Source organism: Frankia sp. BMG5.23, from assembly GCF_000685765.2.
Taxonomy (GTDB): Bacteria; Actinomycetota; Actinomycetes; order Frankiales; family Frankiaceae; genus Frankia; species Frankia casuarinae.
The window spans coordinates 1-105,334 of sequence record NZ_JDWE01000011.1 but is presented as its reverse complement, the minus strand read 5'-3'; the positions used below and the strand labels follow the sequence as shown (position 1 = coordinate 105,334).

General features: G+C 70.5%; 86 protein-coding genes, 1 tRNA gene and 1 pseudogene. 26 read left to right on the top strand and 62 right to left on the bottom strand.

Features of this window, described 5'->3' with window-relative positions; genetic code table 11:
- The first annotated feature begins 114 nt into the window (after positions 1 to 114).
- Genes BMG523DRAFT_RS07845 through BMG523DRAFT_RS07835 form a run of 3 tightly spaced genes read left to right on the top strand, consistent with a single transcriptional unit; the run spans position 115 to position 3,446 of the window.
- Positions 115 to 990 (top strand): TylF/MycF family methyltransferase, encoded by an 876-nt coding sequence (locus BMG523DRAFT_RS07845; RefSeq protein WP_011435734.1) that lies wholly within the window; start codon positions 115 to 117, stop codon positions 988 to 990.
- Positions 991 to 1,035: 45 nt separating this feature from the next.
- Positions 1,036 to 1,827, top strand: a complete 792-nt coding sequence (locus BMG523DRAFT_RS07840; RefSeq protein WP_011435733.1) for a protein-tyrosine-phosphatase — start codon at positions 1,036 to 1,038, stop codon at positions 1,825 to 1,827.
- Entirely contained in the window at positions 1,824 to 3,446 is a 1,623-nt protein-coding gene (locus tag BMG523DRAFT_RS07835) for a Gfo/Idh/MocA family oxidoreductase (RefSeq protein WP_011435732.1), read from the top strand. The genes BMG523DRAFT_RS07840 and BMG523DRAFT_RS07835 overlap by 4 nt, the downstream gene beginning before the upstream one ends.
- A gap of 113 nt (positions 3,447 to 3,559) precedes the next feature.
- On the opposite strand, the gene BMG523DRAFT_RS07830 is transcribed toward BMG523DRAFT_RS07835, so the two are convergent.
- Entirely contained in the window at positions 3,560 to 5,374 is a 1,815-nt protein-coding gene (locus tag BMG523DRAFT_RS07830; protein ID WP_011435731.1) for a bifunctional diguanylate cyclase/phosphodiesterase, read from the bottom strand.
- A gap of 433 nt (positions 5,375 to 5,807) precedes the next feature.
- Positions 5,808 to 6,197, bottom strand: coding sequence for a class E sortase (locus BMG523DRAFT_RS22815; protein ID WP_255353860.1), 390 nt, complete (start codon positions 6,195 to 6,197; stop codon positions 5,808 to 5,810).
- A 292-nt stretch (positions 6,198 to 6,489) separates the two neighbouring features.
- Here BMG523DRAFT_RS22815 and BMG523DRAFT_RS07825 point away from each other — a divergent pair, with 292 nt between their 5' ends.
- On the top strand, positions 6,490 to 7,368 hold the full coding sequence (locus BMG523DRAFT_RS07825; RefSeq protein ID WP_011435730.1) for a glycosyltransferase family 2 protein: 879 nt from the start codon (positions 6,490 to 6,492) through the stop codon (positions 7,366 to 7,368).
- On the opposite strand, the gene BMG523DRAFT_RS07820 is transcribed toward BMG523DRAFT_RS07825, so the two are convergent.
- Positions 7,347 to 8,096: a bifunctional 2-polyprenyl-6-hydroxyphenol methylase/3-demethylubiquinol 3-O-methyltransferase UbiG gene (locus BMG523DRAFT_RS07820; RefSeq protein WP_011435729.1), complete on the bottom strand. Its 750-nt coding sequence runs from the start codon at positions 8,094 to 8,096 to the stop codon at positions 7,347 to 7,349. The genes BMG523DRAFT_RS07825 and BMG523DRAFT_RS07820 overlap by 22 nt on opposite strands.
- Positions 8,097 to 8,216: 120 nt before the next feature.
- On the opposite strand from BMG523DRAFT_RS07820, the gene BMG523DRAFT_RS07815 reads away from it, so the two are divergent.
- Positions 8,217 to 9,425, top strand: a complete 1,209-nt coding sequence (locus BMG523DRAFT_RS07815) for a glycosyltransferase family 4 protein (RefSeq protein ID WP_011435728.1) — start codon at positions 8,217 to 8,219, stop codon at positions 9,423 to 9,425.
- Between the two features lie 92 nt (positions 9,426 to 9,517).
- On the opposite strand, the gene BMG523DRAFT_RS07810 is transcribed toward BMG523DRAFT_RS07815, so the two are convergent.
- The 3 genes from BMG523DRAFT_RS07810 to BMG523DRAFT_RS07800 form a co-directional block, all read right to left on the bottom strand.
- The gene (locus BMG523DRAFT_RS07810) at positions 9,518 to 10,696 is read right to left on the bottom strand and encodes an RNA polymerase sigma factor (protein ID WP_035730083.1); all 1,179 of its coding nucleotides are present in this window, start codon (positions 10,694 to 10,696) and stop codon (positions 9,518 to 9,520) included.
- Positions 10,697 to 10,736: 40 nt separating this feature from the next.
- Positions 10,737 to 12,626 (bottom strand): DNA primase, encoded by a 1,890-nt coding sequence (gene dnaG / locus BMG523DRAFT_RS07805; RefSeq protein ID WP_011435726.1) that lies wholly within the window; start codon positions 12,624 to 12,626, stop codon positions 10,737 to 10,739.
- Between the two features lie 496 nt (positions 12,627 to 13,122).
- Positions 13,123 to 14,385 (bottom strand): deoxyguanosinetriphosphate triphosphohydrolase, encoded by a 1,263-nt coding sequence (locus BMG523DRAFT_RS07800; RefSeq protein ID WP_011435725.1) that lies wholly within the window; start codon positions 14,383 to 14,385, stop codon positions 13,123 to 13,125.
- Between the two features lie 95 nt (positions 14,386 to 14,480).
- Here BMG523DRAFT_RS07800 and BMG523DRAFT_RS25655 point away from each other — a divergent pair, with 95 nt between their 5' ends.
- Together BMG523DRAFT_RS25655 and BMG523DRAFT_RS07795 are read left to right on the top strand one after the other, a co-directional pair.
- Positions 14,481 to 14,636 carry a hypothetical protein gene (locus BMG523DRAFT_RS25655; protein ID WP_011435724.1) on the top strand — a complete coding sequence of 52 codons (156 nt, stop codon included), beginning with the start codon at positions 14,481 to 14,483 and terminating at the stop codon, positions 14,634 to 14,636.
- Positions 14,637 to 14,676: 40 nt separating this feature from the next.
- Positions 14,677 to 15,216 carry a PH domain-containing protein gene (locus BMG523DRAFT_RS07795; protein ID WP_011435723.1) on the top strand — a complete coding sequence of 180 codons (540 nt, stop codon included), beginning with the start codon at positions 14,677 to 14,679 and terminating at the stop codon, positions 15,214 to 15,216.
- Between the two features lie 95 nt (positions 15,217 to 15,311).
- On the opposite strand, the gene BMG523DRAFT_RS07790 is transcribed toward BMG523DRAFT_RS07795, so the two are convergent.
- The 16 genes from BMG523DRAFT_RS07790 to hemW form a co-directional block, all read right to left on the bottom strand.
- Complete coding sequence (locus BMG523DRAFT_RS07790; RefSeq protein ID WP_043590759.1) at positions 15,312 to 17,186, bottom strand: transketolase; 1,875 nt, start codon at positions 17,184 to 17,186, stop codon at positions 15,312 to 15,314.
- Positions 17,187 to 17,423: 237 nt separating this feature from the next.
- The gene (locus tag BMG523DRAFT_RS07785) at positions 17,424 to 18,110 is read right to left on the bottom strand and encodes a YdcF family protein (protein ID WP_035730080.1); all 687 of its coding nucleotides are present in this window, start codon (positions 18,108 to 18,110) and stop codon (positions 17,424 to 17,426) included.
- Positions 18,111 to 18,234: 124 nt separating this feature from the next.
- On the bottom strand, positions 18,235 to 20,928 hold the full coding sequence (gene ppdK, locus BMG523DRAFT_RS07780) for a pyruvate, phosphate dikinase (protein WP_011435720.1): 2,694 nt from the start codon (positions 20,926 to 20,928) through the stop codon (positions 18,235 to 18,237).
- A gap of 76 nt (positions 20,929 to 21,004) precedes the next feature.
- Positions 21,005 to 24,058: a glycine--tRNA ligase gene (locus BMG523DRAFT_RS07775; protein ID WP_011435719.1), complete on the bottom strand. Its 3,054-nt coding sequence runs from the start codon at positions 24,056 to 24,058 to the stop codon at positions 21,005 to 21,007.
- 273 nt (positions 24,059 to 24,331) lie between these two features.
- Positions 24,332 to 24,916 (bottom strand): antibiotic biosynthesis monooxygenase, encoded by a 585-nt coding sequence (locus BMG523DRAFT_RS07770; protein WP_235462941.1) that lies wholly within the window; start codon positions 24,914 to 24,916, stop codon positions 24,332 to 24,334.
- 23 nt (positions 24,917 to 24,939) lie between these two features.
- Positions 24,940 to 25,737 carry an isoprenyl transferase gene (locus BMG523DRAFT_RS07765; RefSeq protein ID WP_043590755.1) on the bottom strand — a complete coding sequence of 266 codons (798 nt, stop codon included), beginning with the start codon at positions 25,735 to 25,737 and terminating at the stop codon, positions 24,940 to 24,942.
- Positions 25,738 to 26,025: 288 nt separating this feature from the next.
- A complete protein-coding gene (recO, locus tag BMG523DRAFT_RS07760) occupies positions 26,026 to 26,757 on the bottom strand; it encodes a DNA repair protein RecO (protein ID WP_200923097.1) in 732 nt (243 codons plus the stop codon).
- A gap of 203 nt (positions 26,758 to 26,960) precedes the next feature.
- Entirely contained in the window at positions 26,961 to 27,884 is a 924-nt protein-coding gene (gene era / locus BMG523DRAFT_RS07755) for a GTPase Era (protein ID WP_011435715.1), read from the bottom strand.
- 1 nt (position 27,885) lies between these two features.
- Entirely contained in the window at positions 27,886 to 28,281 is a 396-nt protein-coding gene (locus BMG523DRAFT_RS07750; RefSeq protein ID WP_049761055.1) for a hypothetical protein, read from the bottom strand.
- A 26-nt stretch (positions 28,282 to 28,307) separates the two neighbouring features.
- The gene (locus BMG523DRAFT_RS07745) at positions 28,308 to 29,672 is read right to left on the bottom strand and encodes a hemolysin family protein (protein WP_011435713.1); all 1,365 of its coding nucleotides are present in this window, start codon (positions 29,670 to 29,672) and stop codon (positions 28,308 to 28,310) included.
- A gap of 20 nt (positions 29,673 to 29,692) precedes the next feature.
- Positions 29,693 to 30,289: an rRNA maturation RNase YbeY gene (ybeY, locus tag BMG523DRAFT_RS07740; protein WP_043590770.1), complete on the bottom strand. Its 597-nt coding sequence runs from the start codon at positions 30,287 to 30,289 to the stop codon at positions 29,693 to 29,695.
- A 28-nt stretch (positions 30,290 to 30,317) separates the two neighbouring features.
- Positions 30,318 to 31,355: a PhoH family protein gene (locus BMG523DRAFT_RS07735; RefSeq protein WP_011435711.1), complete on the bottom strand. Its 1,038-nt coding sequence runs from the start codon at positions 31,353 to 31,355 to the stop codon at positions 30,318 to 30,320.
- A 150-nt stretch (positions 31,356 to 31,505) separates the two neighbouring features.
- Complete coding sequence (locus BMG523DRAFT_RS07730) at positions 31,506 to 32,198, bottom strand: 16S rRNA (uracil(1498)-N(3))-methyltransferase (RefSeq protein WP_011435710.1); 693 nt, start codon at positions 32,196 to 32,198, stop codon at positions 31,506 to 31,508.
- A gap of 123 nt (positions 32,199 to 32,321) precedes the next feature.
- Entirely contained in the window at positions 32,322 to 33,461 is a 1,140-nt protein-coding gene (gene dnaJ, locus BMG523DRAFT_RS07725; RefSeq protein ID WP_043590753.1) for a molecular chaperone DnaJ, read from the bottom strand.
- Positions 33,461 to 34,480, bottom strand: a complete 1,020-nt coding sequence (hrcA, locus tag BMG523DRAFT_RS07720) for a heat-inducible transcriptional repressor HrcA (RefSeq protein WP_011435708.1) — start codon at positions 34,478 to 34,480, stop codon at positions 33,461 to 33,463. The genes dnaJ and hrcA overlap by 1 nt, the downstream gene beginning before the upstream one ends.
- Before the next feature lie 254 nt (positions 34,481 to 34,734).
- Positions 34,735 to 35,970, bottom strand: a complete 1,236-nt coding sequence (hemW, locus tag BMG523DRAFT_RS07715; protein ID WP_011435707.1) for a radical SAM family heme chaperone HemW — start codon at positions 35,968 to 35,970, stop codon at positions 34,735 to 34,737.
- A gap of 225 nt (positions 35,971 to 36,195) precedes the next feature.
- Between hemW and BMG523DRAFT_RS07710 the strand changes: the two genes are divergently transcribed.
- Positions 36,196 to 36,360 (top strand): hypothetical protein, encoded by a 165-nt coding sequence (locus tag BMG523DRAFT_RS07710; protein WP_232234895.1) that lies wholly within the window; start codon positions 36,196 to 36,198, stop codon positions 36,358 to 36,360.
- A gap of 60 nt (positions 36,361 to 36,420) precedes the next feature.
- On the opposite strand, the gene lepA is transcribed toward BMG523DRAFT_RS07710, so the two are convergent.
- Positions 36,421 to 38,223, bottom strand: coding sequence for a translation elongation factor 4 (lepA, locus tag BMG523DRAFT_RS07705; RefSeq protein ID WP_116289846.1), 1,803 nt, complete (start codon positions 38,221 to 38,223; stop codon positions 36,421 to 36,423).
- A 414-nt stretch (positions 38,224 to 38,637) separates the two neighbouring features.
- Here lepA and rpsT point away from each other — a divergent pair, with 414 nt between their 5' ends.
- Positions 38,638 to 38,907 carry a 30S ribosomal protein S20 gene (gene rpsT / locus BMG523DRAFT_RS07700; RefSeq protein WP_011435705.1) on the top strand — a complete coding sequence of 90 codons (270 nt, stop codon included), beginning with the start codon at positions 38,638 to 38,640 and terminating at the stop codon, positions 38,905 to 38,907.
- Positions 38,908 to 38,986: 79 nt separating this feature from the next.
- On the opposite strand, the gene BMG523DRAFT_RS07695 is transcribed toward rpsT, so the two are convergent.
- The 4 genes from BMG523DRAFT_RS07695 to BMG523DRAFT_RS07680 are packed head-to-tail and all read right to left on the bottom strand — an operon-like array spanning position 38,987 to position 43,724.
- Positions 38,987 to 39,358, bottom strand: coding sequence for a hypothetical protein (locus tag BMG523DRAFT_RS07695; RefSeq protein WP_043590749.1), 372 nt, complete (start codon positions 39,356 to 39,358; stop codon positions 38,987 to 38,989).
- A complete protein-coding gene (holA, locus tag BMG523DRAFT_RS07690; protein ID WP_011435703.1) occupies positions 39,355 to 40,359 on the bottom strand; it encodes a DNA polymerase III subunit delta in 1,005 nt (334 codons plus the stop codon). Before holA ends, BMG523DRAFT_RS07695 begins: the two co-directional genes overlap by 4 nt.
- Position 40,360: 1 nt before the next feature.
- Positions 40,361 to 43,006 carry a ComEC/Rec2 family competence protein gene (locus BMG523DRAFT_RS07685; protein WP_235462940.1) on the bottom strand — a complete coding sequence of 882 codons (2,646 nt, stop codon included), beginning with the start codon at positions 43,004 to 43,006 and terminating at the stop codon, positions 40,361 to 40,363.
- Between the two features lie 7 nt (positions 43,007 to 43,013).
- On the bottom strand, positions 43,014 to 43,724 hold the full coding sequence (locus BMG523DRAFT_RS07680) for a ComEA family DNA-binding protein (protein WP_051569444.1): 711 nt from the start codon (positions 43,722 to 43,724) through the stop codon (positions 43,014 to 43,016).
- A 6-nt stretch (positions 43,725 to 43,730) separates the two neighbouring features.
- Here BMG523DRAFT_RS07680 and BMG523DRAFT_RS26335 point away from each other — a divergent pair, with 6 nt between their 5' ends.
- The 3 genes from BMG523DRAFT_RS26335 (at position 43,731) to BMG523DRAFT_RS07665 (ending at position 45,348) form a co-directional block, all read left to right on the top strand.
- Positions 43,731 to 44,108, top strand: a complete 378-nt coding sequence (locus tag BMG523DRAFT_RS26335) for a hypothetical protein (protein ID WP_035730063.1) — start codon at positions 43,731 to 43,733, stop codon at positions 44,106 to 44,108.
- A 356-nt stretch (positions 44,109 to 44,464) separates the two neighbouring features.
- Positions 44,465 to 44,659 (top strand): ferredoxin, encoded by a 195-nt coding sequence (locus BMG523DRAFT_RS07670; RefSeq protein WP_011435700.1) that lies wholly within the window; start codon positions 44,465 to 44,467, stop codon positions 44,657 to 44,659.
- Positions 44,660 to 44,784: 125 nt separating this feature from the next.
- Positions 44,785 to 45,348: an HdeD family acid-resistance protein gene (locus BMG523DRAFT_RS07665; RefSeq protein ID WP_011435699.1), complete on the top strand. Its 564-nt coding sequence runs from the start codon at positions 44,785 to 44,787 to the stop codon at positions 45,346 to 45,348.
- Between the two features lie 69 nt (positions 45,349 to 45,417).
- On the opposite strand, the gene BMG523DRAFT_RS07660 is transcribed toward BMG523DRAFT_RS07665, so the two are convergent.
- Both BMG523DRAFT_RS07660 and BMG523DRAFT_RS07655 read right to left on the bottom strand, forming a co-directional pair.
- Positions 45,418 to 46,434 carry an SOS response-associated peptidase gene (locus BMG523DRAFT_RS07660; RefSeq protein WP_011435698.1) on the bottom strand — a complete coding sequence of 339 codons (1,017 nt, stop codon included), beginning with the start codon at positions 46,432 to 46,434 and terminating at the stop codon, positions 45,418 to 45,420.
- Between the two features lie 66 nt (positions 46,435 to 46,500).
- Positions 46,501 to 47,193 carry a M50 family metallopeptidase gene (locus tag BMG523DRAFT_RS07655; RefSeq protein WP_011435697.1) on the bottom strand — a complete coding sequence of 231 codons (693 nt, stop codon included), beginning with the start codon at positions 47,191 to 47,193 and terminating at the stop codon, positions 46,501 to 46,503.
- Between the two features lie 225 nt (positions 47,194 to 47,418).
- Between BMG523DRAFT_RS07655 and BMG523DRAFT_RS07650 the strand changes: the two genes are divergently transcribed.
- Positions 47,419 to 48,177 (top strand): 1-acyl-sn-glycerol-3-phosphate acyltransferase, encoded by a 759-nt coding sequence (locus tag BMG523DRAFT_RS07650; RefSeq protein ID WP_023840554.1) that lies wholly within the window; start codon positions 47,419 to 47,421, stop codon positions 48,175 to 48,177.
- Positions 48,178 to 48,261: 84 nt separating this feature from the next.
- Here BMG523DRAFT_RS07650 and BMG523DRAFT_RS07645 read toward each other — a convergent pair whose 3' ends face one another.
- Positions 48,262 to 49,491, bottom strand: a complete 1,230-nt coding sequence (locus tag BMG523DRAFT_RS07645; RefSeq protein WP_011435695.1) for an alkane 1-monooxygenase — start codon at positions 49,489 to 49,491, stop codon at positions 48,262 to 48,264.
- A 204-nt stretch (positions 49,492 to 49,695) separates the two neighbouring features.
- Between BMG523DRAFT_RS07645 and BMG523DRAFT_RS07640 the strand changes: the two genes are divergently transcribed.
- Both BMG523DRAFT_RS07640 and BMG523DRAFT_RS07635 read left to right on the top strand, forming a co-directional pair.
- Complete coding sequence (locus tag BMG523DRAFT_RS07640; RefSeq protein WP_049760855.1) at positions 49,696 to 49,908, top strand: hypothetical protein; 213 nt, start codon at positions 49,696 to 49,698, stop codon at positions 49,906 to 49,908.
- A gap of 102 nt (positions 49,909 to 50,010) precedes the next feature.
- Complete coding sequence (locus tag BMG523DRAFT_RS07635) at positions 50,011 to 50,913, top strand: AEC family transporter (protein ID WP_011435693.1); 903 nt, start codon at positions 50,011 to 50,013, stop codon at positions 50,911 to 50,913.
- 71 nt (positions 50,914 to 50,984) lie between these two features.
- On the opposite strand, the gene BMG523DRAFT_RS07630 is transcribed toward BMG523DRAFT_RS07635, so the two are convergent.
- Positions 50,985 to 51,809, bottom strand: coding sequence for a hypothetical protein (locus tag BMG523DRAFT_RS07630; RefSeq protein WP_011435692.1), 825 nt, complete (start codon positions 51,807 to 51,809; stop codon positions 50,985 to 50,987).
- Positions 51,810 to 52,167: 358 nt separating this feature from the next.
- On the opposite strand from BMG523DRAFT_RS07630, the gene BMG523DRAFT_RS07625 reads away from it, so the two are divergent.
- Entirely contained in the window at positions 52,168 to 53,106 is a 939-nt protein-coding gene (locus BMG523DRAFT_RS07625) for a proteasome assembly chaperone family protein (RefSeq protein WP_011435691.1), read from the top strand.
- 405 nt (positions 53,107 to 53,511) lie between these two features.
- On the top strand, positions 53,512 to 54,402 hold the full coding sequence (locus BMG523DRAFT_RS07620; RefSeq protein ID WP_023840553.1) for a hypothetical protein: 891 nt from the start codon (positions 53,512 to 53,514) through the stop codon (positions 54,400 to 54,402).
- Here BMG523DRAFT_RS07620 and BMG523DRAFT_RS07615 read toward each other — a convergent pair.
- A complete protein-coding gene (locus BMG523DRAFT_RS07615) occupies positions 54,313 to 55,992 on the bottom strand; it encodes a DHA2 family efflux MFS transporter permease subunit (protein WP_011435688.1) in 1,680 nt (559 codons plus the stop codon). The genes BMG523DRAFT_RS07620 and BMG523DRAFT_RS07615 overlap by 90 nt on opposite strands.
- A 497-nt stretch (positions 55,993 to 56,489) precedes the next feature.
- Between BMG523DRAFT_RS07615 and BMG523DRAFT_RS07610 the strand changes: the two genes are divergently transcribed.
- Complete coding sequence (locus tag BMG523DRAFT_RS07610; protein ID WP_011435687.1) at positions 56,490 to 57,179, top strand: TetR/AcrR family transcriptional regulator; 690 nt, start codon at positions 56,490 to 56,492, stop codon at positions 57,177 to 57,179.
- Between the two features lie 3 nt (positions 57,180 to 57,182).
- Here BMG523DRAFT_RS07610 and BMG523DRAFT_RS27280 read toward each other — a convergent pair whose 3' ends face one another.
- The 4 genes from BMG523DRAFT_RS27280 to BMG523DRAFT_RS07590 all read right to left on the bottom strand — a co-directional run bounded on the left by BMG523DRAFT_RS27280 (position 57,183) and on the right by BMG523DRAFT_RS07590 (position 61,247).
- Positions 57,183 to 58,397 carry a nitrilase-related carbon-nitrogen hydrolase gene (locus BMG523DRAFT_RS27280; RefSeq protein WP_011435686.1) on the bottom strand — a complete coding sequence of 405 codons (1,215 nt, stop codon included), beginning with the start codon at positions 58,395 to 58,397 and terminating at the stop codon, positions 57,183 to 57,185.
- 80 nt (positions 58,398 to 58,477) lie between these two features.
- A complete protein-coding gene (locus BMG523DRAFT_RS07600; RefSeq protein WP_011435685.1) occupies positions 58,478 to 59,191 on the bottom strand; it encodes an MBL fold metallo-hydrolase in 714 nt (237 codons plus the stop codon).
- On the bottom strand, positions 59,188 to 60,252 hold the full coding sequence (locus BMG523DRAFT_RS07595; protein ID WP_023840551.1) for a PHB depolymerase family esterase: 1,065 nt from the start codon (positions 60,250 to 60,252) through the stop codon (positions 59,188 to 59,190). The genes BMG523DRAFT_RS07600 and BMG523DRAFT_RS07595 overlap by 4 nt, the downstream gene beginning before the upstream one ends.
- 215 nt (positions 60,253 to 60,467) lie before the next feature.
- Positions 60,468 to 61,247 (bottom strand): SDR family oxidoreductase, encoded by a 780-nt coding sequence (locus tag BMG523DRAFT_RS07590; protein WP_011435683.1) that lies wholly within the window; start codon positions 61,245 to 61,247, stop codon positions 60,468 to 60,470.
- Positions 61,248 to 61,481: 234 nt separating this feature from the next.
- Between BMG523DRAFT_RS07590 and BMG523DRAFT_RS26330 the strand changes: the two genes are divergently transcribed.
- Positions 61,482 to 61,742: a hypothetical protein gene (locus tag BMG523DRAFT_RS26330; protein WP_023840550.1), complete on the top strand. Its 261-nt coding sequence runs from the start codon at positions 61,482 to 61,484 to the stop codon at positions 61,740 to 61,742.
- Between the two features lie 546 nt (positions 61,743 to 62,288).
- Here BMG523DRAFT_RS26330 and BMG523DRAFT_RS07585 read toward each other — a convergent pair.
- A pseudogene (locus BMG523DRAFT_RS07585) lies at positions 62,289 to 63,033 on the bottom strand (helix-turn-helix domain-containing protein); the annotation flags it as partial.
- Positions 63,034 to 63,439: 406 nt separating this feature from the next.
- Here BMG523DRAFT_RS07585 and BMG523DRAFT_RS07580 point away from each other — a divergent pair.
- Together BMG523DRAFT_RS07580 and BMG523DRAFT_RS26325 are read left to right on the top strand one after the other, a co-directional pair.
- A complete protein-coding gene (locus BMG523DRAFT_RS07580; RefSeq protein ID WP_011435680.1) occupies positions 63,440 to 64,111 on the top strand; it encodes a GPR1/FUN34/YaaH family transporter in 672 nt (223 codons plus the stop codon).
- Between the two features lie 730 nt (positions 64,112 to 64,841).
- Positions 64,842 to 66,086: a transposase family protein gene (locus BMG523DRAFT_RS26325; RefSeq protein ID WP_160323710.1), complete on the top strand. Its 1,245-nt coding sequence runs from the start codon at positions 64,842 to 64,844 to the stop codon at positions 66,084 to 66,086.
- Here BMG523DRAFT_RS26325 and BMG523DRAFT_RS07570 read toward each other — a convergent pair.
- The 4 genes from BMG523DRAFT_RS07570 to nadD all read right to left on the bottom strand — a co-directional run bounded on the left by BMG523DRAFT_RS07570 (position 66,078) and on the right by nadD (position 68,148).
- Positions 66,078 to 66,151 (bottom strand) — tRNA-Ala (locus BMG523DRAFT_RS07570). The genes BMG523DRAFT_RS26325 and BMG523DRAFT_RS07570 overlap by 9 nt on opposite strands.
- Before the next feature lie 78 nt (positions 66,152 to 66,229).
- A complete protein-coding gene (locus tag BMG523DRAFT_RS07565) occupies positions 66,230 to 66,928 on the bottom strand; it encodes a histidine phosphatase family protein (RefSeq protein ID WP_011435678.1) in 699 nt (232 codons plus the stop codon).
- Positions 66,925 to 67,386, bottom strand: a complete 462-nt coding sequence (gene rsfS / locus BMG523DRAFT_RS07560; protein WP_035730177.1) for a ribosome silencing factor — start codon at positions 67,384 to 67,386, stop codon at positions 66,925 to 66,927. Before rsfS ends, BMG523DRAFT_RS07565 begins: the two co-directional genes overlap by 4 nt.
- Positions 67,387 to 67,575: 189 nt before the next feature.
- On the bottom strand, positions 67,576 to 68,148 hold the full coding sequence (nadD, locus tag BMG523DRAFT_RS07555) for a nicotinate-nucleotide adenylyltransferase (RefSeq protein WP_023840546.1): 573 nt from the start codon (positions 68,146 to 68,148) through the stop codon (positions 67,576 to 67,578).
- A 299-nt stretch (positions 68,149 to 68,447) separates the two neighbouring features.
- Between nadD and pgm the strand changes: the two genes are divergently transcribed.
- Positions 68,448 to 70,148 (top strand): phosphoglucomutase (alpha-D-glucose-1,6-bisphosphate-dependent), encoded by a 1,701-nt coding sequence (gene pgm, locus BMG523DRAFT_RS07550; RefSeq protein ID WP_011435675.1) that lies wholly within the window; start codon positions 68,448 to 68,450, stop codon positions 70,146 to 70,148.
- 14 nt (positions 70,149 to 70,162) lie between these two features.
- Here pgm and BMG523DRAFT_RS07545 read toward each other — a convergent pair whose 3' ends face one another.
- From BMG523DRAFT_RS07545 to BMG523DRAFT_RS07530, 4 genes are all read right to left on the bottom strand, one after another.
- Positions 70,163 to 71,602, bottom strand: a complete 1,440-nt coding sequence (locus tag BMG523DRAFT_RS07545) for a VWA domain-containing protein (protein WP_043590747.1) — start codon at positions 71,600 to 71,602, stop codon at positions 70,163 to 70,165.
- 98 nt (positions 71,603 to 71,700) lie between these two features.
- Positions 71,701 to 72,588: a MoxR family ATPase gene (locus tag BMG523DRAFT_RS07540; protein ID WP_023840545.1), complete on the bottom strand. Its 888-nt coding sequence runs from the start codon at positions 72,586 to 72,588 to the stop codon at positions 71,701 to 71,703.
- A gap of 188 nt (positions 72,589 to 72,776) precedes the next feature.
- A complete protein-coding gene (aceB, locus tag BMG523DRAFT_RS07535; protein ID WP_043590745.1) occupies positions 72,777 to 74,417 on the bottom strand; it encodes a malate synthase A in 1,641 nt (546 codons plus the stop codon).
- Between the two features lie 83 nt (positions 74,418 to 74,500).
- Positions 74,501 to 75,760, bottom strand: a complete 1,260-nt coding sequence (locus BMG523DRAFT_RS07530) for a glutamate-5-semialdehyde dehydrogenase (RefSeq protein WP_011435671.1) — start codon at positions 75,758 to 75,760, stop codon at positions 74,501 to 74,503.
- A gap of 298 nt (positions 75,761 to 76,058) precedes the next feature.
- On the opposite strand from BMG523DRAFT_RS07530, the gene BMG523DRAFT_RS07525 reads away from it, so the two are divergent.
- Together BMG523DRAFT_RS07525 and BMG523DRAFT_RS07520 are read left to right on the top strand one after the other, a co-directional pair.
- Positions 76,059 to 77,234, top strand: a complete 1,176-nt coding sequence (locus BMG523DRAFT_RS07525; RefSeq protein ID WP_035941345.1) for an exonuclease SbcCD subunit D — start codon at positions 76,059 to 76,061, stop codon at positions 77,232 to 77,234.
- A complete protein-coding gene (locus BMG523DRAFT_RS07520; RefSeq protein ID WP_043590744.1) occupies positions 77,234 to 80,392 on the top strand; it encodes an AAA family ATPase in 3,159 nt (1,052 codons plus the stop codon). The genes BMG523DRAFT_RS07525 and BMG523DRAFT_RS07520 overlap by 1 nt, the downstream gene beginning before the upstream one ends.
- Positions 80,393 to 80,573: 181 nt before the next feature.
- Here the strand turns inward: BMG523DRAFT_RS07520 and BMG523DRAFT_RS07515 are convergent, their stop codons facing one another.
- From BMG523DRAFT_RS07515 to rplU, 5 genes are all read right to left on the bottom strand, one after another.
- A complete protein-coding gene (locus BMG523DRAFT_RS07515; RefSeq protein ID WP_011435668.1) occupies positions 80,574 to 80,936 on the bottom strand; it encodes a hypothetical protein in 363 nt (120 codons plus the stop codon).
- Between the two features lie 350 nt (positions 80,937 to 81,286).
- Positions 81,287 to 82,402 (bottom strand): glutamate 5-kinase, encoded by a 1,116-nt coding sequence (proB, locus tag BMG523DRAFT_RS07510; protein ID WP_011435667.1) that lies wholly within the window; start codon positions 82,400 to 82,402, stop codon positions 81,287 to 81,289.
- 4 nt (positions 82,403 to 82,406) lie between these two features.
- Positions 82,407 to 83,996 carry a GTPase ObgE gene (obgE, locus tag BMG523DRAFT_RS07505; protein ID WP_011435666.1) on the bottom strand — a complete coding sequence of 530 codons (1,590 nt, stop codon included), beginning with the start codon at positions 83,994 to 83,996 and terminating at the stop codon, positions 82,407 to 82,409.
- Positions 83,997 to 84,169: 173 nt separating this feature from the next.
- Positions 84,170 to 84,436, bottom strand: coding sequence for a 50S ribosomal protein L27 (gene rpmA, locus BMG523DRAFT_RS07500; RefSeq protein ID WP_011435665.1), 267 nt, complete (start codon positions 84,434 to 84,436; stop codon positions 84,170 to 84,172).
- A 5-nt stretch (positions 84,437 to 84,441) separates the two neighbouring features.
- Positions 84,442 to 84,759: a 50S ribosomal protein L21 gene (gene rplU, locus BMG523DRAFT_RS07495; protein ID WP_011435664.1), complete on the bottom strand. Its 318-nt coding sequence runs from the start codon at positions 84,757 to 84,759 to the stop codon at positions 84,442 to 84,444.
- 466 nt (positions 84,760 to 85,225) lie between these two features.
- Between rplU and BMG523DRAFT_RS07490 the strand changes: the two genes are divergently transcribed.
- Positions 85,226 to 85,855, top strand: a complete 630-nt coding sequence (locus BMG523DRAFT_RS07490; RefSeq protein WP_043590743.1) for a hypothetical protein — start codon at positions 85,226 to 85,228, stop codon at positions 85,853 to 85,855.
- Between the two features lie 133 nt (positions 85,856 to 85,988).
- On the opposite strand, the gene BMG523DRAFT_RS07485 is transcribed toward BMG523DRAFT_RS07490, so the two are convergent.
- From BMG523DRAFT_RS07485 to BMG523DRAFT_RS07440, 10 genes are all read right to left on the bottom strand, one after another.
- Entirely contained in the window at positions 85,989 to 89,555 is a 3,567-nt protein-coding gene (locus BMG523DRAFT_RS07485; protein WP_083494766.1) for an Rne/Rng family ribonuclease, read from the bottom strand.
- A 441-nt stretch (positions 89,556 to 89,996) separates the two neighbouring features.
- Complete coding sequence (locus BMG523DRAFT_RS07480; protein WP_011435661.1) at positions 89,997 to 90,746, bottom strand: TIGR03936 family radical SAM-associated protein; 750 nt, start codon at positions 90,744 to 90,746, stop codon at positions 89,997 to 89,999.
- The gene (locus BMG523DRAFT_RS07475) at positions 90,730 to 92,769 is read right to left on the bottom strand and encodes a TIGR03960 family B12-binding radical SAM protein (RefSeq protein WP_011435660.1); all 2,040 of its coding nucleotides are present in this window, start codon (positions 92,767 to 92,769) and stop codon (positions 90,730 to 90,732) included. Before BMG523DRAFT_RS07475 ends, BMG523DRAFT_RS07480 begins: the two co-directional genes overlap by 17 nt.
- A 90-nt stretch (positions 92,770 to 92,859) precedes the next feature.
- Positions 92,860 to 94,095 (bottom strand): rod shape-determining protein RodA, encoded by a 1,236-nt coding sequence (rodA, locus tag BMG523DRAFT_RS07470; RefSeq protein WP_011435659.1) that lies wholly within the window; start codon positions 94,093 to 94,095, stop codon positions 92,860 to 92,862.
- Between the two features lie 116 nt (positions 94,096 to 94,211).
- Positions 94,212 to 96,401, bottom strand: coding sequence for a penicillin-binding protein 2 (gene mrdA, locus BMG523DRAFT_RS07465; RefSeq protein WP_011435658.1), 2,190 nt, complete (start codon positions 96,399 to 96,401; stop codon positions 94,212 to 94,214).
- Positions 96,398 to 96,940, bottom strand: coding sequence for a rod shape-determining protein MreD (gene mreD / locus BMG523DRAFT_RS07460; RefSeq protein WP_011435657.1), 543 nt, complete (start codon positions 96,938 to 96,940; stop codon positions 96,398 to 96,400). Before mreD ends, mrdA begins: the two co-directional genes overlap by 4 nt.
- Before the next feature lie 5 nt (positions 96,941 to 96,945).
- Positions 96,946 to 97,947, bottom strand: coding sequence for a rod shape-determining protein MreC (gene mreC, locus BMG523DRAFT_RS07455; protein WP_043590741.1), 1,002 nt, complete (start codon positions 97,945 to 97,947; stop codon positions 96,946 to 96,948).
- 138 nt (positions 97,948 to 98,085) lie between these two features.
- Positions 98,086 to 99,117: a rod shape-determining protein gene (locus tag BMG523DRAFT_RS07450; RefSeq protein WP_011435655.1), complete on the bottom strand. Its 1,032-nt coding sequence runs from the start codon at positions 99,115 to 99,117 to the stop codon at positions 98,086 to 98,088.
- A 431-nt stretch (positions 99,118 to 99,548) separates the two neighbouring features.
- Positions 99,549 to 99,962, bottom strand: a complete 414-nt coding sequence (gene ndk / locus BMG523DRAFT_RS07445) for a nucleoside-diphosphate kinase (protein WP_011435654.1) — start codon at positions 99,960 to 99,962, stop codon at positions 99,549 to 99,551.
- Between the two features lie 171 nt (positions 99,963 to 100,133).
- The gene (locus BMG523DRAFT_RS07440; protein WP_011435653.1) at positions 100,134 to 101,564 is read right to left on the bottom strand and encodes a dihydrofolate synthase; all 1,431 of its coding nucleotides are present in this window, start codon (positions 101,562 to 101,564) and stop codon (positions 100,134 to 100,136) included.
- Positions 101,565 to 101,741: 177 nt separating this feature from the next.
- On the opposite strand from BMG523DRAFT_RS07440, the gene BMG523DRAFT_RS07435 reads away from it, so the two are divergent.
- Positions 101,742 to 103,061, top strand: a complete 1,320-nt coding sequence (locus BMG523DRAFT_RS07435) for a folylpolyglutamate synthase/dihydrofolate synthase family protein (RefSeq protein ID WP_023840540.1) — start codon at positions 101,742 to 101,744, stop codon at positions 103,059 to 103,061.
- Positions 103,062 to 103,127: 66 nt separating this feature from the next.
- On the opposite strand, the gene clpX is transcribed toward BMG523DRAFT_RS07435, so the two are convergent.
- Positions 103,128 to 104,414 (bottom strand): ATP-dependent Clp protease ATP-binding subunit ClpX, encoded by a 1,287-nt coding sequence (gene clpX, locus BMG523DRAFT_RS07430; protein WP_011435651.1) that lies wholly within the window; start codon positions 104,412 to 104,414, stop codon positions 103,128 to 103,130.
- A 362-nt stretch (positions 104,415 to 104,776) separates the two neighbouring features.
- On the bottom strand, positions 104,777 to 105,334 hold a 558-nt coding region (locus tag BMG523DRAFT_RS07425; protein ID WP_035958189.1), incomplete at its 5' end, for an ATP-dependent Clp protease proteolytic subunit.

Sequence of the window (105,334 nt, the reverse complement as noted above, 5' to 3'; positions counted from 1 at the left end):
GGCGCCTCACCCGACAGCGTCCCCCTGGACGGCGCCTCACCCGACAGCGAACGGAGCCTGACGGCCCACGGTCCCATCCCCTTTCCGCGCTCACCCCTCTCATCAGGAGCCACGATGACCACGACGCCGACCGTCGCCCCGCACGACCCGACCGTCGCCCGTCACGATCTTTCCGATACCTCGGTGCGGTACCTCGATCTGCTTCGCGCGACGCTGACCTGCTCTCTCTGGGATGGTCGGGACGGCGGTGCGTGGGAGCCGCGCACCGGCGCGAAGAGGATGCTGGTACGAGCCTTCCGCAGCCAGGGAATGGAAATCGTCAAGAGGAGCGCACCGGGCGCCCGGACCGACGGCCGGGACTGGCCACGGCTGGCGCTCACGATGACCGGCGACCGCCGGATGCGCAACCTCCAGGAGTGCGCCGAACGAGTCATCGTCGACGGCGTCCCAGGCGACTTCATCGAGACCGGGGTATGGCGGGGCGGCGCGTGCATCCTCATGCGCGGGGTGCTCGCCGCCTACGGCGTCCCCGACCGCACGGTCTGGGTCGCCGACTCGTTCGCCGGCCTGCCCGCGCCCAATCCGGGGCGCTACGCCGCCGACACCGGCGACCGCCACCACGAGTACGCGGAGCTGTCGGTGTCCCTCGAGCAGGTGCGGGACAACTTCCGCCGCTACGGCCTGCTCGACGATCAGGTCCGTTTCCTGCGCGGCTGGTTCCGGGACACCCTGCCCACCGCGCCCATCGAGCGCCTCGCGGTCCTGCGCCTCGACGGCGACATGTACGAGAGCACCACCGACGCGCTGACGGCGCTCTACCCGAAGCTCTCCGACGGCGGCTTCTGCATCGTTGACGACTATGGAGCCGTTCCTGGCTGCCGGGCGGCAGTCGAGGACTACCGGGCCGCCCACGGGGTGACCGAGCCGATCATCGAAGTCGACTGGACCTGCGTCTACTGGCGCCGGAGCGAGCCCTCGCGGTCGCGCTGAGCTGGTCCGCGCCCCGCCGACCCCGGCGGAGAGAGGAGGAAAGGGATGACGGAGGAAGGGGTGGCAGTGCGGCAACGACCGTGGGCAGTACTGATGGTGTGTACCGGAAACGTCTGCCGCTCGCCCCTGGCCGAGCATCTCGCCGCCGCCCGGTTCAGCGCCGCGCTGGACCAGATCAGCCTCGGCGCGGCCGGCGCGCAGGCATCCGGTGGGACCGGGGGTAACGAGTCCTCATCCGAGGGATGGCATCCACCCAGCCCCGCCGGGGACCTTCTGGTGAGCAGCGCGGGAGTATGCGCCCGGGCAGGTGAGGCGATGTACCCCCAGGCCGCGGCGATCCTGACATCGCGGGGGCTCGACCCGTCCGGCTTCCGGGCAAGGTTGCTGACACCGGATCTGGTCCAGGCCAGCGATCTGGTGCTGTGCGCGACCCGCGCACACCGCTCGACGGTGGTGGGCCTTGTGCCACGGGCCATGCGCCGTACCTTCACCCTGCGCGAGTTCGGACGGGTGACCTCCGGAGTCCGCCCCGCCGACATCCCCCCGGGCGGGACACGGGCGGCCGGGGAGTATCTCGCCGCCACGGCCCGGCGGATCCGGGCCGCCGGCCACGCGCTACCGGCTGCCCTCGACGACCTGGCCGACCCCCTCGACGGCGGTCGGGATGCGTTCGAGAACTGCGCGCGAATGATCGAAGAGACGCTGTCACGGCCGATGGCCCTGCTGGCGGAGGCGTGTCACGAACGACTGGCGGTCACGCCTACGGACCCCGCAGACCCGGCAGGCCCGGCAGGCCTCGCGGATGTCCCGGTCGACCGGACCCCGGCACCGGGATGAACATCCTGATCGGGAACCGGTGGCTGGCCGGCTTCCTCGACGAGACCCCCCTGCCCGGCCACTGCCGGATCCGCCCGGACATCTGGGTGACGCTGTTCCCCGTGGACGGTCAGTTCTTCGTCAGGGCGGGCAGCAGCCGGGCCCTCGCCGCCTACACCCGCGAGTTCGGCATCCGCGCGGTCGCCCGCAAAACGGCCAGCCGGCTGCGGGAACGCGACCGCAACCAGCGTTACTTCGGCATGGGCCTGGGCACCCTGATCGAGGCGGTCCCACCCGTCAGCGGGGCGGCTTCGCCGACGGGAACGACCGTCGCTTTCGTCGCCCCCTGCCACCCGGCGTGCATGGAACGCGTCGTCCTGCATCAGGACCTCGTCCGCCCGGTGGGGCCGGGCGGCCCCACCGGCGCTCCCGCCGACCCACTCGGCTTCGTCAGCCCCGATCCGCCGCCACCGCGATCCGCGGTCGTCTACCGGGCCCGGCCGGCGACCGCGTTCCCGGCCGTGGACGACACGCTCATCGGCTGGTCCCCGATGTCGGGAGCACCGGTGGACCCCGGCGCCGTCGACCGTCTCGTCGCCTGGCTTGCAACCGAGTGGACCGGGGCCCGCCCCGGGGATCGTCCACTCGCCGGGGTCAGTCCGATCACGGAGAGCACCCGGCGCTATGGCCCGCCATCCGCGTCCGGACGACCCACCGCTGTCCTGTTCGGGTTGGGACACTATGCCAAGACGCAGATCGTCCCGCACGTCCGTGATCACCTCGACCTCGTCGGTGTGCATGAGATCGACCCCGTCCAGCTGGGCACCCGGCGACCGGACCGATGTTCCTGGGACACCGCGGCGCTGCTCCGGGACGGGGAGCGGGCCGACGTCGTCCTCATCGCGGGCTACCACCACACGCACGCGCCGCTGGCCCGGGATGCGCTGCGGCTCGGCTCGGTGGCCGTCGTCGAGAAGCCCGTTGTCACCACAGAGGAGGATCTCGGCCGGCTGGTGAAACTCCTTCACGCCGGCGGGCGCCTGTTCGCCTGCTTCCAGCGACGCCACAGCCCGATGAACGCCTGGCTGCGCTCCGACCTGCGCCTGGCCGACGGCAACGAGCCGCTGATCTACAGTGCCGTGGTGTACGAGGAACCGCTTCCCCGCCGGCACTGGTACCGCTGGCCGTCCTCACGCACCCGGCTGGTCAGTAACGGCTGCCACTGGATCGACCACTTCCTCTGGCTCAACGACTTCGCGCCGGTCCGCCGGAGCACGGTGGCCCGCTCCCGCACGGACACCTTCACGGTGTACGTCGAGCTGGAGAACGACGCGGTCCTCTCGCTCGTGCTGACCAGTGCCGGGGGCAGCCGGCACGGTCTGCGGGAACAGTCCCAGCTGCGCGCGAACGGCGTGACGGCCACCATCGTCGACGGTTCGCAGTACACCGCGGAGGCCGGGTCCCACATCCTGCGGCGGCGGCGAGTCAACCGGCTCGACAGCTACCCGGCCATGTACCGCGACATCTGCGCGGGCATCGTGGCCGGCGCCCCGGGCGAGGACGCACGGCAGATCGCCGCCGTCGCCGCGCTCACGCTACGGCTGGACGCCGCAGCCGGCCGGGATGGGCCCGAACCCTGATCACCGGAATCACGGACATCGGGGACATCGGGGTCCTGGTGCCGACGGCGCCCGGACCCCCGAATCGGACCGCCCTCACGGGCCCGGTGCGACCGCCACGCCATCGCCCGCCATCAGGACGCCGCAAGGTCGGCCGGCACCCGGCGCCCGACCGCCCGCCGGGTTGCCGGTCCCGCCGCTGACGGCCGCGTGGGCGCGACGGCCTCGACCGCCGGTGCCACGATTGGGGAGATCGGGGACTGTGCCGCGCAGGTGTCGACCGGTCCCGCCACGGCGCGCGGCGCGGTCCCGGGATGGACGGCAAGCCTGCTGCCCCATTCCCGCAACCAGCCGACGACTCGTTCCCCCGCCATCGGACGTGACACAAAGTACCCCTGGACCTCGTCACACTGCCAGGCGGCGAGAGAGGTCCAGGAACGCTGCGTTTCGACCCCCTCGGCGACAATCCGTAACCGCAGCGCATGTGCCAGGGAGACCGTGGACCGCACGATCTCGGCCGCGGCCGGATCGCGGTCGAGGTCACGCAGGAAGGTCCGGTCCAGCTTCACCTCGTCGGCCGGCAGTTCGCGCAGGTACGACAGCGAACAGAAGCCGGTGCCGTAGTCGTCCAGGCTGACCCGCACACCGAACCGGCGCAGCCCCGCCAGGGTTCCCTGCGCCAGCTCCCGCGCCACGATGAGGGAGTCCTCGGTGACCTCGATGACAAGCGCCGAGGGCGGGAGCCGGTGCCGGGCGAGCGCGGCCCGCACCACGCCGACGAAGGCGCGGTCGACGATGACCGACGCGGGGACGTTCACCGACACCGCGAGCGGGGCACCCCGGCCGTGCCAGCGCGCGCAGTCGGCCAAGGCCTGGTCGAGGACCTGCACGGTGAGCTTCGGCATCAACCCGGCACGTTCGATCTCCGCCAGGAAGGCGTCGGGCTGCCGCACGCCGTCGACCGGATGGCGCCAGCGGACGAGGGCCTCCACACCGCTGATCCGACCGCTGCGCAGATCCGCCTTGGGCTGGTAACTCAGTTCGATCTGGCCGGAGTCCAGCGCATGGCGCACCTCGGCCCGCAGCAGCAGGCGGGCACGGTTGATCGGTGGATGGTCGCGGGCGTAGACGGTCTGCCCGTGACGGCCCCCCTTCGCCAGGTACATCGCCTCCTCCGCGTGACGAAAGAGCTCCAGCGCGCCACGGCCGTGCTCGGGGGCATGGGCGATCCCCACGCTCGCCTCGGGCCGCACCGGAGTTCCCGCGAGTGGAACGGGCAGTTCCAGCACCTCCCGCAACCGCCGAGCGACCTGTTCGGCCCGGGCCACATCGGCGCCGCGCAACAGCACGGCGAACGCGTTGCCGTCCACCCGGGCGAGCAGATCCGATCCGGGCAGCGCTCCGCGTAGCCGGCAACCCACCGTGGCAAGCAGGCGGTCCCCATGCTCATGCCCGAGCGCCCCGTTGACATCACGCATCCGATCGAGATCGATGAGCAGCACCGACACGGACGTCGCGCCACGCGCCCGGTGCTCACCACCCGTGAGACAACGGCTGGCGACGTCGAGGAAGTACCGTCGGCCCGGCAGCCCGGTCAGCTCATCCACCACGCCGCGCCGCGGCCACGCACGGCCCACGCCTCCCCGGGGATCCCACGGCTGGATGTCCGGTCCGGCCGAACCGGCCAGACCGTTCGCGTCGGCCGGACCGTTCGGACCCGGCCAGACCGCCGCGGCGAGGATCGCCACCGCGATCGACAACGCCGCGGCCGCGAGCACCACGCACGACAACGCGACCGGCGACGGCGCGGGCCCGCCCCATCCGCCGATGAGACAGAGCAGTCCCAGAAGCAGACCCAGCGCACCCCCCATCAGGGCGGCGACCCCCGAGACCGGCCGGACCAGCATCGACCGGGGCAACACCGACCGGAACAAAACTGACTGGACCATCGTCGCTCCGCCCGCAGCGCATCCATGACCTGGACGAGCACGCGGACCGACATCGCCGATCCGCGTGCTCCCGGGGACAGCCATCCCCGCCTCGACCTCGTGGCGCAACCATCGGCGGCTACCCGACGGGCGGCCCGCACCGCCGTGCCGGATCGTCGAGCCACGCCGTATCCGATCCCGCCCATTCATCGAATTCCCCCGAAGCCGATCCCGCAATGTCCTTGAGTGAGCTGCGTCCTTGGGTGAGCCGCCGCAGCCGGTCGAGGATGGCCGCCCACGACGTCACCGCCGCCGGCATCACGCGCCTGGTTTATCCCCGCGCTATCCGAGCGTAACGTTCGCCAGTTCGCAGGGTATCCGATGCCCGACTTTCCACCGGCATCGGCTCGGTCCGTGGCCGCCGACACCGTCGTTGGCCAACCGCCGGGTAACACTAATCACCGTGAAGGGCACCGGCGAAATCCAAACCGTTGCCGCCCGGGACCACACCGTGTCCGTTCCGGGAAATCCCCGCCAGGGGCGGAGATCTTACAGTAATCAGCTCCTTGCCCGGCACCTCAGCGGGTTCTCCGGGCATCGGACAGGTGGCGTCGAACCGAGTCGGCGCTACCACCTCAGATTCGGTGACGCGATACGCGTGGTAACGGTCTCGCACCTCGACGGGGAAGGGATCCCCAACCTTCAGCTCATCGAGACGACTAAACGGTTTTCTATATGCGGTCCGATGTCCGGAAACCACGACATTCCCCAGCTCATCGGGCATGGCGGTCCCCGGCATATGTCCGGGACCCCGGCGCAGGACGGTGGCGGGGACACCTTTCACAATGGCCGGCGAATGGTTTGGACCGAATCGTGGAGCACACCGAATCGTGGAGCACACCGAATCATGGAGCACTCAGTATCGCCGGCCCCTCGCCGGCGCGTGCCGCCGGGAGTCCACCGGACCGGCAGGCCGGATGGGCGCGGGGACCACGCCGGCGGGTCACACCAGCACCCCGAACCTCACTCACCGTTACATGCAGAGGCACTTCTGTTACCCTCGATACTCATTCCGAGCCGTGGAGGCTCGTCGCCCGCCGGACCGGATGCTCTACCCGAGCGACGCAGGGGGTCCGATGAAGACCGTGGCGGTGATTGTCCACTGGGGTCCGCACCGGCCGACCGTGGAGCTTGCGAGATGGCTCGACGGCAGCCCCGTCATCGCCCAGGTGGCGGTGGTCGCGAACGACCGGTCGGACCGACCCGACCACCTGCCGGCCTCGGTCGCCTGGATCCTGCCGCCCCGCGACCTCGGTCTCGGCGGAGGCTTCCGGCTCGCCAGCCACGGCTACCCCGCCGCGCAGGCCTATCTCCTGATAGGCAACCACGTCAGGATCCCGGACCTGGCGCTGCGCGCCTGCCTGGATCTGCTGGCCGGGACGAACATCGGCGTGGTCGCGCCCACACTGGTCGACAACGACGGTCGGCGCTCGGGCCCGGCGCGGCTAAGCCCGGTCCTGGCTGCGCCGAAGGCCCGGCGTCCCCCCGGCGACCGCCCCCTGGAGGCCGACTGGGTCGCAGGCACGATCATGTTCGTCAAGGCGGACTGCCTGCGGCGGATCCCCCTGGACGGCCGTTACTACCTCGGGTTCGAGGATGTCGACTTCTGTTACCGCGTCCGGGACGCCGGATGGAGCGTCGTGGTCAGTCCGCACCGTGCACAGCGCATCGGGAGCACGACCGTCCCCCGGCATGGCGACGCCTACTACGGGGTGCGCAACCGGCTCTGGTTCGCCCGGGTCCGCGGATGGCGAGCCCGGGCCGCCTTGATCGCTCTGGCGACGGCGGTCGTCGTGCTACCCCGCGCCGTCGCGCTGGACATGCTCCTCGGGCACGGCACCCGGACCTCGGCCCTCGTCCTCCACGGCCTGCTGGACGGTCTCTCGATGCTTCCCCCGCCGGGAGAGGCACGTGACGACGAGCCGCGCGCCGCTCACTGGACAAGCTGGCCGTAGTCGGGCTGGTCACCAGACGGCGCGGACCGTTGCCGCACCACGGCAACGCCGGATGCGCCGGTCCGGCGCGTCACCTGTGGCGCCGCGAGGAACAGCGCCTGCCAGCCGAACATGTTCGGCCACCGGTCCAGAACGCGACGATCCCACCGCCGCACCAGCTCCCCGGGGAGCAGCTCACGGGTGCGCCACCACGGCAGACCACCGGTGGTGGCGGTGGCGACGATGCGCAGTCCGTTGTCCTCCAACAGCCGCCGGGCCGAGTTGACAGTGTAGAACCGCAGGTGGGTAGCGTCCATGAGACCGGTCTCGGTGTACTCAAACCGACCCCGCAGGAACAGTGCGCGCTGCCGGTAGTGCAGCACGTTCGGCAGCGCCACCAGGACCCGGCCGCCGGGTGCCAGCGCCCGCCGGGCCTCTACGAGCAACGGCACCGGATCCGCCAGGTGCTCGAGGATGTGGGAAAGCAGCACGAGCTGGTGACTTCCGTCGGGGACGAAGGGCAGCCCGGCGTTCAGATCAGCGAGTTCGACGTGGTCGCACTCGGCCGTGGCGGCGGCCCGCTCGGACGGATCAATCGTCACCCCCGTCACCCGCCAGCCCCGGGCCCGCAGCAGCCGCGCGTTGTCCCCGGCTCCGCACCCACAATCCAGCGCCTTACCCGCCGGTATGTCGATCAGATCGAGGAGAGGCGGGTTACCACCGTTGCGGTACCGCAGATCGGCTTCCATACACGACCCCTTGTCGCCATCATCGGAGAAGCTACAGGCAGTCAAGAGAACTCGAAACGTTACTATGACACGCTCCGCAGCACAGGACTAGCACCTGGAGAGACATTAAAATCACTCTCCGTGCAGATCTCGCGTCGATCCACCGCCCCGACCGCCTCCCTCACCGATCGACCCGCCCGGGTTCTACTGCTGAGCAGTTCCCGCGGCCTCGGTGGCGGGATCGAGCGTTATCTCTCGACGATCGAGGAGACACTGCGGGCCGGTGGGGCCGATCTCCTGCGGGTCGACATGCTGGAGCCAGGCGTCGAGCTGACCCCGGCGATCAGGGCGCGCTTCACATCGCGCGCGCTCGCCGCGGCGCGCCGCTTCGGCCAGGCCGACAGCGTGGTCGCCGGGCACGCCAACCTCATCCCTGTCGCGGCGGCGGCCCTCCGACTGTCCCGGGCCCGTCTCGGCCCGGTGCTGCTCTACGGCACCGACATCTGGGGCATGCGCCGCACCGACCGCGCGATCCTGCGCGCCGACCCGCTCCTGCGCCCGGTCACGATCAGTTCCTACAGCGCCGGCGCGCTGTCGACGCTGGGTCTGGCCCCCATCCTCCGGCCGGGCATCTCACCGACGTGGCGGGCGACCCTGCTGGCCGAGGCGAACCGCCGCCGGCCGTTGTCCCCCGTACCGACCATGCTGAGCGTGTTCCGGCTCAGTGACTGGGTGGGCAAGGGTGCGGGGGTCCTGCTGGAGGCCGTGGAGTCCGTCCGGGCCACCCTCGGCCCGGTCCGGCTGGTGTTCGCCGGGCAGGGCCCGGCACCCGGGGCCCTGCATGAGCTGGTGTCCGCGCACCCCGACACCGAGCTGCACGAGTCCCCGACCGACGACGCGTTGGCACGCCTCTACGCCACCGCCGACCTGTTCGCGCTGTGCACCCGCACCCGCTCGCGCGGGCCACGGATCAGCGGTGAGGGCTACGGCATCGTGCTGCTCGAGGCGCAGCTCGCCGGGTGCGCGGTGGTCGGACCCGCCTCAGGCGGTAGCCACGACGCCTACCAGGACGGCGTGACCGGGCAGACGCCGATGGACGAGTCGGCGCAGGCGCTGGCGGACGTCCTGCACGGCATGCTCGCCGACCGAGCGCGACTGGCCCGCGTCGGCCGGCGCGCCGCGGAGTGGGCCGAGGCCGCCACTCGGCCCGACGACTACCTCCGCACGGTTTTCACCGCCCTGACCGGACGGCTACCGACCAGCGAGGGCCGGGACATCCCGGTCCAGCCCACGGGCACCGGAACCCGGCGGGGGGCGCCACGGGCCGATGCTCCCACCGGATCGGCGTGACTCCCGGATCCGGATTACGAATATCAAATATCGACCAGAGGTAACCATAACGCTATCGGCGGCCAACAGCCGGAAATGGTTGCCGGTCGCTCCTACTCCAGGTAGTCGCGCAGCTTCTGCGACCGGGAGGGATGCCGAAGCTTGGACAGCGTCTTCGACTCGATCTGGCGGATGCGCTCCCGGGTGACCCCGAACTCGCGCCCGACCTCCTCCAACGTACGCGGGTGCCCGTCAGTGAGCCCGAAGCGCAGCTGGATGACCTTCTTCTCCCGGTCGGACAGGGTGTGCAGGACCGAGTCGAGCTGCTCCTGAAGCAGGATGAAGCTGGCCGCGTCGACCGGGACGACGGCGTCGCAGTCCTCGATGAAGTCGCCAAGGTGGGAGTCCTCCTCCTCACCGATGGGGGTCTCCAGCGACACCGGCTCCTGTGAGACCTTGAGGATCTCACGCACCTTGTCCGGGGTGAGATCCATCTCCTTGGCGATCTCCTCCGGACTCGGCTCCCGGCCGAGGTCCTGCAGGAGCTGCCGCTGGATGCGGATCAGCTTGTTGATGGTCTCGACCATGTGCACCGGGATGCGGATGGTGCGTGCCTGGTCGGCGATGGCCCGCGTGATCGCCTGCCGGATCCACCAGGTGGCGTAGGTCGAGAACTTGTAGCCCTTGGTGTAGTCGAACTTCTCGACCGCCCGGATCAGGCCGAGGTTGCCCTCCTGGATGAGGTCCAGGAACAGCATGCCGCGCCCGACGTACCGCTTGGCGATCGAGACGACGAGACGCAGGTTCGCCTCGACCAGCTTGCGCTTGGCGATCTGCCCGTCGCGTTCGATGGCCTCGAGGTCCCGCCGCATCTGCGGGGAAGTTTTCTTGGTGGCCACCGCCAGCTTCTCGGAGGCGAACAGCCCCGCCTCGATCCGCTTGGCAAGATCAACCTCCTCCTCGGCGGTGAGCAGGGGGACCTTGCCGATCTCCTTGAGGTACATGCGCACCGGGTCGGAGGTCGGCGCCTTGAGGGCGAGCTCCTCCTCCTCGCGGCGACGGCGGGCCAGCAGATCCGCCTCGTCGGGGCTCTCACCTCCCGCCTCGAGTACCTCGATGCCCTCGTCGTTCAGCACCTGCAGCACCGTCTCGGCCTGCTCCGGGGGCAGCTCCGCGGCCTGGATGGCGACCGTGACATCCTCGGTGGTGAGGAACCCGATCTCCTTGCCCCGGGTGATGAGGTCCTTGACCTCGTCCACCTGGGCTTCGCGGGGTAGGACGGTAGGACTCATGGGCGGAATCTCGTCACTTCCTTCTCGGGATCGACCCAGGTTACGCGGCACCTACGCCCCGCTCCCGGAGTTGATGCTTGTGCTGCTCCAAAGCGATCAGCTCGCCGAACGCACGGCGAAGGGCCTCGGCGTCGGTCACCCCGTTGAGCCGCTGCACACGCGACTTCAGGTCCGTGATCCGACGGGTCACATGCAACTCCTGTACCCGCGACATCTGTTCGTCGACATAACGATCATCCACATCGTGGTCGCACAGCACCCTCTCCACTGCAAGGGCAGTGACGAAGCGTCGCAGCTCCTCCTCCGAAGCCGCCGCGGCCAGCTCGGTCACCCAGGTGGTGACCTCACCGGACCTCGCCAGCCCCGCGCACACCCCACCGGCCTCGGCGATGAGGTCACGGACGGCACGGTGCGCGGGAACAGTGAACATCTCCGGACCCAGCGTGTCGAACATCGGGCCCGCCAGCCCGGGATACTGAACGGCCAGCTTGAGCGCCTCACGCTCCACGATGACCGCCGCGTCATCGGCCCCCGCCCCGCGCCGGCGCATCGGCGCGGAACGGGCACCAGCCCGCTCGCCCCCCTGCCTCGACCGGTGCTCGGCCACCCGGCCCACCACGAACCGCTCGTCGAGGAAACCCAGCCAGCGGTCCAGGTTCACCGCGTACCGGTGCCGCAACGCGGCGTCCTTGAGCCGGTTGACCAGCGGCGCGGCGGCGTCCAAGGCTGCGAGCCGGCCCTCGGTGGTGTTGAGGTCGTAGCGGTCGAGCACCCCGCGGATCGCGAACTCGACCAGCGGCACCCGGCTGGCCACCAGATCCCGCACGGCGCCGTCGCCACCGCTCATCCACAGCTCGCAGGGGTCGCGGCCGGAGGGCTCCACCGCCACGAAGGTCTGGGTGGCGAAGCGCTCCTCGTGCTCGAAGGCGCGTAGCGCCGCCTTCTGCCCGGCCGCGTCGCCGTCGAACGTGAAAATCACTTCACCGCGACGCTCGTCGGAGTCCATGAGCAGCCGGCGGACCACCGCGACGTGCTCGGAGCCGAAGGCGGTGCCACAGGTCGCCACGGCCGTGGTGACCCCGGCGAGATGGCAGGCCATGACGTCGGTATAGCCTTCGACCACCACGACCTGGTAGCGGCGGGCGATGTCACGGCGGGCGAGATCGGCGCCGTAGAGCAGGTTCGCCTTCTTGAACAACGGCGTGTCCGGCGTGTTGAGGTACTTCGGCCCGGCGTTCGGGGCGTCGTCCTCGGCGAGGCGCCTCCCACCGAAGCCGACCACCTCACCGGCGAGATCCCTGATCGGCCACATCAGCCGATGATGGAAACGGTCGATCAGACCCCCGCGGGCGCCCTGTTTGGCCAGCCCCCCGAGCACCAGCTCCTCGCCGGTGAAGCGCCGGGCGAGCAGATGCCGAGTGAGGGTGTCCCAGCCGGTCGGGGCGTAGCCGACCTCGAAGCGCGCCGCCGTGGTGAGATCGAATCCCCGCGCAGCGAGGAAGTCCCAGCCGGCGCGCGCGGAGGCCTGCGACTCTAGCTGCTCGGCGTAGAATTCGGCGGCCGCCCGGTGCGTCTCCAGCAGCCGCTGCCGCTGGCTGGACACCGTACGGTCGGTGGTCCCACCGCCCTCGTAGGTCAGCGCCACCCCGGCCCGGCGCGCCAGGCGCTCCGCCGCCTCCCGGAAGGTCAGCCCGTCGATCTCCCGCACGAAGGAGTAGACGTCACCACCCTGCTGGCATCCGAAACAGTGGAACAGGCCGGTTGCCGCATTGACGTAGAAGGAGGGTGACTTCTCGTCATGGAACGGGCACAGCCCGACGAGCTCGTTACGCCCCGCCGGACGCAGTTGTACGTGCTCGGCCACGACGTCCGCAATCGGCGAGCGCTCCCGGACCAGGGCGACGTCGGCGTCACGGATTCGTCCCCCCACCCGCCCCTCCCAAGTCCGCGTCGAGACTCTGCGGGTACCCGAACGAGAGGTAGCTCGCCCGGGGCAGAGTGCCCGTCAATATGTTTGCCACGTCCATTCCCGCCGGATCGATGCTAGGACCACCACCCGCCGGCCTGCCCGGCCTGTCGACGAGTGACGCGGCGCCCCTCACATCGGTCCTACCGCTGCGATGGTACGTGTCGTAAGCACGACAGTACCGATCATGCCACGTGAATGTTGGGGACAGGGGCCGTGACGTGCATGCCGAGCTGCGATGTCGGGCCGCGGACCGCGCGCCGGCTCGCTCCCCCAGCCGAGGGAGCGGGTGTCCCCCCGAACGGGGGAACACCCGAAACACCGTCGGGCCATCGGGCCAGCAGAGGACACCCACCGAACCCACCACGCACGGATCCGGCGGACACGGACCCACCACGTACGGATCCGGCACGCACCGAACCCCTCTCGCACCGGGTCCCCCGCACACCGGACTCGTGGCTCACAGGACCCGCGGCGCCGGTCGTCCACACAGCAACGCATACCGCCGCTCGGCGCTGGCGTCGGTCAGACGCGCCACCTGGTCGATGACGACCCGTAGCCGTGCCGCATCGTCAGCGGCCATGCGGTAGGCCGCGCGCAACGACGGCTCGAGCACGTCCGGCGCGCCCCGGGAGAGCATCGCCACGAGCTCCGCGACCACCTCCCGCTGCCGGGACTGCCGGGCGCGGGCACCCGGCCGCTCCATCACATACCAGGCGGTGACCCCCTTGAGCGCCGCGCACTCGGCCACGGTGTCCGGATCCACCACCAGATCCGCGCCATAGCGCCACAGCGGACCGTCGGGATGGCACGCCCGGGTGGCACGGACCGCGCTGTGCGCGAACCGGGCGATGAGCTCGCTGGTCATCGCCCGCAGAGCGGCCTGGCCCCGGGCCGAGGTGATCTCGGAGCGGACCCACCAGGGCTGGGACCGCAGGGTGCCCAGGGCGGCCGCCACCGCCTCGGCGGACGGCCCCGGGTAGCGGACGGCGGTCGCGGCGGCGAGCTCCGCCCGGCGGCCGGAATCGTCGAGGGCGGCCAGATCGATGTGTCCGGCAACGACCCCGTCCTCGAGGTCGTGCACCGAATAGGCCACGTCGTCCGCCCAGTCCATGATCTGCGTCTCGATACAGCGCCGGGCGGCCGGTGCGCCCTCCCGGACCCAGCGGAGCACGGACAGGTCGTCGGCGTAGGCGCCGAACTTCGTGCTGTCCGCCCGGGGCCCAGGGCGGCGCGGCCACGGGTACTTCGTCGCCGCGTCCAGGGTCGCCCGGGTAAGGTTCAGGCCCGCGCTGCGACCGTCACAGTCGACGATCTTGACTTCGAGCCTGGTCAGCTCGCGCAGACTCTGGGCGTTGCCCTCGAAGCCACCGCAGGCGGCTGCGGCCTCGTCAAGCGCCAGCTCGCCGTTATGCCCGAAAGGGGGATGACCCAGATCATGCGCGAGGCACGCCGCCTCGACCAGGTCGGGGTCCGCTCCCAGTTCCTCGGCGAGCTCCCGGCCCACCTGGGCGGTCTCCAGGGAGTGGGTCAGCCGGGTACGCGGGAAGTCGTCGTCGAGCGGGCCCACGACCTGGGTTTTTCCCGCCAGCCTGCGCAGCGCGCTGGAGTGCAGCACCCGGGCTCGGTCCCGGGCGAAGGGACGACGCTGAGCCGGTGTGGCCTTCGGGCGTTCCACGATCCGACGGGCCGTGTCCGAGGTGTCATACCACTCACTGACCACGAGTTTGAGAGTATCGGCGCGATTCCGCGACCTCCATCGAGCTCAGCGGCGATACTTTGTGCGCACCCTTCCCCGAATCGGCCCGGAGGCCTGCCGTGGACAAGATCATTAGGTATGGGGCGATCGCGTTCCTCATCTTCTTCGTGGTGACCGCGCCCAACAGCGCGGCCAGTATCGTCGGCCGCGCCTTCGACTGGCTGCAGTCCGTCGGTAACGGGGTGTCCCAGTTCGTAACCGATACCGCTCTGTAATGGCTACCCGGCCACTCTTGATGTCTGGGACACTGCCGGCGTGGTGAGACTCCAGCTTCCGGACCTGGCTCAGCGCGACACCAAGTACCTCGCATCCCAGGAACGCCTGGTGATGATGGTGCGGTTGCACTGGGCGGTCCTGCTGCCCATCTTCCTGCAGACCGTCGGGGCCGTACTGCTCGCGCTCGTGGCGAACATCCTGTTCGCCTCGCAGGACGTCGACGCCGGCATCATCACCACGCTGCTGTGGTACTTCGCCCTCTTCATGATCTTGAGGATGCTGTGGAGGGTCGCCGACTGGCAGTTCGAGCACCTTATGATCACCGACAAACGGCTCCTGAAGGTGTCCGGGATCTTTTTCCGCAAGGTCCAGACGATGCCACTTTCCAAGATCACGGATCTCACGTACAACCGGGATCCGCTTGGCCGGTTGCTCGGGTACGGCGAGTTCGTCGTGGAGTCCGCCGGCCAGGACCAGGCGCTTTCCAAGATCCAGTTCCTGCCGCGTCCAGACCGGCTCTACCTCACCCTGGTCGACATGACCTTCGGTGGAGCACCCGCCCCAGCCGGAGACGACTGAGGGACGGCCTGGTGGGACCGGGGGGATCTCCCCCGGTCCCACCGGATGTCCCAGCCTCGTGCCTTCTCGACCGCCGGCCGCCGGCCCTGGACGGGTCAGCGCAGCAGGTCGCGGGCGGCCTCGACGATGTGCCTCGCGGAGATGCCGGCCGCGTCCAGGAGCTCCTGAGACGTCCCGGAACCCGGCAGCGACCGCACCGCGAGATGACGGACCGACAGCGGCACGCCGCCGTCGCTGAGCGCTTCCAGCACCGCGCTGGCCAGTCCACCCTCCGGGTAGTGATCCTCGGTGACGACGATGCGCCCGCCGGTGGCCTGGGCGGCGTCGGCGAGCGTCGCCGCGTCGACCGGCTTCACGGAATACAGGTCGATCACGCGGGCCGCGATCCCCTCGGCCACGAGGGTGTCCGCCGCGGCCAGCGACTCGTGCAGGGTGACACCGGCACCGATGAGCGTGACGGTGTCGGCATTCGATCGGCGGAGCACCTTGGAACCACCGGGGGCAAACGGCTCGTCCGGGCCATAGAGCACGGGGTAGGCTCCACGGGTGGTGCGCAGGTAGCTGACCCCGGGCAGATCCGCCATCGCCTCGACGAGCTTCGCGGCGGACGTCGCATCGCTCGGGTAGAGCACCGTCGAGCCGCCGACCGCCCGCATCATGGCGATGTCCTCGAGCGCCATCTGCGACGGCCCGTCGGCGCCGATCTCGACTCCCGCGTGGCTGCCGGACATCCGGATGTCGGCCTGGGAGATCGCCGCCATCCGGATGAAGTCGTAGGCCCGGGAGAAGAACGCCGCGAACGTGGAGGCGAAGGGCACGTAGCCACGCACCGACAGCCCGACCGCCGCCGCGACGAGCTGCTGCTCGGCGATGAAGATCTCGAAGAAGCGGTCCGGGTAGATCTTGGCGAAGTCCTCGGAGTAGGTCGAGTTGCTGACCTCCGCGTCGAGCGCCACCACGTCGGTGCGGGCTCCGAGCGCGGCGAGCGCCTGGCCGTAGGCGCGCCGAGTCGCCACCTTGGCGCCGAGATCGTAGGTGGGCAGTGTGATGACGGGCCGCTCGACCGGCGCCGGTCGGGGGAGGTCCGCGGGCGGCACCGGACCGCGAACCCGCAGGTCGCGCAGGCCGCCGAGCTCGGCGATGGCGCGGTCGGCCATGTCGGCGGGGAACGGCTTGCCGTGCCAGCCCTCGACGTCCGCGGTCTCGGAGAAGCCCTCGCCCTTGCGGGTGCGGGCGAGGATGACGGTCGGCCGGGTGACGTCCTCGGCGTCGGCGAGCACCGCGTCGATCGCGGCGATGTCGTGGCCGTCAACGACGACCGCGCGGGCGCCGAAGGACTCCACCCGCCTGGCGTAGGTGTCGAGGTCCCAGCCGAGCTCGGTCGGGCCGCGCTGGCCGAGCCGGTTGACGTCGACGATCGCGATGAGGTTGGAGAGGTTGTAGTAGGAGGCCTTGTCCAGTGCCTCCCAGACCGAGCCCTCCGCCATCTCGCTGTCACCGCAGATCACCCAGACCCGGTAGGGCACCTTGTCCAGGTACTTACCGGCGAGCGCGACGCCCACGCCGTCGGGCAGGCCCTGCCCGAGCGACCCGGTCGCGACGTCGACCCACGGCAGGACAGGCGTCGGGTGGCCCTGAAGCCGCTCACCGAAACGGCGGTAACCATTGATCAACTCGTCGTCACCGACGACCCCGACCGCCTTGAAGATGGAGTAGATCAGCGGGGATGCGTGCCCCTTCGAAAAGATCAGATGATCGTTCGCCGGGTCCGCCGGGTTGTCCCAGTCGTACCGAAGGTGGCGCGCGACGAGAACCGCCAGCACGTCCGCGGCCGACATCGACGAGGTGGGATGCCCGGAACCCGCCGAGGTGCTGCTGCGCACCGAGTCGACCCGCAGTTGCTGCGCGAGTTCCCGAACCGTCTCCAGGTCGGCCGTCCCGACCGTGCTCTCGGATACGGGAGTTGCCACACCAGTCTCCTTACAGTGTCGTTCCACACCCGGAAGGTAATCTCCGGAGGGTTCTCTCGCGCCGCGGGCAGCCGACTCCGCCGCTTTGCCTCACTACCACGTGTCGCACTACCCCCTCACCCGGCGATCCGAACCGTATCAGCGGCGGCCGACGGCAAAGAGGGCCGAAGCGGGCCTTGATATGTCAGAGGCGTCACGGGTTCGTATCCGCTGCTGCCGACGAACGTCGACCCGGTGTCAGACGGCCCGGGTGGTCGCCGAAGGTGGTGATGCCTGGCGGAAGAGCTGGTACCACCGGTAACCGATCCCCTCGCGGATGATGTACCGGACCTGCGTGCCGAAGCCGTGGACGGCCGGCCCCCGGTCGGCCGGGGAGGTGACGGCGTCAACACCGAGGTCACGGGCCATCGTCCGAGAACGCAGGCTGTGCCAGGGATCGGTGACCAGCACGGCGGTGTGCCAGTGCCGCGAGTTCATCAACCCGGCTACGGCGGTCAGCGACCCGAGCGTGTTCGAACCCTCGGGTAGGACGAGCACCCGATCCGGGGGGATACCCCGCTGCCGCAGATAGGTCGCACTGGCCTCGCCCTCGGTGTAACGGTCGCCCGGCTGCTTCCCACCGACTGTGATCACCTGAGGGGCGATTCCCTCCCGGTAGAGCTCCAGCACGTGGTCGAGACGGGCGGCGAGGACCGCCGAGGGACGCCCGTCGTACTGCGAAGCACCGAGCACCACGAGGACGTCGGACCGGGGCCGGTGATCCTCCCTGCCCACCCACCAGACCTGCAGAAACGTCACCACGGCGAGAACCATGATGCCGAGGAGGACAGCCGCCACCGCCCGCATCATCCAACGCCACCATGGCACGCGGTACCAGGTCACGCGAAACGGGTTGACGATGAGACGAGGACGGGACAGGCCCACACGAACGAACAGTAGCGTCCCTATGGGCACACGACCGACATCACAGGGCAACTGCCCCCTTCATCCGCCCAGCCCCGATCGGGATCCCGGCCCGGAAAGGGCAGGAAACGGGCCAGGCGGAAACTCACCCGACCGTCGACCGGCCGAGAACCGCGGCACGCCCGGCCTCCAGCCGGGCCACCGGCACCCGGAACGGCGAACAGGAGACGTAGTCGAGCCCGAGTTCGGCGAAGAAGTGCACGGAATCGGGATCGCCGCCGTGCTCGCCACAGACGCCGAGGCCGAGATCGGGCCGAGCGCCCCGCCCAGCCCGGACCGCCGTCCTCATCAGGGCGCCCACCCCGTCGCGGTCCACCGACGCGAACGGCGACCCGGCGAGGATGCCGAGGTCGAGGTAGCGCGGCAGCAACGATGCCTCGACGTCATCCCGGGAGAAACCCCAGAGCAGCTGGGTGAGGTCGTTGGTGCCGAACGAGAAGAACTCGGCGCGGCGGGCGATCTGGTCCGCGGTGAGCGCCGCCCGCGGAACCTCGATCATCGTGCCGATCGGCAGGTCGATCTCCAGGCCGCTCTCGGTGCCGACCTCGGCCAGCACCCCGCGCACCCGGTCCCGGATGGCATCCAGCTCCGTCGCGGTGGAGATGAACGGAACCATGATCTCGGGACGGGGATCACCGCCTACGCGGCGGCAGCGCACCAGCGCCTCGGCGATCGCCCGCGCCTGCAGTTCCACCAGCCCCGGGACGGTGAGAGCGAGTCGGACGCCGCGGCGACCCAGCATCGGGTTGGTCTCGTGCATGCTGCGCAGGACCGCCAGCCTCTCCCGGTCGGCGTCGTCGACCGGCCTTCCGGCGGCGTCCGCGGCGGCGATCGACACGGACAGCTCGGTGAGGTCCGGGAGGAACTCGTGCAACGGCGGATCGAGCAGCCGGACCGTGACGGGCAGACCGTCCATCGCGGTGAAGATCTCGACGAAATCCTCCCGTTGCGGGGGAAGCAGCCGGCTGAGCGCCTCGGTCCGCTCAGCCGGCGTTCCCGCGAGGATCATCTGCTCGACCAGGGTACGACGATCCCCGAGGAACATGTGCTCGGTGCGGCACAGCCCGATGCCCGCGGCGCCGAACCGGCGGGCCCGCGCGGCGTCCGGCCCGGTGTCGGCATTCGCGCGGACCCGCAGCCGGCGGGACCGGTCGGCGTGCCGCATCAGCCGATCCACGGCGGCGACCAGGTCCCCGCCCGGCCGGGGATGGTCGGGACGGCCGGCCTCGAAGTACTCGACGACTGGTGACGGGACGAGTGGTACGGAACCGGGGTATACCGCGCCGATGGTCCCGTCGATGGAGAGGATGTCCCCCTCCCGCACGACCACGCCCCGCCCGGTGGTGAGGCGGCGACCGGCGGGATCGACCTCGATCTCCTCGGCCCCGCACACGCAGGTCCGGCCCAATCCTCTGGCGACGACGGCGGCATGCGACGTCCGGCCGCCTCGGGAGGTCAGGATTCCGCGCGCCGCGAGCATGCCCGCGAGGTCATCGGGATTCGTCTCGCGGCGGACGAGGATGACCGGTCGGCCCTCGGCCGCCACCCGCACCGCCTCGGCGGCGTCGAAGACGGCCTCCCCCACCGCCGCCCCGGGCGCGGCGTTCACTCCCGTCGCGATCGGGGCGGGCCGGGCCGTGTCGTCGAAGCGCGGGAACATCAGGGTGGCGAGCTGGTCGCCGCTCACCCGGCACAGCGCCTCGTCGTCGTCGATGACACCGCCTTCGGCGAGCATGGCGGCGATCCGGAAAGCCGCCGCGGCAGTGCGTTTGCCGACGCGGGTCTGCAGGATCCACAACCTGCCATGTTCGATCGTGAACTCGATGTCGCACAGGTCCCGGTAGTGCTTCTCCAGGCGCGTCATGATCTCGCGCAGTTCGGTGAAGGATGCCGGGTCGATCCGCTCCAGCTCGGCGAGGGGAACCGGGTTACGGATCCCGGCCACCACATCCTCGCCCTGGGCATTGGGCAAATAGTCTCCGTACACGCCGGGTTCGCCGCTGCCCGGATCCCGGGTGAAGGCCACCCCGGTGCCCGAATCCGTTCCAAGGTTGCCGAACACCATCGCGACGACGCTCACTGCCGTCCCGAGATCGTCCGGAATGCGCTCGGTACGGCGGTACAGCCGGGCCCGCGGCCCGTTCCAGGAGTCGAACACCGCTCGGATCGCGAGATCCAGCTGCTCGCGGGGATCCTGGGGGAAGGGGCGGCCGGTGCGCTCGAGCACGATCCGCTGGTAGGTCGCGACGAGCGCCCGCAGGTCGTTCTCGTCGAGGTCGAGGTCGCTACTGGTGCCCTTGGCCCGCTTCGCCGCCTCGAGGGCCGCGTCGAACGACGGCTCGCCGACGCCGAGGACGGTCCGGCCGAACATGGCCAGCAGCCGGCGGTAGGAGTCCCAGGCGAACCGCGGCGAACCTGACTGCTCGGCCAGGCCCAAGACGGCCTGATCGGTCAGGCCGATGTTCAGAATGGTGTCCATCATCCCGGGCATGGAGAACTTCGCGCCGGAACGCACCGACACCAGCAGCGGATCGTCGGCCTGGCCGAGCCGCCGTCCCCGGGCGGTCTCCAGGGTGGCAAGATGATGATCGATCTCCGCCCGTAGCCCGACCGGTTCGCCGCCGGCAAGGTACTCCCGGCATGCCTGGGTGCTGATAGTGAACCCGGGCGGGACAGGCAGGCCGAGATTCGTCATCTCGGCGAGGTTCGCACCCTTACCACCGAGAAGATCCTTCATGTCCTTGTTGCCCTGGTGGAAGCCATACACGTAGCGCGCCATGGTCGTCCCTTCCGCCCCGGAGTGATACCCAGACGCTAACCCGCGGTAACGGTATGCGCAGCCAGAATGCCCATGATCAGCGACCGGAGGCGGACAGCGAGCCGAGAGCCTCCCAGTCGAGAGCTCCGGTCGTCAGGTCCCGGATCCAGGCCAGCAGACCGAGCCGCGCCGCCCGCACCGCCGGGTCGTCGGCCATCACCATCACCGCGTCGAAGAACGCGTCGACGGCGGCCGGCAGGTCTCCGGCTGCGACGACCAGCTCATCAAGGGAGATCGCTCCGGCCGCCGTCTCCGCGGTGACAGCCGAATCGGCGCCGGAGGACGCGAGCCGCCGGACGAGCGCCGTCACGACCTCCAGCAGGTCGATCTCGGCGGGTTCGGTGAGGCGCTGCGCGTCGAGCACCGCCGGGGTCCCGGCCGGCACGATCCGGCGGACCCGCTGCAACGCGGCGGCCAGGGCGGCGAAGCCGGCGGCGGGTGCGGACTCCCCCTGGACGAGCTGCCGCAGTGTCACCAAGGTGGCGGCCGCGCGGGCCGGCGTGCCGGTGAGCGGCCCGACCGCGCCGACCAGGCGGTGGTCCACTCCGGTATCGAGTAGTTGCTGGACGTAGCGGCCACGGACAAACGTCTCGGCGGCCTCGAGCGCCTCGGCGGACACCGGCACCGGGGTGAGCCGGGCGGCGCGGGCCAGCGCGCCGGTGACGGTGAGGCCGGCGAGCTCAGGCCGGCTGCCCAGGATCGCGGCGACCCCGAGCGCGGCCCGGCGCAACCCGAACGGATCCGAACTCCCCGTGGGGGCCGCGTCGAGCGCGAACAGCCCGACAAGCAGATCGAGCCGGTCGGCGAGGGCCAGCAGGCCACCGGGGGCGGTATCGGGCAGCTGGTCACCGGCCCGGCGGGGCAGCTCCATCTCAAAGAGGGCGACGGCGACCGCCTCGGGCTCACCGGCCCGGCGGGCATACTCCCGCGCCATCGTGCCGGCGAGGCTCGACAGCTCGATGACCATCTGGGTGGCCAGATCGAACTTGGCGAGCGCGGCCGCCCGGTCCAGGGTGGCCCGGTCGTCCTCACCGAGGTCGATCTCCTCGGCGAGGTCACGCGCCAGCGCCGCGATGCGGTCGGCCCGGTCCGCGACGGAGCCGAGCCGCTGCTCGAACGTCAGCTTCGCGAGCTCCGCCCGGAACGTCTCGAGCGGCACCGTGATGTCGGCGTCGTAGAAGAACGCGGCGTCGGTGAACCGGGCCCGGATGACGTCCTCGTTGCCGGCGCGGACCAGCGCTTGGTCGACCTTACCATCGGCGACGGCTACGAACGACGGCAGCAGCCGCCCGGCGGCGTCACGCACCGGCAGGTAGCGCTGGTGCTTGCGCATGACGGTGGTGAGGATCTCCGCCGGCAGGTCCAGAAAGCGTTCCTCGAAGGACCCGAGGATCGGGCACGGGAACTCGACGAGGTTCGCCACCTCGGTGAGCACGTCCGCCTCGGCGACGAGGTCGATGTGACCGCCGGAGTCCGCGGTGAGCTTGGCCGCCTCCTCGACGACGAGCTCGCGGCGAACCACCGGGTCGAGCAGGATCGACCGGGCAGCGAGCAGTTCTGGGTAGCCGGACGCGCTCGGCACGTCCAGCGGCGGGGAGCCGGCCCGCCGGTGGCCGCGGGTGGTCCGACCGGCCGCGAGCGTCGACACCGTCACCGGCACCACGGTCTCGCCGAGCAGGGCGAGCAGCCAGCGCACCGGCCGGCTGAACGACAAGGTCGGATCGTTCCAGCGCATGTTGCGCTCCGCGCGCAGCCCCACCACCAGCTCACCGAGCACCCCGGCCAGCACCCGGGCGGCGTCCCGGCCGGCCTCGGTGCGCACGAGCGCGACATGCTCGACACCGCGGTGGGTGACGACCTGGAGGCCGGCGGGATCCGCACCCTGACCACGCGCGAACCCGACGGCGGCCTTCGTCGGCGCGCCGGCGGCGTCGTAGGCGGCCGAGACGCGCGGGCCGCGGACGACCCGCTCGACGTCCGGCTCCCGGGGCGCCACCTCGTCAACGATCGCCACGATGCGCCGGGGAGTGCCCAGCACCCGGACCGCACCGTGCGTGAGGCGGGTGGCCGCCAGCCGCTCAACGAGGCCGGCGCGCACCGCCTCGACGGTCCGGGTCACCTCGGCCGCCGGGAGCTCCTCCGTCCCGATCTCGAACAGCAGGGTGGCCGGCTCCTCGGCCCGGGTGGTCACCGCGGCGGGCACCGCGGCCGGTGGCGGGGAAGCCGCCCCGAGGGGATGGCCGAGCTCCTCGCGACGGTCCCGCCACAGCGTCGCGACCTCCCGCGACAGTCCACGCATCTGCGCGAAGGAGGTGGCCCGCTCGGTGGTAGAGACCGCGCCCCGGGAGTCGAGGATGTTGAAGGCGTGCGAGCACTTCAGCACGTAGGAGTGCGCGGGGACGGGCAGCCGGGCGTCGATGAGCCGGCGGGCCTCGGCGGCGTAGTCGGCGTAGAGCCGGCGCACGGTGTCGATGTCGGCGTCGTCGAGGTAGTACCGGGACATCTCGTACTCGGCCTGGCCGAACACCTCGCCGTAGGAGATGCCGGGGGCGTAAGCGATCTCGCTGAAGTGGCGGACGCCCTGCAGGGCCATGAGGATGCGTTCCACACCATAGGTGATCTCGACGCTGACGGTGTCGAGCGTCTGGCCACCGGCCTGCTGGAAGTAGGTGAACTGGGTGATCTCCAGGCCGTCGAGCCAGACCTCCCAGCCCAGCCCCCAGGCACCGAACGCGGGCGAGGCCCAGTTGTCCTCGACGAACCGGACATCGTGGGCGGCGGTGTCGATGCCGAGCGCCGCGAGACTACCCAGGTAGAGCTCCTGGGGGTTACCCGGATCCGGTTTGAGGATGACCTGGAACTGGGTGTGGGTCTGCAGCCGGTTCGGGTTGTGGCCGTAGCGGGAGTCGTCGGGACGGACCGAAGGTTCGACGTACGCGACCCGCCACGGCTCCGGTCCGAGCACCCGCAGCACCGTGGCTGGGTTGAGCGTACCGGCGCCGACCTCGGTGTTGAACGGCTGTACGATCATGCAGCCGCGGTCGGTCCAGTAACGGGTCAGCGCCAGCAGCGCGTCCTGCATGGTCAACATCGAGCGAGCCTCGGCATTTCGCTGTCGCGGTCACGAGTGGTGCGGGACACCCCGGCTCCGGGGACCGGACACCGGTCCGCCGGCGACCGGTGTCCGAAGAGAGCGGTCAGGCGATCAGGGAGGGGACTGTCCACGGGACATCGACACTCCGAATCCATGATCCATAGATTCATGATCAATAGATCTGCAAATCATAGATCCACAATCCATAGATCGTAGATTCCATGATGCTGAGTCGAGGCTACCGGTACCCACCGACAATCCCGCGGTTGGTCACGGCCGGCCGGCGCCCGGCGCACCGACGGAGCGCGGCGGCTCGCCGGGGGCCGCGGTGTCGGCGTCCGGCGTACGGTCGGACCGATGGGTCCGCGCCGAGCCGCCCGGCCCGTCCACCGACACCAGCACCTCGAAGGTGCCAGGCCCGTCAACCGCGAAGACGAGCAGCGGCGTCAGCGCGTATCGCACCTCGAAGGCGGACAACGCGCGACGCCACGCGCCCGGCCCGTCCCACTCGGTGGTCATCAGCCACGAGCCGGGTTCGTCGAGCGCCTGGGCGATCCGCCCACCACGAAATCCCGGGGCCCGGGCGAGCGCGTCAAGCGCCGGACGTGCCGCCGCGGCGAACCCCGCCCCGCCCGGCACGGCGTCCCCCGGTACGGCGTCCCCGGGCACGGCGAAGGCGATCTGGGCGACGACCGGAGCACCGGCCGTCGGCGCCGCCCAGTCGGGCACGGTGGAAGCGTCGGGTCCGGTCGGAACGTCGGGTCCGGTCGGAACGTCGGGCACGGTCGGAACGTCGGGTCCGGTCGGAACGTCGGGCACGGTCGGAACGTCGGGTCCGGTCGGAACGTCGGGCACGGTCGGAACGTCGGGCACGGGCATCAGACGTGATGGGCGACGGTTCCGCCGTAGCGCCGGTCCCGTCGGGCGAAGTCCTCACAGGCGGACCACAGATCGCGCCGGTCGAAGTCCGGCCAGAGCGTCTCGACGAACGAGAACTCGGCATAGGCGGCCTGCCAGAGCAGGAAGTTGCTGAGCCTCTGCTCCCCGGAAGTCCGAATGACGAGGTCCAGATCGGGCATGTCGGGCTCGTCCAGGTAACGGCCGATGGTCGCCTCATCGATCCGATCGACGCGCAGCCGGCCCTCCCGCACGTCCCGGGCGATCGCCGCCGCGGCATCGGCGATCTCGGCCCGGCCGCCGTAGTTCACGCACATCACCAAGGTGAGCCGGTCGTTGTCACGGGTACGTTCCTCGGACGACTCCAGCCGCCTGATCACGTTCCCCCACAGCCGGGGACGACGACCCGCCCAGCGAACCCGCACACCGAGCGCGTGCATGTCCTCGATGCGCCGGCCGAACACCCCGTCGGTGAAGCGCATCAGGAACGCCACCTCGTCCGGTGACCGTTTCCAGTTCTCCGTGGAGAAAGCGAACACCGACAACCATCGGACCCCGAGCTCGATCGCGCCCTCGACGCAGTCGAACAGGGCGTCCTCGCCGGCCTCGTGTCCTTTTGTTCGCGCCAGCCCGCGCATCTTCGCCCACCGTCCGTTGCCGTCCATGACGATGCCCACATGCCGCGGGACGAGACGCGACGGCAGGACCGGAGGTCGCGCGCCGGAGGGATGGGGATGCGGATCGCGAAACCGCGTCTTCACATCATTACGCAGCGCCACCGCCTACCTCCCCGCACCCGTCCGGGGCGGCTTCACGCCGCAATCCGTCCTGCCGGTCCCAGCCATCACCACATCGTCCCCCCGTCGGCGCCGGGTCGCGCCGGACGCACCCACCGCCGCTTTCCGCCTCACCATGTCCGTCCTCGTCCTTCCGCCACGGCCCGTCCCACCGCCGTCCCGCTCTCATGGTCCCGTTCCCCGGCGGTCGCACCCAGGCCGCCCGGCCCGCCTCGCCGGGATGACCGTCCCGGCCCACACGCAAGACCTCCACCACGGCGCCCGGCCGCGTCACGCCCTCTCCAGATAAGGCAGTGCGCGAAGCCCGCGTTCGAGATGCCACTGGAGATAGGCGGCGGCGATGCCACCGGCCTCCCGCCGGGCGCGGGCGTCACTGACCAGTGCACCGTCCCAGTCACCGCGCAACAGATCCGCGAGCAGCCGCACCGCACCCGCGGACACCGACGCCGCACCGTGCGGGCGACATTGCGGGCACACTACGCCGCCGCCCGGCACGGACAACGACAGGTGCAGCCCGGGCCCACCGCAACGCGCGCAGTGGTCCAGGGCCATCCCATACCCGGACACCGCGAGCGCCCGCAACAGGAACGCGTCGAGGACGAGCGCGGGTGGGCGCTCGCCGCCGGCGAGCGTACGCAGACCACCCACGAGCAGGAGGAACAGCCGCAGGGCGGGCTGGCGTTCCTCGCTGGTCAACCGCTCGGCGGTCTCGAGCATCACCGCGGCCGCAGTGTACCTCGGGTAGTCAACGGCGATCGTGGCGCCGTAGGGAGAGATGATGTCCGCCTGGGTGACCGTGTCCAGCGCCCGGCCGGAATGCAGCAGCAGATCGACGTACGTGCCCGGCTCCAGCCGCGACCCGAACCGCGAGGACGTCTTGCGGACACCCTTGGCGACGGCCCGCACCCGACCGGTCCGACGGGTGAGCACGGTGATGATGCGGTCGGCCTCGGCGAGGGGGGCCGTGCGTAGGACGACACCTTCGTCGCGATACACCGGCACCCGCCCATGGTTGCACGGTCCCGAGTTCATGCGGTGAAGCGAGGTCGCCCGGCAGATGGCCGGTACCGGCCGGATGTTCTCCTGAGGAACCCGCAGGACATCCCGGTCCATAGCCGGGGGGTAGGTATGGCAGTACATTGCGGCATGGATGCGGCATGGATGCGGTGCTGACGGCGCCTCGGTGGGGCCGGCGGCGAGCCGGCTCAGAACCCCAGGCGACGCAGCTGGCGCGGATCGCGCTGCCAGTCCTTGGCGACCTTGACATGTAGATCGAGGAAGACCGGGGTACCGAGCAGCGCCTCGATCTGCGTGCGGGCGCGGGAACCGACCTCCTTGAGGCGGGATCCGCCGGTCCCGATGACGATCGCCTTCTGGCTGGGCCGCTCGACGAAGACGTTCACCCGGACGTCGAGGAGAGGACGCTGCGCCGGCCTGCCCTCCCGGGAGACCATCTCCTCCACCACGACGGCGAGCGAGTGCGGCAACTCGTCGCGGACCCCCTCCAACGCGGCCTCACGGACGAGTTCGGCGACCATCACCTGTTCCGGTTCGTCGGTCAGCTCCCCACCGGGGTACAGCGCGGGCCCGGCGGGCAGCCGGGCGACAAGCACGTCGGCAAGCACGGCGACCTGGTAGGAGCGCACCGCGCTGACTGGAACGATGTCACTGAACTCGCCGAGCCCGGCGATCTCGAGCAGGCGGGCGCCGATCCGATCGGGATCGGCGACCCGGTCTGTCTTGGTGAGGATGGCGACCACCGGGGTGCGCTTGGGCAGCCGGGACAGCTCCTCGGCGATGAAGCGGTCCCCCCGGCCGACCGGCTCGTCCGCGGGCATGCAGAAACCGACGACGTCGACCTCGGACAGCGTGGCCCGCACCACGTCATTGAGCCGCTGCCCGAGCAGCGTGCGCGGCCGGTGCAACCCCGGGGTGTCGACCAGGACGAGCTGGGCGTCGTCGCGGTGGACGATGCCGCGGATGGCGTGCCGAGTGGTCTGTGGTCGCCCGCTGGTGATGGCGACCTTCGTCCCTACCAGCGCGTTCGTCAGCGTCGACTTGCCGGCGTTGGGTCGTCCGACGAGGCAGGCGAAGCCGGCCCGGAACGGCACCGAGGTCGTTGTCGACACGCTAGGTGGTCACCCTGGTCCGGGCGACGCCGTCCGAGCCGGCGAGGAACACCGGGATCCCGGCGCCGAACTCGGCCAACGTCGCCAGGTCGGCGCGGTCGAGCTCGTCCTTCTGCGTGACCACCGCGGCGGCTTCGAACCGGCGGGCGCCGCTGGAGACCGCGGCGGCCACCGCCGCGCGCAGCGCCGAGATCGCTAGCTCGGCCCGGCCCAGGCCGAGAGTCGCCGCCGCGTAGGTGCGACCGTCGGTGTCGCGCAGCGCCGCACCCTCCGCAGGGTCGCCCGAGGGGGCGTAGGCACGCAGCCGCGCCGCCCTGGCCAGCACCACGAGCTTCGCGTCCTCTGCGGCGAGGTCGAGAGCCGGGGCGCCGTCGGCCGAGTTGCCATCGGCAGGCACGGTTCCCGACCGGGTCGCGTCGGCGGTCACGAATTCACCTTTCTGTCCGACGACGAGCTGCGCACGGGTTCGCCGCCGTCGTCGGATCGGGGAGGCGGCGAGCCGTCGTCGCCGTTCGACGGATGCGGCAACCGCTGGACGACCACGGTGCCAATCTGGTTACGCCGGCCGGCGGCCCGTTCCGCCGACAGCCGCAACCCACCGACCGTGACCGTCGCACCCGGGATGGGCACCCGTCCCAGGGCCGTGGCCAGCAGGCCACCGACGGTGAGGCTGTCATCCGCACCGGGCAGGTCGTCCACGTCGAAGTCAAACAGCTTCGCCAGATCGTCGACGTCGAGCCGGGCGGTCACCCGCGCGGTGTTGGCGTCGATCCACTCCACCGGCGGAACCTCGTTGTCGTACTCGTCGGTGATCTCACCGACGATCTCCTCAAGGATGTCCTCGATGGTGACGAGTCCGGCGGTTCCACCGTACTCGTCGATGACGATCGCCATGTGGGTACGCGACGCCTGCATCTCACGGAGCAGGTCGTCCGCGGGCTTGCTCTCGGGCACGAGTGCGGGTGAACGCATGATCTCGGCGATCGCACCATCCTCGCCCCCCTCCCGTTCCCGGCGGACCATGTCCTTGAGGAAGGCGATCCCCACCACGTCGTCGACGCTCTCCCCGATGACGGGGATCCGCGAGAAGCCGCTGCGCAGGGCCAGCGCGAGAGCCTGCCGGACGGTCTTCGTCGACTCGATGAAGACCATGTCCGGACGCGGCACCATCACCTCGCGCACCAGGGTGTCCCCGAGCTCGAACACCGACGCGATCATGTCGCGTTCCTCACGCTCGATGACCTCGTTCTCCTCGGCGAGGTCGACGAGATCGCGCAGCTCGGCCTCGGATGCGAAGGGACCATCCCGGAAACCAGGACCGGGGGTGACCGCGTTGCCGAACGCGATCAGCAGCCGGGGCAACGGCCCGAAGATCCGCGCCAGCCGGACCGTGAGACCGGCGCTGGCCAACGCCACCGCAGGGGCGTGCTGGCGGCCCAGGGTGCGGAACATCACCCCGACGAGGATGTACGCGACCAGGGTCGAGGCCAGCGTCCCGAGGCCGATCGCGGCGAACCCGGCCCCGTAGGCGTGCACGAACAGCACCGTGATACAGGCCGCGGCGAGCATCTCCGCGACGATGCGCAGGAGCAGCAGCAGCGCGAGGTAGCGGCCCGGATCGGCCACGACGGTCGCCAGGTTCCGGGCGCCGGCCCGGCCCTGGCGGGAGAAACCCTCGACCGTCACCCGGGAGACCCGGGTCAGGGCCGCGTCGATGCCGCCGAGACCCGCCGCGGCAAGCGAGCCCATCACGGCGATGAAGACGAGAAAAAGATCACCGGAACTCATGCGGACCCCCTTGTGCCGGGTCAGCGTGCGGGCGCGGCAGGGGGCTCTCCGGCGCCACCGCCACGGCCCTGGTCACCACGGCGGCCCTGGTCACCACGGCGGCCCTCGCCGCCGTCCGCGGCACCGTCCGCGGCACCGCGGGCGCCGTCCGCGCCGTCCGCGCCGTCCCACGACGCGAGCAGCTGGCTCTGTACCTTCCACATCTCGCGTTCCTCGTCCGGCTCGGCGTGGTCGTAGCCGAGCAGGTGCAGGATGCCGTGGGTGCACAGCAGGGACAGCTCGCGATCGAAGGAGTGACCGGCCTGCTCCGCCTGCCGCCGCGCGACGTCCGGGCACAGCACGACGTCGCCGAGCAGGGTAGTCGGATCGTCGTCGACCGACTCCGACCACGAGGCGTCAAAGGCATCGTCCTGCGGGAAGGACAGGACGTCGGTCGGACCCTCCTCGCCCATGTACCGGACGTGCAGATCGGTCATCGCCTTCGGCTCTACCAGCATCACCGAGAGCTCGGCGAGCGGGTTCACCTTCATGGCGTCGAGCACGAACCGGGCGAGCGCGGCCAGCCTCACCTCGTCGACGTCACTCGCGCCCGACTCGTTGGCAACGAATACGGCCATCAGCGGTCCTCTCCGACCGCGGCAACGGTCACCGTCGGTCCCGACGAGCAGACCGGGCCGGAGCGGGTGGCGGCGCACTGGCCGCGTCCCAGCGGGCGTAGGCGTCGACGATCTCGCTCACGAGCCGGTGCCGAACCACATCGGAGCTGGTCAGGGATGCAAAATGGACGTCGCCGAGGCCGTCGAGGATCTCCCGGACCACCCGCAGCCCGCTGCGGGTGCCGCTGGGGAGGTCGACCTGGGTCACGTCCCCGGTAACGACGATCTTCGCGCCGAAGCCGAGCCGGGTAAGGAACATCTTCATCTGTTCCGGCGAGGTGTTCTGGGCCTCGTCGAGGATGATGAAGGCGTCGTTCAGCGTCCGGCCGCGCATGTAGGCCAGTGGGGCCACCTCGATCGTGCCGCTCTGCATCAGCCGCGGGATCGAGTCCGGATCGATCATGTCATGCAGCGCGTCGTAGAGCGGCCGCAGGTAGGGATCGATCTTCTCGTACAGGGTCCCCGGCAGGAACCCGAGGCGTTCCCCCGCCTCGACCGCGGGGCGGGTCAGAATGATCCGGTTCACCTTCTTGGCCTGCAACGCCTGAACGGCCTTCGCCATGGCGAGGTAGGTCTTGCCGGTGCCGGCCGGCCCGATCCCGAAAACGATGGTGTGCTGGTCGATCGCGTCGACGTACCGCTTCTGGTTCAGCGTCTTCGGCCGTATCGTCCGGCCCCGGCTGGAGAGGATGTTGAGGGTGAGAACCTCGGCCGGCCGCTCCTCGGCGCCGCTGCGCAGCATCGCCAGCGAATGGTCGACATGCTGCGGGCTGAGCTCCGTCCCGGCGTCGAGCAGCGCGATGAGCTCAGCGAACAACCTGGCGGCGAGCTCGTTCTCAGCCGGAGCGCCGGTAATGGTGATCTCGTTGCCACGCACGTGGATATCCGAGGAGAAAGCCTTCTCGATGGTACGGAGCAGCTGATCCTGGTGACCGAGCAGACTCACCATGCTGTGCGGACCGGGTACGACAATGCGCGTCTGGACCCTGGTGTCGGGCGCGACGGGTGGCGTAACGGATTCGGGCATAAAGAGCGGCCAGCGAGGCCGGGGCACCTCTCAGGATTGATGATCGCGGTGGGTGGCGCGGCGCGGACGGCCGACACCGGACAGAACCCCTCCAGCCGGAGGGACCGCCCAGCGAGGCGGACCACGGACGCTACCTGACCAGTCTATCCATCATCGCGCCGGGCCGTCCCAACGACCGAGGTCCGCGAACACGACCGCCGCGGCCACGACGCCGGCGGTGGATGTGCGCAGCACCGTCGAACCGAGCCGCGACACGATCGCTCCGGCCTCGCCCAGCGTGGCCAGTTCCAACTCGGACACCCCTCCCTCGGGGCCCACGACGAGCACCAGCTCCGCCGCCGAGGCGGCCGGAGCCACTCGCTCCGACACCTCAACCGAGCGGGCCAGGCCAACCAACGGGATGGTCGCCTCCTCGTGCAGGAGGACGGCAAGCGCCGCCGCCCGCACCCGCTCGACAACCTCCTTCAGGCCGGCCAACTCGCCCACCACCGGCCAGTGCAGTCGGTGGGACTGCTTCGACGCCTCCTCCGCGGCTCTGACCCAGCGTTCCCGGGCCCGCACGCCACGGACACCCTCCCAGCGGGCCACGGACCGGGCCGCCGACCACGGGACGATCTCGTCGACACCGACCTCGGTCAGCATCTCCACCGCCCGCTCGCCCCGATCCCCCTTGGCAAGGGCCTGCACGACAACCAGTCGGGGGCTCGGGGCCGCGGCGGCGACCCGGCGCCGGACCGCGCAGTCGATCTCATCCCGCCGGGCGGCAACGACCTCGCACTCCACCGCACGGCCGAGACCGTCGGTCACGTCGACCGGCTCCCCCGGCCGCAGCCGGCGCACCATGGCCGCATGGCGACCCTCCGGACCGGCGAGGGTGAACGAGTCCGCGATCGGCAGCGGCGACAGCCGGAACAGGGCGCTGGTCAGGATGCATCCTCTCCGCAGCGGTCACGGCCGATGACCGGGCTAACGGCCGCGGCGCGTGCCCCGCCGCCGGAATAGCCCCGCCGCGCCGCCGGCGGATCCGCCCACGACGGCCGGTGCCTCCTCGTCGCGCAGCTTCGCCAGCTCTCGTAGCAGCCGCTCCTGCTCGCCGTCCAGCTTCGTCGGAGTCTCGACGTTGATGTGGATGTGCAGATGACCGCGCCCGGCGGCCCGCAGATGCGGAACCCCGCGGCCGGCGAGCTTGATGACCTCACCGGGCTGGGTGCCGGGCTTCACGGCGATGGTCTCGGTGCCGTCGAGGGTCTCCAGCGTGGCGGAGGTGCCGAGCGCCGCCGAGGTCATCGGCAGCGGCAGCTCACAGTGCAGATCGTCGCCCTCCCGGGTGAAAACCGGGTGCTGCTTCTCGGAGACCTCGACGTAAAGGTCACCGGGCGGCCCACCGCCGGGCCCGACCTCGCCCTCGCCCGACAGCCGGATGCGCATGCCGTCCTCGACCCCGGAGGGGATCTTCACAGTGAGCGTCCGGCGCTTGCGCACCCTGCCGTCGCCGCCGCAGTCCCGGCAGGGATGCTCGATCACGGTGCCGGTACCCGAACACCGCGGACAGGGCCGGGAGGTCACCATCTGGCCGAGGAAGGAACGGGTGACCTGCTGGACCTCGCCCCGCCCGCCGCAGGTGCCGCAGGTCGACGGGTGCGTGCCGGGAGCCGCACCGACACCGGTACACGTCGAGCACACCGCCGCCGTGTCCACGGTGATCTCGCGCGTGGCGCCGAACGCGGTCTCGGACAGGTCGAGCTCGATGCGCAGCAGCGCGTCGTTGCCGCGCCGGACCCGGGACCGGGGCCCACGGCTCGACCCGCCGCCGAAGAAGGCGTCCATGATGTCACCGAGGCCGCCGAAACCGGCGCCGAACGGCGAACCGCCACCGCCGCTGCCACCGGGCGCGAGCGGATCGCCGCCCAGGTCGACGATCTGGCGCTTCTCCGGGTCGGAGAGCACCTCGTACGCGGCCGTGACGCCCCGGAAGCGCTGCTGTGCATCCGGATCTGGATTGACATCCGGATGCAGCTCACGGGCCAGTTTGCGGTAGGCCCGCTTGATCTCGTCGTTCGACGCTTCCCGGCGTACGCCCAGAACGGCGTAATAATCCACTGCCATCAGTCGGCACCCAAGAGTTCACCCACGTATTTGGCGACGGCCCGGACGGCCGCCATCGTCCCCGGATAGTCCATGCGCATCGGGCCGAGCACCCCCATCCCACCCAGCGCGAAGGGACCACGACCGTATCCCGTGGCCACCACCGCGGTGGACCGGAGGGCGTCCACATCCGTTTCGCGACCGATCCGTACCGTTACAGTACCGGTCTCCCGCGCCGAGCCGATGAGTTTCATCAGCACGACCTGTTCTTCTAACGCCTCAAGTATCGACCGCAACGAGTCGGCGAAGTCGACCGGGGACCGCGTGAGATTCGCCGTCCCAGCCATCGCGATGCGCTCCTCCTGCCGCTCGACCAGCGACTCCAGCACGGCACCGGCCACCGTGGTCAGGTAGGGGCGCAGCTCGGAGCGGGTGCTGTCGGGCAGGGCCGCGACGATGTCGGGGGCGTCGACCAAGCGCCGGCCGGCCAGCGCGCAGTTGAGCACGGAACGCAGCTCGCCGGCGACCTCGTCGTCAACGGGTACGAGGCTGTCGACGATACGCTGCTCGACCCGGCCGGTGTCGGTGATGAGGACCATCAGCAGGCGGTACGGGCCGAGCGTGACAACCTCGATGTGCCGGATGCTGCTGCTCGACAAGGAGGGGTACTGCACGACGGCCACCTGCCGGGTGAGCTGGGCGAGTAGCCGCACGGAGCGGCGCACCACGTCGTCCAGGTCGACGGCGCCCTCCAGGAAGCTCTGGATCGCCCGACGTTCGGCCCGGGACAGCGGCTTCACCCCCGACAACCGGTCCACGAACAACCGGTAGCCCTTGTCCGTCGGTATCCGTCCTGCGCTGGTATGAGGCTGTGTGATATACCCCTCTTCCTCCAGGGCGGACATGTCATTACGGACAGTAGCTGGCGATACACCGAGATTATGCCGCTCCGCCAGCGCCTTGGAACCCACCGGCTCGTTGCTCAGCACAAAGTCCTCAACAATCGCCCGAAGGACTTCGAGCCGCCGATCCTCCAGCACGCGGTCGCACCCCCTTCACCAGGCGGGACGTGGCCGGGCCACGGTGTGTGCAGCGGCGGACACCCAGCTTGGCACTCGGCCGCAGTGAGTGCCAAGTGTAGCCGCCTGCTCAGGTCGAAGCACAGAACATGAGCCACCCCGCGAATGACCGGTAAGGGCCCGGCGACGTCCTCGTAACGAAACGAGCATGCCGGTACCCAGGTTCCGGTCCCGCCCGATCGGGCCACCGGACGGCCGCCGGTCGGGCAGCGGCGTCAGTCGGGCAGCAGGGCTCGCACGACCGTGTCGGTGAGCAGACGACCGCGACGAGTGAGACGCACCCGGCCGAACTCCAGGGCACCGGGTTCCACCAGGCCGGACTTCGCGAGCCCGGCGGTGGCCTCCCGGCCGGGCCCGTCCAGCTCACCGACGGCCAGTCCCTCGGCCAACCGGACGCCCAGCATGACCCGCTCGACCCGGCGGGCCTGCGCGTCGAGCTCCTCCCGGGCGGCCGCGGGACTGCGCCCGGCCCCCAGCCGGGCCGCGTACTCCGCCGGATGACGCACGTTCCACCATCGCACCCCGCCGACGTGGCTGTGCGCGCCCGGACCGATCCCCCACCAGTGATCTCCACGCCAGTACCCCAGATTGTGCCGACACCGGGTATCGGTCCCCCGCGACCAGTTGCTGACCTCGTAGCTGGTCAGGCCGGCCGCGCACAGAGCGTCATCGGCCTGCAGGTAGCGGTCGGCAAGCAGGTCGTCGTCGGGTTCGAGCAGCTCGCCCCGGCGGACCCGGCGGGACAGTTTCGTGCCCTCCTCAACCGTCAGCGCGTAGGCACTGACGTGGTCCGGGCCGAGCTGGATCGCCGCGTCCAGGCTCGCCGCCCAGTCCGCCTCCGACTCGCCCGGAGCCCCGTAGATGAGGTCCAGGCTGACCTGGTCAAAGCCCGCCTTGCGGGCCCAGCGCATCACCTCGGGCACGCGGCCAGGGGTGTGCCGCCGGTCCAGGGCGGCGAGGACGTGCGGACGGCTACTCTGCATCCCGAAGGAGATCCGGGTGTAACCGGCGGCGCGCAGCTGCTCCAGTTGCGCCGGATCCACCGACTCCGGATTCGCCTCGGTGGTGATCTCCGCGTCGGACGCCAGCCCGAACCCGTCGTCCAGGATCCGCAACAGCCGCCCGAGATCGTCCGCGGTCAACAGGGTCGGCGTGCCGCCACCGACGAAGACCGTGGAGACCACCAGCTCCTGCTCACCAAGCACGGTACGCGCGAGCCGGACCTCGCCGGTCGCGATGTCGACGAACGTCGTGAGGCCCACCGACGACACCAGGGCGCCGCCTAGGTCGGCCGCCGTGTAGGTGTTGAAGTCGCAGTAGCCGCAGCGCGCCGCGCAATAGGGCACATGCACGTAGACCCCGAACGGCCGCCGGGTCACCTCGGCCAGCGCGGCCGCCGGGAGGGCACCGTCGTCCGGCGGAAGCGAGCCGTCGGGAGGCTTTTGTGGCATGCCCCCAGTGTGCCCCCAACGTGTGCTCTCGCGGCAACGCTACGTTTGCCAACCACGCGGGCGGGCCAGGGGTGGCCACACGAGGACCACCTAGGGATAAGGCCGGAATACCCACTTCGGCGATGTTGGCCGGGTGTAATGACATTTTGTCATCGTTGGGCACAGAAGGGAAAATATGGGTGGTTCACCATGGACCGATCGACGTCGGTGCGAAAAGATCCGGTCATGGACGACGACGCCAGGGCCGTTCTCGACGAGATCTTCGAACTGCTCCCGCCCCGAACCACCGTGTACCGTTCCAGCGCCGCCGCCCCTGTCGCGGACCTGTCGTTCCCCGAACCGGCCACCGAACCGATCCGCCTCCCGGCCAGCCCCCTGCCGACCCGCTGAACGGCCGACTCACTGAACAGGCGGATGGCACCACGGTCCCGCGTCGGCCCCGCACCGGACTCACTTCACCGCCGGTTTGCCGGTGTCCGTGGACAGCGCCGCGATGAAGGCCTCCTGCGGCACCTCGACCCGACCGATCGTCTTCATCCGCTTCTTGCCCTCCTTCTGCTTCTCGAGCAGCTTGCGCTTGCGGGTGATGTCGCCGCCGTAGCACTTGGCGAGCACGTCCTTGCGGATGGCGCGGATGTTCTCCCGCGCGATGATCCGGCTGCCGATCGCAGCCTGGATCGGCACCTCGAACTGCTGGCGCGGAATCAGCTCGCGCAGCTTGGTCGTCATGGACACGCCGTAGGCGTAGGCCTTCTCACGGTGCACGATCGCCGAGAAGGCATCGACAGTCTCCCCCTGCAACAGGATGTCGACCTTCACCAGATCGGCCAACTGCTCCCCGGCCGGCTCGTAGTCGAGGCTGGCATAGCCCCGGGTCCTGGACTTCAGGGCGTCGAAGAAGTCGAAGATGATCTCACCGAGAGGCAGCGTGTACTTGAGTTCCACCCGGTCGGTCGACAGATAGTCCATCCCCTTCAGGACACCGCGCCGGCCCTGGGACAGTTCCATCACCGCCCCGACGAAGTCGGTCGGCAGCAGCAGCATCGCCTCGACGACGGGCTCGTACACCTCGGCGATCTTCCCGCCCGGCCAGTCACTGGGGTTGGTCACTATGATCTCGGAATGGTCCTCCATGACCACCCGGTAGACGACGTTCGGGGCCGTGGAGATGAGAGTGAGGTTGAACTCGCGCTCCAGCCGCTCCCGGACGATCTCCAGATGCAGCAGGCCCAGGAAGCCGCACCGGAATCCGAACCCCAATGCCGCGGAGGTTTCCGGTTCGTAGGTCAGGGCGGCGTCGTTGAGCTGAAGCTTGTCGAGAGCCTCGCGCAACGCTGGATACTCGCTGCCGTCGATCGGGTACAACCCGGAGTACACCATCGGCAACGGATCCCGATAGCCACCGAGCATCTCCGTCGCCGGCCGCCGGGTAGTGGTGATGGTGTCGCCGACCCGGGCCTGCCGGACGTCCTTGACCCCGGGGATGACGTAGCCGACCTCGCCGACCGACAGCGACCCGGTCGGATGGGGGTCCGGCGAGATGACACCTACCTCGAGGGTCTCGTGGCTCGCGCTGGTCGACATCATCAGACACCGGTCGCGGGTGGTCAGCGTGCCATCGACCACCCGCACATAGGTGATGACGCCGCGGTAGATGTCGTAGACGCTGTCGAAGATCATCGCACGAGCCGGACCGTCCGGATCGCCGACCGGGGCGGGCACCCGGCGCACGATCTCGTTGAGCAGCTCCGGCACTCCCTGGCCGGTCTTGCCGGACACGCGGAGCACCTCGCCCGGCTCGCAGCCGATGATCGCCGCGATCTCCTCGGCGTACTTCTCCGGCTGGGCCGCCGGAAGATCGATCTTGTTGAGTACGGGAACGATGGTCAGGTCGTTCTCGATCGCCAGGTACAGGTTCGCCAGGGTCTGCGCTTCGATGCCCTGGGCCGCGTCGACCAGCAGCACCGCGCCCTCGCAGGCCGCGAGCGAACGGCTCACCTCGTAACTGAAGTCGACGTGGCCCGGTGTGTCGATGAGATGCAGGATGTAGTCCCGACCATCGTCGGCCCGCCACGGCAGGCGCACGTTCTGGGCCTTGATGGTGATCCCGCGCTCGCGCTCGATGTCCATGCGGTCGAGGTACTGCGCGCGCATGTTGCGCGCCTCCACGACACCGGTCACACCAAGCATCCGATCGGCAAGAGTCGACTTGCCATGGTCGATGTGGGCGATGATGCAGAAGTTGCGGATCATCGTCGGGTCGGCGCCGGGCGCCAGGTGCGGGGCTGTGGACACGCGGAGAGTTCTCGTTTCGCTCGCGGTGATCACGGTGGAGCCGCCCGTGCCGATATCTGGGTCGACCACCTTCATCGTGCCAGGAGCCGCGCGCAACGTTGCGCCGGTGCGCCGCCGCGCGGGGGTTTGATAATCTGAGTGCCACCGTGACGGGCCGCGTCGTCGTCCGGTCATGATCTGGTCGATCATGACCTGTCCGGTCATGATCTGGTCGCCATTCCGTGCGGCGCCGGTCGCCGGAGGCAGCCGGTTCTCCGCGGTACCTGCTGCTCCCAGGAGCCAGCGAGATATGCCGGATCACCGGGCACGGCCGGTACCCGTACTATGACGTGTCCGCACCACCCCGACTCGACAAATCAGAGGTTCTCCCGCGTGGCCAACATCAAGTCGCAGATCAAGCGCAACCTCACCAACGAGAAGCGGCGGCTGCGCAACAAGGCTGTGAAGTCGGAACTCAAGACGCACGTGCGTCGCTTCCGCGACGCCGTGGATGCCGGTGACGTCGAGCGCGCCGGCGAGACGCTGCGGATCGCGTCCCGCAAGCTGGACAAGGCCGTCAGCAAGGGTGTCATTCACGCCAACCAGGCCGCCAATAAGAAGTCGGCACTGGCTCGCACGCACGCCAACCTGGCCGCCAGCTGAGTCGTCTTCCTCCAGCCGGGGCGCCGCAGGCGTCCCGGCTTTTCCGCGTGCCCACCCGTCGGTCGGGCCTCTCGCCCGGTCAGAGCCCGCCGCACGGCGTGGAACGGGCTCCGGGCTGCTGTGGAGCCGGTTCCGCCGAGACCTCGTCCGGCTGGATCAGCCGCTCAAGCACTTCGTGATAGGCAACCATCGCGCCGACGGTCAGCGGGAGGACACCGACCACCCAGGCGCTCGCGAGATCACCGAGTGCGATCACCACCGTGACCAGCCCAGTCACGATCATGAGCAGCCCCCGCATCCAGCCCGCCGGTAGCACCCGCAGGCCGAACCAGCCGCCCGGCGGCGGGGCCTCGGGGTCGGCTGCCGGCTGAGGAGCCACGACGATGCCGGCACCGGCTCCCGGACCGTCAGCCGTCCCCGGACCGTCAGCCGTCCCCGGACCGTCGGTCATCCACGGCTCCCGGCCGCCCGGGCCCGCCCGACCAACCTGGCCACGGCGACCTCGCGCAACAGTTTCTCCAAGGCGTAACCGGCGTCAACCGCAGCGCCCTTGACGCCGGCGTCGGCCTCGGCGGCCGCCCGCAGGGCCTGGCCGAGACCCCGGTCCGACCATGCTCGGGCGGAGCGCTGCGCCTTCTCGACCTTCCAGTCCGGCATACCCAGGGCTCGGGCGAGATCCCACTTCGAGCCGGGACCCGCGGACGCCACCCGGGCGAGGTCACGCAGACCACCGGCAACGGCGCTGGAGACCAGTACGGCCGCGGTACCCCCCTCCAGGGACTGACGCAGCAGCGTCAACGCCTGCGGCAGGTCGCCGCCGATGATCGCGTCCGCGACGGCGAACCCGCTGGCCTCGGCCCGGCCCCGGTGGAAACGGGCCACCGCGGCCTCGTCGATCAGCCCGTCGGTGTCGGCCACGAGTTGATCGCAAACGGCGGCGAGCTCACGCAGATCACCACCGACCGCGTCGAGCAGGGCGCGCACCGCGCCGTCGCTGACCCGGCCGCCGAGATGCCGCACCTCGGCGACGACGAAATCGTGACGCTCCCGCGGCTTGGTGATCTTCGCTGCCGGCACGACCCGCGCGCCCGCGGTCTTCAGCACGTCCGCGAGTTTGCGGTTCTTCACCACGCCGCTGTGGACGACGACGAGCACGACGTCGTCGAGCGGACGAGCGATGTACTCCAACAACGCGTCACGCAGATCCTCGGCGAGGTCCTGCGCGCCGCGGACGACCATCACCCGGCCACCTCCGAACATCGAGGTGGCGCCGAGGTCGATCAGATCGGCCTCGCTGAGCTCACCGGCCGGCCGGTCGACGATCTCGACATCGGGATCACGGGCCCGAGCCGCGTCGAGAACCCCGCGCACCGCTCGACCGACGAGTAGATCCTCGTCGCCGGTGACGAGCACGAGCGGCGGCAGTGCGGAGGAGGACACGCAGGTGAGCATGTCACGATCCGCCCCCGGGCCGGCGGAGCACCACCGAGACGCGGACTCCCGCCCCCGACCCGGAGGCGGCTCCCGCCAGCGACCCGGACTCGGCGGACCCGGCGGGTGCCGCCGTGGCGACCACCGCCACCGCGCCGTCGCGGTCGGTCCGGGCGACGGCCATGCCGGACCGGCGCAGCGTCCGCAAGGTGGACGGCGCGGGATGACCATAGCTGTTCCCGGTGCCGACGCTGATCAGGGCGAATCGGGCCCCGGTCGCCGCGAGGAAGGTGGCGTCCTGATCAGCGGCGCCGTGATGGGGCACCTTGAGCACGTCGGCTCGTAGCGCCGTCCGATCCTCCGGGCTGCCGGTCAACACCCGCTGGGCCGGCGGCTCCACATCCCCGGTGAGCAGGATGGTCACCTCCCCCACCCGTGCGGAGAGCACCAGGCTCGCGTTGTTGGGATCGCTCTCGGTGCCGTGCAACACGGTGCGCGGAGCCAGGACCGTCCAAGAGACCGCCCCCACCTGTGCCCGGGAGCCGATGACGGCCGTCCGCAGCGGCACACCGGCCCGCCGGGTCCACTGTTGGACCCGGTGCCACTGGAGAACGGGTTCCCCCAGCGGACTGCCGAGTACCTCCCCCACCGGAAGCCGGCCGAGCACGGCCGGCAGCCCCTCGACGTGATCGGCGTGGAAGTGGCTGAGAATGACCACCGGTATCCGTCGCACGCCGAGGTCGGAGAGGCAGCGGGTCAGCAGGGCCGGATCGGGGCCGGCGTCGACCAGCACCGCGGTGCCCGGTCCCGCCGACAGCACGAGGGCGTCGCCCTGACCGACGTCGCAGGCGACCAGGCGCCAGCCGGGCGGCGGCCACGGCGCCAGCCGCCCGGCGACGGCGCATCGCGCCAGGAGCAGGCCGACCAGGGCCGCAGCGACCAGTCGCCGCGGCACCCGCCGCCGCAGCGTCGCCACCACGAGCCAGGCGACACCGGCGGCCACGCCCGCTCCCATCACCCCCGTGGGCCACGGCAGCGTCGCGGCAGGAAGATCGGCGCACCGGCCGGCGACCGTCACCAGCCACCAGCACGGCAGATCGGCGAGGTGCGCGAGCAGCCCGGCTGCTGACGGCGACACCGCCGCCACGACCAGCGTCAGTACTCCCAGCACGGTCGCCGGTGCGACGGCGGGCACGGCCAGGACGTTCGCGGGCACCGCCACGAGGCTCAGCCCCCCGCCGGTCCAGGCCAACACCGGGGTGCACGCCAGCTGGGCGGCGGCCGCGACGGAGAGCACCTCGGCGATTCGCGCCGGCAGCCGGCGAGCGAGCGCGTCCCGCCAGCCCGGCGCGAGAACGATCATTCCGGCCGTGGCGAGGACGGACAGCGCGAAGCCGACCGAGAGGGCGAGCGCGGGATCCGCCAGGATCAGGATGATCACGCTCGCCGCCAGGGAGGGCAGCACCGCCCTGGGACGGCCAACGGCGAGCCCGAGCAGGCCGACCAGACCCATCGCCCCGGCACGCAGCACGCTGGCCGAGGGCCGGGCGAGCACGACGAACCCGACGAGAGCGAGGGCTCCCACCGCGGCGCGCGACCGTGACCCACGCCCGGTCCATCCCATGAGGTAGAGCGCCGAGGCCGTCACGATGGCGACGTTGCTACCGGACACGGCCGTTAGATGGGACATTCCGGCGGCGCGGAAGTCCGCGCGCACCGCATCGTCGAGCCCGGAGACGTCGCCGACCACGAGGCCGGGCAGCAGCCCGCGACGCGGTTCAGGCAGTCCCCCAGCGGCTCGACGCAGCCCGGCCCGCAGCCCCCCGGCGATTCGTTGGATCATTGCGGGTCCGCCGCGGGTCCGCGGTGGGCCGTCGGCGAACAGGACGGCGGCCACGGTGTCACCGACCCGGGGTTCGGCGAGCCTGCCGGAGACGACCAGGTGCTGGCTGGGCAGCAGAGCACCCCAGCCGCCACCCCGCGCGAGCAGGACCATCGGGGCCCGGACCCGCAGATCCGCCGGTGACGCGGTAAGGCGTTCCGCCCGGACGGAGATCACGAAGGTCACGCGATCGGCGCCGCCGCCCTCTCCTCTTCCCTCTCCGGCTCCGGGCCCGGTTCCCGTCCGGACCGCGGTGGACGAGGAGGTGGCGCGGGGATCGTCGGTGACGACGACCTCGGCGGTGACCGGACGGCCATGCCGGACCAGATCGGCGAGCGGGCCGCTGTCACGCGGACGAGCCGCCAGTCCACCCGCGAGAAACCCGGCGGCCAGGAAGACGAGGGCCGTGAGCACGACGACAGTGCCGCCGGAGCACCGCCCAACGCCCCGGGTGAGCGGCGCGCTGCGCGGCTGCGGCTGCGGCTGCGGCTGCGGCTGCGACGGACGAGACGCGCCCGTAGCCGCCTCGGCCCGAGCGCCGCCCGGTCCCGGGCAAGTCGGCCGACCACCCCGCGGACGGACCTGGAGCAGCAGGAACATCGGAGCCGCGACGAGCACCGCACCGGCGGCGCCCAGCAACGGAACGGACGGCGGCCAGGTGCCGGCACCCACCGCGCCAGCCCAGGCCATGACCGCCGGGCCCACCAGCCGGGCGTCCATGGGACGGGAAGCCCCGGACGGCCGTTCCGGCAGCGCGAGTCCGGTCTCCATCCCGACGTCGACCACTGGAACGTCAAACCTTCAGCAATGGCAGCAGATCGGCCAGCCGCTTGTCGCCGACTCCGGTCACCTCCGCCAGCTGCTCGGGCGACCGGAAGGGCCCGTGCGCCGTGCGCCACTCGACGATGCGGCGAGCCAGCACAGGCCCCACCCCGGGCAGACCGTCAAGCTCCTCGGCGGTCGCGGCATTCAGGTCGATCGGACCGGTCGCCGCGGTGGAACCGGCGGACCCGAGGCCAGTACCCGCAGGTTGCCCGGCCGCCGTTCCGGGCCGCGCCGGGCCGGGCTTGCCGTCGACGAGGACCTGTTCTCCGTCGACCAGCAACCGGGCCAGGGCGAGGCCGGTCGTGTCGGTGCCCGGGAGCACTCCCCCGGCGCGTTCGATCGCATCCACCACGCGCGCGCCCGCCGGGAGCCGGACGACCCCCGGCCGGGCCACCCGGCCGGCGACGTCGACCACCACCTCGCCGCTCGCCCCGGTGCGGGCGGCCCTGGCCGTCGGTGCCGAAGTCACGCTCGTATCCGTGGCGGAGGTGGCCCCGTGGTCCGAGTGGTCCGACCGGGCGTTGCCAGCCGCCGCCGACTCCCCCGTCCGGGGGGTATCGACCTCGGAGGAGGCGAGCGGCACCGGGCGGTGCTGCCAGGAGAACCAGGCGGTCATGAGCGCGGCAGCGAGGGCGACCAACGCGAGAACGAGGGCGGCCCGGGCGGCCGGCGCCACCACGATGCCATGCAGCGTAGCCGGAAGCCGCCTGCGGATGACGCCGACCAGATCGCCCCGTGGAACTCCCGGCGCCGGCCGGCCGGCCGATGGCCCGCGATCAGGTCCCCGGCCGCCCTCGTCCTCGCCATCGTCCATCTCGCGCCCCGCACGGGGGTGGACCAGACGGGAGTGGACCGGACGGCGCCGATCCGTTCGGCCGGCGACCAGCCGGCCAAGATCGGCCCCTTCCGCCGCGAGCTCGTCCGCGACCCATCCGCCGGCGGCCCGGTCCTCATCAAGGAACACGCCCTCGCGAATCCCGAACAGGTCGGACTCGTCGCCACCGATCTCCTGCTCGTCCTCGGTGAACGTGGCGTCACGAACGCGGCGGGATCCACCAGCTGAGCCGTCCGCTGGGGGGTCCGGCGGACGCAGCGGCACGGTGGCGTCGTCCGACGGCAGCAGGTCCAGCGATGGCCATCGCGACGAAACGGACGTTTCAGGCGGAAATGCGTGGACGGGGAAACGCGGCGACGGGGCCGACAGCGGGTACCCGGGACCAGGGGTGGATTCGACCATGGCTGGACCGTAGATCGATCACGGCGGCTCCCGCTCCGCTCGCCGCCGTCCTGTGGACAGCCGCCCGTCGTCCACAGCCCCCGCCCAGTGGCCTGCCGGGGTCCCGGTTCTGTCGCAGCCACGGGCTCGGCGGTAAGGTCCGCTCGACACTGATTGTGGGAGCACCACTGGGAGGTGCGCCGATGCGCGTGACTGTCGACTACGACCGCTGCGCGAGCAGCGGAACCTGTGTCCGTCTCGTCCCGAACGTGTTCGAGATCCGCGACGACGGCTTCCTCTACCTCCTCGACGAGGAACCCGACGACGCCAGGTGGGACGACATCCAAGAGGCTGTTGACTCCTGCCCGACCGAGGCGATCAGCATCTCCGACAGCTGATCACGACGTGGCGGTCGGCCGGGAGAGTGAGTCGCGGTAGCGACTCGCCGGAACCGGGTAGAGACCTTCTGGCGAGAGCGGCCCGCGCGTATCCGGGCGGAGCCCCGACCCGGGGAGGTGCCTCGATGGCCACGATCTACCGGCAGCACCGACGTCAGCAAGCCCCCAGCGCGCTGTGGCCGGCGTTGCTCCTGCTCGGTGCGGCGGTCACCGTGCTGGGACTTCTGCTGATCACGAACCCCTTCGCGACAGCCCGCACGCTGGCGGTCCTCGCCGGGGTGGCACTCGTGCTCTCCGGTATCAGCGAGACGATCGCCGCGGTCCGGTCGGAGAACACTGCGGGGACCGCCCTGTTCGGGATCATGCTTGCGCTCGGCGGCGTCATCGTGCTGCTGTGGCCGGGAGTCACCCTCCGAGTCGTCGCACTGCTCGTCGGCGCGATACTGATCATCACCGGGGTCGTCCGGGCCCTGGTGACCTGGGCGAGCAGATCCTCGCGTGGGACCGGCCGCGGCATCGCCGGTCCGCTCGCCTTGGCCGCGCTCAGTGTCGTCCTCGGCGTGCTGGCGCTGACCTGGCCGGGAACGACGATCATGGTACTAGCGGTGATCTTCGGAATCCAACTGATCGTCACCGGTGTCACCGAGATCGCGCTCGGGCTCGCGCTTCGCCCGCACGGTCACTCCTGACCTCCGGCGACCATCCGTTCTCCGGATTTCCGGCGGATCAACCCGCGATTGCCGAGCGCGCCCGCCGAGTCACCCGCCTCCCGGCCCCGCGGCGGTGCCTTTGCCCGGGGCATTGACGGGGGTATCGACCGGGTCATGGACGGGGTCATGGACCGGGTCGATGCCGAACGACGACAGATCGACGGTGCCGCCCGCCCGCGTGGACGGACCGGTACCACCGCCGACGGAACCACCGGACCGCTCCGGGTCCACCGCGAGAGCCGTCCGCCCGCCCGCCTGCGCGACGGCCGCGGCGACCACCGGATCGATCTCGACGGGATCGATGAGATGACGACCCTTGTTCCGGACACTGCCCACCTCGGCCGCGACCGGATGCGCCGCGACCACCCCGGCCGGAGCCGGCCGCAGCAGCGAGGCGAACGCGGCGGGATCGCGGACCGAGGGATCCATCCAGCGATCCCAGGCGGCCTCGGGCAGGATCACCGGCGAGCGGTCGTGCAGGAACTCCAGCCCCGCGGCGGCCCCGGTCGTGAGGATCGTGAAGGTCACCAGCGGGGCCTCACCCCGGCGCCAGACCTCGTAGAGACCCGCGAACGCGAAGATCCCGCCGGTCGCGGGATGGCCCGCGGGACGGATGTAGAAGGGTTGCCCCCGCCGCGAGCCACCACCCGGATGAAACCACTCGTAGAAACCGGTCGCCGGGACGAGGCAGCGCCGTGCGGCGAAGGCCGATCGGAACGCCGGCTTGGTCGCCGCCGTCTCCGACCGCGCATTGATCATCTTTGCCCCGATCGTCCGCTCCTTGGCCCAGGACGGCACCAACCCCCAGGTCGCGAGGCGAAGGACCCGCTCGGTCCGGGCGGCAGCCGGCGGCTTCCCGGCCGGGTGCCGGCCGGCCGGAGGGAGGTGCGCCTCACCCCGAAGAGCGCCGTCCGGGAGCTCACGCGGCTCGGCGATGACGATCGGCATCGCCGAGGTGGGCGCCACGTTGTAGTTCTCCGCCACCCCGCCGGCAGTCTCGTCGCGAGCGGACATCGCCGCGGCGAGGTCGTCGGTCTTCAGCTTCTGGGTGTACCGACCGCACATGGCGCCAGTGTGGCACCCGGGTCCGACAGTTCCAGGTTCCGCGCGGAGGTCACCCGAACGCGAAGGTCACCCGAACAGCGTGGCGAGGCCACCGGCCAATGCACCGAGGTTGACCAGGCCGAAGAACCCGACCCAGAGCGTCGGGGGCAGTCCGGTCAACCGCGCGAGCTGATCCGGGTCGGAATCCCCGGCCCGGCGCCGACGGCGCCCCCGCTGCACCTCGATCACCGGGCGGATCGCGCCCAGCAGCAGGAAGCACGCGATGTACGCGGCGAATCCGGCGCGCACGGTCTGCGGCGCGAACCAGGAGACCGCCAGGATTCCCGCGGTACTCCCCAGCACGGACAGGGCCCCGAAACCGTTGCGGATCACGACCAGCATCGCCAGCAGCAGCGCCACGCACAGCTGCAGCAGCAGACTCGTCCGGCCGGTGGCCAGCAGGCCCGCGGCTCCGAGACCGAGCAGAGACGGTGTCGTGTAGCCGGCGGCGACGGTCACGACGACACCCGCACCGGTCGGCCGTCCGGAGGACACGGTTACTCCGGAGGTGTCCGAATGCAGCCGAACGCCGGCCAGGCGGCGCCCCGTCGCGACCGCGGCCAGGGCATGGCCGCCTTCGTGTGCAATTGTTATCACATGTCTGGATATCGGCCATAGGCGGTCGCTGAGTACCGTCAGGGCCGCCAGAATCGCGGCAACGACGAGCACCCACTGCGGCGCCGCCGGCTGCGCCGCAATGCTCCGGCGCAGAATCTCCATTTCCGTCGTCTCTCCCTCATCCGCGCGGTTGGTCCCGCTCCTCCACAGACGCCTGATACGAACATCATCGATCCTGCCCTCACCCCACGCGACGTTGCCTTCCGGTGAAACCGGACCGCGGTATCGCCGGACATCCACGACGACCGGTGTCAGGGGGTGGGGGTAAGGTCGTGTCGCATTCGGCACACCGGGGAGACCGCGAGGAACATCGAGGAGTGGCCCGTCGTGGCGGAGTACGTCTACCGGCCGGTGGTCAGCATGGTGCGGGGACTTTTCGGCGCACTGCGCCTGCGTCTCGACATCCAGGGCACGGAGAACATCCCGGCATCGGGTGGCGGCATCGTCCTGATCAATCACGTCTCGTACCTGGACTTCGCGCTCGCGGGTCTGCCGTTCTGGATCGCGGAGCGTCGGCTGGTCCGGTTCATGGCCAAGAAGGCCGTCTTCGACCACCGGATCAGCGGGCCGCTCATGCGCGGCATGCACCACATCCCGGTCGACCGGGAGGCCGGCGCAGCGTCTCTGCGCCACGCCCTCGACGCACTGCGCGCCGGGGAACTCGTGGGCGTCTTCCCCGAGGCGACAATCAGTCCGAGTTACTGTCTGGCGACATTCAAGACCGGGGCGGCCCGGATGGCCGCTCACACGAAGGTGCCGGTGATCCCGGTGATCCTCTGGGGCAGCCAGCGCATTTTCACCAAGGGGCGGCCCTTCAGACTGCGGGACGCGATCGGTGTCCGCGTCTCGATCACGGTGGGCAGGCCCGTCCAGCCCACGGAACTGGGTAAGGGCCGCGACGGCACGGCGCTGCTGGAGAAGGTGATGAACGAGCTGCTCGACGACGCGCAGCGCCGCTACCCGCGACCCGCGCCGGGCGAGCCGGACTGGTGGCTGCCCGCGCATCTCGGTGGCTCGGCTCCTGATCGGCCGGCCGATCAGGACGCCGCCGAGCAGAGCACCTCCGAGGAATCCGGCCAGAGCTGACAGATCATCCCCGCCGGAATCCTTGCCGACCGACGATCTCGCGGACGGCTCTGCGCTGTTACCGTGCGTTATTCAAGGAAGTGCTCACCCACGAACACCGCCCCGGGACGGAGACCCGTCGACCTCGGTACCGGACGGCGGCGGCCCGGACGGCGACCGGTACCGGGTCAGCAAAGCGGCCCGGCGCGCGGGGTGCAGGTTCGCCCGGCTGACGTCCCCGCCGTAATGCTCGACGACGCGGTCGTCCATCACCCGAAACCACACCGGCGGGAGATACGCCGCGAGCAGGAGCGTGGCGTACCCCGCCGGTAGCTGGGGAGAGGCCTCGAAGGACCGCAGTGCCTGGTAGCGCCGGGTCGGGTTGGCGTGGTGGTCGCTGTGTCGCTGCAACTGGTAAAGCGCCAGATTGCTGATCACGGCGTCGCTGTTCCAGCTGTGCCGGGGGTCGACCTTCTCATAACGCCCGCTCGGAGTCAGCTCCCGGGCCAGGCCGTAGTGCTCGATGTAGTTGACCCCCTCCAACAAGGTGAACCCGAAGGCCGCCTGGGCGACGAGGAAGACGAGTACAGCCGGCCCGAACTCGACGGCCAGCGCCAGGAACAACACCGCGGTGAGCAACCAGCCAAGCACGACCTCGTTGCGCACCGACCAGACCCGTCGGCCGCGCAACCGTAGCCGGGCGGCCTCCAGCGACCAGGCGGAACGCAGGCTGCCGACGACGGTCCGCGGCCAGAACCGCCAGAAGCTCTCCCCCAACCGGGCGCTCGCCGGGTCCGCCGCCGTCGCTACCCGCACGTGATGGCCCCGGTTGTGCTCTACGGAGAAGTGACCGTACGCGGCCGGCGCCAGCATCAACCTCGCCAACCAGCGCTCGAAAATCCCCCGCTTGTGGCCGAGCTCGTGCGCGGTGGTGATGCCCACCCCGGTCACGGTGCCGACCGACACCACCACGCCGATCCGGGCGGACCACGACAGGTCGCCGTTCGTCCAGGCCGAGGCGCCCAGCAGCAGGCCGACGCCCGCCAGCGGCGGGTAGAGATACGTGCACCGGCGGTAGTAACGGTCGGCCTCCAGCGCGGCCCGGATCTCCTCCGGTGGATTGACCGGATCCGGCGGTGTGGTCATGTCGAGCAGCGGAACCAGGACGAAGACGAAGAGCGGGGTGATCCACCAGTGCAGCTCGACACCCGTCCGATGCCACAGGCCGTATCCCACGATGGCCAGCAACGGAACGATGATCGCGGTGAGCCACATGTACCGCTTGCCGTCCCGCCAGGCGAGGCCGCCGGGCGCGGTGAGGACAGGTGCCGCCATCGGTACCTCCGATTTGCCGGCCGGACCGCCGACCGGCGCCGACCGCCACCGCGGGGCGAAAACCCCTGACGGCGCACGATAACTGGACAGTGAGCCTGCCACGTGTCATATACGGTGACAACAGAACGCCGGTCACATCGAGGAGCAGGACCCGTGCAAACAGGTGGCGTGACGCCGTCGCCCGCGGGCCGGCGGTCCCGTTCGATGACCGACTCGCCCCCCTGGATCGGCGGGGTGATGGTCGGCACTCTGTTGCTGTCCACCGTTGTTCTGATCACGTATACGCTGCTTCCCCTGCCCGGCCAGGAACGTCTGGGTGCGGGCAACTACGTCCTCGCCGCCGTGCTGTTCGCCGCCAACATCCTGCTGCCCCGGCTCCTGCGATGGCACCGGCGCCGCCGGAACCACCGGCCATGATCCATCCGCGCGCCGGTCCCCGCCCCAGGCCGGCCACGTGGCCTGTCCCACGCCCGGCGCATCCCGGCGCCTTCCGGGAACTCCGGCTGCCACGATGGCCGAATGTCCGCACTGATCGTGCTCTTGGTCGGCCTGGTGGCGGGCATCGGGGTCCGGCACCGCGGACGACTGCCTGCGGACACCGCCCACGTGATCAACCTCTGGCTGCTGGACGTGGCTCTGCCCGCTCTGACGCTGCGCGCCATGCACGGCATCGTCTTCCCGCCGAACCTCGCGCTCGTCATCGCCGCGCCCTACCTGCTCTTCGTCCTGACGACGGCCGGCTACGTGCTGGCCGGACGAGCGTTGCGGATGCCGCGGGAGGTCGTCGTCGCCCTGATCGCCACGACCGCGGTGGCGAACACGAGCTTCGTCGGCATCCCGATGGTGACCGCCTTCTTCGGCGCGTCGTCGGTCCCGGTTGCCGTGCTCGTGGATCAGCTCGGTTCCTTCCTACTGCTAAACACGGTGGTCCTCGGGACGGTCACGATCAGTGCCGGCGCATCGCTTTCCCGCGCCGAGCTCGCCCGTCGAGTCCTCACCGCTCCGGCGCTGATCGCCTTGGTGGCCGCGCTCGTCCTGCGGCCGGTGACCTTCCCGGGCTGGCTGAACGCCGCGCTGGGGTCGCTCGGTGGCACCCTCACCCCGCTCGCCCTGTTCTCCATCGGTCTGCAACTCCAGGTGCGTGCGGTCCGGGTGTGGTGGCGGGAGCTGGCCCTCGGCCTCGGCGTCAAGCTGGTCGCCGCGCCCGCGCTCGTGGTGGGGATCTACGCGCTGACGGGGAGCGTCGGAGATCACGACGTGCGGGTGGCCCTCTTCGAGGTGGCGATGCCCCCGATGGTCGCCGGCGCACTCATCGCCGCCCGTCACGAACTCGCGACACCGTTGCCGAGCCTGCTGGTGGGAGTCGGGGTTCCGCTGTCGTTCGTGAGCCTGGTGGTCTGGGCGCTGCTCCTCGGGGCCTGAGGAGGTGGGGGGCCTGAGTCGTGCTCGTCCTCCAGTGGGGTCACCGCTGTAGCGGGCGCCCGGCGTGCTGATCACACCCCACGTGGGCGGGTTGACCATGCGTGCGGCGCACCGGGCGGCACCTCCCACGAGCGCGCGCCGTCGGCGCACGGGGCGAGATGTGTGTCCGCGATGGCGGAGAAATCGCCGAAGAACTTGATTTCCAGCCGCTCGCGACAGACACCTCCCTTGCCGTCCGGCGCGAGACGCAGAAAGTACAGCACGCTCGTACCTCCGGCAGCCGGCCGGTCATGCGGGTTGTAGCCGCCACCGTCCCAGTGGAACTCGGCCCGGGTCCGCAACACCCAGCGCAGTCCCTCGATGATGATCGGATTTGGGTCCGGCAACCGCATCGCGAAGTGCCGCTCGAGCTCGAACACGCGTTCCTGCTCGATGAGCCCGGCCGGTAGTCCAGGTGTCCGCCGGAGCATGAAGATCTCCAACGTGCGGTCCGCGCCCGCATCGGACCGCAGCGCGGCGTGGGTGAGACGCACGTCGAGCAGCTCCGCGCGCACCGCGTAGCGCTCGGCCAGCCGGGCCTTCACGATGACGCTGGGCACCAGCGCGCTCGGCCGCACGCCGAGAGCGGGCAACGCCGCGAGCGCGGCCTCGAAGTCGTCCACGGCGATCAGCAGCGCCGCGTGGTCCAAGACGCAGTACCGTGCCACCAGATCGACGAGGGCCGCCGCCTCGTCAAGGCCGTCGAACAGGCCGGCGAGGAGACCCTCGGTGCGCAACGCGCGCAGCGGCGCGCACACGGCCTCAATCCGGCGCACGTCGACGACGTCCAGACCGCTACCAGGCCGTCCGAGGTCGGGATGCCCCGGTGAGGCCGTGAATCCCTGCGCTTCGATCATCCCGTGCCACCTTCCGCCGCGCGGATGTGCATGACGACCGGACACACCACGCCGATTCGTCCAGTCGGGTTCCTGCTCAGTCGGGTCAGGCCACCTTAGGCCGCTGGGCCTGGCCACCACGGCAGATCCGGCCCTGGAGCGTTCCTGGCAGCCTAGCGGGGTTGAGATAACAGCCCGTCACCACCCACCGGCGAATCGCTCCTTACCGGTAAAATTGTCGCATCACCTGTGTGACGAGGCTCGCTGGCATCCCCGGGCCGCGACAGGCCCGTGGAATAAGCCGGTGGAATGAGGAGGCGCGCGCCACGCTTCTTCCTGACGACGGACGCGACCCGTGGCGTAAGGAGGACCTCAACCCGTGCTTGATCCCGATGCACTTTACGATCTTGCCGAGGACCTGGCCGGCGGTTCGATCGATCTCGGCCGTCCCGTCATGCTGGAGGCGATGACCGGGGTGGTTGACGCTGGCAGCGCGGTCAGCCTGGCCGGCGAGCACCTGATGACCGCGCTCGACCACCGGCTACTCGCCACCTTCGACATCGACCAGTTGCTCGACTACCGGTCCCGCCGGCCGACCATGGTCTTCTCCGAGGATCGCTGGGAGAGCTACGAGGATCCCGTCCTCGCGCTGTACCTGTTGCGGGACGAGGCAGGCACTCCGTTCCTGCTGTTGGCCGGGCCTGAGCCAGATCTGCAGTGGAAGCGGTTCACGGTGGCGCTGCGAGGCCTCGTGGCCCGGCTCGGCGTCCGTCTGACGGTCGGGCTGAACGCGATTCCGATGGCGGTGCCGCACACCCGCCCGTTGGTGGTGAGCGCGCACGCGACCCGTAAGGACCTCATCGTGGGGTACGAGCCCTGGCTGCGCCGGCTACAGGTCCCCGGCAGCGCCGGCCACCTGCTGGAATTCGAGCTCGGGCGGGAAGGCCGGGATGCGATGGGTTTCGCCGCTCACGTCCCGCACTACCTGGCGCAGACGACCTATCCGGCGGCCACCGAGGTCCTGCTGACCTCGGTGTCGAAGGCGACCGGGCTCCTGCTCCCGCTGGACGGGCTGCGCTCCGCCGCGGTTGCCATCCAGGACGAGGTCGACAGCCAGATCGCCAGGGGCGGTGAGGCCGCCGCGCTGGTCAGCGCCCTGGAAGAGCAGTACGACGCCTACCAGCGCGGACGGCGCGGGCCGAGCCTGCCGGCCGCGGACGACGTCCAGCCGCTGCCGACCGCCGACGAACTCGGCGATGCCTTGGAGCGTTTCCTCGCCGAGCAGACCGAACCGGACGGTCCCACCCCGAATCCCTGACCCGGGTCAGGGATTCGGATCCCACCAGCCTGACCGGCCCGCTCCCCACCGAGGTCACCTGCCGCAGCCCGCCCTCCGCGGGCCGCCGTGGAGTGGACCGGTCCCGTGCGTGTGGATTGCGCACGGGTCGAGCCGTCGATCGACCAGACGTGAAGGTGGCGGCGCAGGGAAGCCCACACCGCCGATGATCAATCTTTCTATACCATGATCCGAACGCGGTCCGGGTGTGGTTGCATTTAAATTGTGGAAGTAGCTTCTGGTCACCTATGCCAGACCGGGCCAACCGATTGGCTGTACTATTTCGATCCGCTACTCGGAGAGCCAGCCCAGGACGCCTGACAATCGTCTCACTTGATGATCCAGTGACGGAGAGAATCGGACGATGAATCTGCCCGAGACGTCCGCATGACCGCATCCCCCGCCGGACCGGTGCCCACCGCGGCCGGTTCGACGCCGCTCGAGACCGCGGACAGCACGGACCCAGCTGCCGGCACCGACCCGGCCGCCAGCGCGACGCCTGCCGGTCCGGCGGCACCGGCAAACCCGGCGTCACCGCGCGATCCGGAGCCGACGGTCGATCCTGCGCAGACAGCCGATTCCGGGAATCCCGTACCTGCCGTGGCCCCGACGGCCGGCGCCTCGGCGGCCGGACCCACCATGCGCGAGCGGTACCGCTACCTGCGTAAACCAATGCGCACCGCCCTGTTGGCAGTGCATGTGCTGGTGAGTGTCGGCTGGAATGGCGTGGCGTTCGCGCAGCTCGTCCTGGCTTCGACCGCAGCGGCCGATGCCGGTCTTCGGCACTCCGCATATGAGCTCATGCACGTCGTTGACCGGGTCCTCAATATCCCGCTCGCTCTACTCGCCCTGACCACCGGGGTGGTGATCTCGGTAAAGACGAGGTGGGGACTGCTGCGGCACTGGTGGGTGGCGACAAAACTCGTCATCACCGTCGTTGCCGTGATACTCGGCAGCTCCATGATGCGCCCGTTGGTCGTGCGGGCCGGACATGCGACGGATGGGGGGGAGGTCGCCTACGCGGCTCCGACCGTCGCGATCATCCTCGGCGCCAGTGTGATGAACGTCCTGTTCATCACGGCGACGGTGCTGTCCATCGCGAAGCCTTGGGGAAAGACTCCTCGGGGCCGGCGAGCGATGCGCCGCGCCGGGGCGGCTCCCCTGTCCACGCGGCCGGGCCTGCCGGCGTCATCCGCGCCACTGGCCACCGCCTCGGCCGCCACGGGGAGCGGGGACCCGGTACTCCCGACCATCGTGGCGGTTCCCCTCGGCCCCTGAGACGGCGGCGCGGCGGCCGGGAGAAGTTTCATGGCTCTTCAGCTCCCCGTGGTCGCCCGACCGGCGACGGGTGGGGACGGCCCCGGCCGGCCGCGGGAGCTCGACCGGCGGGCCTGACGGGGCGGGCTGCTCCGCGCCGGCTGGCCGTCCCGGCAGCAGAAAGGCGAACGGTGCGGCGAGGACCGTGGACCCGAGGGTCCACCAGAACGCCGTACCGAAGGCGCCGGCCAGCGCCACCGGATCGGCGGGTCCGGTCCCGGCGGGTCGGCCGGTGATCTGGTGGGACAGCACCACGGCGAGGATGGCCGTCCCGAGTGAGCCGCCGATCTGCTGGAAGATCCGCCCCGCGGAGGTGGCGCGCGGAATCTCCTCCCGGCGCAGCCCGTGGTAGGCAGAGGACATCACCGGGATGAGCGCCATGGCCAGCCCGATGCCGCGGACCGTCAGGGAGACCCCGAGCAGCACCTCGCTGGTGTCGGCGGCGACCTGTGTATACGCAACCGATCCCAGCGCGCTGAGCAGAAGGCCGACCAGAACGAACAACCGCGGGCTGCGCCGGTCCGCCACCCGGCCCAGCACAATCAGGGCGATCATCATCCCCAACCCCTGCGGGGCGAGGAGCAGGCCGGCGGCGGCGGCGCTGCGGCCACGGGCCTGCTGCTCGTACAGGGGCAGCAGGAACATCGCCCCGAACAGCGAGATCCCGAACAGGAACATCATCCCCGATGAACCGGCGAAGGCCCGGGACCGGAACAGCCGCAGGTCGATGATCGGTTCGACGGCGGTCCGCAGGGCATGCACCGTGAACAGAACGAGCAGGGCCGCGCCGAGGGCCAGCGGCACGATCACCCGCACACCCGTGAAGTCACCCTGCCGGCCGGCCACGGAGAAGCCGTAGACGATCGCGGCCAGCCCCGGGGACAGCAACGCGAACCCGAGAGCGTCGAAGCGATGCCGCCCGGGAGTCCGCACATCCGGCATCCCCAGCCAGGCCAGGACCAGCCCGATCAGGCAGACCGGCACGTTGATGAAAAAGATCCAACGCCAGTCGAGATCGTCGACGATCAGCCCGCCGATGACCGGCCCGAGCACGGGAGTGACCAGCGCGGGCACCCCCACCGCCGCCATCAGGCGGCCCAGCCGTTCCGGCCCGGCCGCCTGCGCGATGATCGTCTGCATCAGAGGCAGAAGCAGGCCGCCGCCGAGGCCCTGCACGATCCGGAAGGCGATGAGACTGCCGGCCGACCATGCCGCCCCACACAGCGCCGAGCCGACGAGGAACAGGACCAGCGACAGCAGCCACATCCGCTTGGCGCCGAACCGCTCGGCTGACCAGCCGGTCACCGGGATCACCATGGCGAGCGCGAGCAGGTAACCGGTACTCACCCACTGGATTGTCGAGATTCCGACGTTGAAGGATCGGGCGAGGGTGTTGATCGCCACGGAGGTGATCGTCGCATCGAGCTGCACCACGACCGCACCGACGAGGACGATCCCGGCGAGACGGATCAGCGCCGGATCGAGCCGATCTCCGCTACCGCCCGTCATGCCCCCGCCCGCCGCGGCGGGCGCCTGGGTCTGCGCTGCCATCACAACCTCCGTACGACCCGAGCAGGATCATCCGCCGCGAACTGGGGCGAGTCGGACCAGGCGCCCGGGAATAGTCCTGGTCGAGCCGCACCCCGCCGACGATACACCGTATCGCTTTCGCTACGCCGTACCTTTGTCCGTACGGTGTAGCCGCCGGACCCGACCGTGTAATCTCGCTGACCACGTAACCTCGCTGTATGTGCGGATCGAGGGGAGCATGGAACGTCCCGTCGACTCCGGCCGGCCCACCCGCCGCGCCCGCCCCGGAGTTGATCTCCCGCACCGACCCGGACGGGCCCGTCACAACCGCCGGGTCGGGCGACCCGGGCGGGCCGCACACGCCCCAACGTCGCCTGAAGCCCGCGGCTGCGACCGGCTTCGCCCCGTCTCCCGCCCGCCCGGCCGCTCCCCCGACGGCGCTACCGACCGCTCCCCCGACGGCGCTACCGACCGCTCCCCCGACGGCGCCGCCGCACGTCGAGGAATGCGACAGCCCGATGAAGGGCCTGTTGTGGACCCGGCCCGTAGCGCGCCAGAAGCCCCGGCTGAGCCGGGAGGCCATCGTCGACGCGGCGATCACCCTGGCCGACACGGAAGGACTCGACGCCGTCTCTATCCGCCGGGTCGCGGCAGTTCTCGGCGTCCGGCCGATGAGCCTGTACTCCCACATCGCCCGCAAAGACGATCTTCTCGATCTGATGAGCGACCGGATCGCTGCCGAGATCCTCGTCCCCGACCCGCTGCCCGCCGACTGGCGCGACGCCCTGCGTGCCATCTCCCATCAGACCCGGGCCAGCTGCCTGCGCCATCCCTGGATGCTGACCACGTTCGCCGGACGGCCGCACTACGGACCGAACGCGCTGCGCCACGCCGAGCAGTCGGCCGCAGCGGTCGCCAGGCTGCCCGTGCCACCTCGCCGGAAGATCGCGATTCTGCGCGCGGTCGACACGTACACGATCGGGCACGTTCTCGCCGAACTGCGGGCGCGGGACCTCCACTCCCGGACCGACGTCGACAAGGTCGAGCTGACCACCTACCTCCGCGGCCTGATCGCCACCGGCGACTATCCCTTCCTCGCGCAGTTGGGTCCGGGCAACATGACGATCATGGGTGACGACGCGCAGGAGGACTTCGCCGACGGGCTGGAATGGCTGCTGGTCGGCATCACCGCGGCGATCGAGTCCTGAGGGTCAGACGCTGCCGAGCACGCGGGTGATCCGCACCTCCACGACGACACGCCGGGGATTGGCCCGCGGCGCGCGGTAACGCTGCGCATAGCGGAACTCGGCGTCGGCCACACTCGCCGGATCATCCCGGAGCACGGCCAGTCCCTCCAGCGTCGACCAGCGTCGGCCGTCGATCTGGCAGAGCCCGACGGGGGTGCCGTGGGCCGGTCCCGCCGCGATCAGACGGGCCTTGCGGGACCGGGCCGATGTGATCACCCGGGCGATGCCCGCCGCCGGATCAAGTGTCGCGCCGACGGCGACCACGTGCGGGCTGCCATCCGGCCGGACGGTGGTCAGGCTGCACAGGTGCCGCTCTCGCCAGAAGTCAAGAAAGGCCTTGCCACGCCCGGCCAGGTCGAGCAGATGCGCGGGGTCAAGCCGGTTCTGGTGGTCGACCCCGAGCCGGCGATGCGTGAGCACCGGGAACTCGGCACGAACGGCGGCCGGTCGGGACGGGTCCAGCTCCGCGCGCACCGTGGTGGGCCGCGGGCCGGCCTCGGCGAGCACCTCTCCCCACGGATCGACGACGACGCTCGCCCCGGCCATCTCCCGGCCCGCCTGGCGGCCCGCGGCGTTGCAGGCGACGAGATACACCTGGTTCTCGATGGCCCGGGTCCGGGTGAGCACGCGCCAGTGGTCCAGCCTGGCCAACGGCCAGGCCGATACCACCACCACGATCTCGGCACCGCCCTCGGCCAGCAGCCGGAACAGCTCGGGAAACCGGAGGTCGTAACAGGTCGCCAGCCCGACGATGCCGAGTTCGGTGGGGACGGTTCCGACCGTGGCACCCGGCGTCAGCAACCGGGCCTCCGCGGAGCCGTAGCCGAACAGGTGCACCTTGCGGTACGCATGCCGGATCATCCCGTCCGGACCGATCAACACGGTCGTGTTGAAAAGCCGTCCGTCGGCGGACCGTTCCACGATGCTGCCGGCCACCAGGTGGCATCCGCGTTCCCGGGCGGCCTCCCGCAGGGCGGTGACCGTCGGCCCGGTCAACGCCTCCGCCTCCGCCTCGTACCGATCGAAGTGAAAATAGCCGGTGACCCATAGTTCGGGGAGGACGACCAGGTCCGCCTGGGTCTGCCGGATCTCCCCCAGCACCCTGCGCACCCGGTCCGCCGCGTTCTCCTCGTCGGGACAGCCGAGCTGCAGGACGGCGGCACGGACCGGGGCTGTCATACGGGGCTCCTCGCCTTGTCGACCATGCGGTTCCGCAAACACGAGGGTCTTCCCGGCGGCGACCCGGTCGACCGCGGGATTCAGGACAGGCCCAGCATCGCCTTCCACTGCTGGGCGCTCGTCGGCCGGAAGACGTGGTTCATCCGCTTGACCACCGCAAGGTCCTCCGACGCCTGCGGAGAGTACTGGTGGCCGGGGAAGACGGTGGTGGTGTCCGGCAACGCGGCCAACCGACGCAGGCTGTCGTACATCAGTCCCGCGTCGCCGCCGGGCAGGTCCATCCGGCCGCAGCCCTCGAGGAACAGGGTGTCTCCGGCAACGAGCCGATCGTCGACGAGGAAACACTGGCTGCCGGGGGTGTGGCCGGGGGTGTGCAGCAGCCGCACGGGGATCTCCCCGACCGTCACCACATCGTCGTCGTCATGCTCGACCAGATCGGCCGCGGAGACCTCGGTCGCCCGCCGTACCCACTCCGCCTCGGCCCGGTTCACGTGAATCGGGACGTTCTGCCGGCCGAGCAACTGGCGGACACCCTCGATCTCCAGGCCGAACGCGTTTCCACCGATGTGATCGGCGTGGTAGTGGGTGACGAGCGCGCCGGTGAGCCGCATACCGTCGGCGGCCAGCAGGTTGAGCAGGTCGTCGACCTTGTAGGCGGGATCGACGACCAAGGCCTCGCCGGTCTCGCGGTCACCCACGAGGTAGACGAAGTTGACCATCTGGGTACCGACCGGATCGCCGACGGCGAAGTCGCGGCCGGACAACAGTTGACGGAAGTACAGGCGATCGGTCACCCCGCCAGCCTACGAAGGTCCGGCCCACGGCGGGGCGAGTTGCTCACCAGGGCTACCCGCGGCGGCATGACGGGTGAATGATCCATGTGGTGCACGGTGAAGAAGTCCAGGATCGCGCCGGTGGCGTCGAAGGACCGGCCGGCGGCCGAGTCGGACCGGTCCCGGCGGGCCTCCGGGCTGGCCGGCCACAGATGCGTGCCCCCGGTCACCGTGTCGAGCCGAACCTCGGCACCCCCGAGGCAGTCGACGTACCGCAGGATGATCACTTCGCCTCTGGGCTCGGTCAGCACCGGCGTCGGATTGCAGCCGTAACGGTCGGCGTATGCGCGGATCACCGCCGGAGCCGGCGAGATGTGCGCGGGTCCGCCCGCCACCGCGCCACCCGCATAGGGCACGGACGGATCGGCGGTGCCGTGCACGGCCATGGTCGCCGGGGTACGTCCGGGCGGGCAGCGGACCTCGAACGTCGAGGAGACCATCGCCACGGCCGCGAATCGACCGGATCTGCACACCAGCGCGGCGGCGAACTCGGCACCGTTGGAATGCCCGGCGGCGTAGACAGCACGGTCGTCCAGGCAGAACCGCGCATCCAGATCATCCAGCAGAGCATTCACGAAACCAAAGTCATCCGCCTTACCCGGCTCCCCGAGGGTGTTCCAGCGTCGTGGTGTCCCCAACGCGTCCGGGGTCACCACGATGAAACCGCGGTCGCCGCCCAGGGCGCCCATGCGGGAACGCTGCTCTTCCAACTCCTTATCGGCCTTGAAACCGTGGAAGTCGAAGATCAACGGATAGGCGTGACGCCCGTCGTGACCCACCGGCAGTGTCAACCGGTAGTAGCGACGGACTCCACCCAGAACCAGGGAATGTGCCCCCGAGAGCAGCGGGACCGCCGGCCGCGGTGAGACGCAGGAGGAGCCCGCGGTCGATATTCCCGAGCCGGCAGCGAAACGTCGCGGCACTGCCTTGTCAGAGACGCTGCCGGAGACGCCGGACGAGCCCGCGAAACCGTGCACCAGCTGGACGACAATGACCAGTGTCAGCGCGACGACACCCGGCACGGCGAGATGCCAACGTGCTGGCGGCGGTTTCCGGGACACCGCACCCACGGTACGGACCAGACCAGGCCGAAGGAATACATCGCCGCGACGCCTGCGCGACACCGTCGATTCCCGATGTCGGGACGGCAACCACACCGGCAACCACACCGGCGGCGGACCCGGCGGTGGACCCGGTCGAAACCCCGCGCGCCGGTTGATCGGCCGGCCGTCTGCCGTCAGGCTACCGGGCTGAGGCCGCCATCGAGGTTGATCGTCGCACCCGTGATGTAGGCGGCCCGCGCGGAGAGCAGGAACGCGACCAGATCGGCGAACTCCTGGGCCCGGCCCACCCGACCGAGCGGGATTCCGGAGGTCCGCCCCATCCGTTCGTACAGCTCGTCGACCGTGATGTTCTCTCGGGCCGCCGCCCGATCCCACTGCCCGCTCTCCACCAGGCCGATCAGCACCGCGTTGACCCGGATCCGGTCCGGGCCGAGCTCCTTGGACAGGGCCTTGGTGAGCGCGAGGCCCGCGGCCCGGGTGACGGAGGTCGGGGTGGAACCGGCGCTGGGGGCTCTGGCCGCCACGGACAGTGAGTTCACGATGCCGCCACCGCCCGCGCGCCGCAGGTACGGCAACACCAGCCGGGAGGCCCGGATCGCCGCGTGCAGCTTCAGCTCCAGATCGGCGTTCCAGACCTCGTCGGTCTGGTTCTCGAACGTACCGCCCGCGCTGGCGCCGGCGTTGTTCACCAGGGCGTCGACGGCGTTCCAGCGGTCGACGGCGGTGGCGACGAAACGTTCGAGGTCAGTGATGCTGGTCACATCGGCAGGTACGGCGAGAACCTCGCCACCGCCGGCCTGCGCCTGCCCGGCGACCTCCCGCAGCCGCGTCTCGTCGCGCCCGCAGAAGGCCACCCGCGCCCCCTCGGCGGCCAGCGTCCGCACCAGGGCGGCTCCCAGCCCGTTCGAGCCGCCGGTCACCAGCACCACCTTGCCCGCCAGCTGAAGATCCATCCCGCTCCTGTCGCCTCGCTCCGGTCGCAGTTTTCGATGAGGCAGGCCAGCCGCGGCCGGCCGGCAGACCGCCCGACCATCCGCGACGGGCGCCACCGGTCCTGACGACCTGGGCAGCTACCGGGTGATCGGCCCGCCGTTCCCATCGATCGACATGATGAACATACCGAGGGCGGAAGATGCGATCAGCATCCACCCGGTCTAACGTCGGGACCGGCGAGAGGGGGCGGGACGATGGCCAGGTGCGACACCTGCGGTAACGACTACTGGATGTCGTTCGAGGTGCAGGTTATAAGTGGCGAGAAATACACCTTTGACTGCTTTGAATGCGCTGTGGCAAAACTTGCCCCCCGCTGCGAACATTGCGACTGCCGCATTATCGGACACGGCGTCGAGGTATCCGGGCGGTTCTTCTGCTGCGCCCACTGTGCCCGGGTTTCGGACGGCCGCCTCGGTGCCGAGCTCCGCGACACCGTCGGCACGCATCCGGGCTGATCCGGACCGGATGCGCTCCAGCCGACCCGGATCAGCCCGGCGGCCCGCCACCCGCCCGCGGAGCGGCCATCGACATCACCGAGACAACTCCGAGAAATATCGTTTCTACTCTCTGTAGACGGACATACGGGTCCGAGAGGGTACCATGCCTAACGAGTCGACGCCCTCGTCCGCTTCGCCGACGGCGTCGGCAGCCAGGTGATCGCCGATGGTGCGGAGACCGCCGACGAGCTCGCCGCGGTGGTCGGGGTGTCGACCGGGGTGTCCGGGGTGCCGCCGCGTCCTGTCGGACACACCTTGGCGGCGTCACGACATCAGAGCGCGAAATGGGTACGCAGCGCGTCCTCCAGTTCCCCTGACGTCTGAAGGCGTCAGTCCCCTCGGGAGTTTCTGATGGATGCCGCCTCGCTGGCAAGGATCTCCTCCATACGTTCAGAGATGTCCCGCCGACCACTGTGGCCGGGGCGCCACGAGCACCAAGCACACGCCGACCGTTAGCGCGGTGTCCATAAATGTTCGCTGGGTTGGGTTAGGCGGCTTGGGTGCGGGGCGTCCCCAGCGTTGCTGGCGTTCAGAGCGGACGCGGGCGCGTTCGCGGCGTTGCGCGGCCAAGACGGGCGGGGTAGCGGGCCGTCGGCGTTGCGCCCGCGCGGGTAGGCCTGCGGTTCGCGGGCGAGCACGGTGTGGTTGGGGTGGTCGGAGCTGGCGATGACGACGGTGCGCACCGGGCCGAACTGGTCGAAGGCGAAGCAGCGGTTCGGGCAGGTGGCGGTCAGGTACTCGATCCGGTCGAGTTTCCCTCCTTGTCCGGATCGGTGAACTCCTTCCAGGTTCTCGTCCGTTGGAAGGAGATCCGGTGGTGGCCCAAGAGCTGACGCAGCCGTTCCCGGCCGACGGTGACGACCCGGTCGGGGTTGTCGCCCAGGTAGTCGGCGAGTTTACGCAGGCTCCAGTGCGTGAACGGCCGCCCCAGTTTCGTGGGACGGGTCCGGGCCACCGCGATGATGAACGCCTCGTCTTCACAGCTGATCCGGCGGGGACGGCCTCCGGCCCACCGAGGGTCCAGGCAGGCCAGACCGATCTCGTTGAACCGGTGGATCACATCCCGGACCGTGCCCTCGTCAGCGGCAACCAGCCGGGCGATCGCCGGCACCGTCGTCCCGCCGGCCGATGCCATGATGATCGTCGCCCGGCGGGCCCGGACCGAGGAGTGCGTCCCCCGCCGCACGATCGCCTGCACCTGGCGGCTTTCCTCCCCGGTCAGCCGCCGCGCCCGCACACGCTGTGCCATACGCCCACCTCCCGGCACCGGTCACACACGTCGGTACCGACAGTGCACATCCCGCCCCCGGGCAGCGCCAGCCCCACCCGGCGCCTCCCGACCCAGCAAACGTTTATGGACATCACACTGGCGATGACGACCCAGATGTCGGGTTTGACGAAGTCGAATGCGCCTTCAGGTTGAAGGAAACCAAGGAGGAAGGCATTATTAAACCCCGCGTTCGTTTCGCGTAGCCCGCTGCGTGACACGACGGCAAGCAACCCCAGCAAAACTGGGAAGGCCGGACACTGCCTCACCGACATAGGACGGGGACGGCGTAGTCCCCCACGGCACGTCCGGCCCTCCTCCACCCCCTGCACCCGCAGTACACACGGCGGGCCGCCTCGGAAACGGCCCCTTCAGGAGGATGATCCCGATGACCACCAGCACTGACAGCGCCACCGTCGCCACCCACTCACAGCCGTTACCAAACGAAGCCGAGGCGTTACCCACTCCGCCGCCCCTCAGCCCGCTGCGCGGCAACCCGGGCGTGATCGGTATCCCCACCTTCATCGCCGGGGCCGTCGGCCTCGGGCTGGTCGACACCGGGTGGCTTCCGCCCGCCGCGGCCGGCGCAGCCATACCCGTTATCATGACCGCCACCACCGTCGGTCTCCTGATCTCCGCGATCTGGGCGGCGGCGCTCGGGCAGAACGCCGCGGCCAGCCTGTTCGCAGTGTTCTTCGGGTTCTACGGCAGCTACGCCGCGTTCGTCCTCGGTCTCGGCCACAACTGGTACAACATCCCCGCCGATCAGGCCACCAGGAGCACCGAGCTGTGGCTCATCAGCTGGCTGGTCACCATCGTCCTGTTCACCGTGGCCACCCTGCGCCTGCCCAGCAGCTACACTCTGCTGCTCGGGCTCGTTGACGTCGCGCTGGTGCTGCTGCTACTCGGCACCATCAACACCAGCACCGCCCTCACCCACGCCGGCGGCTACGTCGTGTTCGCCTTCATCGCGGTCGCGGTCTACCTGTACCTCGACCTCATGTTCACCGAGACCGGCGGGAAGGGCCTGCCGCTCGGCAAGCCGGTCATCTCCGGATAGCATGCCGCGATACGATTGCCATAGATAGCCGGGCCGACGCGTACTGATGAAAATTTCTTGCACCTGCCATCAGATTCATAATCGACATTGGTGATTGCGATCCGGTTCACCGAGCAGGTAAATGGAGAGGCCGATGGGAATCGTCATCAACGTCGAAAATGGTGGCACGTTCACCGATGATTCCATCCCCGAGCCAACGGCCATAACGCCATAACACCAAAAAGAACAAAGAACAAGCGACAAAGATCAATTTCGCCTGAACGGCCAGGCAGTGCTGGCCACTGGTGGCGCCCGCGGCATCGACACCGAGCCTGCTCGGGTTCTCGCAGCTGCGGGCGCCACCGTGTGGAAACCGACATGACAGAGTCATTGAGCCTTTTCAAAGTTGGTTGTTCTAATGGCCCTCGCTAGCGAGGACGAGGACGGCCTGGGCGAAGGTGCCGACGCGGCGTGGGCAGCCGCGGAAACGGTCGAATATGTGCCAGTTCTTGAGGACCGCGAATCCTCGTTCGCCTTGTGAGCGGGTGGTGGCGTGGGTCCGGTTCAGGACTCTTGCACGAACGCGGTTTGACGGGAATAGGCGTTCCTTCCGTTTCGGGTGATCGGTGACGGTAGAGGGGTTTTGCGCTGGGCTGTGGGCACGGCTGGGCCACGTGTCGTAGGCGAAGAAGCAGGCACGCCGCTTGTAGATCACTGGGATGTCTGAAGTCCTCGTGGTCTGGAGTGCGGCGTGCCTGTGGGCGCATTGTCGCGCGATGCCGCCGGTGTGCCGGGTGCTGGCGAGGTGTCGCGTGAGGGAATCTGGGAGCGGTTGGATCGGGTGACCGATCCACGGTCGACGCGGGGGCGGGTGTATTCGTGGCTGTGCCTGGCCGCGGTGTGGCTGTGCTCGCTGACGGCTGCGGGGCACCACCGGGTGTCGGCGGTCCGGGCGTGGCTGGCGCGGACCAGCGGCGCCGAACGTGCGCGGCTGCGGCTGCCCTGGGACCCGTTCGCCGGATGGCGGCTGCCGAGCACGGCGACGATCCACTGCTTCCTTCAGGCCGTGGACGACGGTGAGCTCGCCGTGGCTCTGCTCGATCCGCCGTTGGACCCGGACCCGCCCGCCGAGCAGGGGGACGATACCGACCAGCGAACCGAACCGTCCGCTGCCCCGGTGGATCCGGGCCACGGCTGCCAGCCGGTGGAGTCGGCGGTCGCCCTCGACGGGAAGACGAGCCGGCACGCGAAGCGCGCTGACGGGTCCAAGGTGCACCTTGTCGGCGTGGCCAGCCACGGCGACGGACGGCTACTCGCCCAGGTCGAGGTCGAGGCCAAGACCAACGAGACCGCGGTGTTCCGTCGGTTACTGCGGCCGCTGGACCTGACGAACGTGCTGGTCACGGCCGATGCTCTGCACACGGTCCGCGCGAATCTCGACACGCGGTCCAGGCGATCCGTCCGCACCGCTGGCGCCGGGAGAAAGGACGGCCGGCTTCCCGGGAGAGCGTCTATGCCCTCACCAGCCTCAGCTTCGCCCAGGCCGGGGCCGCGCTGCTCGCGGCCACTGGCACATCGAAACCGGCAACAAGCAGCCCAAGACCTACCTACGCGGCCCAGGGAAGGTCCTGCGCTCCAAGCACCCCGACACCGTCTACCAGGAAATCTGGGGCTACCTGCTCACCCACCACGCGATCAGCGCCCTGAGGTGTCGGGCCGCAACCGCCGCCGGGATCGACCCCGACCGGATCAAGTTCAAACGCGCTGTGAGGATCATCCGGGACCGGGTCGTCACCGACCCGGTTTTTCCCCCCTGATGACCAGCATCACCGTGTGCTGCGGCCACTCGCCGCCGACATCACCCGGCCAACGCGGCACCCAGCACAATGCGCCACCCACGATCAGGTTCACCAACCCGCTGAACCCGCAGCTCGATCGACTTAGCGTCAGTGGCATTGGGGCAAGGGTTCTAACAACAACTCTAGGGTGGAGCTGAGGGGATTCGAACCCCTGACCCTCACACTGCCAGTGTGATGCGCTACCAGACTGCGCCACAGCCCCAACTGCTATTCATTTTATATCAGACCCGAGCAAATCCGGTCTTGTACCCCACCCGGGCACCAAACCTGTCCTGATGGACTACTTCGGCAAGTGTACAGGCTCCGTGTCGGCTGCTGTCGGCGCCCCCTGGCTCGGCAGGAGCGTCTCGGTTAGCCCCGATCCGGCGGTCCCGACCTTACCAGCCAGCGGCCCCGCGTTGTGCTCGACCAGGCGGAACCCACCCTCGACGAGCCGCAGGACGGACCACCGGCAGTTGGCGAGCGGTCCGAAGTGCCACCAGAACTCCGGTGGAAGGCCGAGCACATGACCGATCAGTGACCGGGCAGTACCGCCGTGCAGGACAAACACGACGAGACCGTCCCATTCGGCCGGAAACCCCTCGGCCCGGACCTCGTCGAAGACCGTGCCGGCCCGCTCCGCCACCTGCCGGTAGGTTTCGCCACCGCCACGGGGCACGTCATCCCCGCGCCGCCAGGCCCGATCCTCCGCGGGGAAGCGTTGGGCCGCCTCGGCAGCGGTCAGCCCGGACCACGCGCCGAGATCGATCTCGCGCAGCCGCGCGTCGGAGCGGAAGGGCACGCCGAGCGCCGCCGCGGTGTCCCGGCAACGTTGCAGGTCGGACGACACGACGAGTTCCGGGCGCATCGCCTGGATGACCGGGGCCACCGCGGCGACCTGGGCACGCCCGGTGGCGTCGAGGGGCGGATCCGCGTGCCCCTGGAAGCGGCCGACGTCGTTCCAGGTGGTCCTGCCGTGCCGCCAGAGCAGCAGCCTCACCGTGGGGTCGCCGTACCGGGCCCGGCCACCCCCGAGCCCGAGCCGCCGCTCGCCGCGGTGGACCCCGAGGAGACACCGGCCCCGACCGCGACCCCGACCGCCGCGTCGACGAACGGGATCACCGGGCAGTCCTTCCAGAGCCGTTCGAGGGCATAGTAGACCCGCTCCTCGTCCCGCTGCACGTGCACCACCACGTCGACGAAGTCGAGCAGGACCCAGCGGCCCTCCCGCTCTCCCTCCCGCCGGACGGGCTTGGCTCCCAGCCGGCGCAGGTGCTCCTCGATCTCGTCGACGATACCCTTGACCTGCCGCTCGTTGCCCGCGGATGCGAGCACGAAGCAGTCGGTGATGGCCAGCCGATCGCTCACGTCGAGGATGAGCAGGTCATGGCCGAGCTTGTCGGCGGCTGCCTGCGCGGCGGCGAGGGCGAGTTCGACGGCTCGCGGGGAAGCGGTCACGCTCGGGTTCTCCAGGGTGGTGACGGGCGGGAGGCATCCGTCTTCGGCTACCTCGCGCACCGTCCGGGGCCGGACGGCTGCATCCAGCGTGACACATCGACGCGCGGGCAGGGCACTCCTCGCGTCCATGACGGGCCGAAAAATCGAGATATCGCCTGGCCCGGTGGCCCGTCCGGACGGCTCGGCGGGTCAGGAAGCACCCTGGTAGAGACGCCGCTTGGCGATGTAGCGCACGACCCCGTCTGGGGTGAGGTACCAGATCGGCGCCCGGCGGCCAACCCGTTCCCGGATGTCGGACGAGGAGATCGCCAGCGCCGGGACCTCCAGCAGGCTGACGGCGCCGGTCGGGAGGCCGGCGTCCAGCGCGAGGTGGTAACCGGGCCGGTTCACGCCGACGAAGTGGGCCAGTTCGAACAGCTCGCGGTGGTCACGCCAGGTGAAGATCTGCGCGAGCGCGTCCGCCCCCGTGATGAAGAACAGCTCGTCGTCCGGTCGCGCCGCACGCAGGTCTCGCAGGGTGTCGATGGTGTAGGTGGCGCCACCCCGGTCGATCTCGATCCGGCTGACCGTGAACTGCGGGTTCCCCGCCGTCGCGAGGAAGGTCATCAGATAGCGGTCCTCGGCGGCGGAGACTTTGCGATGGATCTTCTGCCAGGGTTGCCCGCTCGGCACGAAGACCACCTCGTCCAGATCGAACAGGGCGGCCACCTCACTGGCTGCGACGAGGTGCCCGTTGTGGACGGGGTCGAAGGTCCCACCCATGACACCGAGGCGCACGACCGGACACTAACCCCGCATCACCGCACGTGCCCGTCTGGCGCAGCCCGGCGGGAGATGTGCCACAAAGCCTCACACCCACCGGCGCCTCACACCCACCGGCGCCTCACACCCACCGGCGCCTCACACCCACCGGCGCCTCACCCCCACCGGCGCCTCACGCTCATCGGTCTCACGCCCACCGCCGTGCCCGCCGCAAGCGGGCCAGTCCCGGAACGGCCCACCCGGCTAGGCTGACCACAGGCCGCAGGCCGGCCCCGTCCCCCCGCGAGGAGGCCCCGCCCATGCCGACCAGTCCGCGTGCGGGGCAACCCGCCGCCCCCGAGGATCTCGTTGACGTTGACGGCCTGCTCGCCGCCTACCACGAGATCCATCCCGATCCCGCCGATCCGACCCAGCGGGTGTCGTTCGGCACGTCCGGTCATCGTGGCTCGGCGCTGCGCGGCTCCTTCAACGCCGACCACATCCTGGCCACCACCCAGGCGATCTGCGACTACCGGAAGGAGGCAGGCGTCGACGGACCGCTGTTCGTCGGGATCGACACGCACGCACTGTCGGCGCCCGCGCTCGCGAGCGCCCTGGAGGTCCTCGCCGCGAACGGCGTCACGGTATGCATCGCCCCGGACGGCGAGGCCACCCCGACCCCGGTGATCTCGCACGCGATCCTGCGCCACAACCGCGAGCGCACGCCAAGCAACAGGACGGGCAGGACGGACACCACCGGCGCCACCGGCGCGACCGGCCCGGCGCGCGGCCTCGCCGACGGCATCGTCGTCACGCCGTCGCACAATCCGCCCGCCGACGGCGGGTTCAAGTACAACCCGACGCACGGCGGTCCGGCGGACACCGGCGTCACCAAGGTCATCCAGGATCGCGCGAACGCCCTGCTCGACGGTGGCCTCGCGGGCGTGGCCCGGGTGCCGTACCCGCAGGCGCGCGCCGCCGCCGTGGTCCACGACTACGTCGGCGCCTATGTCGCGGACCTCGGCGACGTCATCGATCTCGACGCGATCCGCGGCGCCGGGGTGCGCATCGGCGTCGACCCGCTCGGTGGGGCGAGCCTCGTGTACTGGCAGGCCGTCGCCGAGCGGTACAAGCTGGACCTCGACGTGGTGAACACCACGATCGACCCGACCTTCGCCTTCATGACGACCGACTGGGACGGCAGGATCCGGATGGATCCGTCGTCGCCGTACGCGATGGCCTCCCTGGTGCGGCTGGCCGGCTCGTTCGACGTCGCCCTCGCCAACGACGCCGACGCCGACCGGCACGGCATCGTCACCGGCACGGCCGGGCTGTTAAACCCGAACCACTACCTCTCCGCGGCCATCGCCTACCTGTTCGGCCACCGCCCGGGCTGGCCGACCGGGACGGCGATCGGCAAGACGCTGGTCAGCTCCAGCATGATCAACAGGGTCGGAGTGGGCCTCGGCCGCGACGTGGTCGAGGTGCCGGTGGGCTTCAAGTGGTTCGTGGCCGGCCTGACCGACGGGAACCTGGGCTTCGGCGGCGAGGAGAGCGCGGGCGCGTCGTTCCTGCGCCGCGACGGCGCGGTGTGGACGACCGACAAGGACGGGATCATCGCCTGCCTGCTCGCCGCCGAGATGACGGCGGTCACCGGCCGGGACCCCGGGCAGTTGTACCGGGAGCTCACCAATGTCCACGGTGCCCCGGCCTACCGGCGGGTCGACGCGCCGGCCACCCCAGCGCAGAAGAAGATCCTGGCCGCGCTCACCCCGGAGAGCCTCAGCGCGACGACGCTCGCCGGTTCGCCGGTGACCGCCGCGCTGTCGCACGCGCCGGGCAACGGCGCGGCGATCGGCGGGGTGAAGGTCGTCACTGACGACGCCTGGTTCGCCGCCCGGCCCTCCGGCACCGAGGACGTCTACAAGGTCTACGCGGAGAGCTTCCGGGGCCCCGGACATCTCGACGAGGTCATCACGGAGGCACAGTCGATCGTTGACGCCGCCCTCGCCCGCGGCTGATCCTGCCGGACCCGTCAGGACGGAAGAAGCCGCCCGATGAACGCCTGGAGCTGCTCGATGTTGCGGCACTCCACCATCTCGTCAACGAGCTCGGCGTACACGTTTGTCGCCGAGTCGCCCGAGCCCCAGTAGCTGCGCGGCTCCGGGTTGAGCCAGTAGGAGTGCCGGGCCCGCGAGCACAGTCGCCTGAAGATGGTCGCCGAGGTCGGTCGGTAGTTGTTCCGGGCGTCGCCGAGGATCAGCAACGACGTCTTGGGACCGACCGCCTCGGGGTACTTCTCGGCGAAGACCTCGATGGCATGCCCGTAGTCGCTGTGCCCGTCGAACCAGACGAGGTCCGCCTCTCCGGAGATGCGGGCCATCATGTCGCCGAGGTCGAGGCCACGCAGGTACCTGGTGACCTCGTCGGTCGTGTCGATAAAGGCGAACGCCCGGACCTTGGCGAACTGCTCGCGCAGCGCATGGGTCAGCATCAGGGTGAAATGCGCGAACGAGGCCACCGAGCCGGAGACGTCGCACAGCACGACCAGCTCGGGTTTGTGCGGCTTGTGCGGGCGGTGCCTGGTCTCCACCGGTACGCCGCCGGTGGCCAGCGATGCCCGCACCGTGCGCCGGAAGTCCAGCCGGCCGATGCGGCCGAACCGGCGCCGCGCGGTCAGCCGGGTCGCCAGCCGCCGGGCGAGCGGGTAGACCTGCCTGCGCAGCTCCACCAGGTCCCGCTGGGAGGCTCGCAGGAACTCGACCTGGTCGCTGAGCGGCTTCACCGCGGTGCGCTCGACCGCATCGAGGCCGCGTTCCTCGGCCATCCGCCGCCGCACCTCGGTGGACACCATCTCCTCGAACTCGCGGATCCGGTCGGTGATGGTCTGCCGGGCGGCCCGTTCGGCGAGTCCGCCACGTTCGGAATCTGCCAGCATCGCCGCGAGCAGATCGACGATGAGGGTCTCCGCCGACATCATCCGCAGCACCCGGTAGATGAACCACGAGCGGGCGGAGCTGCCGCGCGCCGACCCGAACGCGCTCACCGCCTGCCGGGCGAGCGCGCGCAGCGCCTCGTCGTTGCCGTCGCGCAGCGCGTCGAGCAACTGGTCGCGCAGCGCCTGACGCAGCTCCTCCAGCTGCTCGGGCGACAGCTCGCCGGGGTCGACGCCGGCGTTCGCCGCCGCGCCGTTCGCCGCCCCGGCCGGGTCGCCGTCCAGGTCGTCCAGGTCGTCCAGCGACACCCCGTCCCCGATCCGGGGCGGGAAGTACAGGTCGAACAGAGTGTCGAAAGCCGGCCGGTACAGTGGCCGCTTGCACAGGGTCGCCGCGAATGCCGCCCGGACGGCGTCCCGCTCGGCCCAGCCCAGCGCGCCGACGGCCCTGGCGGCATCCACGGTCTCAGCGCTGCTCACCGGGACACCGGCCCGGCGCAACGCCGCGGTGAAATCGACGGTGCGGTCCAGCAGATTCATGCCGGCGCCCCCTCGTGGACGTGCGGCCGTGGCGACGGCCGTCAGCTGGCAATCGGTTCGATGAATTCGATCAGTTCGATGGGTTCGGCTCGGGCTGTTCAGTTCGCGCCGAGCTTGAGGTGACTGATGGCTCGGGCCTGGTCGCTGGCGTGCTTGAGGACGACGCCGAGGGTCGAGGCGACGGCGGCCTCGTCGAACGTGTCGAATCCGAGCGCGAGCACGGTCTGACCCCAGTCGATGGTCTCGGCGATGGAGGGCGCCTTCTTCAGTTCCATCGCCCGCAACGCGCGGACGATCCGGACCAACGATTCGGCGTGCCTCTCCGGGAGATCGGGCACCCGGGAGAGCACGATCTCCTTCTCCCGCTCGGCCGAGGGATAGTCCAGGTTGAGGTAGAGGCAGCGCCGCTTGAGCGCCTCGGACAGCTCCCGCGTCGCGTTGGAGGTCAGGATGACGAAGGGACGGCGGGTGGCGCTGATGGTACCGAGCTCCGGAATCGTCACCTGGAAGTCGGACAGCACCTCCAGCAGCAGGCCTTCCACCTCGACGTCGGCCTTGTCGGTCTCGTCGACGAGCAGCACCGTCGGCTGCTGGCGGCGGATCGCCGTCAGCAGCGGCCGGGAGAGCAGGAACTCCTCGCTGAAGATGTCGTCGTGGGCCTGCTGCCAACCCTCGGCGCCGCCGTCTCCCGATCCGGCCTGAATGCGCAGCAGTTGCTTCTTGTAGTTCCATTCGTACAGTGCGCGAGCTTCATCAAGCCCTTCGTAGCACTGCAGCCGAATGAGCTCGGCGCCAACCGCGGTCGCCAGCGCCTTCGCGAGCTCGGTTTTACCGACACCCGCGGGCCCCTCCACAAGCAGCGGTTTACGCAGCCGATCCGCGAGGAAGACCGTGGTGGCAATCGCCTCGTCCGCGAGGTATCCGGTCACGCGAAGCCGTTCCCGCACATCAGCGACGTCGGCGAAAGCGTGTTCCTGCAGCGACATGGCCACCTTCCGTCCGTCCCCGTGTCAGGCATCGCCACGTCCATACTGCCAGGCTGGCGCCGCAGACGAGTGACTACGCCTTGCGCGCCACCGTCCGCCGGGTGGATATCCACGGGCTGCTCATCGACCTGTTCGCCGCCGGTTCACCCGAGGATTCTCCCGAGGTGTTCGCCCAGGTGTTCGCCGGTTCAGTCGATCCGCTCGTAGGCGGGAAGAGTAAGGAACTCGACGAAGGTCTCGCCGAGCGCCGTCTCCTCGAACACCGCCGCCGCGTCCTTCCAGCGACCGTTGTCGAAGGCGGCGGCGCCGATGGAGAGCCGGATCTGGTCCAGCACCTCCGCCAGAGCGGTCCGGACCAGATCGGCCGTGACCGGACGGCCGTCGTCGAGCACGACCCCGGCGGCTATCCACTGGAAAATCTGACTACGGGAGATCTCAGCGGTGGCGGCGTCCTCCATCAGGTTGTCGATGCCGACCGCCCCGATCCCGCGCAGCCAGCTCTCCAGGTAGCGCACCCCGACGCTGATGTTCCCGCGGACCCCGGCCGCGGTGACGGAACCCGGAGTGTCGCGCACCGCCAGCAGGTCGCCGGCGCCGACCTTGACGTCGTCACGCAACCGGGTGAGCTGGTTCGGCTCGTCGCCGAGCACCGCATCGAAGACCTCGGTGCACACCGGCACCAGGTCAGGGTGCGCCACCCAGCTCCCGTCGAACCCGTCCGCGGACTCCCGCTCCTTGTCGGCGCGCACCTTCGCCAGGGCCGCGGCGTTGATCTCGGGGTCGCGCCGCGACGGGATGAACGCCGCCATCCCGCCGATCGCGTGCGCGCCGCGGCGATGACAGGTGGAGACCAGCAGCTCGGTGTAGGCGCGCAGAAACGGCACCGTCATCGTCACGCCGTTGCGGTCGGGCAGCAGGAACTCAGTCGGCCGGGACGCGAACGTCTTGATGGTGGAGAACATGTAGTCCCAGCGGCCAGCGTTGAGTCCGGCGGAATGCTCCCGCAGCTCGTAGAGGATCTCCTCCATCTCGAAGGCGGCGGGCAGCGTCTCGATGAGAACGGTCGCCCGGATGGTGCCGACGGGCAGGCCGAGCTCGGCCTGCGCCGCGGTGAACACGTCGTTCCACAGCCGGGCCTCGAGATGACTCTCCAGCTTCGGCAGGTAGAAGTACGGCGCCACGCCCGTAGCCCGCAGGGCGTGCGCGTTGCGGACCAGGTACATTCCGGCGTCGAAGAGCGCGGCGACGATCGGCTCCCCGTCGACGGTGACGTGCCGCTCCGGCAGGTGCCAGCCGCGCGGGCGCACCACGAGCGTCGCCGTGGACTCGTCGAGCTCGTAACGACGGCCGTCGGGCGAGGTGAAGGCGAGCGTGCCGGCGACGGCCTCACTCAGGTTGTGCTGTCCGACGACCATGTTCGACCAGGTCGGCACGTTGGCGTCCTCGAGGTCCGCCATGAAGACCCGGGCACCGCTGTTGAGCGCGTTGATGAGCATCTTGGCGTCGGTCGGGCCGGTGATCTCGGCCCGACGGTCGACCAGCCCCGGCGCCGGCGACGCGACCCGCCAGTTCCCGGCCCGGATGTCGGCGGTCTGCGGCAGGAAATCCAGGGTGGCCCCGGCTGCGATCGCGGCGCGGCGGGCGGCCCGGGCGGCGAGCAGTTCGGCACGCCGGCCGGCGAACGTGCGGTGCAACCCGGCGACGAAGGCCAGCGCGTTGTCGGAGAGCACCGCGTCGACCTGCTCCGCGGTGAGCCCCGGCACGGTCCGCACCGCGGACACCCCGTGCACCGTCACCCCGTGCACCGTCACCCCGTCCAACGAGCCCATACCTATTCCCTTCCCGGTTCCGTTGCGTCCCGGACGGCCCGATCCGGCGCGCCCGGTGACCCGGGCCTCAGGTGACCCGGGCCTCAGGTGACCAGATGCCCGTCGCCGACGCCGACCCACGTCGTCGAGGTCAGCTCGGGCAGCCCCATCGGGCCGCGGGCGTGCAGCTTCTGGGTCGAGATGCCGATCTCGGCGCCCATCCCGAACCGCTCCCCGTCGGTGAAACGGGTCGAGGCGTTCACCATGACGGCCGCGCTGTCGCAGGTCGTGATGAACCGCCGCGACGCCGGCAGGGACCGCGTGACGATCGCCTCGGTGTGCCCGCTGCCCCAGCGCCGGATGTGCGCGACCGCGTCGTCGAGGGAGTCGACGACGGCGACGGCCATATCCAACGACAGGTACTCGGCCGCCCAGTCGTCGTCGGTGGCGGGCAGCACCCGAGGATCGACGGCGCACACCGTCTCGTCGCCGTGCACGGTGACCCCGGCATCGTGCAGAGCGGCCAGCACCCGGGGCAGGAACTCCCCGGCCACGCCGGCGTGCACGAGCAGGGTCTCCGCCGAGTTGCACACCGAGACCCGCTGGGTCTTCGCGTTGACGGTGATCGCGAGCGCCTGGTCGAGGTCGGCCTCGGCGTCCACATACACGTGGCAGTTGCCGACCCCGGTCTCGATGACGGGCACCGTCGACTCCTCGACGACCGCCCGGATCAGACCCGCGCCACCCCGCGGGATGAGCACGTCGACGAGCCCGCGCAGCCGCATCAGGTGCTTGACCGCATCGTGGTCCATCCCGGGGACGAGCTGCACCGCGTCCGCCGGCAGGCCGCTCGCGACGGCGGCGCCGCGCAGCACCGCCACCAGCGCGGTGTTGGAACGTACCGCGGAGGCGCTCCCGCGCAGCAACGCGGCGTTGCCGCTCTTGAGACACAGGCCCGCGGCGTCCACCGTGACGTTCGGCCGGGCCTCATAGATGATCCCGACGACACCGAGGGGGACCCGGATCTGGCGCAGCTCCATCCCGTTCGGCAACACCCGGCCGCGCACGACCTCGCCGACCGGGTCCTCCAACGCCGCGACCTGACGCAGGCCGTCGGCCATGCCGGCGAGCCGGGCCGGGGTGAGGGTGAGCCGATCGACCATCGCCCCGGCGGTGCCCGCCGCCCGCGCGGCGGCGAGGTCCTCGGCGTTCGCGGCGAGAATCTCAGCGGAACGGGCGATCAACGCGTCGGCCATGGCGAGCAGCGCGCGGTCCTTCTCGGCGCGGCTGCGCGGCGCCAGCAGGGCCGCCGCCGCCTTGGCACGGACGGCGCTGCCTCGGACATCCTCCGCAGAGGTGCTCATCTCGGGTCCTCCGTTAGGCGGGCGCCGCGGCGCTGCCCGCCGCTACGAGGCTACCGGTGGCTCGGCGGTCGTGCCGTTCATCGCTCCTCACCCGCATCCGTCACCTACACCCGCATCCGTCACCTGCTCATCCCTGCATCCGCGACCTACTCATCTCCTTATCCCGTTATCCAGATCCGCGATCCGCCAGGTCCGCGACAGGCAGGGACCCGGAACGGTGATAACCGGAACAGCCAGAAAGGCGCGCAGTTCGGACCCCCATGACGATCATCTCGACGGGATTGCCTACCGTGCTCGCATGCGTGCGCTGCACACGTCCGACTGGCATCTCGGGCGTGGCCTGTACGGTCACGACCTGATGCCGGCCCAGGCGGCCTTCGTCGATCATCTCGTCGACGTCGTCCGTTCCGAGGGCGTTGACGTCGTGCTCATCGCCGGCGACGTGCACGATCGGGCGATCCCGCCGGTGGGCGCGCTGGAGCTCTTCGACGAGGCGCTCTCCCGACTGCGCGATGCCGGCGCCCGGGTCGTGGTGATCAGTGGCAACCACGACGCGGCCCGCCGGCTCGGCGACAAGGCCGGCCTGCTCGACCCCCGCGTCCGCATCCGGACGGATCCGGCCGCGGTCGGGGATCCGGTCGTCGTCGAGGATCCCGCCGGGGCGGTCCGGGTGTACGCGATCCCCTACCTGGAGCCGTCGGCGGCGAACTCCCAGCTTCCCGAACCGGCGCAGGCGCCATCTGGCTCGGACGTCCCGGCCGCCGGGATCCCCGCCGCGACGATGCACCGGGCGATGCACGCGGTGCGGGCCGACCTCGCACGGTATCCGGATGCCCGGTCCGTCGTGGTGGCGCACGCCTGGGTCACCGGCGGGGCGGCGAGCGAGAGCGAACGCGACATCAGCGTCGGCGGGGTGGGCAATGTGCCGGCCCGGTTGTTCGAGGGGATCACCTATACCGCGCTCGGCCATCTGCACCGGCCACAGGCGATCGCCCCGTCCGTCCGCTACAGCGGATCGCCACTGGCCTACTCCTTCTCGGAGTCCGGCGACGCGAAAGCGTCGCTGCTCGTCGAGATCGGTCCGACCGGGCTGGGGAACGTGACCCGCATCGGCGTTCCCGCCCGGCGGCGGATGACCCTGCTGCGCGGCAGTCTTGCCGACCTCCTCACCGACCCCGCCCATGCCCCGCACGAGGCCGACTTCGTCTCCGCCGTGCTGACCGACCCCGTCCGCCCCATGGACGCCATGGCCCGGTTGCAGCACCGGTTCCCCTTCGCCCTACGGCTCGCGCACGAACCGGAGACGGAACCAGACGAGATACTCAGCTTCGGCCGGCGGACCCGGGGACGCTCGGAGCTGGAGATCGCCGAGGCCTTCGTCGCCCATGTACGCAGCGCTCCCTCGGCTCGGGAACGTGCTCTGCTCGCCGAAGCCCTCGGCGCCGCCCGCCGGGCCGAGGAGGAAGTCGCCTGATGCGTCCCCACCACCTGACCCTGGCGGCGTTCGGCGCCTTCCCCGGCACCGTCGAGATCGATTTCGACGTCCTCGGCAGCGGCGGCCTGCTCCTGCTCTGCGGGGAGACCGGGGGCGGCAAGACGACGCTGCTCGACGCGGTCGGGTTCGCGCTGTTCGGCCGGGTACCGGGGATGCGCGGGGAGGTCTCCGGGCCGCCGGACCTGCGCTCGCACCACGCCGCGGCATCCCTACGGCCGGAGGTGACGCTGGAGTTCACTGTGGCGGCGGGACGTTTCCGGATCACCCGCGGCCCCGCCTGGGACAAGCCGAAACGCGGCGGCGGGACGACCCGCGCCCATCCGACGGCGCGGCTGGAACGGTTCGACGGCGCCGGCGGCTGGGAGACGGTCGCCACCCGCATGGAGGACGTCGGCCATGAGATCGACCTGCTCGTCGGCATGAGCGACAAGCAGTTCTTCCAGGTCATCATGCTCCCGCAGGGACGCTTCGCCGACTTCCTCCAAGCCGACCACGGTGCGCGCGAGAAGCTCCTGAAGCGGCTGTTCCACGTCAACCGCTTCGAATACGCCGAGCAGTGGCTGCTGGACCAGGCAAAGATCGCCGCCGAACGGCTGGCGCTGGCCCGCGCCGAGCTCGACCGGGTGACCGCCCGGGTCTCGCAGGTGGCGGCCGTCGACGAGCCGGAGGATCCGACGGCTGACGCCGGCTGGGCCTCGGACCTCGCCAGGACCGCCGCGGCGGCGGCCATCTCGGCCGACGAGGCGGCCGGCGCGGCGGCAGCGCGGCGCACCGCGGCCGAGGAGGCCTTGGACCAGGCACGCGACCTCGCCCGACGCGTCGGGCAGCGCCGGGTACTGGCCGCCCGGCAGGAGGAGCTCGCGGCACAGGCGCCCCGGATCGAGCTGCTCGCCACCGAGCTGGACGCGGCCCGCCGGGCCGCCGTCGTCGCACCCGCCCTGGGCGAGGTCCACCGCCGCGCCGCCGAGGTCCACCGGGCCGAGGCCGCCGAACGCGACGCCCGGGACCGGCTCGGACGCCATCCATCCGGGCTCCTTCCCGGGGAACCCGCCCCCTCGGGACCGCTGCCCGAGGAGGGCACCGGGAGGCCTGCCGAGGCACCTGCCGAAGCACCTGCCGAGGAACTCGCCCGCCTGGCCCGCCTCGCCCACACCGAGACCGGGCGACTGGGAACGTTGGCCGACACCCTCGCCGCCGCCGAGCGGGACGCCGAGGAGGCCGCCGGGGCCGACCAGGATACGGCCGCCTACACCCGGTCCGCCGCCGAACTCGCCGAGGCGATCAGCGTCACGCTGCCCCGCGCCCGCGTCGCGGCCGAGGCCCGGGTGGAGGTCGCCCGGCGGGCCGGCGCCGCTCTGCCCGGCCTGGTCGAACGGGCCCGGTGGGCCAAGGAGCTGGCCTCCGCCGTCCGGGAGGGGCGGCAGGTGCGGACCGTGGCCGACGAGGCCGAACGAGACGCATCCGCGGCCCGGACCCACGCATCCGACCTCCGGCAGCAGCGATTCGACGCCATCACCGCCGAACTCGCCGCCGCGCTTGTCCATGACACGCCCTGTCCGGTCTGCGGGGCCCTGGAGCATCCCGACCCGGCCGAGACCCGGGCCGACCATGTGAGCAAGGACGCCGAGACCGCGGCCGGGCAGGAGGCGGACCGGCTCGCCGACGCCGCGACGAGGGCGAGCCGGGCGGTGGCCCACTGGGAGTCCCGGGTCCGGGCGCTGCACGCCGACCTGGTCGGCCCAACGGACCCGGACCACAGCGCGAACCCGGACCACAGCGCGAACCCGGACCACAGCGCGAACCCGGACGACCGCGTCGAGGCGGCCTTCGCCGAGATCCGCGCGCTTCCGGTCGCGACGCTGCTGGGCGGCTCCGGGGCGCCGGTCGCGGATCGGCTCGATGAACTCGCCGCCGTGCTGACCCACGCGGTCCGCGCCCGGACCCGGACGGCGAAGAAGCTCGCCGCGGCGGAGGCCGCGTTGCGCGAGGTCCACGAGAACGAGAAGGAGACCGCGGCCCGCCATTCCGCCGCACGGACCGCGGCGCAGGCGGCCCGGGAACGCGCGGCGGACGCCCGGGACCGCGCCGCCCGACGGCTCGCCGGCGTTCCGGCGGAGCTATGCGACCCCGACGCCCTGGCCGCGCGCCGCCGTGCCGTCACCGCCCTCGCCGCCGATCACGAGGCCGCGCAGGCCGCGGCCCTGGCTGCCGAGCAGGCCCGGGCCGAACACATCCGCGCCGGGACGGCCGCCCTCGACCAGGCGCGGCAGGCGGGGTTCTCCGACCTGGACGACGCCGCCGAGGCCGTGCGGGACTCCGACTGGATGCGCCGCGCCGCGGACGAGGCCCGGGCCCATCGGGACGAGCTCGTCGCCGTCGGGGCCAGGCTGGCGGGCGAGGATCTCGCCGTCGATCCGGACACCGAGGTCCCGCTGGCCGACCACGAGACGGCCGTGACCGACGCCCGCGAGGTCCACGAGAGCGCGCTCGCCACGGCCGCACGCGCCCGGGAACGGGCCGAACGGCTGGCCTCGCTGGTCACGGAGTTCACCGAGAAGCTCACTACCCTGGATCCGCTGCGGGAGGCGGCGGACGAGCTGCGGGGCCTCGCCGATCTGGCCGCCGGGCGGGGTGCCAACACCGAGCGCATGCCGCTGTCCAGCTTCGTGCTGGCGGCCCGGTTGGAAGAGGTGGCCGCCGCCGCCAGCCATCGGCTCGCGGCGATGAGCAGCGGTCGGTTCACCCTGGTGCACGACGCGGGGGAAAGCCGCGACAAGCGTCGGCGCGCCGGCCTCGGGCTGCTGGTCGACGACGCCTGGACCGGCCGGCGGCGCGACACCGCCACCCTGTCCGGCGGGGAGACCTTCCAGGCGGCGCTGTCACTGGCCCTCGGGCTCGCCGACGTCGTGACGGCCGAGGCGGGAGGCCGGCGGATGGACGCGCTGTTCATCGACGAGGGTTTCGGCACGCTCGACCCGGACAGCCTCGACGAGGTGATGACCGTTCTCGACGAACTGCGTTCCGGCGGCCGGCTCGTCGGCGTCGTCAGCCATGTCACCGAGCTGCGCCAGCGCATCCCGAACCAAATCCGGGTCGTCAAAGGGGTCGGCGGCAGCCGGGTCGAGACCACGTCCTGACCCGGACGCACCACTGACCCGGGCACACCACTACTCGGCTGGCCTAGCCGGGAAAACCGCCCCCAGGCCAGGACCCGGGATCGGAAATGGCCGCCACCGGATTCCGGTGGCGGCCATTTCGGCATTGCCGAGCGGACCAGGGATCAGATCATTTCATCGAGTCTTCAACGGAGATGTCCGGTTACGAGAACAAGTTTATGGTGACCGACTTTCCACTGAACGGTCTCTGGAGGGGGAAGGTACGGCTGTAGTTGTCAGAGCTGTCGGAACACTGGACGCTGAAGGTGGCGCTCGTGCCGGCCACCGGAACCTGCTGGAGGCTCAGGCTGTAGAAGCCGCCGGCGCCGACGCCGGACGAGTCGAACTCGCCGGCCGTCGTGCGGACCGCCACGCCCGCCGCGGCGCTGGCCGGGCACCTGGCGACGCCGCCGATCAAGACATTCGAACTGTTCAAATCCGCGCTCGCGGGAAGGGCCGATGCCAGCGTCAGCGCGCCGGCGGCTCCGGCCGAGGCGAGGAGACCCACGGTCCTACGCATTCTCATGACGAAATAACCTCTCTCAACAGATTCGACCTCTTGCCCGCCGAGGGAAGGTTACCCGACTCCGGAAGCGCTATTCGCCGCCGTCGCTATTTTTTGCGCCGAGACCCCTTCAGTTTTATCGGCGGCTTTCCGGGTAGCCGGGGTGAAATGCCGGGAAAGAACTGTTGACGGGCTCTCTCGAATTCCGGGCCACGAGGCGCGATAGACGCCGGTTTCCACTGGAATATCGTCGTCAAAGCCATCCCCAATCCGATATGTCTAATTATATGGATAGCTATCTGGACGGTCTTGTCCCGGGCCGGCGCGCCTGGCTGTCACCTCAGCCCGGGTCGGGTGAGTAGCCGGCCGGGTCAGCGGGCCGGCAGCAGCAGCACGAGGTCGTCGCGGTGGACGATCTCACGTTCGTACGACGGTCCGAGTTCCATGGCGAGGTCGGCCGTCGAACGCCCGAGCATCACGGGCAGCTCCGCCGCGTCGAAGGCGACGAGCCCCCGCGCCACGGACCGCCCGTCGGGGTCGACCAGGTCCACCGGGTCCCCCGCGGCGAAGTCCCCCTCCACGCCGGTTATCCCGGCGGGCAGCAGCGACGCCCGCCGCCGTACCACCGCGGCCACCGCCCCGGAGTCCAAGTGCAGCCGGCCCTCGGGTGCGGTCGCGTGCGCCAGCCAGAGCAGGCGGGAGGCCCGACGCGACCCGGTGGGGTGGAAGACGGTGCCGACCTCCTCCCCCCGCAGCACCGGTGCGGCGTTCGCGGCCGAGGTGATGATCGCCGTGACGCCGCCGGAAGCCGCCATCCGGGCCGCCTCGATCTTGGTAGCCATCCCGCCGACCCCGACACCGGCGGTGCCCGTGCCCCGGGCGGTCAGCCCGTCCAGGTCGGTATCCGAACGCACCTCGCGCACCATGGTCGCCGGGCCCAGCCTGGGGTTGGCGTCGTACAGGCCGTCCACGTCGGACAGAAGCACCAGCAGATCCGCCGACACGAGATGGGCGACAATCGCGGCGAGCCGGTCGTTGTCGCCGACCCGGATCTCCTGGGTGGCCACCGCGTCGTTCTCGTTGATGATCGGGATGACGTCGAGCTCAAGCAGCCGGTCGAGCGCGGTCCGGGCGTTACGGTAGTGGGTGCGGCGGATCACATCGGTCGCCGTCAGCAGCACCTGGCCGACCTGGTGACCGGCCCGTCCGAACGCCGCCGCGTAGCTGTGTACGAGCGAGCTCTGGCCGACGCTCGCCGCCGCCTGCTGGGTGGCGAGGTCACGCGGCCGCCGGGCCAGGCCGAGCGGGGCGAGACCCGCGGCGATGGCCCCGGAGGACACCAGCACCAGTTGTTGTCCGGCCCGGGGCAGCACCGCGGCCACCAGCGCCTCAAGCCGGTCGACGTCCAGACCGCCGGCGGCCGTCGTCAGCGAGGACGAACCGACCTTGACGACGACCCGGCGCGCGTCGGTCACGAACGGACGCACGCCTTCATCCTTCTTCTTCTCCTCGACCCGCCGGTTCTCCTCGTACCGCCGGGTCGACGACGGCGGCGGCGCGGCGAGCCATCCGTTCGGCCCGGGTCAACCGCACCGAGGCCCGCAACCGGTCGTCGGTCCCGCGCGGTCCGAGGGACACCGAGGAACCCGTGTCCCCACCTCGGCCGGGTGACGGTGCCGCACCGGAGGCCGCGGTGCCGGCCGGCCCGCGGCCACCCGGACCGGTCTCGGCGAGCCCGTCGCCACCCGGATGATCATCAACACCCAGCCCACCGTTCCCCAGCCCGCCGCCGCTCAGCGTCGGCTCCCAGTCGAACGTGACCTCGCCGATGGTCACCTCCGCTCCCGCGGTGGCGCCGAGGCGAGCGAGCTCCTTCTCCACGCCGAGGCGGGCGAGCCGGTCGGCGAGAAAGCCGATCGCCTCGTCGTTGGTGAAGTCGGTCTGCCGCACCCAGCGCTCGGGCTTCGACCCGGTGATCAGGAAACCGTCGCCGAGGGGGCGCACCGTGAAGTCGGGCTCGTTCACCGCGCGGGGACGCAGCACGATGCGGGTCGCCGCCCGGGCCGGCGCGGCCGCCCGGTGCTGGGCGACGAGGTCGGCCAAGGCCAGGGACAGCGCGTGCACGCCACGTCGGGTCGCGGTACTCACCGCGAAGACCGCGAGGTCACGGGCTCGCAGCTCGGGAGCGACGAGCTCCGCGAGCTCCGCGGCGTCCGGAACGTCGATCTTGTTGAGGACGACCAGCCGGGGACGGTCGGACAGATCGGCGGAGTAGGCGGCGAGCTCGGCCTCGATGACGTCGAGGTCGGTCATCGGATCACGACCCGGTTCCAGGGTGGCGCAGTCCAGCACATGCACGATCACCGAGCAGCGTTCGATGTGCCGGAGGAACTCCAAGCCCAGCCCGCGTCCCTCGCTGGCGCCCGGAATCAGGCCGGGGACGTCCGCGACCGTGTAAGGAGGACGATCACCCGCCTGCGCCACGCCGAGATTGGGCACCAGCGTCGTGAAGGGATAGTCGGCGATCTTCGGCTTGGCCGCGCTGAGCACCGACACCAGGGAGGACTTGCCGGCGCTGGGAAAACCGACGAGCGCGACGTCGGCCACGGTCTTGAGTTCCAGCACGGCGTCGAGCTGCTCGCCGGGCTCGCCGAGTTCGGCGAACCCGGGGGCCTTGCGGCGGGCCGACGCGAGCGCCGCGTTGCCCCGCCCCCCACGGCCGCCGCGGGCCAGTACGAACGCGCTGCCCGGTCCGACCAGGTCGATGATCTGCTCGCCGTCCTCTGTCAGCACGACGGTTCCGTCCGGCACCGGGAGGACGAGGTCCGCACCGTCCGCTCCGTGCCGGTTCGACCCCTGGCCGGGGCGTCCCCGAGAGGCGCGCTGATGCGGATGGAAGTGGAAGTCGAGCAGGGTGGTCACGCTCGGGTCCACCACGAGGCGGACGTCACCACCCCGGCCGCCGTCACCGCCGTCCGGCCCGCCCAGCGGCTTGAACTTCTCCCGGTGGATGGAGGCACAGCCGTGACCGCCGTCCCCGGCCGTCGCGTGCAGCACCACCCGGTCGACGAACGTCGGCATCACCGCCTCCTCTCTACATCCCTCCCCGCGAGAGAGGCGCCAAAGCCGCGCAACCACGCCCGGAAGGGCGGTGGTACGCGCGGCTGCTGGCTCACCAGTGATCGCCGATGATCGCCATCTGACGGCAACCAAGGCCACGCCGTCGAACCGACGGCGTGGCCTTGACGATCAGATTAAGCGGGTACCGCCGCCTCGGCCACCACGTTCACGACCCGACGGCCCCGCCGATGGCCGAACCGCACGTGCCCGGGCGAGAGCGCGAACAGCGTGTCGTCCTTGCCGCGCCCGACCAGATCACCCGGGTGGAAATGGGTCCCGCGCTGACGGACGATGATCTCGCCGGCCTTCACGTACTGGCCGCCGAAGCGCTTCACGCCCAGCCGCTGCGCGTTCGAATCCCGCCCGTTGCGCGAGGAACTCGCGCCCTTCTTGTGCGCCATCCCGCTCAGGCCTTCCCGGTCTCGATGCCAGTCACCTTGAGACGCGTCAGCTTCTGGCGGTGACCCTGGCGCTTGTGGTAGCCGGTCTTGTTCTTGAACTTGTGGATCCGGATCTTCGGACCCTTGACGACGCCGACGACCTCGGCGGTGACCGCGACGGACGCGAGAGCGTCGGCGTCGTGGGTGACCGACTCGCCATCGACGAGCAGGAGCGCCGGAAGGTTCACGGCCGCGCCCGGCTCTCCGGAAAGGAGCTCGACGTCGACGACATCGCCGACGGCGACCCTGTGCTGCTTGCCGCCGCTGGCAACGACCGCGTACACCAGATCTCCCTGCTGTTGTTATGCCGCTGTGACCGCACGGAACCCGAAACGGCGTTCCCCGCGGAGCTTTGGGTGCGCATGGGCCGCGATCGACCGGAACGCGGACGATCAGCGGTCATCCAGCGAGCATTGCCCGCTAGCGAGCATCGCCCCATCCGGATGAGCATGCGGACTCCACCTTACAGGTCATCGGGAGCGGAGCGAAGGAGCGCCCGCCGCATACCGCGCATTCCGTCCCGCGCATCCCCCGCACGGCGGTCGCGTGTCCCGCACCCGACGGGCCCGCCGGGCGGATCTCATCGCGGGTCCTCGCCCCGCTCGTCCGGGTCATATCCAGGGATGACCCGGACGGGCCATGGTGTAGGCCACTGAGGAGAGAGAAGCATGGATCGTCCACATGGCGGAGTTCCACGATGGATCGTGAGGCTTCGGCGCCGGGAATGAGATCGCGTCGGGGGTGACGAGGATGTACTGGCAGCTGGTGATCTGGGCCGCGGGAGCCGGTACCGCCGTCGCTCTGGCTGTCGTCTGCCGCCCGGCGGCCACCGCCGCCCGTCGTTACGGCTCGGTTCCCGGCACGGTCCCCGCCGCGACGGGCGCGCTGACCGTGCTGGTCGTCGTCGGTCTCACCCTCACGGCCTTCGCCGGCCTACCGCCCTGGGCAGGCGCCTGTTGGACGCTGGGCACCGCGGCCACGGCCGGATGGATCGCGCTGCGCCGGCGGGGTCCATCCGCGTGGGGATTGCCCGATTCCGGGATGAAGGGCCGGCCGTCCGGTGGTCTCGAGGCGGGAGAGGCGGGAGAGGCGGGAGACCCGGGAGAGGCGGCCGATCCCGCCTACGCGGCCGATGAGCCGGTCCTACGCGGTCGGATGATCCCGAACCTCGCCGATCAGGACGATCTGGTGCAGTCGCTGACCATCGCCTCCTATGCCCTGCAGATGGGCGATCCAGGACGGGCCCGTCAGGCGATCGAGGTAGCCTTGTCCCGTTCCCGGGCCACCCTCGACCTGCTACTGCGGGAGAATGCCGGCCGCGGGCTCGTGCGCCCGGGCCCGGCCGCCGGGCCGAGTCGGGCCGGGCCGACCGCCGCCTGAACGGCCGGTCCGGCTCTCCGCCAAGCCTCGATCAGCTGGGGGCGCCCACGACGAGCATCCCACGCCGGACGCCGCGGGGTCCTTCCGCTCCAGAGACAAGCTGACGGACCAGCGGCACCGGATCTCTGGCGGGTCAGGCGCTCGGGGGTTCCGCCGAGGGCACGGACTCCAGCGACTCGGCCGGCTTGGACACCGGCCGGGAGGCCCGCCGTCGTCGGCCCCGGGCCGGTTTGCCCACAGTGGACAAGGCGTTGTCCGCGGTCGCGAGGCTGTCGGGATCATCGGAGTTGGCGTACACCGGCGGCAGGGCCTCCTCGAGGCCGCCCGCGCCGGAGCCACCGCCAGCGGGCACATGCCCGTTCGACCCGGCTGGGGAACCGGCTGCCCCGAGTCCCGGGGCGGCGGCAGCTGCGGCCCCGCCCGCCGGCCCCGCCGCACTGTCGGCCGCATGCGCGGGCTCGGGCGCGGGCACCGTATCCGCGGCGGTGACGCCCGCGGTGGCTATCGCACCCTCGCCGGCCGTCACGGCGACGTTCTCCGCGGCGTCGGGCGTCGATGATGCGGCGGATCCGATGGGTTCGCCAGGTCCGCCGGACGCCTCGGATTCGGATGCGGACGTAGGCTCGGCCGACGCGGCGGCGATGATCGCGGGGCCGTCGACGGCACTCGTGGACACGGCACTCGCGGACACGGCACTCGCGGACGAGGAGCGGACCCGACGACCGGACCCGGACCCCTCCGCCGGCGCGGGCACCGCCACCGGAGTCGGCTGACCGGCACCGGACACAATGGTCCCGCTCGGCACGCCGGCTGCGGCGTGTGCACCGCTGCCGCCGTCGAGGTGGATGACCACCCCGCGGCCGTTGCAGTGCACGCACGGCTCGCTGTACGCCTCCAGCAGGCCCTGCCCCACCCGCTTGCGGGTCATCTGGACCAGCCCGAGGCTGGTCACCTCGGCGACCTGGTGCCGGGTACGGTCCCGGCCAAGGCACTCGGTGAGCCGGCGCAGGACCAGTTCTCGGTTGCTCTCCAGAACCATGTCGATGAAGTCGATGACAATGATGCCACCGATATCCCGCAGCCGCAGCTGACGGACGATCTCCTCGGCGGCTTCCAGGTTGTTCTTGGTGACCGTCTCCTCGAGGTTGCCGCCCTTGCCGGTGAACTTGCCCGTGTTGACGTCGATGACCGTCATCGCCTCGGTCCGGTCGATGACGAGCGATCCACCCGAGGGCAGCCAGACCTTGCGGTCGAGGGCCTTGGCGAGCTGCTCGTCTACCCGGTACTCGGCGAAGACGTCACCGGTTCCGGTGTAGCGGCGGATCCGCGACCGCAGGTCGGGAGCCACTGTGTCGATGTACTCCTCGATCGTGATGGCCTCACCCGAGCCCTGGACGACCAGCTCGGTGAAGTCCTCGTTGAAGATGTCCCGGATCACCCGGACGACCAGGTCCGGCTCGCCGTAGAGCAGCGAGGGCGCCGACGCCTTCTTCGCCTTGCGCTCGATGTCCTCCCATTGGGCGGCGAGCCGCTCGATGTCGCGTTCCAGCTCGGCCTCGCTGGCACCCTCGGCTGCGGTGCGCACGATGACCCCACCGTCCTCGGGCGTGATTTTCTTCAGGATGCTCTTGAGCCGAGCTCGTTCGGTGTCCGGCAACTTGCGGCTGATCCCGGCGTTCTGTCCGTCCGGGACGAACACCAGGTACCGCCCCGGCAGACTGATCTGGCTGGTGAGCCGCGCGCCCTTGTGCCCGATCGGATCCTTGGACACCTGGACCAGGACCGACTGACCGGACTTGAGCACCTGCTCGATCTTGCGAGGCCGACCGTCCAGCCCGGATGCGTCGTAGTTGACCTCGCCGGCGTAGAGGACGGCATTGCGTCCCTTACCGATGTCGACGAAGGCCGCCTCCATGCTGGCCAGCACGTTCTGTACTCGGCCGAGGTAGACGTTGCCCGCATAGGACGACGAGCTCGCCCGGGTCACGAAGTGCTCGACGAGTACCCCGTCCTCCAGCACGGCGATCTGGGTGCGCTCCCCCGCGTGGCGGACGACCATCCGGCGTTCGACCGACTCCCGCCGGGCCAGGAACTCCGCCTCGGTGACGATCGGTGGCCGACGCCGACCACTGTCGCGGCCCTCCCGGCGCCGCTGACGCTTGGCCTCCAGACGGGTGGACCCGCTCAGCCCCCGGACCAGGTCCTCGTCCTTGCGGGTCTCCCGGACGTGGACGACCGTGTTCGGCGGGTCGTCGGCGAGCGCCGGCTCGTCGCCGCCGGCGCGACGGCGCCGCCGCCGCCGACGGCGGGCCCCTCCCAGCCGGTCGTCCTCGTCCTCACCGTCACGCTCGGCACTTTCCTCCGCCGCGCCGGGGGTCGTCTCGGCGCCCTCATCCGACGCGACGGCGGGCACCGACCCGGTTCCCTGCCCGGCCACGGACGAGCCGTCCACACCGTCCGTGTCCTGTGCCACACCCTCGCGACCCGTGTCGTCCGCGGCCGCGGCGCCGTCCTCCGGGCCGGACTCCACGCCGTCCTCGTCGCCCCGGGCCCGACCACGACCACGGCGACCACGGCGCCGACGGCGGGTGGAGGCCGAGCCGCCCCCATCCGGGTCGTCGTCGAATTCGCTGTCCTCCTCGCCGCCCGTGAGGTCGCCCATCGTGTCGGGATCGGTCGTGTCGGGATCGGTGGCCACGTCCGCCTCGTCCCGGGGGTGAGCCGGTGCCTCGGCATGCCGCCGCTCGGCGGACGGGAACGCCGTGCCCGCCACGGCATCCACCGCGGTGGCGGCGGATCCGAGTTCGGCGGCACGCCGCCAGCGAGCCTCCACGACCGCCGGTTCGGGAGCCTGGAAGGTCACCATGGCGGCCGGTCGCCGGAGCACGGGACGGATCATCGTCTCGACGACCGGCTCGTTATGGATCCCGGCCCAGGTCGGAGCGGTCGCCCGCCTGGCCCTTGTCGCCGCGCTCCGGGTGCTGCCGGCCTCGGGCTCGGCAGAGCTCGGCTCGGCAGAGCTCGGCTCGGCAGATCTCGACTCAGCGGTCGACTCCCGGGCCGCCGGCTCGGCGACGCCGGGCTCGTCGGTCCCGGGCTGCGCGGACTCCGGTTCCGTGGGCCCAGGCGTGTCCGTAGGCCCGGATGTGTCCGTAGGCCCGGGCGTGTCGGGAGCCGACGCCACGGCGGCGGTCGAACCCGCGGGTACACCGACGGACCCGGTCGCACCGACATCCGGCATCGCCGGACCGAGGATGGTCGCATCGCCAGGCCCGGCGGCGACCGGCCCGGCTGCCGCGGTGCCGGACCCGGCCGGGTCCGGCACCGCGGCAGCGGGCGTCATCAGTCCGGAGATGGCACGACGGGCCCTGGTCCGTTTCGGCTTCGCAGCGACGTCCGGCGATACGACGTCCCGCGGCGCGTCCTCGGTGGGAGGGGCGTCCTCGGCGGGAGGGGCGTCCTCGGCGGGAGGGGCAACCGGCACCTCGGTCACCTCACGCACCGCGCGGCGGCTGCGTGCCGCCCGGGTGCGCCGCGCCGGCACCGGTTCGGTGGCCTCCACCGTGTCGTCCCGGGCCGTGTCGTCCCGGGCCGGGACGACAGTGACGGATTCGACGGTGGCGGGTTTATCGACCGGACCTGGTTCGCCGACCGGGGTGGTCGAGGGAGCGTCGGCTTCGGTGGTATCCGCCGGTTCCATCCTGGCCCTGGCGGAGCCGCGGGTCATCCGGGCGCGGGTGGTCGAACCGGCGTCCCGGCGACGGCGCCGGCCCTCGGCCGGCGCCGAGGGTGCGTCGCCGGAGGTCTCGTCTCGAAGGGGCACGCCCGGGACCTGTGCGACGGCCGGGTCGTCCGGAACCGGATTCCCGGCTGGCGCCACATCGGTCACGTTCGGCCCGGCGGTGGCATGGTCGTCGGCGGGTGGGCCTGCCGCTCGTCCCGCGGCCCTGCGCCTACGCGCCGCCGGTCGGGTGGGCTCGGATTCAGTCTGGATGGTCAGATCGTCGTCGGGCACGGGTTAAGAAGCCTCTCGGGCTCCCGGGCGCGCTGCTCATGCAGTCGCGACCGCGCAGAAGCCACTGTCTCGGTCCGGCGCGGGTACCGCCGGGGAATCCTGCGACGCCCTGCAACACGCTGAGGTTCAACCCACCAGCCGGCCAGCGCCGTTGCGGTCCTGCGCCAGCGGGTCCGCCACAGTGCCGTCCTCACACAGTCGGCCCTGTTCGAGCCGGGTGGACTCGGGCGGCGCCGACGAGCGCAGGCCGGCTACCACGCCTAGGGCGGTCAGCACGTCGTCTGGTCGTACAGCGGGCGTCGTGTGCCGCACGACCATCTCCAGTATCGCACACGTGTCGTTCTCTGCGCGGCAAACGGCGGAGACCACTGCCGCGCGCACATCGAACCGTCGCCTGCCGTCCTTCGTCGCCCGCTCAACTTCGACCACGTCGCGGCGCAACAGCTCCCGCACGGCGGCGGAGACCTCCGGACCGGAGGCACCCGGCAACCGTACCGACCACCGCGAGGCGTCGATCCGCTCGGCGAGGCTGCCGCCTTCCGCCCGGTGGCACGCGAGCACGTCCAGCCCCGGCGGAAGAACGGCGTCCAGGCCGACCCGCAGCGCCTCCGGATCGACCGAGGCTGCCAGGGCCAGCTCGACGTATTCGGCCTCACTGGCCGCCCCGGTCGGCGCGGCACCCAGCCACGAGATCCGCGGATGCGGACTGAATCCCGCCGAATAGGCCATCGGGACCCCGGCGCGGCGCAATGCGCGCTCGAACGTTCGCGCCACGTCCCGATGTGAGAGGAATCTCAGCCGGCCCCGCTTCGCGAAACGAAGTCGCACCCGTTCGACCACCGGCGGAGGCGGCGGCCCCTCAGGTCGCCGCGCCACTGCCCACCGGAGCCGGGGCGAGCCGCGGCGTGGTCGCGGGATCGGGTTGAATGGCCGGCTGCGGTCGCTCGGCCTGCCCGGACCCGGGGCCCTGGAGGTTCGACACCGCAAGCACGGGGAGCAGCCGACGTCCGGTCGGGCCGATCTGGGTGTCGGTGCCCATCGTTGGACAGACCCCGCAGTCGTAGCAGGGTGTCCAGCGACAGTCATCGAGCTCATTCCCGCTCAGCGCATCCTGCCAATCAGCCCACAGCCAGTCCCGGTCGAGGCCCGCGTCGAGGTGATCCCAGGCCAGCACCTCGCGTTCGTCACGCTCGCGGGTGGTGAACCAGTCCAGCGACACCCCCAGCGGTTCGAGCTCCGCCGCGCACGCGGACTCCCAGCGTTCGAACGAGAAGTACTCGTTCCAGCCGTCGAAGCGGCCGCCGTCTCGCCAGACCCGTTCGATCACCGCAGCCACCCGGCGGTCACCGCGGGCCAGCAGGCCCTCGATGATGCCAGGCCGACCGTCGTGGTAACGGAAACCGATCGCCCGACCCACCTCACGATCGGCGCGCACGGCATCACGGAGCAGCTTCAGCCGGGCGTCGGTCACCTCGTGCGGCGCCTGCCCCACCCACTGAAACGGGGTGTGCGGCTTGGGCACGAACCCGCCGATCGACACGGTGCAGCGGATGTCGCGCTGCCCGCTGACCCGCCGACCGGCCCGGATGACCTCCCTGGCGAGGTCGGCGATCTCCAGCACGTCTTCGTCGGTCTCGGTCGGCAGGCCGCACATGAAATAGAGCTTCACCTGCCGCCAGCCGTGAGCGTAAGCGGTGCTAACGGTGCGGACCAGGTCCTCGGCACTGACCATCTTGTTGATGACCCGACGCAGCCGCTCGGAGCCGCCCTCGGGGGCGAAGGTCAGCCCGCTACGCCGGCCGTTACGGGAGAATTCGTTCGCGAGCGTGACGTTGAAGGCGTCCACCCGAGTGGACGGCAGACTCAACGAGACGTTGGCGCCCTCGTACCGGTCGGCGAGACCGGTGGCGATCTCGCCGATCTCGGTGTGGTCCGCGCTCGACAACGACAGCAGGCCGACCTCGGAGAAGCCCGTCGCGCGCAGCCCCGCGTCGACCATCGCACCGATGGTGGCGATGTTGCGCTCACGCACCGGACGGGTGATCATCCCGGCCTGGCAGAACCGGCAGCCCCGGGTGCAGCCGCGGAAGATCTCCACGCTCATCCGCTCGTGCACCGTCTCGGCGAGCGGGACCAGCGGAGCCTTCGGATACGGCCAGGAGTCGAGATCGGACAGCGTGTGCTTGCTCGGCCGGGCCGGCACGTCGTCCCGGTTGCGGGTGACCGACCGGATACGGCCGTCGGGCCGGTAGGAGACGTCGTAGAACGCCGGCACGTACACCAGGCGCCGGCAGGCCAGCCGGTGCAACAGCTCGCCCCGGCCACCGGGACTCCCGGCCGCCTTCCAGGCGCGAACCACGTCGGTGATGCCCAGCACGGCCTGCTCGCCGTCGCCGAGCACGACGGCGTCGACGAACGTGGCGATCGGCTCGGGATTGAAGGCGGCATGCCCCCCCGCGACGACCAGCGGATCGGCGTCGGTGCGCTCGGCCGCGTGCAACGAGATCCCGGCAAGATCGAGTGCCGTCAGCAGGTTGGTATACCCGAGTTCGGTGGCGAAGCTGACGCCCAACAGGTCGAAATCGCCCACCGCGCGGTGGGCGTCCACCGTGAACTGCGGCAGCCCGTGCTCGCGCAGCAACGCTTCCAGGTCCGGCCACACCGAGTAGGTGCGCTCGGCGAGCACATCCGGCTGCTCGTTGAGGATCTCGTACAGAATCTGTAGTCCCTGGTTGGGCAGGCCGATCTCGTAGGCGTCCGGATACATCAGGCACCAGCGGACGGCCGCGGAGTCCCAGGGTTTGACCGTGGAGTTGCCTTCGCCTCCGACGTACTGCACGGGCCTTCGCACCCGCGGGAGCAGCGGCTCCAGGCGAGCGAACAGCGACTGTCCGGACATGCATGCGAGCCTACGGCACGCGCCAGGTCCACCTCGACGCTCGGCCGACCCGGGAAGCGCCGCCGACCCGGGAAGCGCCGCCGAGCGAGCTCAGGAGGCATACGGGTCCGATCGGGATCGCAGCCGCACGTTCTGCAGGAGTCCGACAGCAATCATGTTTGCGAACATCGACGAACCGCCGTAGGAGAGAAAAGGCAACGGCAGGCCGGTGACCGGCATGATGCCCAGGCACATGCCGATGTTGACGAACGCCTGGAAGGTGAACCAGGAGACGACCCCGGTGGCGACGAGCGCGCCGAAGGAGTCCTGCGAGCCGAAGCCGATCGACAGGGCCCGCCACAGAACCACGCCGAGCAACACGATGATTCCGCCACCCCCGAGATATCCCAACTCCTCCCCCGCGACACTGAACACGAAGTCCGTCTGCTGTTCCGGGACGAACTGGCCCTGGGTCTGCTGGCCGTGCAGCAGGCCCCGTCCGGAGATTCCGCCGTTGGCGATCGCGATCATCGCCTGGTCGACGTTGTAGCCCGTGCCGGACGATGCCTTGTTCTCGGAGACGAACGAGGTCAGCCGGGCCTCCTGGTACGGCTTCAGAAGATGGAACTGGAGGATCGCGCCGCCGAACAGCACACCGCAGAGGATCAGCCCCAGCACCCATCGGCGCGGCGCGCCGCTGACCGCCAGCATGCCGAGGGTGGTGAAGACCAGAACCATGACGGTACCGAAGTCCGGCTGCAACATGATCAAGCCGATCGGGACCACGGCGAGCCCGAGCACGAGCAGCACGTCACCGTGGCCAGGGGCGCCGCGCCGGACTCCCGTGTGCCGGTCCTCGTGTTTCTCACCGAGGATCATCGCCGCGCCGACCACGAGCGCCATCTTGGCGAACTCGGACGGCTGCAGCTGGAAGCCGGCAGGCAGCACAATCCACGAGTGTGCGCCGTTGATCGTCGAACCGAACAGGAGTACCGCGACGAGCCCGACGAGCGAGCCGAGATAGACGAAGGGCGCGTAGGCCCGCACCGCCCGGTAGTCGATGACGGTCGCAACCGCGCCGAGCACCAGCCCGATGGCCAGGTTCAGCAGGTGCCGATCGAGGAAGGTGTTGGGATCACTGCCCGCCTCGCTGAGCCGCTGGCGGGTCGCCGACCAGACCAGCAGAGCACCGAGAACGGACAACGCGATGACGCAGAGCTGCAGCGGCCAGTCGAGCCGGCGCAGCGGCGAGTGGGGCCCGGAAGCCCTCTCCCGCAGGTGCCCGATCCGCCCCCGGATGGGCACCGGAGACGATCGAAGTGCGGTGGGTCCCGCTTCGTCTACCACTGCGCCTCCCGCCACCACCGTCACGCCGACACGACATTCACGTCCTGGGCTCCCACCCCATCCCCCGAGACCCCGCCCCCATCCCGAGGCGCCGTCCTCACGGCACGAGGTGGCCGTCAGGGCGGCGCCCGGCCCGTCGCCGTCACGCCCGCGCCGCTGGTGCCGGGCAGGGGGGCGGCCGGGCCCGGCGCCGATCCGGCCGGCGAGGCCAGCGTCGCGGGGGCGGGCTGCGGTGACGCCGCCGCGATCGTCCCGTCCCGGTTGAGCTTCGGCAGCCCGGCCGGCGGTTTCCCACCCGGCATCGCCGCCGGCCGGCCGACACCGTAGATTGCCTGGTAGATCTGTTTGGCCACCGGAGCCGCGAACTCCGCGCCGGTCCCGGAGTCCGGGATGGTGACCACGACGGCGAACTGGGGGTCGTTCGCCGGCGCGAAGGAGGCAAACCAGGAGGTGTCCCCTTTACCCTCAACCTCGGCGGTTCCGGTCTTCGCCGCGATCGGGACGACGTCGCTCGGCCAGTCCGCGAAGACGCCGGTGGCGGTGCCCCCGCCCTCCGTCGTCACCCCGCGCAGGCTGTCCCGGATGTAGGCGAGGTTCTCCGGTGAGACCGGCAGCGTCCCGGCCCGGCGCGGCGCGAAGGTCCTGACGACCTTGCCGTCCGGAGACACGGTGGCCTTGGCGAGGGTGGGCTTGTACAGGGTGCCGCCGTTGGCGATGGCCGCGTAGGCGACGGCGAGCTGCAGCGGGCTCAGCGACAGGTACTGGCCTTGGCCGATCGCGAACTGGGTGGCGGCACCGGCGTTGTACAGGTAGCCGTCAACGCACGCCTCGGCGGCGTACTTGCGGTACCGCTCGGCCTTGGCCGGGTCGGGTTCCTCCGGGTAGCCGTTCTTGGCCCGCCGGCAGTAGGAGTCCTTGAGCTCCGCCCAGATCGCCTTGGCGCCGGCGCGGTCGACGACGGAGCCCCGCGTCTCGCCGGGCAGATCCAGCCCGGTGGTCCGGCCGAAGCCCATCGCCTGGGCCATCTTGACGAAGTATTCTTTCGGGGGGGAGTAGGGCCCACGGCCGTTACGCAGCCCGCCGTCCGCGAGCCAGGCGTCGTAGGCGAACTTGTCGAAGATGACGTCACAGGAAATGACCAGCGCCTGGTGCAGGGTGATCGGACCGGCCGACTCGCCGTCGAAATTGTGGAAGACCTGGTCACCGATCTGCAGGCTGGGCGCGCAGTCGTAGCGGTCGTTCCCCTTGGCGCCCAGGTTCTGCATCGCGACGGCGGTGGAGATGGCCTTGAAGGTGGAGCCGGCCGGCCCCGACCCCTGGTAGGCCCGCGAGAGCAGCGGGATGCCGTTCGCGGGATCGGACAGCGCCCGGTAATCGCTCTCCGAGACCCCACCGCTAAAGACCGACGGGTCGTAGGACGGCAGGCTCGCCATCGCGATCACCCCGCCGGTGCGCACGTCCAGCACAACCGCGGAGGCGGTGCGCGGGCCGCCCCCGAGCTTCTTGATCGTTTCCGTCAGCGCCTGCTCGACCGCCTGCTGCACGTCGAGGTCGAGGTTGAGCACCAGGTGGTCACCGCTGAGCGGCGCGATGGTCGACGCGGTACCGGCCACCCGGCCGAACCGGTCCACCTCCAGGCGTTCCACCCCGTCGGTGCCGCGCAGCTCGTCGTCATAGGTGCTCTCCAGACCGGCGACGCCGATCAGGCTGTTGAGGTGGTAGCCCTTCTCATCCCCCTGCTTGTCGAGCTGGTCCTGACTGACCGGCGCGAGATAGCCCAGCTCGTGCGCGGCCAGCGCGCCATGCGGGTACTCGCGGACGGCCTGCAGGTCGGCGGAGACACCGGGGAAGCGGTCGGGATGTTCGATGACGGCGAGGGCCTGCCGCGGACTGACGTCCTTGGCGACCGGTACCGGCTGGTAGGGCGATCCGTTCCAGCAGGGCGGCTTCACCTGGGCGCTACAGAACCGGATTCGCCGGGCGAGCTCGTCCGCGGGGGTGCCGATCACCGCGGCGAGGCGGGCGAGGACGGCCCTGCCCTGGTCGGCCTGCCGATCCGTGGTCGACCGGTTCACCGAGATGACCAGCGACGTACGGTTTCGGACGAGGGCCTGCCCCTTGTCGTCAAGGATCATCCCCCGGGTCGCGGGCGTCACCACCTCGCGGACCCGGTTGGTCTCGGCAACCCGGCGGTAACGGTCACCGTCCAGGATCTGGAGCACCCACAGCCGCGCGCCGAGTGTGATGAGCAGGGAGACGACCAGCACGCGCAGCAGCAGGACGCGGACCCGCATCCGGTCGTTCACCGCGGCTCCCGCCGTCGACCGCCGGCCAGCCGCCGGGAGCCCGCGAGCAGCAACGGGAACAGGAACGGGGTGAGCAGGAGGGCGTAGACGCCGGCTACCAACGCCCGCAGCACAGCCTGACCTCCCGTCAACGCCGCCTCACCGAGGATCGAGGTGGTGGCGGCGTATCCGAGAGTGCCCAGCACACTCGCCCCACCGATCGCCGCCAGGGGAACCACCACCGACCGCTCCGCCGCATCCATCGCCAGTCCGACAGCGTAACCGATCAGACACAAAACGAGAGCAGTCTGACCGAGGACATGACTGGAGGACAGATCGGCCAGCAATCCCGCCACGAAGCCGGCGACCGCGCCGAGCAATGGCCCCTCGATCAGCGCGATCGCTGCCAACAGAACGAGCATGAGGTCAAGCCGGCCACCGGGCAGACCCAGCCGGGCGATCACGGAGACCTGGAGGATCAGGGCGACGGTCAGGAGCACGACCGCGGCCACGACGGCGCGCCCGCGCAGGGTCTCCTCAGGGCCGGCGATGCCCCACATCACGCTCAACCCGCTCCGCCCCCGACGCCGGATGCCGCCCCGGCCAATGATCCCCCCACCGGCGACCCAGCGGTGGGTGACAGCGGGGCCGGCGGAACGGACGCGGCCGGCGGAACGGACGCGGCCGGCGGAACGGACGCGGCCGGCTCGGTCGGCACCGGCCTGGGCGTCAGCACCCGGTCGCCGGGGTCGGCCGGTGGCTTGCCGACCACCACCCCGACCAGGTCCAGGGTGCCGACCGACGCGTACGGTTTGACCTCGGCGGTCCGCGACAGACCATCGACGTCAGTGACCTTGGTGACCATACCGATCGGGACGCCGGCGACGTAGTCGAGACTGCCGAAGGTGACCAGCCGATCACCTTTCTGCACCCGATATGAGGCGTCGTACAGCGTGAAGGTCAACGTGCCCGGTCCCTGCCCACCGGCCACGGCACCGAGCAGCTGGGTGCGTTCGAGCCGTGCTCCGATGTGACTACCCGGGTCGCAGGCCAGCCGGACGATTGCGGTGTGCTCGGTCACGCCGGACACCGTGCCGACCAGCCCGTCGGCATTGAGCACGGTCTTGTCGACCACGATGCCGTCGGCCCTGCCGGCGTTGATGGTGACGGTCCAGTCCGTCCCCGTCACGTCACCGACCGCAATCACCTTCGCCGGCACGATGGTGTACTGGCCCTTGTCCGCCAACAACCGGAGGTCGGCGAGTTCGGTCGACATCCGGCCGATCTCGGTGTCGTCGGCGATCTGGCGGCGCAGGCGGGCGTTCTCCTCCGCGAGTCGATCCGCCCGGTCGTGATAGCGGTTCGGATGCGTCAGGGAGGAGGCGGTCCGGCCAATCGGGCGGGTGACCGTCGTGACGCCGTTCTCGACCCCCCCGAAGATCGAGTGCAGAACCCCACGTGCTCCGGTGGCCGATCTCCCGGTCCGGTAGTCCAAGGTGATCAGAGTGAAGGCGATGATGAGCAGGGCGACGATCACCAGGCGAGATCGCCTCGTGCCACGGCCCACAACACCCTCCGAACACACTCTTACGCGATCCGGTGCCGCGTGGCGACGGCCACGCGGCACCAGGCACCGCTCCGGCTATATCCAATGGGAAGGGATCGGTCCAATGGGAAGGGATCGGCAAAGGCCCTGCGCAAGCGCCTAGCGCCGCGGCTCGGAGATCAGTACCTGCTGTAGGGCCTCGAACTCCTCCACACACTTGCCCGACCCCATTGCAACCGAATGCAGTGGATTCTCCGCGATGTGGATCGGCATGCCGGTCTCCTGCCGCAGCCGCTCGTCGAGACCGCGCAGCAGCGCCCCGCCGCCGGTGAGGACGATGCCGCGGTCCATGATGTCGCCGGAGAGCTCCGGCGGGCAGCGGTCGAGGGTCACCTTCACCGCGTCGATGACCGCGTTGACCGGATCCTCGATCGCCTTGCGGATCTCCTCCGCGGTCACCACGATCGTCTTCGGCAGTCCGGTGATCAGGTCACGCCCACGGATCTCGGCGCTGGGCTCGTCGGGAACCTTGTGCGCCGACCCGATCGCCATCTTGATCTCCTCGGCGGTGCGTTCGCCGAGCATCAGCGAGTACTCCTTCTTGACGTAGGAGATGATCGCGACGTCGAGTTCGTCCCCGGCGGTACGGATCGACTGGCTGGTGACGATGCCGCCCAGTGAGATCACGGCGACCTCGGTGGTACCCCCGCCGATGTCCACGACCATGTTGCCGGTCGGCTCGTGCACCGGCAGACCAGCGCCGATCGCCGCGGCCATCGGCTCCTCAATGATGTAGACCTTGCGGGCGCCGGCCTGATAGCCGGCGTCCTTCACGGCCCGCTGTTCCACGCCCGTGATGCCGGAGGGCACGCATACGACCAGCCTGGGCTTGGCGAAATGGCGCCGCCGGTGCACCTTCTGGATGAAGTAGCGCAGCATCCGCTCGGTCGTCTCGAAGTCGGCGATGACGCCGTCCTTCAGCGGCCGCACGGCCACCACGTTGCCGGGCGTCCGGCCGATCATCCGCTTGGCGTCGGTTCCGACGGCGAGGATGCCCGAGGTGGTGGTATTGATCGCGACCACGCTCGGTTCGTTGAGGACGATCCCGCGGCCACGCACGTACACCAGCGTGTTGGCGGTACCGAGGTCGACGGCCATGTCACGACCGAGGAACGACAGCGAACTGGACATCGTCGGGTACCGACCTTCCCGGGGGATGCGGTCCTGGCCGCCTCCGGCGCGACCGACAGGCACGGCCTACCGAGGAGCCGGAGAAGCGCGTGGAACACGTACAGAGTTCGTAGATCGGACAAGACGACCCGGGCGCCCACCGGGAATTCGACCACGGCCACCGACCACGACCCTGTCGGTTACCGCGACCCACCGGACACGCTCCGGGCAAGTACTTGAAGGGTAGACCGACACCGGGCCCCTCGCCGCCCCGGTCGGTGATGGGCCGGTTTCGTGTCACCCTTGGGCCGGAACCGCCCTGCGCACACCCATGAGTCACGAGGGCGACACGCCCACGGTCCCGGCCCGGCCAGGCCAGGCCACCCGAAATCCGACCGGAGGCGTCTCGATGCGTCTCGGGAACGCCCCGGTCGGTGTGAACGGCTACGCGGTCAGCTCAGGCCCGGGAAGAAGAGGTCGATCTCCCGCTTGGCAGACTCCGGCGAGTCCGAGCCGTGCACGAGGTTCTGGCCGATCTCCAGCGCGTAGTCCCCACGCAGCGAGCCGGGCGCGGCCTTGACCGGATCGGTTGCGCCGATCAGCCCACGCGACGCCTCCACCGCACGCGGCCCCTCGGCCACGAGGGCCACCAGCGGCCCGGAGGTGATGAAGTCGACCAGTTCACCGAAGAACGGCTTGCTGGCATGCTCTCCGTAGTGCGTCTCGGCGACGGACCGCTCCAACGTGCGCAGTTCGAGCGCCACCAGAGTGAGCCCCTTGCGCTCGAGCCGGCCGACGACCTCACCGACGAGGCCACGGCTGACGCCATCGGGCTTGACCAGGATGAGGGTGCGCTCGACGGACACGGTACTCCTTCTCGATCATCGACTTCGTCGTCCTCGACGAGGGACCCAAGGATCCCTCGCCAACTTACAGGGTGCCCACGTCCGCACCGTGACGGGACCGCGGCGTCCCGGGAACGCCCCGCAACCGCATCAGGAACGCGTCGGGAACATGTCGGAAAACCCAGGAGGACGTCACGGACGCAGCAACGCCCGGGCCCGACCCACGACGGAGGCCGAACCGGTGACCACCACGCCGGCGCCACCCAGATCGGCGTCCTCCTCGGCGAGGCGCACCCCGGCGTCGAGCGCGTCGTCCAACCGGGGTACGACCTCCACCCGGTCGGAGCCGAAGACACCCACGGCGACCGCGGCGAGACCGTCGACCGGCAGCCATCCGGGCCCAGCACCGGCGGTGACCACCACCGTGTTCAGGACCGGCTCCAGGACGGCCAGGAGCTCCGCTGCCTCCCGCTCGGCGGCACCGTCCCGCTCGGCGGCACCGTCCCGCTCGCCACCACCGTCCCGAGCGGCGGCACTCTCGACCTCGCGCTCGATGGCGATGACCCCGACAAGGACGTCGAAGGTGAACGCCTCGTCGAGCGCCGCGGCCAGCGCGCCCGCCGCCACAGGCGAGCCGGCCACGTCAAGAATGATCGTCGGGGACCGGCGGACGACCTCCAGCCGGCCCCGGGAGTCCACCTCGGCAAAACCGGCGCGGACCGCATCGACGTCGAGTTGGTTGCGCCCGCCGCCGAGGAACGCCTCGACCGCGGCCAGCGCGACCGCCGCGTTATGGGCCTGATGCGCGCCGTGCAGCGGCAGGAAGATCTCCTCGTAGGTGCCGCCCAGCCCCTTCAGCGTGATCATCTGCCCCCCGACGGCCACCTGCCGGCCGAGTACACCGAACTCCAGCCCCTCCCGGGCGACCATCGCCCCGGTCTCGGCGGCGCGCCGCAGCAGCGCCTGCGCGGCGGGCAGGACCTGCTGGGCCAGCACGACCAGGGTGTCGGCGCGGATGACTCCCGCCGTCCGCGTGGTGATCCGGTCCAGGCCCGCCGCCGGCTCCCACTCGCCCACCGCCACGGGGGTGACGACCGACACCGGCGCGTCGAGCAGTGCGCTCAGCTCGCCGGCGTCGTCCCAGCCGGACTCGATCACGGCGAGGTCGGCGGGGGCGTCGGCGAAGGCGGCGAAGGCCACGGCGGCAAGCAGCTCGAAGGCGCTCAGCCGGCCGTCATCCTCGATCAGCGGCAGGTACGGCGCGATATCGGCGTAGGCGCGGCCGAGGACGTCGGAATCGATCGTGGCGTCGGCCAACCCCACCCGCTGCTCGGCCCCGAGCCAGCCCGGCGAACTCAACGATCCCGCGCGGATGCCGAACGAGTGCAGCAGTGCGGTGATCGCGGACACCGTGGAGCTCTTCCCCACCGAACCGGTCACCACGATGCTCGGAAGGGCCCGCTGCGGCTGGCCGAGCAGATCCAGCAGACGGCGCAGCCGGTCGAAGCCCGGCCGGGCGCGGATGTCGCGGCGTTGGGAGTACTCGGCCGCGAACGCGCGTGGACCCTCCCGCTCGTGATCAGGAGCATGGGTGGTTCCGGCGGTCCCGGCAGCGCCTGTCACATCCCCGATGGTACGGCCCGATGGGACGGGTCCACCGGGTTCACTCCCGCCTACGCAGGCGCCCACGCCGGTACCCGCGCTCCCCCGCAAAGGACGCGTCCGGCGCACCTGTCCGCGGACTACTGTCGACCCCAGGTCGAAGGAGGGCGAAACCAGCCGGTGAAGTGGAACCAGCCTGTGAAGTGGACGTACGAGTCGGCGTGGGCCGCCCTGAACAACACGGTGGATCTCGAAAAGCAGACGATGCCGGCGGGTCGGCCGGTGCCGAGCCTTGACCGGATGCGGGAGCTGGCGGGCCGGCTCGGGGATCCGCACCGGGCGGTTCCGCTGATCCACCTGACCGGCACGAACGGCAAGACCTCGACGGCGCGGATCATCTCGGCGCTGCTGGGCGCGGCGGGGCTGCGGGTGGGGCTGTACACCAGTCCGCATCTGGAGCGGGTGAACGAGCGTCTGGTCGTCGACGGCCGACCGATCGGCGACGAGGAGTTCGGACGCTGCGTGGGCACCGTCCTGGACGCGGCAGCCCCGATGAGTGGACGGCCCACCTTCTTCGAGCTGCTGACGGCCACCGCCTTCCGATGGTTCGCCGACCTGGCCGTCGACGTCGCCGTGGTCGAAGTGGGCCTGCTCGGTCGCTGGGACGCCACGAACATCGCCGACGGGCGGGTCGCGGTCGTCACCAGCATCGGCGCTGATCATCTGGACTACGCCGGGAGTATGGCGGGCGTGGCCCGCGAGAAGGCCGGGATCGTCAAGCCCGGCAGTCACCTGGTGCTCGGCGAGGTGGACCCCCGCTTCGACGACATCTTCGCCCGGACCCCGGCCACGGACGTCCTGCGGCTGGGTCGGGACTTCGCCGCGGTCGCCGGCCACCCGGACGCGGCGGGTCGACGGGGCGGTTTCCGCACCCCGCAGGCGCGCTACGACGACGTGCGACTGTCCCTGCACGGTTCCTATCAGGATGCCAACGCGGCGTGCGCCCTGGCCGCCGTGGAGACCTTCGTCGGTCATTCCCTCCCCGACGTCGTGGTCCGGACCGGTCTCGGGGGCGTCCGGGCGCCGGGACGCCTGGAAATCGTGCGCGCACAGCCGCTGTGCGTGCTTGACGGGGCGCACAACCCGGCAGCGGGCGCGGCGCTCGCCCGGTCCCTGCGTGAGGAGTTCCCCGGGCGAGAGTGGACCGTCGTCTACGGGGCGCTGCGCGGTCACGACTACGAGGGGACTCTCGCGGAACTGCGCCACCAACCGATCAGCTCGCTGATCGCCTGCGAACCGGCGTCACCGCGGGCCATCCGCGCCGAGCACCTGGTCTGCGCGGCGCGGGCGCGGGCGATGCCGGCCCACGCCGCATCCGACGTCGGCTGCGCCGTCCGCCACGCCCTGCGGGACGCGGCGGGGCCGGGTGGGGCGATCCTGGTGACCGGGTCCTTCTACCATCTGGCTGAGGCCCGCCGGACCCTGACCGCGCTGGACCCGACGCACGGAATGCACTGAGTGACCCGACGCGCGGGCCGCGCCGAGTCGCACGGGACACGCCGAGTGGGCGCCGGGTAGGCGCCGTCAGGCCGACTTCTCCTGGCGGGGAGCCCGCTTGGACACGACGTCGCGCGGGACCAGCGTCGGATTGACGTGCTCCAGCACGACCTCGCGGGTGACGACGACCCGGGCCACATCCTTGCGGCTCGGGATGTCGTACATCACCGAGAGCAGGACCTCTTCCATGATTGCCCGCAGCCCACGAGCACCGGTCCCACGCAGGATCGCCTGGTCCGCGATGGCCTCGAGCGCGTCCGAGGTGAAGTCGAGGTCGACGCTGTCCAGCTCGAACAGCCGCTTGTACTGGCGGACGAGGGCGTTCTTCGGCTCGGTGAGGATGCGGATCAGCGCCTCACGATCCAGGTTGGACACGCTGGTGATCACCGGGAGCCGGCCGATGAACTCCGGAATCATGCCGTACTTCAGCAGGTCCTCGGGCATGATGTCGCCGAAGACATCGGATCCGTCCGGGTCGTCCTTGCCGTGCAGTACGGCGCGGAACCCCAGCGACTTCTTGCCGATCCTCGACTCGATGATCCGGTCGAGCCCGGCGAACGCCCCGCCCACGATGAACAGCACGTTCGTCGTGTCGATCTGGATGAACTCCTGATGCGGGTGCTTGCGCCCGCCCTGTGGCGGCACGCTGGCCGTGGTGCCTTCGAGGATCTTCAACAGGGCCTGTTGCACGCCCTCACCGGACACGTCCCGCGTGATGCTCGGGTTCTCCGACTTCCGGGCGATCTTGTCGACCTCGTCGATGTAGATAATCCCGGTCTCGGCCTTTTTGACGTCATAGTCGGCGGCCTGAATGAGTTTGAGCAGAATGTTCTCGACGTCTTCCCCGACGTAGCCCGCCTCGGTCAGCGCGGTGGCGTCGGCGATGGCAAACGGGACGTTGAGCATTCGCGCGAGAGTCTGGGCGAGCAGCGTCTTGCCGCAGCCCGTCGGCCCGAGCAGCAGGATGTTGCTCTTCGCGAGCTCGACCTCGCCCTTGCTCCCGTCACCGCTGGATCCGCCCGCCTGGACCCGCTTGTAGTGGTTGTAGACCGCGACGGAGAGGGTCTTCTTCGCCGTCTCCTGCCCCACCACGTAACTGTCGAGGAACTCGTAGATCTCGCGCGGCTTGGGCAGTTCGTCCCATTTGAGCTCGGAGGATTCGGACAGCTCCTCCTCGATGATCTCGTTGCAGAGATCGATGCACTCGTCGCAGATATAGACGCCAGGGCCGGCGATGAGCTTCTTCACCTGCTTCTGCGACTTACCGCAGAACGAGCACTTGAGCAGGTCACCGCCATCACCGATGCGTGCCACCGAGGACTCAGTCCCTTCGTCCAGACGATGGTGTCGCCTGCATGTCAGGGGCGGTTGACACCGCCCAGTCGTCGCGTGTCTGCCTGCAACCATCCCCGTGGGGACGGTACCCCGCCGAGCCGTCCGGTGAGAGCCCAATCGCTCGGCTCATACCGGTCAGCCTACGGTCACCTTGGCCGCCCTCGCCCGTCCACGCAGTCCCATTAGGCCATCGCGTCACGGACGAGAACCGCTGACCGGGTTTCACCGCATCGGCGCGTCGGGTGTGGTAGCGGCCGACGGCCGACGACCGCGGGCCGGCCTCACGAGACGTCACGCCTCGCGAGGCTCCGACCGCGGGCTCGGACCGCCGGCCCGGCACCTCAGCGAGCGGTGGCGAGCCGGGAGGACTTCCGGGTCTTGATGACCTCGTCGATCAGGCCGTACTCCTTGGCCTCGTCGGCACTGAAGATCTTGTCACGCTCGATGTCCTTGCGGATGTCCTCTTCCTTCTTGCCGGTGTGGACGGCGAGCATCCGCTCCAGCAGAGACCGCATCCGCAGGATCTCCCGCGCCTGGATCTCGATGTCGCTCGACTGGCCCTCGCCCTGCGCCGACGGCTGGTGGATGAGGATCCGGCTGTTCTCCAGCGCGAACCGCTTCCCCGGCGTGCCCGCCGCCAGCAGCACCGCCGCCGCCGACGCCGCCTGACCCATGCAGATCGTCGAGATGTCCGGCCGCACGAACTGCATCGTGTCGTAGATCGCCGTCAACGACGTGAACGACCCACCCGGCGAGTTGATGTAGATCGAGATGTCCCGGTCGGGATCCTCGGACTCCAGGAACAGCAGCTGCGCCATCACGTCGTTCGCCGACACATCATCGATCTGCACACCGAGAAAGACGATCCGCTCCTTGAGCAGCTTCGAATACGGATCCAT

Coding starts and splice junctions, on each gene's coding strand:
- BMG523DRAFT_RS07845 (WP_011435734.1), top strand. CDS start 115: ATGACCACGACGCCGACCGTCGCCCCGCACGACCCGACCGTCGCCCGT.
- BMG523DRAFT_RS07840 (WP_011435733.1), top strand. CDS start 1,036: ATGACGGAGGAAGGGGTGGCAGTGCGGCAACGACCGTGGGCAGTACTG.
- BMG523DRAFT_RS07835 (WP_011435732.1), top strand. CDS start 1,824: ATGAACATCCTGATCGGGAACCGGTGGCTGGCCGGCTTCCTCGACGAG.
- BMG523DRAFT_RS07830 (WP_011435731.1), bottom strand. CDS start 5,374: ATGGTCCAGTCAGTTTTGTTCCGGTCGGTGTTGCCCCGGTCGATGCTG.
- BMG523DRAFT_RS07825 (WP_011435730.1), top strand. CDS start 6,490: ATGAAGACCGTGGCGGTGATTGTCCACTGGGGTCCGCACCGGCCGACC.
- BMG523DRAFT_RS07820 (WP_011435729.1), bottom strand. CDS start 8,096: ATGGAAGCCGATCTGCGGTACCGCAACGGTGGTAACCCGCCTCTCCTC.
- BMG523DRAFT_RS07810 (WP_035730083.1), bottom strand. CDS start 10,696: ATGAGTCCTACCGTCCTACCCCGCGAAGCCCAGGTGGACGAGGTCAAG.
- ppdK (WP_011435720.1), bottom strand. CDS start 20,928: ATGGCGCGCTACGTGTATGGCTTCCACCAGGGCAACAAGGACATGAAG.
- BMG523DRAFT_RS07775 (WP_011435719.1), bottom strand. CDS start 24,058: ATGTTGACCATGCAGGACGCGCTGCTGGCGCTGACCCGTTACTGGACC.
- BMG523DRAFT_RS07745 (WP_011435713.1), bottom strand. CDS start 29,672: ATGAGTTCCGGTGATCTTTTTCTCGTCTTCATCGCCGTGATGGGCTCG.
- ybeY (WP_043590770.1), bottom strand. CDS start 30,289: ATGGCCGTATTCGTTGCCAACGAGTCGGGCGCGAGTGACGTCGACGAG.
- BMG523DRAFT_RS07735 (WP_011435711.1), bottom strand. CDS start 31,355: ATGCCCGAATCCGTTACGCCACCCGTCGCGCCCGACACCAGGGTCCAG.
- BMG523DRAFT_RS07730 (WP_011435710.1), bottom strand. CDS start 32,198: ATGGTGCGCCGGCTGCGGCCGGGGGAGCCGGTCGACGTGACCGACGGT.
- dnaJ (WP_043590753.1), bottom strand. CDS start 33,461: ATGGCAGTGGATTATTACGCCGTTCTGGGCGTACGCCGGGAAGCGTCG.
- hemW (WP_011435707.1), bottom strand. CDS start 35,970: ATGCCACAAAAGCCTCCCGACGGCTCGCTTCCGCCGGACGACGGTGCC.
- BMG523DRAFT_RS07710 (WP_232234895.1), top strand. CDS start 36,196: ATGGACGACGACGCCAGGGCCGTTCTCGACGAGATCTTCGAACTGCTC.
- lepA (WP_116289846.1), bottom strand. CDS start 38,223: ATGATCCGCAACTTCTGCATCATCGCCCACATCGACCATGGCAAGTCG.
- BMG523DRAFT_RS07695 (WP_043590749.1), bottom strand. CDS start 39,358: ATGACCGACGGTCCGGGGACGGCTGACGGTCCGGGGACGGCTGACGGT.
- holA (WP_011435703.1), bottom strand. CDS start 40,359: ATGCTCACCTGCGTGTCCTCCTCCGCACTGCCGCCGCTCGTGCTCGTC.
- BMG523DRAFT_RS26335 (WP_035730063.1), top strand. CDS start 43,731: ATGCAGCGTAGCCGGAAGCCGCCTGCGGATGACGCCGACCAGATCGCC.
- BMG523DRAFT_RS07670 (WP_011435700.1), top strand. CDS start 44,465: ATGCGCGTGACTGTCGACTACGACCGCTGCGCGAGCAGCGGAACCTGT.
- BMG523DRAFT_RS07665 (WP_011435699.1), top strand. CDS start 44,785: ATGGCCACGATCTACCGGCAGCACCGACGTCAGCAAGCCCCCAGCGCG.
- BMG523DRAFT_RS07660 (WP_011435698.1), bottom strand. CDS start 46,434: ATGTGCGGTCGGTACACCCAGAAGCTGAAGACCGACGACCTCGCCGCG.
- BMG523DRAFT_RS07655 (WP_011435697.1), bottom strand. CDS start 47,193: ATGGAGATTCTGCGCCGGAGCATTGCGGCGCAGCCGGCGGCGCCGCAG.
- BMG523DRAFT_RS07645 (WP_011435695.1), bottom strand. CDS start 49,491: ATGGCGGCACCTGTCCTCACCGCGCCCGGCGGCCTCGCCTGGCGGGAC.
- BMG523DRAFT_RS07640 (WP_049760855.1), top strand. CDS start 49,696: ATGACCGACTCGCCCCCCTGGATCGGCGGGGTGATGGTCGGCACTCTG.
- BMG523DRAFT_RS07635 (WP_011435693.1), top strand. CDS start 50,011: ATGTCCGCACTGATCGTGCTCTTGGTCGGCCTGGTGGCGGGCATCGGG.
- BMG523DRAFT_RS07630 (WP_011435692.1), bottom strand. CDS start 51,809: ATGATCGAAGCGCAGGGATTCACGGCCTCACCGGGGCATCCCGACCTC.
- BMG523DRAFT_RS07620 (WP_023840553.1), top strand. CDS start 53,512: ATGACCGCATCCCCCGCCGGACCGGTGCCCACCGCGGCCGGTTCGACG.
- BMG523DRAFT_RS07615 (WP_011435688.1), bottom strand. CDS start 55,992: ATGGCAGCGCAGACCCAGGCGCCCGCCGCGGCGGGCGGGGGCATGACG.
- BMG523DRAFT_RS07610 (WP_011435687.1), top strand. CDS start 56,490: ATGAAGGGCCTGTTGTGGACCCGGCCCGTAGCGCGCCAGAAGCCCCGG.
- BMG523DRAFT_RS27280 (WP_011435686.1), bottom strand. CDS start 58,397: ATGACAGCCCCGGTCCGTGCCGCCGTCCTGCAGCTCGGCTGTCCCGAC.
- BMG523DRAFT_RS07590 (WP_011435683.1), bottom strand. CDS start 61,247: ATGGATCTTCAGCTGGCGGGCAAGGTGGTGCTGGTGACCGGCGGCTCG.
- BMG523DRAFT_RS26330 (WP_023840550.1), top strand. CDS start 61,482: ATGGCCAGGTGCGACACCTGCGGTAACGACTACTGGATGTCGTTCGAG.
- BMG523DRAFT_RS07580 (WP_011435680.1), top strand. CDS start 63,440: ATGACCACCAGCACTGACAGCGCCACCGTCGCCACCCACTCACAGCCG.
- nadD (WP_023840546.1), bottom strand. CDS start 68,148: ATGGGTGGGACCTTCGACCCCGTCCACAACGGGCACCTCGTCGCAGCC.
- pgm (WP_011435675.1), top strand. CDS start 68,448: ATGCCGACCAGTCCGCGTGCGGGGCAACCCGCCGCCCCCGAGGATCTC.
- BMG523DRAFT_RS07545 (WP_043590747.1), bottom strand. CDS start 71,602: ATGAATCTGCTGGACCGCACCGTCGATTTCACCGCGGCGTTGCGCCGG.
- BMG523DRAFT_RS07540 (WP_023840545.1), bottom strand. CDS start 72,588: ATGTCGCTGCAGGAACACGCTTTCGCCGACGTCGCTGATGTGCGGGAA.
- aceB (WP_043590745.1), bottom strand. CDS start 74,417: ATGGGCTCGTTGGACGGGGTGACGGTGCACGGGGTGACGGTGCACGGG.
- BMG523DRAFT_RS07530 (WP_011435671.1), bottom strand. CDS start 75,760: ATGAGCACCTCTGCGGAGGATGTCCGAGGCAGCGCCGTCCGTGCCAAG.
- BMG523DRAFT_RS07525 (WP_035941345.1), top strand. CDS start 76,059: ATGCGTGCGCTGCACACGTCCGACTGGCATCTCGGGCGTGGCCTGTAC.
- BMG523DRAFT_RS07520 (WP_043590744.1), top strand. CDS start 77,234: ATGCGTCCCCACCACCTGACCCTGGCGGCGTTCGGCGCCTTCCCCGGC.
- BMG523DRAFT_RS07515 (WP_011435668.1), bottom strand. CDS start 80,936: ATGAGAATGCGTAGGACCGTGGGTCTCCTCGCCTCGGCCGGAGCCGCC.
- obgE (WP_011435666.1), bottom strand. CDS start 83,996: ATGCCGACGTTCGTCGACCGGGTGGTGCTGCACGCGACGGCCGGGGAC.
- rpmA (WP_011435665.1), bottom strand. CDS start 84,436: ATGGCGCACAAGAAGGGCGCGAGTTCCTCGCGCAACGGGCGGGATTCG.
- BMG523DRAFT_RS07490 (WP_043590743.1), top strand. CDS start 85,226: ATGTACTGGCAGCTGGTGATCTGGGCCGCGGGAGCCGGTACCGCCGTC.
- BMG523DRAFT_RS07485 (WP_083494766.1), bottom strand. CDS start 89,555: ATGGAACCGGCGGATACCACCGAAGCCGACGCTCCCTCGACCACCCCG.
- BMG523DRAFT_RS07475 (WP_011435660.1), bottom strand. CDS start 92,769: ATGTCCGGACAGTCGCTGTTCGCTCGCCTGGAGCCGCTGCTCCCGCGG.
- mreD (WP_011435657.1), bottom strand. CDS start 96,940: ATGTGGGGCATCGCCGGCCCTGAGGAGACCCTGCGCGGGCGCGCCGTC.
- BMG523DRAFT_RS07450 (WP_011435655.1), bottom strand. CDS start 99,117: ATGTCCAGTTCGCTGTCGTTCCTCGGTCGTGACATGGCCGTCGACCTC.